Origin of the sequence: Plastoroseomonas hellenica, from assembly GCF_018129085.1 — a bacterium.
Classification (GTDB): Bacteria; Pseudomonadota; Alphaproteobacteria; order Acetobacterales; family Acetobacteraceae; genus Plastoroseomonas; species Plastoroseomonas hellenica.
Genome location: NZ_JAAGBB010000003.1, coordinates 1 through 111,173, shown reverse-complemented (window position 1 = coordinate 111,173; position 111,173 = coordinate 1). Strand labels below are relative to the sequence as shown.

At 70.3% G+C, this 111,173-nt stretch carries 111 protein-coding genes and 1 tRNA gene (1 of these 112 running past the window's edge); 58 read left to right on the top strand and 54 right to left on the bottom strand.

All coding sequences use genetic code 11. The features are described from left to right. The 6 genes from GXW71_RS03370 to GXW71_RS35115 all read right to left on the bottom strand — a co-directional run. Positions 1-142, bottom strand: partial view of a DUF882 domain-containing protein gene (locus GXW71_RS03370; RefSeq protein ID WP_211850979.1) — the 5' end (the start) only. 536 nt of this gene lie to the left of the window's left edge; the window shows 142 of its 678 coding nt (coding positions 1-142); the start codon lies at positions 140-142; the stop codon falls past the left edge of the window. 6 nt (positions 143-148) lie between these two features. Then, entirely contained in the window at positions 149-1,675 is a 1,527-nt protein-coding gene (locus GXW71_RS03365) for a L,D-transpeptidase family protein (protein WP_211850978.1), read from the bottom strand. Positions 1,676-1,843: 168 nt separating this feature from the next. Continuing rightward, positions 1,844-2,083, bottom strand: coding sequence for a hypothetical protein (locus GXW71_RS03360; RefSeq protein WP_211850977.1), 240 nt, complete (start codon positions 2,081-2,083; stop codon positions 1,844-1,846). Positions 2,084-2,242: 159 nt separating this feature from the next. Further along, positions 2,243-3,442 carry a zinc metallochaperone GTPase ZigA gene (zigA, locus tag GXW71_RS03355; RefSeq protein ID WP_211850976.1) on the bottom strand — a complete coding sequence of 400 codons (1,200 nt, stop codon included), beginning with the start codon at positions 3,440-3,442 and terminating at the stop codon, positions 2,243-2,245. Further along, positions 3,439-4,116 carry a DUF1826 domain-containing protein gene (locus tag GXW71_RS03350; protein WP_211850975.1) on the bottom strand — a complete coding sequence of 226 codons (678 nt, stop codon included), beginning with the start codon at positions 4,114-4,116 and terminating at the stop codon, positions 3,439-3,441. The genes zigA and GXW71_RS03350 overlap by 4 nt, the downstream gene beginning before the upstream one ends. A gap of 227 nt (positions 4,117-4,343) precedes the next feature. Next, the gene (locus tag GXW71_RS35115; RefSeq protein ID WP_211850974.1) at positions 4,344-5,273 is read right to left on the bottom strand and encodes a S1C family serine protease; all 930 of its coding nucleotides are present in this window, start codon (positions 5,271-5,273) and stop codon (positions 4,344-4,346) included. A gap of 241 nt (positions 5,274-5,514) precedes the next feature. On the opposite strand from GXW71_RS35115, the gene GXW71_RS03340 reads away from it, so the two are divergent. Next, positions 5,515-6,717, top strand: a complete 1,203-nt coding sequence (locus GXW71_RS03340) for an MFS transporter (RefSeq protein WP_246526237.1) — start codon at positions 5,515-5,517, stop codon at positions 6,715-6,717. Positions 6,718-6,720: 3 nt separating this feature from the next. Here GXW71_RS03340 and radC read toward each other — a convergent pair whose 3' ends face one another. The 4 genes from radC to GXW71_RS03320 form a co-directional block, all read right to left on the bottom strand. Continuing rightward, positions 6,721-7,482, bottom strand: coding sequence for a RadC family protein (gene radC / locus GXW71_RS03335; protein ID WP_211851105.1), 762 nt, complete (start codon positions 7,480-7,482; stop codon positions 6,721-6,723). Between the two features lie 69 nt (positions 7,483-7,551). Next, positions 7,552-8,358 (bottom strand): type I methionyl aminopeptidase, encoded by an 807-nt coding sequence (gene map, locus GXW71_RS03330; RefSeq protein ID WP_211850972.1) that lies wholly within the window; start codon positions 8,356-8,358, stop codon positions 7,552-7,554. Positions 8,359-8,439: 81 nt separating this feature from the next. Then, positions 8,440-8,832, bottom strand: a complete 393-nt coding sequence (locus GXW71_RS03325; protein WP_211850971.1) for a hypothetical protein — start codon at positions 8,830-8,832, stop codon at positions 8,440-8,442. Between the two features lie 60 nt (positions 8,833-8,892). Then, on the bottom strand, positions 8,893-9,768 hold the full coding sequence (locus GXW71_RS03320) for a class I SAM-dependent methyltransferase (RefSeq protein WP_211851104.1): 876 nt from the start codon (positions 9,766-9,768) through the stop codon (positions 8,893-8,895). A gap of 130 nt (positions 9,769-9,898) precedes the next feature. On the opposite strand from GXW71_RS03320, the gene GXW71_RS03315 reads away from it, so the two are divergent. From GXW71_RS03315 to GXW71_RS03295, 5 genes are all read left to right on the top strand, one after another. After that, on the top strand, positions 9,899-10,510 hold the full coding sequence (locus tag GXW71_RS03315; RefSeq protein WP_211850970.1) for a cysteine dioxygenase family protein: 612 nt from the start codon (positions 9,899-9,901) through the stop codon (positions 10,508-10,510). After that, positions 10,510-12,096, top strand: a complete 1,587-nt coding sequence (locus tag GXW71_RS03310) for a rhodanese-like domain-containing protein (RefSeq protein ID WP_211850969.1) — start codon at positions 10,510-10,512, stop codon at positions 12,094-12,096. The genes GXW71_RS03315 and GXW71_RS03310 overlap by 1 nt, the downstream gene beginning before the upstream one ends. Before the next feature lie 152 nt (positions 12,097-12,248). Next, positions 12,249-12,965, top strand: a complete 717-nt coding sequence (locus tag GXW71_RS03305) for a ComF family protein (protein WP_246526253.1) — start codon at positions 12,249-12,251, stop codon at positions 12,963-12,965. A gap of 31 nt (positions 12,966-12,996) precedes the next feature. Next, positions 12,997-13,254, top strand: a complete 258-nt coding sequence (grxC, locus tag GXW71_RS03300; protein WP_211850967.1) for a glutaredoxin 3 — start codon at positions 12,997-12,999, stop codon at positions 13,252-13,254. Continuing rightward, positions 13,251-13,742, top strand: a complete 492-nt coding sequence (locus GXW71_RS03295; RefSeq protein ID WP_211850966.1) for a DUF1178 family protein — start codon at positions 13,251-13,253, stop codon at positions 13,740-13,742. Before grxC ends, GXW71_RS03295 begins: the two co-directional genes overlap by 4 nt. Here the strand turns inward: GXW71_RS03295 and ubiG are convergent. Then, positions 13,731-14,453, bottom strand: coding sequence for a bifunctional 2-polyprenyl-6-hydroxyphenol methylase/3-demethylubiquinol 3-O-methyltransferase UbiG (gene ubiG, locus GXW71_RS03290; protein ID WP_211850965.1), 723 nt, complete (start codon positions 14,451-14,453; stop codon positions 13,731-13,733). The two genes, GXW71_RS03295 and ubiG, sit on opposite strands and share 12 nt — an antisense overlap. Positions 14,454-14,576: 123 nt before the next feature. On the opposite strand from ubiG, the gene GXW71_RS03285 reads away from it, so the two are divergent. The 8 genes from GXW71_RS03285 to GXW71_RS03250 all read left to right on the top strand — a co-directional run bounded on the left by GXW71_RS03285 (position 14,577) and on the right by GXW71_RS03250 (position 23,313). Beyond that, positions 14,577-15,800, top strand: a complete 1,224-nt coding sequence (locus GXW71_RS03285) for an aspartate kinase (protein ID WP_211850964.1) — start codon at positions 14,577-14,579, stop codon at positions 15,798-15,800. A gap of 6 nt (positions 15,801-15,806) precedes the next feature. Then, positions 15,807-16,841 carry an NAD(P)H-dependent flavin oxidoreductase gene (locus tag GXW71_RS03280; protein WP_246526235.1) on the top strand — a complete coding sequence of 345 codons (1,035 nt, stop codon included), beginning with the start codon at positions 15,807-15,809 and terminating at the stop codon, positions 16,839-16,841. 185 nt (positions 16,842-17,026) lie between these two features. Then, positions 17,027-18,052, top strand: coding sequence for a helix-turn-helix domain-containing protein (locus tag GXW71_RS03275; protein WP_211850962.1), 1,026 nt, complete (start codon positions 17,027-17,029; stop codon positions 18,050-18,052). 84 nt (positions 18,053-18,136) lie between these two features. After that, on the top strand, positions 18,137-19,261 hold the full coding sequence (gene ispG / locus GXW71_RS03270; RefSeq protein WP_211850961.1) for a flavodoxin-dependent (E)-4-hydroxy-3-methylbut-2-enyl-diphosphate synthase: 1,125 nt from the start codon (positions 18,137-18,139) through the stop codon (positions 19,259-19,261). Between the two features lie 64 nt (positions 19,262-19,325). Continuing rightward, positions 19,326-20,573: a histidine--tRNA ligase gene (hisS, locus tag GXW71_RS03265; RefSeq protein ID WP_211850960.1), complete on the top strand. Its 1,248-nt coding sequence runs from the start codon at positions 19,326-19,328 to the stop codon at positions 20,571-20,573. Then, a complete protein-coding gene (gene prfA, locus GXW71_RS03260; protein WP_211850959.1) occupies positions 20,570-21,625 on the top strand; it encodes a peptide chain release factor 1 in 1,056 nt (351 codons plus the stop codon). Before hisS ends, prfA begins: the two co-directional genes overlap by 4 nt. 122 nt (positions 21,626-21,747) lie before the next feature. Next, a complete protein-coding gene (gene prmC, locus GXW71_RS03255) occupies positions 21,748-22,557 on the top strand; it encodes a peptide chain release factor N(5)-glutamine methyltransferase (RefSeq protein ID WP_246526251.1) in 810 nt (269 codons plus the stop codon). Positions 22,558-22,809: 252 nt separating this feature from the next. Then, a complete protein-coding gene (locus tag GXW71_RS03250; protein WP_408901979.1) occupies positions 22,810-23,313 on the top strand; it encodes a DUF4167 domain-containing protein in 504 nt (167 codons plus the stop codon). Positions 23,314-23,471: 158 nt separating this feature from the next. Here GXW71_RS03250 and metC read toward each other — a convergent pair whose 3' ends face one another. The 4 genes from metC to GXW71_RS03230 are packed head-to-tail and all read right to left on the bottom strand — an operon-like array spanning position 23,472 to position 26,851. Next, a complete protein-coding gene (gene metC, locus GXW71_RS03245) occupies positions 23,472-24,662 on the bottom strand; it encodes a cystathionine beta-lyase (protein WP_211850958.1) in 1,191 nt (396 codons plus the stop codon). Next, positions 24,659-25,495 (bottom strand): sulfurtransferase, encoded by an 837-nt coding sequence (locus tag GXW71_RS03240; RefSeq protein ID WP_211850957.1) that lies wholly within the window; start codon positions 25,493-25,495, stop codon positions 24,659-24,661. Before GXW71_RS03240 ends, metC begins: the two co-directional genes overlap by 4 nt. A 2-nt stretch (positions 25,496-25,497) precedes the next feature. Then, a complete protein-coding gene (locus GXW71_RS03235; protein ID WP_211850956.1) occupies positions 25,498-26,217 on the bottom strand; it encodes an alanyl-tRNA editing protein in 720 nt (239 codons plus the stop codon). A gap of 1 nt (position 26,218) precedes the next feature. Further along, entirely contained in the window at positions 26,219-26,851 is a 633-nt protein-coding gene (locus GXW71_RS03230; RefSeq protein ID WP_211850955.1) for an NUDIX domain-containing protein, read from the bottom strand. A gap of 37 nt (positions 26,852-26,888) precedes the next feature. Here GXW71_RS03230 and GXW71_RS03225 point away from each other — a divergent pair, with 37 nt between their 5' ends. Then, complete coding sequence (locus tag GXW71_RS03225) at positions 26,889-27,785, top strand: DMT family transporter (protein WP_211850954.1); 897 nt, start codon at positions 26,889-26,891, stop codon at positions 27,783-27,785. Positions 27,786-27,931: 146 nt separating this feature from the next. Beyond that, entirely contained in the window at positions 27,932-28,720 is a 789-nt protein-coding gene (locus GXW71_RS03220) for a DUF2189 domain-containing protein (RefSeq protein WP_211850953.1), read from the top strand. 4 nt (positions 28,721-28,724) lie between these two features. On the opposite strand, the gene GXW71_RS03215 is transcribed toward GXW71_RS03220, so the two are convergent. The 5 genes from GXW71_RS03215 to parA form a co-directional block, all read right to left on the bottom strand. Then, positions 28,725-29,174 (bottom strand): nuclear transport factor 2 family protein, encoded by a 450-nt coding sequence (locus tag GXW71_RS03215; protein ID WP_211850952.1) that lies wholly within the window; start codon positions 29,172-29,174, stop codon positions 28,725-28,727. A 111-nt stretch (positions 29,175-29,285) separates the two neighbouring features. Beyond that, entirely contained in the window at positions 29,286-29,708 is a 423-nt protein-coding gene (locus GXW71_RS03210; protein ID WP_211850951.1) for a GNAT family N-acetyltransferase, read from the bottom strand. After that, positions 29,705-30,142, bottom strand: coding sequence for a GNAT family N-acetyltransferase (locus GXW71_RS03205; protein WP_211850950.1), 438 nt, complete (start codon positions 30,140-30,142; stop codon positions 29,705-29,707). The genes GXW71_RS03210 and GXW71_RS03205 overlap by 4 nt, the downstream gene beginning before the upstream one ends. After that, a complete protein-coding gene (locus GXW71_RS03200) occupies positions 30,139-30,600 on the bottom strand; it encodes a CopD family protein (protein ID WP_211850949.1) in 462 nt (153 codons plus the stop codon). Before GXW71_RS03200 ends, GXW71_RS03205 begins: the two co-directional genes overlap by 4 nt. Beyond that, positions 30,601-31,236, bottom strand: a complete 636-nt coding sequence (gene parA / locus GXW71_RS03195; protein WP_211850948.1) for a ParA family partition ATPase — start codon at positions 31,234-31,236, stop codon at positions 30,601-30,603. Between the two features lie 65 nt (positions 31,237-31,301). Between parA and GXW71_RS03190 the strand changes: the two genes are divergently transcribed. From GXW71_RS03190 to GXW71_RS03180, 3 genes are all read left to right on the top strand, one after another. After that, positions 31,302-32,738, top strand: coding sequence for an NAD(P)H-hydrate dehydratase (locus GXW71_RS03190; protein ID WP_246526234.1), 1,437 nt, complete (start codon positions 31,302-31,304; stop codon positions 32,736-32,738). Between the two features lie 107 nt (positions 32,739-32,845). Beyond that, a complete protein-coding gene (locus tag GXW71_RS34665) occupies positions 32,846-33,856 on the top strand; it encodes a GGDEF domain-containing protein (RefSeq protein WP_246526233.1) in 1,011 nt (336 codons plus the stop codon). A 60-nt stretch (positions 33,857-33,916) separates the two neighbouring features. Next, a complete protein-coding gene (locus GXW71_RS03180; protein ID WP_211850947.1) occupies positions 33,917-34,930 on the top strand; it encodes a D-cysteine desulfhydrase family protein in 1,014 nt (337 codons plus the stop codon). A 28-nt stretch (positions 34,931-34,958) separates the two neighbouring features. Here GXW71_RS03180 and GXW71_RS03175 read toward each other — a convergent pair whose 3' ends face one another. Beyond that, positions 34,959-35,279, bottom strand: coding sequence for a hypothetical protein (locus tag GXW71_RS03175; RefSeq protein ID WP_211850946.1), 321 nt, complete (start codon positions 35,277-35,279; stop codon positions 34,959-34,961). Between the two features lie 11 nt (positions 35,280-35,290). Then, complete coding sequence (locus GXW71_RS03170; RefSeq protein ID WP_211850945.1) at positions 35,291-36,592, bottom strand: sulfite oxidase; 1,302 nt, start codon at positions 36,590-36,592, stop codon at positions 35,291-35,293. A gap of 134 nt (positions 36,593-36,726) precedes the next feature. Here GXW71_RS03170 and GXW71_RS03165 point away from each other — a divergent pair, with 134 nt between their 5' ends. From GXW71_RS03165 to GXW71_RS03155, 3 genes are all read left to right on the top strand, one after another. Continuing rightward, positions 36,727-38,166 carry a malonyl-CoA decarboxylase gene (locus GXW71_RS03165; protein WP_211850944.1) on the top strand — a complete coding sequence of 480 codons (1,440 nt, stop codon included), beginning with the start codon at positions 36,727-36,729 and terminating at the stop codon, positions 38,164-38,166. Between the two features lie 147 nt (positions 38,167-38,313). After that, positions 38,314-39,336: an LLM class flavin-dependent oxidoreductase gene (locus GXW71_RS03160; RefSeq protein WP_211850943.1), complete on the top strand. Its 1,023-nt coding sequence runs from the start codon at positions 38,314-38,316 to the stop codon at positions 39,334-39,336. A gap of 79 nt (positions 39,337-39,415) precedes the next feature. Then, positions 39,416-39,709, top strand: a complete 294-nt coding sequence (locus GXW71_RS03155; RefSeq protein ID WP_211850942.1) for a hypothetical protein — start codon at positions 39,416-39,418, stop codon at positions 39,707-39,709. A 22-nt stretch (positions 39,710-39,731) separates the two neighbouring features. Here GXW71_RS03155 and GXW71_RS03150 read toward each other — a convergent pair whose 3' ends face one another. Together GXW71_RS03150 and GXW71_RS03145 are read right to left on the bottom strand one after the other, a co-directional pair. Next, the gene (locus GXW71_RS03150) at positions 39,732-41,324 is read right to left on the bottom strand and encodes an ABC transporter substrate-binding protein (RefSeq protein WP_211850941.1); all 1,593 of its coding nucleotides are present in this window, start codon (positions 41,322-41,324) and stop codon (positions 39,732-39,734) included. Between the two features lie 102 nt (positions 41,325-41,426). Then, positions 41,427-42,968 (bottom strand): Na+/H+ antiporter, encoded by a 1,542-nt coding sequence (locus tag GXW71_RS03145; protein ID WP_211850940.1) that lies wholly within the window; start codon positions 42,966-42,968, stop codon positions 41,427-41,429. Between the two features lie 166 nt (positions 42,969-43,134). Between GXW71_RS03145 and GXW71_RS03140 the strand changes: the two genes are divergently transcribed. Continuing rightward, the gene (locus tag GXW71_RS03140; RefSeq protein ID WP_211850939.1) at positions 43,135-44,382 is read left to right on the top strand and encodes a flavin monoamine oxidase family protein; all 1,248 of its coding nucleotides are present in this window, start codon (positions 43,135-43,137) and stop codon (positions 44,380-44,382) included. 6 nt (positions 44,383-44,388) lie between these two features. Here the strand turns inward: GXW71_RS03140 and paoC are convergent, their stop codons facing one another. The 5 genes from paoC to GXW71_RS03115 all read right to left on the bottom strand — a co-directional run bounded on the left by paoC (position 44,389) and on the right by GXW71_RS03115 (position 49,572). Continuing rightward, positions 44,389-46,593 carry an aldehyde oxidoreductase molybdenum-binding subunit PaoC gene (gene paoC / locus GXW71_RS03135; RefSeq protein WP_211850938.1) on the bottom strand — a complete coding sequence of 735 codons (2,205 nt, stop codon included), beginning with the start codon at positions 46,591-46,593 and terminating at the stop codon, positions 44,389-44,391. Positions 46,594-46,597: 4 nt separating this feature from the next. Next, positions 46,598-47,551: an FAD binding domain-containing protein gene (locus tag GXW71_RS03130; RefSeq protein ID WP_211850937.1), complete on the bottom strand. Its 954-nt coding sequence runs from the start codon at positions 47,549-47,551 to the stop codon at positions 46,598-46,600. Beyond that, positions 47,548-48,180 (bottom strand): aldehyde dehydrogenase iron-sulfur subunit PaoA, encoded by a 633-nt coding sequence (gene paoA / locus GXW71_RS03125; RefSeq protein WP_211850936.1) that lies wholly within the window; start codon positions 48,178-48,180, stop codon positions 47,548-47,550. Before paoA ends, GXW71_RS03130 begins: the two co-directional genes overlap by 4 nt. Positions 48,181-48,364: 184 nt before the next feature. Next, positions 48,365-48,760, bottom strand: a complete 396-nt coding sequence (locus GXW71_RS03120) for a (R)-mandelonitrile lyase (RefSeq protein WP_211850935.1) — start codon at positions 48,758-48,760, stop codon at positions 48,365-48,367. 41 nt (positions 48,761-48,801) lie between these two features. Then, complete coding sequence (locus GXW71_RS03115) at positions 48,802-49,572, bottom strand: carboxymuconolactone decarboxylase family protein (protein WP_246526232.1); 771 nt, start codon at positions 49,570-49,572, stop codon at positions 48,802-48,804. 181 nt (positions 49,573-49,753) lie between these two features. On the opposite strand from GXW71_RS03115, the gene GXW71_RS03110 reads away from it, so the two are divergent. Next, a complete protein-coding gene (locus GXW71_RS03110) occupies positions 49,754-50,647 on the top strand; it encodes a LysR family transcriptional regulator (RefSeq protein ID WP_211850934.1) in 894 nt (297 codons plus the stop codon). Positions 50,648-50,695: 48 nt separating this feature from the next. On the opposite strand, the gene GXW71_RS03105 is transcribed toward GXW71_RS03110, so the two are convergent. Both GXW71_RS03105 and GXW71_RS03100 read right to left on the bottom strand, forming a co-directional pair. Continuing rightward, on the bottom strand, positions 50,696-51,754 hold the full coding sequence (locus GXW71_RS03105; protein WP_211850933.1) for an extracellular solute-binding protein: 1,059 nt from the start codon (positions 51,752-51,754) through the stop codon (positions 50,696-50,698). Positions 51,755-51,882: 128 nt separating this feature from the next. Further along, positions 51,883-53,802: a PAS domain S-box protein gene (locus GXW71_RS03100; RefSeq protein WP_211850932.1), complete on the bottom strand. Its 1,920-nt coding sequence runs from the start codon at positions 53,800-53,802 to the stop codon at positions 51,883-51,885. Between the two features lie 328 nt (positions 53,803-54,130). Between GXW71_RS03100 and GXW71_RS03095 the strand changes: the two genes are divergently transcribed. Continuing rightward, positions 54,131-57,250 carry a UvrD-helicase domain-containing protein gene (locus tag GXW71_RS03095; protein ID WP_211850931.1) on the top strand — a complete coding sequence of 1,040 codons (3,120 nt, stop codon included), beginning with the start codon at positions 54,131-54,133 and terminating at the stop codon, positions 57,248-57,250. 46 nt (positions 57,251-57,296) lie between these two features. On the opposite strand, the gene GXW71_RS03090 is transcribed toward GXW71_RS03095, so the two are convergent. Next, entirely contained in the window at positions 57,297-57,902 is a 606-nt protein-coding gene (locus GXW71_RS03090; protein ID WP_211850930.1) for an EF-hand domain-containing protein, read from the bottom strand. Between the two features lie 423 nt (positions 57,903-58,325). Here GXW71_RS03090 and GXW71_RS03085 point away from each other — a divergent pair, with 423 nt between their 5' ends. The 7 genes from GXW71_RS03085 to GXW71_RS35110 all read left to right on the top strand — a co-directional run bounded on the left by GXW71_RS03085 (position 58,326) and on the right by GXW71_RS35110 (position 63,424). Then, positions 58,326-59,054, top strand: coding sequence for a glutathione S-transferase (locus tag GXW71_RS03085; RefSeq protein ID WP_211850929.1), 729 nt, complete (start codon positions 58,326-58,328; stop codon positions 59,052-59,054). A gap of 145 nt (positions 59,055-59,199) precedes the next feature. Continuing rightward, positions 59,200-60,042: a hypothetical protein gene (locus GXW71_RS03080; RefSeq protein WP_211850928.1), complete on the top strand. Its 843-nt coding sequence runs from the start codon at positions 59,200-59,202 to the stop codon at positions 60,040-60,042. 86 nt (positions 60,043-60,128) lie between these two features. Beyond that, complete coding sequence (locus GXW71_RS03075; RefSeq protein WP_211850927.1) at positions 60,129-60,935, top strand: hypothetical protein; 807 nt, start codon at positions 60,129-60,131, stop codon at positions 60,933-60,935. Between the two features lie 230 nt (positions 60,936-61,165). Further along, the gene (locus tag GXW71_RS03070) at positions 61,166-61,978 is read left to right on the top strand and encodes an MHYT domain-containing protein (RefSeq protein ID WP_211850926.1); all 813 of its coding nucleotides are present in this window, start codon (positions 61,166-61,168) and stop codon (positions 61,976-61,978) included. Between the two features lie 178 nt (positions 61,979-62,156). Then, positions 62,157-62,882, top strand: coding sequence for a Crp/Fnr family transcriptional regulator (locus GXW71_RS03065; protein WP_367617238.1), 726 nt, complete (start codon positions 62,157-62,159; stop codon positions 62,880-62,882). 78 nt (positions 62,883-62,960) lie between these two features. Next, on the top strand, positions 62,961-63,221 hold the full coding sequence (locus GXW71_RS03060; protein WP_211850925.1) for a hypothetical protein: 261 nt from the start codon (positions 62,961-62,963) through the stop codon (positions 63,219-63,221). A gap of 68 nt (positions 63,222-63,289) precedes the next feature. Continuing rightward, on the top strand, positions 63,290-63,424 hold the full coding sequence (locus tag GXW71_RS35110; RefSeq protein WP_281417263.1) for a hypothetical protein: 135 nt from the start codon (positions 63,290-63,292) through the stop codon (positions 63,422-63,424). 32 nt (positions 63,425-63,456) lie between these two features. Here the strand turns inward: GXW71_RS35110 and GXW71_RS03055 are convergent, their stop codons facing one another. Then, a complete protein-coding gene (locus GXW71_RS03055; protein WP_211850924.1) occupies positions 63,457-63,849 on the bottom strand; it encodes a VOC family protein in 393 nt (130 codons plus the stop codon). Here GXW71_RS03055 and GXW71_RS34660 point away from each other — a divergent pair. Further along, a complete protein-coding gene (locus GXW71_RS34660) occupies positions 63,817-64,893 on the top strand; it encodes a DUF1801 domain-containing protein (protein ID WP_367617237.1) in 1,077 nt (358 codons plus the stop codon). The two genes, GXW71_RS03055 and GXW71_RS34660, sit on opposite strands and share 33 nt — an antisense overlap. A 258-nt stretch (positions 64,894-65,151) precedes the next feature. Next, complete coding sequence (locus tag GXW71_RS03040; RefSeq protein WP_211850923.1) at positions 65,152-65,682, top strand: hypothetical protein; 531 nt, start codon at positions 65,152-65,154, stop codon at positions 65,680-65,682. A gap of 79 nt (positions 65,683-65,761) precedes the next feature. On the opposite strand, the gene GXW71_RS03035 is transcribed toward GXW71_RS03040, so the two are convergent. From GXW71_RS03035 to GXW71_RS03015, 5 genes are all read right to left on the bottom strand, one after another. Beyond that, positions 65,762-66,994 (bottom strand): response regulator, encoded by a 1,233-nt coding sequence (locus GXW71_RS03035; RefSeq protein WP_367617236.1) that lies wholly within the window; start codon positions 66,992-66,994, stop codon positions 65,762-65,764. A 14-nt stretch (positions 66,995-67,008) separates the two neighbouring features. Next, positions 67,009-67,407 (bottom strand): response regulator, encoded by a 399-nt coding sequence (locus GXW71_RS03030; RefSeq protein WP_211850921.1) that lies wholly within the window; start codon positions 67,405-67,407, stop codon positions 67,009-67,011. Continuing rightward, positions 67,404-69,455, bottom strand: coding sequence for a sensor histidine kinase (locus tag GXW71_RS03025; protein ID WP_211850920.1), 2,052 nt, complete (start codon positions 69,453-69,455; stop codon positions 67,404-67,406). Before GXW71_RS03025 ends, GXW71_RS03030 begins: the two co-directional genes overlap by 4 nt. Continuing rightward, positions 69,452-70,432, bottom strand: coding sequence for an ABC transporter substrate-binding protein (locus tag GXW71_RS03020; protein ID WP_211850919.1), 981 nt, complete (start codon positions 70,430-70,432; stop codon positions 69,452-69,454). The genes GXW71_RS03025 and GXW71_RS03020 overlap by 4 nt, the downstream gene beginning before the upstream one ends. Positions 70,433-70,590: 158 nt before the next feature. Beyond that, positions 70,591-71,634, bottom strand: coding sequence for an AraC family transcriptional regulator (locus tag GXW71_RS03015; protein WP_211850918.1), 1,044 nt, complete (start codon positions 71,632-71,634; stop codon positions 70,591-70,593). A gap of 32 nt (positions 71,635-71,666) precedes the next feature. On the opposite strand from GXW71_RS03015, the gene GXW71_RS03010 reads away from it, so the two are divergent. The 5 genes from GXW71_RS03010 (at position 71,667) to GXW71_RS02990 (ending at position 77,777) form a co-directional block, all read left to right on the top strand. Beyond that, on the top strand, positions 71,667-73,331 hold the full coding sequence (locus GXW71_RS03010; protein ID WP_211850917.1) for a winged helix-turn-helix domain-containing protein: 1,665 nt from the start codon (positions 71,667-71,669) through the stop codon (positions 73,329-73,331). A 388-nt stretch (positions 73,332-73,719) separates the two neighbouring features. Next, complete coding sequence (locus GXW71_RS03005; protein ID WP_211850916.1) at positions 73,720-74,034, top strand: hypothetical protein; 315 nt, start codon at positions 73,720-73,722, stop codon at positions 74,032-74,034. Between the two features lie 262 nt (positions 74,035-74,296). After that, entirely contained in the window at positions 74,297-75,154 is an 858-nt protein-coding gene (locus GXW71_RS03000; protein ID WP_211850915.1) for a dienelactone hydrolase family protein, read from the top strand. A 172-nt stretch (positions 75,155-75,326) separates the two neighbouring features. Further along, positions 75,327-76,499 carry a hypothetical protein gene (locus tag GXW71_RS02995; RefSeq protein ID WP_211850914.1) on the top strand — a complete coding sequence of 391 codons (1,173 nt, stop codon included), beginning with the start codon at positions 75,327-75,329 and terminating at the stop codon, positions 76,497-76,499. 516 nt (positions 76,500-77,015) lie between these two features. Further along, a complete protein-coding gene (locus GXW71_RS02990; RefSeq protein ID WP_211850913.1) occupies positions 77,016-77,777 on the top strand; it encodes a M91 family zinc metallopeptidase in 762 nt (253 codons plus the stop codon). 65 nt (positions 77,778-77,842) lie between these two features. On the opposite strand, the gene GXW71_RS02985 is transcribed toward GXW71_RS02990, so the two are convergent. Together GXW71_RS02985 and GXW71_RS02980 are read right to left on the bottom strand one after the other, a co-directional pair. Next, a tRNA-Ser gene (locus GXW71_RS02985) sits at positions 77,843-77,935 on the bottom strand. Between the two features lie 83 nt (positions 77,936-78,018). Then, positions 78,019-78,654, bottom strand: a complete 636-nt coding sequence (locus GXW71_RS02980) for a glutathione S-transferase family protein (protein ID WP_211850912.1) — start codon at positions 78,652-78,654, stop codon at positions 78,019-78,021. 96 nt (positions 78,655-78,750) lie between these two features. Here GXW71_RS02980 and GXW71_RS02975 point away from each other — a divergent pair, with 96 nt between their 5' ends. Continuing rightward, positions 78,751-79,110: a TM2 domain-containing protein gene (locus GXW71_RS02975; protein ID WP_211850911.1), complete on the top strand. Its 360-nt coding sequence runs from the start codon at positions 78,751-78,753 to the stop codon at positions 79,108-79,110. A 228-nt stretch (positions 79,111-79,338) separates the two neighbouring features. Here the strand turns inward: GXW71_RS02975 and GXW71_RS02970 are convergent, their stop codons facing one another. From GXW71_RS02970 to GXW71_RS02955, 4 genes are read right to left on the bottom strand one after another with little or no spacing between them, the layout of a single operon-like run. Then, complete coding sequence (locus tag GXW71_RS02970) at positions 79,339-80,514, bottom strand: M20 aminoacylase family protein (RefSeq protein WP_211850910.1); 1,176 nt, start codon at positions 80,512-80,514, stop codon at positions 79,339-79,341. Between the two features lie 16 nt (positions 80,515-80,530). Next, positions 80,531-81,364, bottom strand: a complete 834-nt coding sequence (locus GXW71_RS02965) for an SDR family oxidoreductase (RefSeq protein ID WP_211850909.1) — start codon at positions 81,362-81,364, stop codon at positions 80,531-80,533. Then, the gene (locus GXW71_RS02960; protein WP_408901976.1) at positions 81,361-83,073 is read right to left on the bottom strand and encodes a dihydroxy-acid dehydratase; all 1,713 of its coding nucleotides are present in this window, start codon (positions 83,071-83,073) and stop codon (positions 81,361-81,363) included. Before GXW71_RS02960 ends, GXW71_RS02965 begins: the two co-directional genes overlap by 4 nt. Further along, on the bottom strand, positions 83,070-84,053 hold the full coding sequence (locus tag GXW71_RS02955) for a Bug family tripartite tricarboxylate transporter substrate binding protein (RefSeq protein WP_211850907.1): 984 nt from the start codon (positions 84,051-84,053) through the stop codon (positions 83,070-83,072). Before GXW71_RS02955 ends, GXW71_RS02960 begins: the two co-directional genes overlap by 4 nt. 178 nt (positions 84,054-84,231) lie before the next feature. Between GXW71_RS02955 and rplM the strand changes: the two genes are divergently transcribed. The 6 genes from rplM (at position 84,232) to GXW71_RS02925 (ending at position 88,155) form a co-directional block, all read left to right on the top strand. After that, positions 84,232-84,702 (top strand): 50S ribosomal protein L13, encoded by a 471-nt coding sequence (rplM, locus tag GXW71_RS02950; RefSeq protein ID WP_211850906.1) that lies wholly within the window; start codon positions 84,232-84,234, stop codon positions 84,700-84,702. A 1-nt stretch (position 84,703) separates the two neighbouring features. Further along, entirely contained in the window at positions 84,704-85,198 is a 495-nt protein-coding gene (rpsI, locus tag GXW71_RS02945) for a 30S ribosomal protein S9 (RefSeq protein WP_211850905.1), read from the top strand. A 125-nt stretch (positions 85,199-85,323) separates the two neighbouring features. Beyond that, positions 85,324-86,274 carry an N-acetyl-gamma-glutamyl-phosphate reductase gene (gene argC / locus GXW71_RS02940; protein ID WP_211850904.1) on the top strand — a complete coding sequence of 317 codons (951 nt, stop codon included), beginning with the start codon at positions 85,324-85,326 and terminating at the stop codon, positions 86,272-86,274. 53 nt (positions 86,275-86,327) lie between these two features. Next, the gene (locus tag GXW71_RS02935) at positions 86,328-86,867 is read left to right on the top strand and encodes a gamma carbonic anhydrase family protein (RefSeq protein WP_408901984.1); all 540 of its coding nucleotides are present in this window, start codon (positions 86,328-86,330) and stop codon (positions 86,865-86,867) included. A gap of 77 nt (positions 86,868-86,944) precedes the next feature. Then, positions 86,945-87,520, top strand: a complete 576-nt coding sequence (locus tag GXW71_RS02930) for a hypothetical protein (RefSeq protein WP_211850903.1) — start codon at positions 86,945-86,947, stop codon at positions 87,518-87,520. Further along, positions 87,520-88,155: a hypothetical protein gene (locus tag GXW71_RS02925; RefSeq protein ID WP_211850902.1), complete on the top strand. Its 636-nt coding sequence runs from the start codon at positions 87,520-87,522 to the stop codon at positions 88,153-88,155. Before GXW71_RS02930 ends, GXW71_RS02925 begins: the two co-directional genes overlap by 1 nt. A 61-nt stretch (positions 88,156-88,216) precedes the next feature. Here the strand turns inward: GXW71_RS02925 and GXW71_RS02920 are convergent, their stop codons facing one another. Both GXW71_RS02920 and GXW71_RS02915 read right to left on the bottom strand, forming a co-directional pair. Continuing rightward, positions 88,217-88,537 (bottom strand): YnfA family protein, encoded by a 321-nt coding sequence (locus tag GXW71_RS02920; protein WP_211850901.1) that lies wholly within the window; start codon positions 88,535-88,537, stop codon positions 88,217-88,219. Further along, complete coding sequence (locus GXW71_RS02915; RefSeq protein ID WP_211850900.1) at positions 88,534-90,351, bottom strand: PHA/PHB synthase family protein; 1,818 nt, start codon at positions 90,349-90,351, stop codon at positions 88,534-88,536. The genes GXW71_RS02920 and GXW71_RS02915 overlap by 4 nt, the downstream gene beginning before the upstream one ends. A 118-nt stretch (positions 90,352-90,469) precedes the next feature. Between GXW71_RS02915 and GXW71_RS02910 the strand changes: the two genes are divergently transcribed. The 6 genes from GXW71_RS02910 (at position 90,470) to recJ (ending at position 97,116) form a co-directional block, all read left to right on the top strand. After that, complete coding sequence (locus GXW71_RS02910) at positions 90,470-91,105, top strand: hypothetical protein (RefSeq protein ID WP_211850899.1); 636 nt, start codon at positions 90,470-90,472, stop codon at positions 91,103-91,105. 125 nt (positions 91,106-91,230) lie between these two features. Further along, on the top strand, positions 91,231-92,451 hold the full coding sequence (locus GXW71_RS02905) for an LL-diaminopimelate aminotransferase (RefSeq protein WP_211850898.1): 1,221 nt from the start codon (positions 91,231-91,233) through the stop codon (positions 92,449-92,451). Beyond that, complete coding sequence (locus tag GXW71_RS02900) at positions 92,448-93,800, top strand: homoserine dehydrogenase (RefSeq protein ID WP_211850897.1); 1,353 nt, start codon at positions 92,448-92,450, stop codon at positions 93,798-93,800. The genes GXW71_RS02905 and GXW71_RS02900 overlap by 4 nt, the downstream gene beginning before the upstream one ends. Beyond that, positions 93,797-94,249, top strand: coding sequence for a hypothetical protein (locus GXW71_RS02895; protein WP_211850896.1), 453 nt, complete (start codon positions 93,797-93,799; stop codon positions 94,247-94,249). The genes GXW71_RS02900 and GXW71_RS02895 overlap by 4 nt, the downstream gene beginning before the upstream one ends. An 82-nt stretch (positions 94,250-94,331) precedes the next feature. After that, positions 94,332-95,342, top strand: coding sequence for a class II fructose-bisphosphatase (glpX, locus tag GXW71_RS02890; RefSeq protein ID WP_211850895.1), 1,011 nt, complete (start codon positions 94,332-94,334; stop codon positions 95,340-95,342). Then, entirely contained in the window at positions 95,332-97,116 is a 1,785-nt protein-coding gene (recJ, locus tag GXW71_RS02885) for a single-stranded-DNA-specific exonuclease RecJ (RefSeq protein WP_211850894.1), read from the top strand. Before glpX ends, recJ begins: the two co-directional genes overlap by 11 nt. Positions 97,117-97,333: 217 nt before the next feature. Here the strand turns inward: recJ and GXW71_RS02880 are convergent, their stop codons facing one another. The 4 genes from GXW71_RS02880 to GXW71_RS02865 all read right to left on the bottom strand — a co-directional run bounded on the left by GXW71_RS02880 (position 97,334) and on the right by GXW71_RS02865 (position 102,035). Further along, complete coding sequence (locus GXW71_RS02880; protein WP_211850893.1) at positions 97,334-97,966, bottom strand: class I SAM-dependent methyltransferase; 633 nt, start codon at positions 97,964-97,966, stop codon at positions 97,334-97,336. Positions 97,967-98,180: 214 nt separating this feature from the next. Continuing rightward, entirely contained in the window at positions 98,181-99,887 is a 1,707-nt protein-coding gene (locus tag GXW71_RS02875; RefSeq protein ID WP_211850892.1) for a putative 2-aminoethylphosphonate ABC transporter permease subunit, read from the bottom strand. Beyond that, entirely contained in the window at positions 99,880-101,004 is a 1,125-nt protein-coding gene (locus GXW71_RS02870; RefSeq protein ID WP_246526230.1) for a putative 2-aminoethylphosphonate ABC transporter ATP-binding protein, read from the bottom strand. Before GXW71_RS02870 ends, GXW71_RS02875 begins: the two co-directional genes overlap by 8 nt. Positions 101,005-101,009: 5 nt before the next feature. Beyond that, positions 101,010-102,035 carry a putative 2-aminoethylphosphonate ABC transporter substrate-binding protein gene (locus tag GXW71_RS02865; protein ID WP_211850890.1) on the bottom strand — a complete coding sequence of 342 codons (1,026 nt, stop codon included), beginning with the start codon at positions 102,033-102,035 and terminating at the stop codon, positions 101,010-101,012. A 344-nt stretch (positions 102,036-102,379) separates the two neighbouring features. On the opposite strand from GXW71_RS02865, the gene GXW71_RS02860 reads away from it, so the two are divergent. From GXW71_RS02860 to GXW71_RS02840, 5 genes are read left to right on the top strand one after another with little or no spacing between them, the layout of a single operon-like run. Continuing rightward, a complete protein-coding gene (locus GXW71_RS02860) occupies positions 102,380-104,527 on the top strand; it encodes a TonB-dependent siderophore receptor (RefSeq protein WP_211850889.1) in 2,148 nt (715 codons plus the stop codon). Between the two features lie 7 nt (positions 104,528-104,534). Further along, complete coding sequence (locus GXW71_RS02855; protein ID WP_211850888.1) at positions 104,535-104,843, top strand: DUF3649 domain-containing protein; 309 nt, start codon at positions 104,535-104,537, stop codon at positions 104,841-104,843. Further along, a complete protein-coding gene (locus GXW71_RS02850; RefSeq protein WP_211850887.1) occupies positions 104,840-106,399 on the top strand; it encodes a PepSY-associated TM helix domain-containing protein in 1,560 nt (519 codons plus the stop codon). Before GXW71_RS02855 ends, GXW71_RS02850 begins: the two co-directional genes overlap by 4 nt. Positions 106,400-106,401: 2 nt before the next feature. Continuing rightward, complete coding sequence (locus GXW71_RS02845; protein WP_211850886.1) at positions 106,402-106,734, top strand: DUF3325 domain-containing protein; 333 nt, start codon at positions 106,402-106,404, stop codon at positions 106,732-106,734. Between the two features lie 26 nt (positions 106,735-106,760). After that, positions 106,761-107,435, top strand: coding sequence for a DUF4198 domain-containing protein (locus GXW71_RS02840; RefSeq protein ID WP_211850885.1), 675 nt, complete (start codon positions 106,761-106,763; stop codon positions 107,433-107,435). A 13-nt stretch (positions 107,436-107,448) separates the two neighbouring features. Here the strand turns inward: GXW71_RS02840 and GXW71_RS02835 are convergent, their stop codons facing one another. The 4 genes from GXW71_RS02835 to GXW71_RS02820 form a co-directional block, all read right to left on the bottom strand. Continuing rightward, positions 107,449-107,730, bottom strand: coding sequence for a hypothetical protein (locus GXW71_RS02835; protein WP_211850884.1), 282 nt, complete (start codon positions 107,728-107,730; stop codon positions 107,449-107,451). A 67-nt stretch (positions 107,731-107,797) separates the two neighbouring features. Further along, complete coding sequence (locus tag GXW71_RS02830) at positions 107,798-109,345, bottom strand: UxaA family hydrolase (RefSeq protein WP_211850883.1); 1,548 nt, start codon at positions 109,343-109,345, stop codon at positions 107,798-107,800. A 69-nt stretch (positions 109,346-109,414) separates the two neighbouring features. After that, positions 109,415-109,789: a hypothetical protein gene (locus GXW71_RS02825; protein ID WP_211850882.1), complete on the bottom strand. Its 375-nt coding sequence runs from the start codon at positions 109,787-109,789 to the stop codon at positions 109,415-109,417. A 120-nt stretch (positions 109,790-109,909) separates the two neighbouring features. Further along, positions 109,910-110,233: an NIPSNAP family protein gene (locus GXW71_RS02820; RefSeq protein WP_211850881.1), complete on the bottom strand. Its 324-nt coding sequence runs from the start codon at positions 110,231-110,233 to the stop codon at positions 109,910-109,912. Between the two features lie 83 nt (positions 110,234-110,316). Between GXW71_RS02820 and GXW71_RS02815 the strand changes: the two genes are divergently transcribed. Continuing rightward, positions 110,317-111,173, top strand: an 857-nt coding sequence (locus tag GXW71_RS02815) for a BaiN/RdsA family NAD(P)/FAD-dependent oxidoreductase (RefSeq protein WP_211850880.1), incomplete at its 3' end; no start/stop codon positions are given.

Sequence of the window (111,173 nt, the reverse complement as noted above, 5' to 3'; positions counted from 1 at the left end):
CGACCGGTGCGCAGGCCATGGCGGAGAGGGTGAGAAGCCCGACGGCGCCGCGCAGCAGATTGCGCCGAAGGGGAGATGGCGCTGCATCCGGCTCGTCGGCGGCGCAGCAAGGGCAGTGATCCGTATGGAAGAGACGCGTCATTGTCACTCAGCGGCTGGCGTTGCGCGCGGCGACCCGCTGACGGGGATCGCCGGCTTCCATCGCGCGCATGTAGGACCGGTCAAGGCCGTAAATGTCCTGGCGCATGGAGACGCGGCCGTCCTGCACCACCGCGGTGGTGTAGAGAAGGGCCACCGGGATGGAACGCGCGATCGTGACCCCGGCGGTGGCGCGGCTGTCGAGTGCCCGTTGCACGCGGGCGCGATCCCAGCCCGCGGTGCCGGCGAGCGCGGCGTCGAGCATTTCCATGGGACGTTCGAGTCGGATGCAGCCGGAGGAGAAGGCGCGGTCCGGACGGCGGAACAGATGCCGGTCCGGCGTGTCATGCATGTAGATATCTTCGCCGTTCGGCATGATGAACTTGATGCGACCGAGCGCATTCGCATCGCCCGCGTCCTGACGAATGAAATAGGGGAAATTGGTCCGGGTGAAGCTGGACCAGTCGAGCGTCGTCGGATCGACTTCCGTGCGTTCGCCGCCCACGACCTGATAGAGGCGGAAGCCGCGCGCCTGCATGCCAGCGGGATCGCGGCGGAAGCGGGGAAGCAGGTCGTCGCGCGCGTTGCGCTCCGGCACGCCCCAGCTCGGGTTGAACTGGACCGCCGTCATGCGCACGCGCATCAACGGCGTGGCGCGGTCCGGCCGACCGACGACGACGTTCATCGCCAAGGTCTCGCGGTTGCCCTCCAGCAGCCGCAGGCGTTGATGCGGCAGATTGACCTCAATGCGGCGCTCGGTCTCCGAAGCGACGAGGCCGCGGCGCATGTCGAGATTGACGCGGAGCTGGTTGATCCGCGTCTCCGCCGGCTGGTTGAGCGCGGCGAGGGTGATGCGGCCGATGCGCCCATCCGCCTCGAAGCCTTCGCGCGCCTGCCAGCGCTTCACGGCGTCGACCAGGGGCTGGTCGTAGATCGCGCTGTCGGTGCTCGGCAGGTCGGCCAGCGCCGGATCCTCGAGTGCCAGGCGGCGCCGCAGGATCGGGATGCGGGCGGCATCGCTGCTGCCCGGCTCAATGGTGCCGGGACCATCCGTCGGGATGGCGGGGAAGGGGCCGCGGGCGGCGACGGCGCGCGCCTCGGCCAGCGCCGTGCGCAAGGCGGCGGCCTCCGGCGGCAGCAGGGCGACACGTTCCATGACGGCGGCGGGATCGGCGCCGGTGGCCAGCGCCTCCCGCCAGGGGGCGAGCGGATGGGCGGCAGCATCGCGGCGGATATCCGGGCGCCCGCCGACGAAGCGGCCGCGGCCCAGCAGCAGGTCGGTCAGCACCGCGTCCGTCGCGGCGGCCAGGGTGCTGCGCCAAGCGGCGTTGTCCGTGGCGGCCAGCGCGTCGTCCGGGATCGGGTACCAGGCAGGGTCGAAGCCATCGGTCCCAACGGCCCGCAGCCGAGCTGCGAGGGCCAGCAGCGCGGTATCGCGGGCGGCGAAGCCGCTCAGCGGCGGCGCCTGAGCCGGGGAAAGCGGCGCGGCCGCAGCAGAGCCGGGTGCTGCCAGGCTGGCAGGGACCGGGTTGGCCATGGCGGCGCCCAGAGGCACGGCCGCGGAAAGGGCGAGAATGAGAATAGGGCGCACGAGATCAGGTGATACCCGATCCATTTCGACAATGCCAAGTCTTGCAGTCGCAGCACGTCGGCACTGTCTTAACAGATAGTTAAGACAAGGTGCGACGAGCCAGCCCGGTCGGCCTCACTCCTCGTCGGAAGCACCGCGATTCTGCCTCTGCAGGGCAGCGAGCAGGCCGCGCGGCACGACCGTCGCGCCGGTGTTGCTGCCCGGCGTCACCGCAATTTCCGCGATCGCCGTCCGCAGCCGTTCTTCAAGCGCGATTTGGAAACCGAAATCCCGCGCGATCAGCGCGTCGGCCATCGCGCGCAAGGCAACGACAACCCCTGCCGCCACGGCGGCAAGGTCGGGTTCGGCCTCCATGACGCTCTCCGGGTAAGGGGTGTGTAGGTGATTGATGGAGAAGGAGCTGCTGATAGGCAATCGGAAAGCCGGACGCATTTGCGTTATTTCGTAGATTCGTCTTCAATTAAATCTCAATTGCTCGGCAGCCGGACGCTCCTCGCCCGGCCACATCAGACCCTAACCTTGCCGCCAGGCCGGAAAGGGATCGGCGAATTTCGTCCAGGCTTTCGGGCCGCCGCGCATCTCCGCATCGGTGAGCAGGCAGGCGTCGAGGTCGCGACGCAGCCCGGCCTCCTCCATGCCGACGCCGATCAGCACGATCTCCTGCCGACGGTCGCCATAGGGCTCGACCCAGTTCGCCTTCACGCCGGCGATCCAATCCGGGTCGTCCGGCCAGTGCGACGGGTCGGCGGCCGCCCACCAGAGCCCCGCCGCCTCATGGCGCCCGATGCTGCCGGCGAGTTGCCAGGATCCCGCCCAGGGCATGCGCGTCGCCAGCCAGAAGAAGCCCTTGGCGCGGATCACGCCGGGCAGGGAACCTTCGATGAAGCTCTTGAAACGTGCCGGATGCAGCGGCCGCCGCGCACGCCAGACGAAGCTCGTGATGCCGAACTCCTCGCTCTCCGGCAGGTGGCCGCCGGAAAGCGCCTGCGCCCAGCCTGCCGCCTGCTGGGCGCGCGCGAAGTCGAAGCGGCCGGTGCCCAGCACATGCGCGAGCGGCACCTGGCCATGCATGGTGGAGAGGATCTCGGCACCGGGGTTGAAGGTGGCGAGAATGCCGGCGAGGCGGCGCAGATCATCCTCGCCGACCAGGTCGGCCTTGTTCACCACGATGACATCGGCGAACTCGACCTGCTCGACGAGCAGGTCGACCAGCAGGCGATGATCGTCCTCGCCGAGGCTCTCACCGCGGGCGGCGATCGTCTCGGCGCTTTCGTAGTCGCGCAGGAAGGAAGCGGCGTCGACCACGGTGACCATGGTGTCCAGACGCGCGACATCGGCGAGCGAGAAGCCGTCCTCGGCGCGGAAATCGAAGGTGGCGGCGACCGGCATCGGCTCGCTGATGCCGGTGCTCTCGATCAGCAGCGCATCGAAGCGGCCTTCGCGCGCCAGCTTCGCGACTTCCTGCATCAGGTCCTCGCGCAGCGTGCAGCAGATGCAGCCGTTCGACATCTCGACCAGCTTCTCCTCGGTGCGGGAGAGGGTGCCGGTATTGCCGACCAGGGCGGCGTCGATGTTCACCTCGCTCATGTCGTTGACGATGACGGCGACGCGGCGGCCTTCGCGGTTGGCAAGGACGTGGTTCAGCAGTGTCGTCTTCCCGGCGCCGAGGAAGCCCGACAGCACGGTGACGGGCAGGCGGGTGGTCGCGCTCATTCCAGGGGGATCCTTCCGGGAGCATCGAGGCAGAGCAGCAGGCGAGGGCCAGCGCGGAAGCCGACCCGGGGCGAGCGATGGATGCAGCCGGCGCCCGCATTCCCCGGATGGCCCTCGCCCTTCAGGATGGCGACCGCGCCGCGCGGGATACGCATGACCGGGAGGGCAGGGTCATCGAGGCTGCGGGCGACCGGTGCGCCGCCGGCGAGCGGCAACCACTCGGTCCCGGCGCCGCGATAGGTGCAGAGCAGGCGCAGCCCGACGGCATCGGCGTGCCAGCGATGGCAGGCCCGGCCGGCGATGCCTTCGAGCCGGATGCGGACGTCGCCGCCGGTATCGGCGATGGCCGCGAAAGCGACAGCCAGCCGGCGGATGTCGAGCAGCAGGTCGAGCGGCGCCGGGCGCGGCAGGGCACCCGCCAGGGCATCGACGGCCTGGTCCGGCGCATCCTCGGCGGTGGCGGTGAAAGGGGCCTCCGCGGCCAAGGCCGCGAGCGCGCGGGAGAGCGCGTCCGGGATATCGCGATGCCAGATGGCAAGGTTGTTCTCCGGCCGCAGGATGCCGATCAACACATCCGGATCGGCCGAGGAGGCGGCGCCGCAGCGCCAGGTCGGGACCTCCGCGCCAGGCGAGACGGAAGCAGCGGGGAAGCTCTCGAGCAGCAGGCCGGACATCGGCAGGGGCCATAACGTTATAATATAACATATCCTGCGCAACATGACCCTGCAAGGGGCGGCAGTGCCGGCCCCCGCACCGCCCTCGGGCCCGGCGGCGCTGAAACATGGTCCGTTCGCCTGCGCTCACGAACCCATGCTTCAACCCATTGTTCGACCGCGTGATTCAGACTTTCCGGCTGGACTGGCCTCAAGCCATCACGCTCTCGTCGACGCGACGATGCCGGTCAGCGCAGGCAGCGCAGGAACAGCACCGAGCGGTCCGCGATCTCACCCACCTCGGCCGCGCTGCGCAGGGGATCGCGGCCTTCGCTGGGCGCGATCGTCACGTTCTGCTCGCGGAGAAAGGCAATTGCTTCAGCGCCTTTGACGGCAAAGTTCACGTTTTGCGGGATGTCCCCGGTGCGCTGCGCGATACGCTGGGCGTTGAGTTTCGATACCACGACGCCGACCACGAGGCCGGACATGTCGAGCAGCGGGCCGCCAGAATTGCCCGGTTGTACCGGTGCGCTGATCTGGATCTGGCGCGCGTCATCGCCGAGGCCGGCCAGCGCCGAGATATCGCCGGTGGTGAGGGTGGGGCCGGAGGATAGCAGGCCAGCCAGCGGGAAGCCGTAGGTCACCACCGTCTCGCCACGCCGCGGCGGCGGGCTGCCCCGGAAGGACAGCGCCGGGCCGACATCGCCATCCACCGCCAGGATCGCCAGGTCGCGGTTCCGGTCGCTGGCCAGGACCCGGGCAGTGATATCGCTGCCGTCCTGGCGGCGAGCCTGCATCTCCTGGCAGCGCTCGACGACATGGTGGTTGGTCATGATGCGGCCGGGCGCGACGACGAAGCCGGTCCCGGAGGAGACGGCACGGCGGCCCGGCGCCCCCGGGCCAGGACCGGGGCCGCTCCCCGGCGGCAGCGGCGGCGGCTTGGTCGTCGGCAGGCTGGCCTGGGCGCCCGGCCCCGGGGGGCGGCTGCCCTGCTGCTGCGGCGGGCGCGCGATCGAGGGCAGCGGCGGCGGCTTGGTCGTCGGCAGCGCCTGGACCTGAGGCTGGCCCTGCTGCGGCTTGACCTGCGCCTGGGCCGGGCTTTCGCCGAGCGTGACGGCGCAGGCGACAAGGGCCGCTAGGCCCTTGAGGAGCGGAGGCCGGGAGATTTCGATGCGCATGCACAAAGGCTGCCGCCGGGAAGGGGGTTCGGTCAACCGAGAAGACGGTTCCCAGGACGAAACGACACATCACGTCCATGCTGGCGCCGTCGCCGCCGCCTCGGGCACCCCCCTGGGTTGCAGCGGCGGGATTGCCATGCCAGGGGCAGGCGAATTTGTGCATTGCACCCCTGTGTAATGGCAGCGTCCCCGGCCCCGATCCGGTGTCTATAGCTGCACCGCATAATTCATGGGTATGCCTATGAGCAGCGCATCAGTGACTGCCGGCGCGGCCGGCGTCTCGCACGGACCGGCGCTGGACGGGTGGGTGGTCCTGGCCATGGCGGCCACCTGCGGGCTGGCCGTCGCCAATATCTACTACAACCAGCCGATGATGGCCGAGATGGCCGCGAGCTTCGGCCTGTCCTCCGGTGCGGCCGGCGCGGTGCCGACGGCCGCCCAGGCGGGCTATGCGATCGGCCTGCTGTTCCTCGCCCCACTCGGCGATCGGCTGGAGCGGCGCGGGCTCATGCTGCGCATGCTTGCAGCACTCGTCCTCGCCCTGGCCGCCGCCGCCGCTGCGCCGAGCTTTGCCGTGCTGATCGCCGCCTCCTTCCTCACCGGCGCGCTCGCCACCGTCGCCCAGCATGTGGTGCCGATGGCGGCGCATCTGGCGACGCCGGCGCGGCGGGGACGCGTGGTCGGCACCGTCATGGCCGGGCTGCTGATCGGCATCCTGGCGGCGCGCACCGTCTCCGGCGTCGTCGTGGAGCTGCTCGACTGGCGGGCCATGTTCTGGATCGCGGCCGGGCTGATGGCCGTGACCGCCGTCGTGGTCCGGTTGGTCTTCCCGAAGGCGGAAGCGACCTCGCGGCTGCCCTATCCGCAGCTCATGGCCTCGCTGCTGGACCTGTTCCGGCGCGAGCGGGTGCTGCGCGAGGCCGCCTTCGAACAGGCGATGCTGTTCGGCGCCTTCAGCATCTTCTGGTCGACGCTGACCCTGCACCTGGCGAGCCCCGCCTATCATCTGGGCCCGGCAGCGGCCGGGCTGTTCGGCCTGATCGGCATCGTCGGCGTGCTCGCGGCGCCCTTCTCGGGACGGCTCGCCGACCGCGGCGCCCCGCGGCGGATGGTCGGGCTTGGCATTCTGCTGGCGCTGGCATCGTTCGCCATCTTCGCGCTCTTCGGCGAATCCCTGGCCGGGCTGGTCGCGGGGGTCATCCTGCTCGACCTCGGCGTGCAGGGCGCCCAGATCTCCAACCAGACCCGCATCTTCGCGCTGCAGCCCGAGGCGCGGGCGCGGATCAACACGATCTACATGGTGACCGTCTTCGCCGGCGGCGCGCTCGGCTCGGCCGCCGGGACGGTGGCCTGGACGCTCGGCGGCTGGCCCGCGGTCACCGCCTGCGGGCTGATCTTCTGCGCGGTGTCATTGGCGATCTTCGGGCTGACCCGGCAGCGATAGGGCTCAGCCGCGCAGCAGCCCCTCCTGCCGGAAAGACAGGTGGCGCCCGCGGCCGATGATGATGTGGTCGTGCAGCACGATGCCGAGCGCCGTCGCCGCGTCCTGGATCCGCTTCGTCGTCTCGACATCCGCCCGCGATGGCGTCGGGTCGCCGGAGGGATGGTTGTGCACCAGGATGAGCGCGGTGGCGCCGAGTTCGAGCGCGCGCTTCACGATATCCCGCGGATAGGCCGGCGTGTGGTCGACGGTGCCGCGCGCCTGCGCCTCGTCGGCGATCAGGCGGTTGCGGATGTCGAGGAACAGCACGCGGAACTGCTCGACCGGCTCGCGTGCTAGGACGGCGGTGAGATAGGCGATCAGCCGTTCTCCGTTGTCGATCATCGGGCGGTCCAGCAGCTCGGCGCGGGCCAGCCGCAGCGCCGCGGCCTGCACGGTCTTGAGCGCCGCAGCGCCGGCGTCGCCGAGATCGGGCACCGTGCGCAACTCCGGCACCGACGCGCTGATCGCCGCGGCGAAACTGCCGAAGCGGGTCAGCAGCGCCCGCGCGATCGGCTTGGTGTCGCGGCGCGGCAGCGCGAGGAAGAGCAGCATCTCCAGCAATTCGTGGTCGAGCAGCGCCTCGGGCCCGGCATTGAGCAGCTTCGTGCGCATGCGGGCGCGATGGCCTTCCGGGCCGGGCGCCGGTTTGGCGTTCGGGCGCGCGCCGGGCGCGGGCTCGATCAGACCGGGAAGGGGCGCCTCTTCGAGGCCGGTCGGGCGGGGCATGGCATCCGGCAGGGGTGTGCGGACCATGGTCCCGTCATGCCCGGGGCGCCGTCAAGCACCCGGGGATGATCAGTTCCCGTAGGGCGGCTTGTGCAGGCCGGCGGGCGAGATGGTGAAAATCTCTACCCCGTCCTCGGTCACGCCCACCATGTGCTCGAACTGCGCCGAGAGGCTGCGGTCGCGGGTGACCGCGGTCCAGCCGTCGTCGAGGATCTTCACCTCGGGACGGCCGGCATTCACCATCGGCTCGACGGTGAAGAACATGCCAGGCTTCAGCACCGGGCCTTCGCCCGGGCGGCCGAAATGCAGCACGTTCGGCGGCGCATGGAACTCGCGCCCGATGCCGTGGCCGCAGAAATCGCGCACCACGGAGAAGCGGTGCTTCTCGACATAGGCCTGGATCGCGTGGCCGACATCGCCGAGCGTCGCACCCGGGCGGATGACCGCGATGCCGCGCATCATCGCGTCATAGGTCACGTCCATCAGCAGCCGCGCCTTGGTCGAGGCCTCGCCCGCCACATACATGCGGCTGGTATCGCCATGCCAGCCATCCAGGATGACGGTGACGTCGATGTTCACGATGTCACCCTCCACCAGCACCCGCTCGCCCGGGATGCCGTGGCAGACGACATGGTTGATCGAGGTGCAGGAGGATTTGGTGTAGCCGCGATAGCCGAGCGTCGCCGGCACCGCCCCATGGGCGAGCATGAAGTCGTGGCAGAGCCGGTCGATCGCCTCGGTGGTGATGCCGGGCCGGACATGGGGCGTGATCATGTCGAGCGTCTCGGCGGCCAGGCGGCCGGCGCGGCGCATGGCGGCGAAATCCTCGGGGCTGTGCAGCGGGATGCGGCGCGATTCGCGGCCCGACTGTTCCATGGCGCTAGTTTCCGGTCACAGGCATGTCGACGGAAAATGCGCGACGGGGGCGCCTGTTGCAAGCGCCGGCGCCCCGCGCCCTCAACGGAACAGCGCCGCGTAGCGGTCGCGGTAGGCATGGACCAGCACCACGCCACAGAGGACCATGACCGCGGCGATCGGGATGCCGCCGGGGTTCAGGACCAGGTGGAACAGCGCGATCACCGTCATGACAGGGGCGAGCAGCGCCAGCCCGAAGGCGGGCACGACGTTCAGCAGCAGGCTGAGCCCACCCAGCAGGTTCACGATTTTCAGCAGCGGCCAGAGGAAGCCCGAGGCTTGCAGCCCCTGCTCGAAGGCGAGGCCGGCCGGAGAAGTCGGCGGGTGGATCAGGTGCTCGCCGGTGGCGAAGAACCAGAAGCCGTCGGCCGCGCTGACCAGGAACAGCAGGCCGAGCAGGGTGCGCGGCAGGTGGACAAGGAGGACACGGGTCATAGGCAAGGCCTTCAGATTGAGATCGAAACAAGGCCCAGCATCCCTGCCGCTGCCTCGTCGTCAATGCCTAGGCCCGGCCTTCTCTCCCGTGCTGTGCTCTTCGGCACCCAGCGCATCGGCCAGGCGCGCCGTGGCGCTGCCTGGGCGCGCAGGCTGCGGCTGGTTCGCTGCCGGTGCCCAGCCGGTCATGACCAGCAGCCGCAGCGGGATCTCGGCCGGCAGCTTCGCCGCGGCCATCGGCAACAGGGCGCGGGGCGGGGTGCGCGGGTCGCGCGCCAGGACCGCATTCTGCTCCCCGGCGGCGCGCAGATCGGCGAAGAGCGCCAGGGGATTGCGGTAACGCAACGTGATCGTCTCGGCATCCGCGACCGGCAGCGCGAAGCCGGCCCGCTGCAACAGCCCCGCGCAGTCGCGAAGGTCGGGGAAGGGCGACACGCGGGGGGAGAGCCCGTCGCGCAGCGCCGTCTCCGCCTCCGCCAGCGCGTCGCGCAGCGGCTGCAGGGTGCCGAGGCCGGGCAGGGAGGCCAGGAAGAGGCCGTCCGGCGCCAGGGCCCGGCGGATCTGGATCAGCGCCCCTGGCAGGTCGTTCACCTGGTGCAGGGACAGCGATGCGACGACGAGGTCGAAGCTGGCCTCGGCGAAAGGCAGGAACTCCTCGTCGGCGGCAACCGGCAGGCCGCCGGCCCGCACTGCCATGGCGGGGGCGAGGTCGGCCGAGACCACGAAAGGCACGCCCCGCGCGGCCAGCAACGGCGCCACGACGCCCCGCCCGCCGATCTCCAGCGCCCGGGCGAAGCGCCGGGTGGTGTCGTCCAGCCGGTCCAGCAGGCGCTCGGCGCAATCGGCCAGGATCGGCGCGACCTCGCCCACCCGGCCGGCGGCACGGGCGCGGCGGCGTGCTATAAGGCGGCGGTCGAAGATCCGCATATTGTCCATGCCCGCGACATGCGCCCGCGGGTCGCGCCACGCAAGCCGCGGCACGCCAGGAAAGATCATGCTTCCGAGTGGTTTCGGAGGAGCAGGACCTCCTCTAGATTGCCACCTCGGGGAAACGAAGGAGCCTGCCATGAACGCATCCGATATCGCCGCCGCCCGCACGGCCGCCGTTGCCGCCACCATCGAGCGCATCCGCGCCATTGAGGCCGACCAGGGCGTCACCCGCGCCTCCCTCGATGCGATCAAGACCGAGATGCTGGCGCTGGCGGCCCAGGAACACCTGTTCCCGCTGGCCGAGTTCTCGCCGCCGCCGGCGGGTGAGAAGGGCTCCCGCCGCTATCTCCTGCAGGAGGACCCGAATAATCGTTTCGCGCTCTACATGAACGCGCTGAACCCGGGCAATTCGACCAAGCCGCACGACCACACCACCTGGGCGGTCGTCGTCGCGGTCGAAGGGCAGGAGCTGAACAAGGTCTACAAGCGCTTCGACGACGGCAGCGATCCGGATCGCTGCGACCTCCGTGTCGACCACGAGGTGATGGTGGAACAGGGCCGCGGCATCGCCCTGATGCCGGAGGACATCCACTCGATCCACACCACCGGCGATCGGCCGACGCGGCACCTGCACATGTACGGCCTGGCGCTGGAGAAGCTCGACAACCGTCGCGCCTTCGATGCCGAGACCGGCGAGGTGAAGCCCTACAACAAGAACTTCATGGCCCCGACCGCGGGCGGCCGCTGATGCGGAGGATCGCGCCCGCCGCCTTGAAGGCGGCGCTCAGGGACGGCGGGGAACTCGCGATCCTGGACGCGCGGGAGCCGGGCGAGTTCGGTGCCGCACATCTCTTCTGGGCGGTGCCGTGCCCGCTCTCGGTGAAGGAGGTCGCGGCGCGTGCGCTGCTGCCGCGCAAGGACACGCGCACCGTCTGCGTCGATGGCGGCGAAGGCCACGCGGACGCGCTGGCGGCCTATCTGACGGAGATCGGCTGCACCGATGTCGCGGTGCTGGATGGCGGCACGCCGGGCTGGAAGGCGGCAGGGTTCGAGGTGTTCTCGGGCGTCCACGTGCCTTCCAAGGCCTTCGGGGAATGGGTGGAGCACCACTACGCGACGCCCTCGATCGACCCGCCGGAGCTCGACGCCATGCTGCGCTCCGGCATTCCGATGGTGGTGCTCGACAGCCGGCCGATGGACGAGTTCCACAAGATGGCGATCCCGACCGGCATCAATGTGCCGGGGGCGGAACTCGCCTATCGCGTGCGCGACATCGCGCCCGATGCGGGCACCACGGTTGTGGTGAACTGCGCCGGCCGCACGCGTTCGATCCTCGGCGCCGAGAGCCTGCGGCAGGCCGGCATCCCGAACCGCGTCGTAGCACTCCGCAACGGCACCATGGGATGGGAGCTGGCGGGGTTCAAATCCGAGCACGGCCGCACTGAACGCTACGAGGACGTGATCCCGGAGAGCCTCGATGCCGCCCTCGCGGCCGCGAAGGCCTTCGCGGACCGGCATGGGGTGAAGGCCTGCACGCGGGCCGAGGCGATCGCCATGCAGGGCGATGCCGGACGCACGACCTACCTCCTCGATGTGCGCGATCCCTCGGAATACGCCTTCGGCCATCTGCTCGGCAGCCGCTCGGCGCCGGGCGGGCAACTCGTGCAGGCGACCGACCAGTGGGTCGCGGTGCGCGGCGCGCGGATCGTGCTGATCTGCGACACTGGCGTGCGCTCCCGCATGACCGGCGCTTGGCTGCGCCAGCTCGGCGGCTGGGAGGTCTTCGTCTGCGAGGACGCGCTGTCCGGCCGCGTCGAGGAAGGCTTCGGCCGACCGGAGGTGCCGGAGGCGGCAGCCCTGAAGCCCGCCTATGTCACGGCACCCGAACTGGCGGCGCAGCTTTCGGACGGGGCGGCGCAGGTGGTGCAGATCACCCGCTCCATCGCTTTCCGCGAAGCGCATCTGCCCGGCGCTGTCTGGGGTATCCGGGGGCGCCTGGCGGCGCTCGCATCGCAGCTTCCCGCCGACCGGCGGCTGATCGTGGCGGGCGATCAGGACTGGCAGGCGCGGCTGGCGGCGGAGGAGCTGCAGGCCGCCGCGAAGGCCCCGGTGCGGGTGCTGAAGGGCGGGCCCGCAGCCTGGAAGCAGGCGGGCTTTCCGCTTCGCGCCGATCGCCGGACGCCGCCCGACGAGGCCTGCGTGGACTGGTACCTGCGGCCCTATGACCGAAACTCCGGCCAGGAAGCGGCGATGCGCGAGTACCTGGCCTGGGAAATCGACCTGGTGCAGGCCGTCGAACGCGACGGCGACGCCCGCTTCGGGGCCTGGGGCTGAGCGAAGGTGGTCCTGTCCCGGAAGGGGCTTTGCCCCTCCCGGACCCATCCCACCAGGAGCCTGCAGGCCCAGGAGGCTCCGGCCTCCTTGCGGGTGAGGTCCGGAGAGGGCAACGCCCTCTCCGGGACAGTGCCCGCCTCGCCGGCCGCTGGCTGCTCGACGCCCTGCTGCCGCCGCGCTGCCTGACCTGCGAGGCGCCGGTGACCGCCCAGGGGACGTTCTGCGCCACCTGCTTCGGCGGGCTGAGCTTCATCACCGCCCCGCTTTGCCGTCGCTGCGGCGTGCCCTTCGCCCAGGCGACCGAAGCCGGGGCGGGCGGGCTCTGCCCGCGTTGCGTCGCGTCGCCGCCGGTCTTCGCCGTGGCGCGGGCGGCGCTCCGTTACGACGAAGGTGCCAAGCGGCTGATCCTGCCGCTGAAGCATGGCGGAAGGGTCGAGCTGGCCCTGCCGCTTGCCCGCCAGATGGCGCGCGCAGGAGCCGCGTTGCTGGCGCAGGCGGATGTGCTGGTGCCGGTGCCGCCGCACCGGCTGCGGCTGCTGGCCCGGCGCTACGACCAGGCGGCGCTGCTGGCGCGCCACCTCGCGCGGCTCTCGGGCCTGCCCTGGCTGCCGCGTGGCCTGCGCCGGGTGCGGCGCACCATGGCGCTCGCGGACCTGGGCGCCGCCGCACGGGCGCGGCTGGTGGAAGGGGCATTCGCCCTGACCCGGGGAGGGGCTGTCGCAGGCCGGCATGTGGTGCTGGTCGATGATGTCGTGACCTCCGGCGCCACCGCCGAGGCCTGCGCCCGGGTGCTGCTGGCGGGCGGCGCGGCTTCGGTCGCGGTGCTCGCCGCAGCACGCGTACCCGACCCGCGCGGGGCAGGGACTTGACCGGGCCTGCCGTTCATCCAGATTTCACGGTATGCCGACCATTGAAATCTACACTCAGGACTGGTGCCCCTACTGCGATCGCGCCAAGGCGTTGCTGGACCGCAAGGGTGTGCCCTACCGCGAGATCGCAGCGAATCCGGGTTCCGCCCTGCGCCAGGAGGCGCGGGAGCGGTCGGGGGGGCGCACCTCGGTGCCGCAGATCTTCATCGACGGTGCCCATATCGGGGGCAGCGACGACCTGGCGGCGCTCGATCGCGCCGGCAAGCTCGACCTGTTGCTGGCAGCATGATCCGTTACACCCTCCGCTGCACCGCCGCCGCCCATGGGACGGCGCCGCATGAATTCGACAGTTGGTTCAAGGACAGCGACGGCTTCGACAAGCTGACGGCGGCCGGAATGGTGCAATGCCCGGCCTGCGGCGGCAGCAAGATCGCGCGCGCCCTGATGGCGCCGGCGATCCCGAAGAAGGGCCGCCCGGCGCGCAACGCGAAGCCTGAGGCGCTGCCGCCCGCGCCGGTGCCGGAGGCGCCGCAGGCCGCGGCGGCCGGGCCGATGCCGCCCCAGGTGATGGCGCTGCTGCAGCGCATCCGCGCCGAGGTGGAGAAGTCCTGCGACTATGTCGGCCAGGACTTTGCCGAGGAGGCCCGCAAGATGAGCCGGGGCGAGAGCGAGCGCCGCGGCATCTACGGCGAGGCCAGCGAGAGCCAGGCCGAGGAGCTGCGCGAAGAGGGGATCGAGGTCGGCCGCATCCCCTGGGTGCCGCGTTCAGACGCCTGAGCCCCGCTCCGCCGCCAGGATGTAGTTCACCCCGAGGTCCCGGCTCTCGCGCCAGCGGCGGGTGAGGGGGTGCATGGTCATTCCGGCGATATCGGTCACCCGGAGCCCCTGGACGCGCAGCAGCGCACCGAGCTCGCCCGGGGAGATGAACATCCGCCAGTCATGGGTGCCGACCGGCAGCAGCCGCAGCAGGTATTCGGCGCCGAGCTTGGCCATGAGATAGGCGCGCGGGGTGCGGTTCAGGGTCGACAGGAACAGCATCCCGCCTGGCTTCAGCGCCCCGGCCAGCCCGGCCAGGAAAGCATCGCGGGCCTCCACATGCTCGATGACCTCGAGCGCCATGACGGCGTCGAAGCGGGCGTCCGGGGGCAGGTCCTCGGGACCGCCCTGGCGGTAGTCGATCGCGAGCCCCCCGGCCTCGGCATGGGCGCGGGCAATGGCGAGCGCCTCCGGGGCGGCATCCATGCCGGTCACCCCGGCGCCGCGCCGGGCCAGGGCTTCGGAGGCAAGGCCGGCACCGCATCCGATATCCAGCACGGAGACACCCTCCAGCGACCCACCGTGGCGGGCGGCCAGGCGCTCGGCGATCCAGCCGGTGCGCAACGGATTCATGGCATGCAAGGGTGCCATCGGGCCGTGCGGATCCCACCAGCGGGCCGCCAGGGCGTCGAATTTCGCCACCTCCTCCGCTCGCGCCGTCCCGCCTGCCACGCTCCAACCCTCCGAAACTCTGGTTGCGGGTTGCCCGCCCGCTGGGTATCTGTCCCGCCCCGCAGCGCCGCGCAACCGCCGGCGCTCCGTTTTCCTTGACCGACCGGGAAGCGCACCAGGCCCATGGCCCGCATCGTGATGAAGTTCGGCGGCACCTCCGTCGCCGATCTGGACCGTATCCGCAACGTCGCCGACCGCGTGAAGCGGGAGGTGGAGGCTGGGAACGAGGTCGCCGTCGTTGTCTCCGCCATGGCGGGGGTGACCAACCAGCTCGTCAAATGGTGCCAGGAGCTGTCGCCGCTGCATGACGCCCGGGAATACGACGCCGTGGTCGCGACGGGGGAGCAGGTGACGACCGGGCTGCTGGCGATCGCGCTGCAGACCATCGGCATCGATGCCCGGTCCTGGCAGGGCTGGCAGGTTCCGATCACCACCGACGGCGCGCATGGCAAGGCGCGGGTCGAGGCGATCGACGGCTCGCTTCTGATCGAGCGCATGGCCCAGGGCCAGGTGCCAGTGGTCGCCGGCTTCCAGGGGGTGGAACCCGCCCGCAACCGCATCACCACGCTCGGCCGCGGCGGCTCGGACCTCTCGGCGGTCGCGATCGCCGCCGCAGTGCAGGCCGATCGCTGCGACATCTATACGGACGTGGACGGGATCTACACGACCGATCCCCGGATCGTGCCGCGCGCCCGCAAGCTCGAGAAGATCTCCTACGAGGAGATGCTGGAACTGGCGTCGGTGGGTGCCAAGGTGTTGCAGACCCGCTCGGTCGAGCTCGCGATGAAGCAGCGGGTGCGCGTGCAGGTGCTGTCGAGCTTCGAGGACAAGCCAGGCTCCCTGGTGGTGGATGAGGACGAGATCGTGGAACAGCCAGTGGTCAGCGGCATCGCCTATTCCCGCGACGATGCGAAGGTGACGCTGCGGCGGGTGCCGGACCGGCCGGGGATCGCGGCCGCGGTGTTCGGCGCGCTGGCGGCGGCCAATGTCAATGTCGACATGATCGTGCAGAACATCGGCGCGGACGGCTCCACCGACATGACCTTCACGGTCGGCAAGGCGGATCTCGCCCGCGCCCGGGTCACCCTGGAGCGGGCCCAGGCCGATCTCGGGCATGAGGCGATCATCGCCGATCCGGACGTCGCCAAGATCAGCGTCGTCGGCATCGGCATGCGCAGCCATGCGGGCATCGCCAACACCATGTTCAAGGCGCTGGCCGAGAAGAACATCAATATCCAGGTCATCTCGACCAGCGAGATCAAGGTGAGCGTCCTGGTCGGCGTCGAATACACCGAGCTCGCGGTGCGGGCGCTGCACACCGCCTACGGCCTGGACGGGCCGGGCTGAATGGCCATGCACGGGCACGCCGCCATCACGCGGCTGATGGCGCGCGGCGCCGAGTTCCTCGGCGCCCGCTACGCGTTGCTGGGCGGCGCCATGAGCTGGGTGAGCGAGCGCCACCTGGTCGCGGCGCTATCCAATGCCGGCGCCTTCGGGGTGATCGCCTGCGGGGCGATGATGCCGCCGCGCCTCGCCGAGGAGATCACGGCGACCCAGGCGCTGACCGACCGGCCCTTCGGCGTGAACCTCATCACCATGCATCCGAACCTGATGGAGCTGGTGGAGGTCTGCCTCGAGGCCAAGGTCGGCCATATCGTCTTCGCCGGCGGCATCCCGCCCGGCCCCGCGATCCGGCGGGCGAAGGAGGGGGGCGCGAAGGTGATCTGCTTCGCGCCGGCGTTCGCGCTGGCCAAGAAGCTGGTGCGCTCCGGCGCCGATGCCCTGGTGATCGAGGGCAGCGAGGCCGGCGGGCATATCGGCCCGGTCAGCCTGAACGTGCTGGCGCAGGAGATTCTGCCGCATATCCGCGATGTCCCGGTCTTCGTCGCCGGCGGCATCGGGCGCGGCGAAGCCATCCTCTCCTACCTGGAGATGGGGGCGGCCGGCGCCCAGCTTGGCACCCGCTTCGTCTGCGCGACCGAAAGCATCGCGCACCCCAAGTTCAAGCAGGCCTTCATCCGGGCCGCCGCCCGTGACGCCCTGCCCACCGTCCAGATCGATGAGCGCTTTCCGGTCATACCGGTCCGCGCCCTGGTGAACCAGGGCACGCGGCGCTTCATGGAGCACCAGGCCAAGGTGCTGGCGCGCTTTACCTCCGGCGAGCTGGCGAAGGAGGAGGCGCAGCTCGACATCGAGCACTTCTGGGCTGGCGCGCTGCGGCGCGCGGTGATCGACGGCGACGTCGAGAACGGGTCCTTGATGGCCGGGCAGAGCGTCGGCATGGTGCTGCGCGAGGAACCCGTGGCGGCGATCATTGCCGAGCTGGTGGATCAGGCCGCGGCGGCCTACGAGAACCGGGGGCACCCAGCCGAAAGCGTGCCGGCCTGAAGCCCGATCGCCGAGAACGCCCGAATCCCGTGATCGGGCCAAGGCCGGCCATGATCGCTTCGACGTGGACCGGCCGTGGCCCAGGTGACCATATGATGAAGCCCTGTGGCGCGCCTTGCTCCGCTCGCGGCGCGGGTTTGATTCGCGCCTCGCGCCGGGCTAATTGAGGCCGGATGCCGAATGACATGAAGCGCATTGCCCGTCCGGACCTGACCGCGGCTGAAGCCTCCCGCCTCGGCGAGGAGTTGCGCGAGGCGCGGATGGCATTGGGCGTCTCGGTCGCCGACATGGCGCAGCAGATCCGCATCCGGCGCATCTACCTCCAGGCATTGGAGGAAGGCCGCCTGCAGGACCTCCCCGGGCAGGCCTATGTCGTGGGTTTCCTGCGCAACTACGCCAATGCCCTCGGGCTCGACACCGACGAGGTCCTGCGCCGCTTCCGCGAGGTCTCCGAACCCGGCGGTCCCAAGGCGAATCTGGTCTTCCCGGAGCCGGTGCCGAGCCGCGGCGTGCCCGCGGGCGCGGTGATGCTGGCGGGCGCCGTGCTGGCGGTCGGTGCCTATGTGTTCTGGTACAATTGGTCCGGCGGCGGCCCGCGCGTGGTCGACGGCGTTCCGCCCCTGCCGCCGCGGCTGGAGCAGGCAGCCGACGAGATCGCCCCACGCCCACCCGCCCAGGTTGCTGCGGTGGCCCCTCCCGCGGAAGCTCCGGCAGCACCTGCCACCCGCGGTCTGGCGCCCCCCGCCGCTCAGCCGGCAGCACCTTCGCCAACCCCGGGCGCGCCGCCGACGAGCGCTCCGCCCACGGCCGCAGCACCGCCAACCGCGCCCGCAGCCGGCCAGACGGCAGCCACGCCGCCGGCAGGCGATGGGTCCCGTATCACCCTGCGTGGCAGGAGCGAGGCCTGGATCCAGTTGCGCGACACCCGTGCCAACCGCGTCATCACCGACCGCGTGCTCCGCGCCGGCGAGACCATGGCGGTGCCGCTGCGGGAGGGGCTGATGCTGACCACCGGCCGCGCCGAGGGCATGGAGCTGCTGGTCGACGGCAACCCAGCGCCCGCGCTGCAGAACATCGTGGGGGTGCGCCGTGACATCCCGATGGATCCCGACCGTCTGATGGCCGGGCCGCTGCCGGCGCCCCCGCGTCCGGCGCAGCGTGAGCAGCGTGAACCCCAGGTCATTCGCGATCAGCCCTATCAGCCACAATAGCGCCAGGCGCCTTGGCGCCGGCGGCAACGCCGCCATATCCGGGGTGGCGTTCCACCACGCGTCCGAACGGCACGAGGCCAGCGTATGAGCTACCGTCCCTACCAGCAGATCATCCGCCGCAAGTCCCGCCAGATCATGGTGGGTCGGGTGCCGGTGGGCGGCGATGCGCCGATCACGGTGCAGACCATGACCAACACCCCGACCGAGGATGCGGCGGCCACCATCGCGCAGATCCGCCGCGCCGAGCTCGCCGGCGTCGACATCGTCCGCGTGAGCTGCCCGACCGAGGAGAGCACCGCCGCGCTGCACGAGATCGTGCGCGAGGTGAATGTGCCGATCGTGGCCGACATCCACTTCCACTACCGCCGCGCCATCGAGGCCGCCGAGGCGGGGGCTGCCTGCCTCCGCATCAACCCCGGCAACATCGGCTCCAAGGAGCGGGTGAAGGAGGTGGTGAAGGCGGCGCGCGACCATGGCTGCTCGATCCGCATCGGTGTCAATGCCGGCAGCCTGGAGAAGCACCTGCTGGAGAAGTACGGGGAGCCCAATCCGGAGGCGCTGGTGGAAAGCGCGCTCTGGCACGCCGACCACCTGCTGCAGAACGACTTCCACGAGTTCAAGATCAGCGTGAAGGCGAGCGATGTCTTCCTGGCGGTCGCCGCCTATCAGCAGCTCGCGGAGGCCTGCGACCATCCGCTGCACATCGGCATCACCGAAGCGGGCGGCAAGCGCACCGGTACGGTGAAGAGTGCGATCGGCCTCGGCAGCCTGCTCTGGGCGGGGGTCGGCGACACGCTGCGCGTCTCGCTCTCCGCCGAACCGGAGGAGGAGGTGCATGTCGGCTGGGAGATGCTGAAATCCCTCGGCATCCGGCATCGCGGCGTGAAGATCATCTCCTGCCCCTCCTGCGCTCGGCAGGGCTTCAACGTCATCGAGACGGTGGCGACCCTCGAGGATCGCCTGGCCCATATCGAGACACCGATCACGCTCTCCATCATCGGTTGCGTGGTGAACGGCCCGGGGGAGGCGCTGATGACCGACATCGGCCTGACCGGTGGCGGCGCCGGGCGGCACATGGTCTATGCGGCCGGCAAGACCGACCACACGGTCGATGGCGCCGCCATGGTCGAGCACATCGTGGGCCTGGTGGAGCGGAAGGCCCGGGAGATCGAAGCCGCCAAGGCCGCCGAGAAGATCGCGGCGGAGTAGGGGCGGGACGCCGTCCCAACCCGCCGCTTGCGTGCCGGCGCTCACGGGGATATCGCCCAGCGTCATGGCCATGTTCCAACCCGCCCGCGGCACCCACGACCTCATCGGCGAGGATTGCCGCCGACATCAGGCGGTGATCGATGCCGCGCGGCGGATCAGCGCCCTCTATGGCTTCGAGGAATGGGCGACGCCGATCTTCGAGGACACCAAGGTCTTCGCCCGCAGCCTCGGTGACACCTCCGACGTCGTCATGAAGGAGATGTATTCCTTCGAGGACCGGGGCGGGGAGAGCGTGACCCTGCGGCCGGAAGGCACGGCCGGCGTCTGCCGGGCCCTGGTCTCCAACGGACTCGTCCAGGGTGGGCTGCCGCGCAAGGTCTTCTACGCCGGGCCGATGTTCCGCTACGAGCGGCCGCAGAAGGGCCGCTACCGCCAGTTCCACCAGATCGGGCTGGAGATCCTGGGCGCCCCCGAGCCGCTGGCCGATGCCGAGGCGATCGCCTGCGGCTGGCACATCCAGAAGGAGCTCGGCATCGACGCCGGCACCACGCTCGAGGTGAACACGCTGGGGGATGCGCCATCCCGCGACGCCTACCGTGCCGCGCTGGTCGCGCATTTCTCGGCACACAAGACGGCGCTCTCCGAGGACAGCCAGCTCCGGCTGGAGAAGAACCCGCTCCGCATCCTCGATTCCAAGCATCTGCAAGACAAGCCACTGGTCGCCGCGGCGCCCACCATCTTCGATCATCTGACGGCCGAGGCGCGCGCCTTCTTCGAGGCGGTGCTGCGCCATCTCGATGCCTTCGGGGTGCCGCACACGGTGAACCCCGGGATTGTCCGCGGCCTCGACTACTATTCCCACACCGCCTTCGAGTTCGTGACCCAGCGGCTCGGCACTCAGGGCACGGTGATGGCCGGCGGGCGCTATAACGGGCTGGTCGAGGAGATGGGCGGGCCGCCGACCCCCTCGGTCGGCTGGGCCGCGGGCGTCGAGCGCCTGGGGCTGCTGCTGGAAGCGAATGGCCGCACGCCGGGGCCGCCGCGGCCGGTCGCGGTGATTCCGGTCGGCGACGCCGCGGAAGGCCCAGCACTCGACCTGCTGCAGGCGCTGCGGCGGGCCGGCATCGCGGCCGAGATCGCCTATCGGGGCAACCTCAAGCGCCGCATGGAGCGCGCCAACCGCATCGGCGCGCGCGCGGCGGTGATCCTTGGCGAGGAGGAGATGGCGGCGGGCCGCGCCCAGATCCGCGACCTCGACGCCGGCACCCAGGAGAGCGTCGCGATCGATGAGGTCGCGGCGCGGCTCGCATGAGCCTTTCGGACAAACTGGACCGCGTGCTGGTGCGGGCGGAGGAACTGCGGCACCTGCTGGCGACGGCGGATGGCGCGGGCTTCGGCGCGCTGTCGCGCGAGCTCTCCGAGATCGAGCCTCTGGTCGAGAAGGTGGGCGCGCTGCGCGAGGCCGAGCGCGCGCGCGCCGAGGCCGAGGCGATGTTGGCCGATCCGGAGATGCGGGGGCTCGCCGAGGATGAGTTGGCGCAGCTCAAGGAGAGCGTGCCGGCGCTGGAGCGCGAGATCCGCGTCGCCCTGCTGCCGAAGGACGAGGCGGACGAGCGCAGCGCCATCCTGGAGATCCGGCCGGCTGCCGGCGGCGACGAGGCGGCGCTCTTCGCGGCCGAGCTGTTCCGCGCCTATCAGCGCTATGCCGAAGGCCGCGGCTGGCGCTTCGAGGTGCTGGACTATGACGAGAGCGACCTCGGCGGCGTGAAGGGCGCGACCGCGGAGATCGTGGGCCGGGGTGTCTTCGCCAAGCTGAAGTTCGAGAGCGGCGTGCACCGCGTGCAGCGGGTGCCGGCGACGGAGACCCAGGGCCGCATCCACACCTCGACCGTCACCGTCGCCGTGCTGCCGGAGGCGGAGGAAGTAGATGTCCAGATCGACGACAAGGACCTCCGCATCGACACCTATCGCGCCAGCGGCGCCGGCGGGCAGCATGTGAATAAGACCGATTCCGCGGTGCGCATCACCCATCTGCCGAGCGGCACGGTGGTCGCGATGCAGGAAGAGAAGTCGCAGCACAAGAACCGCGCCAAGGCGATGAAGCTGCTGCGCGCGAAGCTCTATGAGGCGGAGCGGGCGCGGCTGCACGGCGTGCGCTCGGCGGACCGGAAATCGCAGGTCGGGACCGGCGATCGCTCCGAGCGCATCCGCACCTACAATTTTCCGCAGGGCCGGGTCACCGACCACCGCATCGGGCTGACCTTGCACAAGATCGACCGCGTGATGCTCGGCGAATTCGAAGACATCATCGATGCGCTGCTGGCGGAGGACGAGGCGGCGAGACTTGCTGCCGAAGGGCTGTGACCGCGTCCGATGACCGCAGGGCCGAAGGGCCCGAAGGTCTGAATCGGCCGCGCCTTGGGGATGCTCTCTGCGCCGACCCCGCGGGGACTGTCGGCTTCTTCCTCTGCCGCGCCGGCCAGCATCTGCGGGCCGCCGCCATCGAGGGGCCGCGCGCCGAGGCCCGGCTGCTGCTGGGGCAGGCCATGGGCGTGGCGCCCGATGCCTTGCTCCGGGACATCCGCGCCGCGGTGCCGCCGGAGGCCGCCGCCCGCTTCACCGACCTGCTGAAGCGCCGCCTGGACGGGGAGCCGATGGCGCATCTGCTGGGGCATCGGGGGTTCTGGACCCTCGACCTGGCGGTCTCGCCGGCGACCCTGATCCCGCGCCCCGACTCGGAGACGCTGATCGAGGCGGCCCTGGACGCCTTCCCGGACCGCCAAGCGTCGCTTCGGGTGCTGGATCTCGGCACCGGCACCGGGGCGCTGCTGCTTGCCGTGCTGGCCGAATACCCCCGCGGATTCGGGATTGGCGTGGATCTGGTGCCGGAAGCCGCGGCGCTGGCGCGGGCGAATGCGGCCCGGAACCGGCTGGCCGACCGGGCCGCCTTCCTCGCCGGCGACTGGGCGGCCGCGATTCGCGGCCGCTTCGACCTGGTGCTGTCCAACCCGCCTTACATCGAAAGCGGCGCCATTCCGGCGCTGATGCCCGAGGTCGCCCGGTTCGAGCCGGCTTCGGCGCTGGATGGCGGCCCGGACGGGCTCGATGCCTATCGGCGGCTGGCGGCGGTGCTGCCGGAATTGTTGATGCCCTCGGGCTGGGCGATCCTGGAGCTCGGGGCGGGGCAGGAGGATGCGGTCGCGGCCCTGGCCCACGCGGCAGGGCTTGAACCTGGGCCGGCGCGGGCCGATCTTGGTGGCATTGCACGGGCCCTTGCCCTGCAGGCACCCCCCTGAAAAAAGCATTTGGCCTGGCGCCGCCCTGCGGCTAGCTTCCGGGCACGGCCCCGGGGGGCGCGAGGCGCCCCCGTGGAGCATCCGGACATAGCGGCGGACCCGATGATCGGGATTGCCGGGGACGGATCGCCGGACGAAGCAACGGTGCAGGCAAGAGACCAGCAACCAACGGTGCCGGAAGACCGGCCCGTGTCCTTGTAACGGCTGCCTTCCTGACGCGTCCGGCATGCATGCCGGCGAGCAGGCGGCAGCATGAGCGAGACGGCGAACGCAACAGCAATGAACATGAAACGCATGCGTGGCCGCGGCGGGCAGCAGCACCGTCACGGAGGCGGTGGTGGCAATTTCCGGCATGCCGGCGGTGGTGGCGGGGGCGGCAACGGCAATCAGCCGATGAACCGCAACCACGTCTTCGACAGCAGCGGTCCGGATATGCGCCTGCGCGGCACCGCGCAGCAGTTGTTCGAGAAGTACCTCCAGCTCGGGCGCGATGCCACGGGCGGCGGCGACCGGGTGATGGCCGAAAGCTATTTCCAGCACGCCGAGCACTACTTCCGCATCCTGAACGCCATGAACCAGGCGCAACAGCAGCCGCCGCAGCAGCCCCAGGGGCGCCGCTATCAGAACCAGCCCGACGGCGGCGACCAGCCGGAAGGCGGCGAGCAGCCGGAGATGAACGGCCACGCCAACGGCCATGCCGCCGATGCTGAAGACGACGCCGAGACGGCCACGGGCGAGTCGCGCGAGCCGGTCTGAGTTAAATCTGCCCTCGGACGCGTCGTGCCGAAGGCACGCCTCCGGCGTGACGCCGGACTACCGGCGGCGCCCATTCGGGCGCTCGGCACGCGGGAAGTACGCGTGCCGTTTGTATCCCCGGCTTATGGGGGGGAGGGCTACGCCTCCCCCTCTGACGTTCAGCCGAGCCTCGAGAGCGCCGCCTCCAGATCCGCGATCAGGTCCCTGATGTCCTCGAGCCCGATATGGAAGCGGGCGGTCGGGCCGCCGAGATCCGGGCTGGTCGCGTTGCGGGTGATGAAGCCCGTGGTCGGCAGCGCCAGGCTCTCATAGCCGCCCCAGCTCGCACCGATCCCGAACAGCTTGAGGCTGTCGATCGCGGCGAAGAGCTGCTCGATCGTGTAGCGCGGCTGGAACACCACGCCGAAGAGCGAGCAGGCGCCGCTGAAGTCGCGCTTCCAGAGCGCGTGCTGCGGATGGCTCGGCAGCGCCGGGTGCAGGACCCGCAGCACCTCCGGCCGCCCCTCGAACCAGCGCGCGACCTCGAGCCCTGCCTGCTCCTGGTGCTTGAGGCGGACATTCATGGTGCGCAGCCCGCGCATCGCCAGCCAGACGTCATCCGGCGAGGCATACTGCCCGAGCTGGGAGGAAGCGCTGCGCAGCCGCTGCCAGTCGGCGTCGTTGTTGACCGTGGCGCTGCCGAGCAGCAGGTCGGAATGGCCGCCCACATACTTGGTCAACGCCTGGATCGAGACATCGACACCCTTGGTGAAGGGCTGGAAGTGATGGATGCCCCAGGTGTTGTCCATCAGCACCTTGGCGCCGCGCGCATGCGCAACCTCGGCCAGCGCCGGCACGTCCTGCACCTCGAAGGTGTGGCTGCCGGGGCTTTCCAGGTAGAGGACCTTGGTGTTCGGGCGCATCAGAGCCGCGAGGCTGGCCGCGCCGATCAGCGGGTCATAGAAGGTGGTCTCGATGCCGAAGCCGGTCATCAGCCCCTCGGCGACGGCGCGCGCCGGGCCATAGGCGCTGTCCGGCATCAGGCAATGCTCGCCCGCCTTCAGGAAGGCGAGCAGCGGCACCGCGACGGCGGCGAGGCCGGTGCCGTAGATCATGGCGCGCGTGCCGCCCTCGATTTCGGCGATCATGTCCTCGAAGGCGTAATGCGTCGGCCCGCCCTGGGTGCCATAGGTCATGAACTGCTCGAAGCGGCGGGCACCGGCGTCGCGCCGCGCCTCGCAGCTCGGGTAGAGGACCGTCGAGCCGCGATGGACCGGCGGATTCACGAAGCCATGGATGCGGGTACCGGCACGGCCGCCATGCGAGAGGCGGGTCGCGAAATGCTGGCCCTTGTGGTCGTCGTCGCTCATCGTCCGGTCACCTTCGGGGTTTCGGCGCGCAGCGCCCATTCAGTCCAACTGCCGTCATAGACGGCGGGCTCGGGCAGGCCCGCGACCACCGCGCCGAGCGCGAGGGCGGAGGCGGTGACGCCGCTGCCGCAGCTCATCACCAGCGGGCGGGCGCCATCGGCGCCGGCGGCCTGATAGAGGCCGCGCAGGGTCTCGGGCGGCAGCAGGCGGCCGTCGGGGCCCATGATCTCGGTGACCGGCAGGTTGCCGGCGCCCGGCATATGGCCGTTGGGCAGGCCGGCGCGCGGCTCCGGCGCGGTGCCTTCGAAGCGGCCGCGGGCGCGGGCATCGATGACCTGGGCGCTGCCATCGGCGACGATGCGCTTCATGTCGCCGATGCCCTTCAGGCGCTCGGCCCGGAAATCGGGGGTGAAGCTCGCGGGCGTCGCCGGCGCCGGCACGCCGGATTCGAGCGGCAGGCCGGCAGCCCGCCAAGCGGGCAGGCCGCCATCCAGCACCTGCACCTTCTCATGGCCGAAGAGGCGGAACATCCACCAGCCGCGCGGGGCGCGGGTGGTGCCGGTCTGGTCGTAGAAGACGACATGGCTGTCGTTGGCGACGCCCATGGCGCCCACCAGCTTCGCGAAGCGGAAGGCGGTCGGCACCATGTGCGGCAGGTCGGTATCCTGGTCCGCGACTTCGTTGATGTTGAAGTAGCGGGCGCCGGGGATATGGGCGCGGGCGAATTCCTCGGCGCCGTTCTTGTTCTCGTTCGGCAGGTAGTAGGTGGCGTCGAAGACCACGACGCGACCGAGCGCCGCCTGCAGTTCCGCGGCGGTGATCAGCGGGGACATGACTATTCCTCCAGGACGATATGGATGCGGCGGTTCTGCCGGCCCTTGCTTTCCAGCTTGGTGACCGCGACGCGGCCGATCTCGGCCGTGTTGCGCACATGGGTGCCGCCGCAGGGCTGCAGGTCGACCGGCGCATCTTCCGGTCCGATGCGCACCAGGCGGATGCGCCCGGCGCCGCGCGGCGGTTGCACCGAGAGGGTGCGCACCATCTGCGGATTGGCGTCGAGCTCGGCCTCGGTGATCCAGCGCTCGCCGGTCGGGTGCGCCGCCGCGACCAGGGCGTTCAGCTGCTCGGTGAACCACTCCTTCGGCGGCGGCTCGGGCAGGTCGAAATCGAGGCGTGACTTCTCCGCGCCGATCTGGTTCCCGGTCGCGTAGATGCCGGGCAGGATGCTGCAGAGCAGATGCAATGTCGTGTGCATGCGCATGTGCCTGTGGCGGCGCTCCCAGTCGAGCGCGATCGTGACCTCGGCGCCTTCCGGCGGCGGCGCGGCATCGGCTGGCAGGAGATGCAGCACGGTGTCCTCCGGCCCCTTCCGCGCATCGGCGATGGCGAGGCTGCCGCCTTCCCAGCTCAGGGTGCCGGCATCGCCCGGCTGGCCGCCGGAATTGGCATAGAAGACGGTACGATCGAGCAGGATGCCGGCTTCGGTGACGGCGACGACGCGGGCGGTGCAGTCCTTCGCATAGGCATCCTCGCGGAACAGCATCTCGGTCGGCATCTCATACCCATTCGCGCTTGAGCCGCGCGCGATGGCGCGCGAGCCAGTGGAGACAGAGCGCCGCGGTCGCGTTCTCGATGCGGTTGTCGTCCAGCATCGCGAGCGCTTCCTCGGCCGGCAGGATCAGCAGGCGGATATCCTCATGCTCGGTGGCGAGCCCGGCGAGGGTCGCGGCATCATCCGGCAACGCGCAGCGCGCGGCGAAGAGGGTGATCACCTCATCGCAGCCGCCCTGGGCCAGGATATAGCGCCCGATGCGCTCGAGGCCGGTCGCGACGAGCGCCGTCTCCTCGGTGAGTTCGCGATGCGCCGCGGCCTCCGGATCCTCGTCGGGCTCCAGCAGGCCGGCGGCGACCTCGGTGACGATCGGATGCAGCCCGGCCGCATGCGCGGGCAGCCGGAACTGCTCGATCAGCGCGACGCGGTCGCGCACGGCGTCATAGGGCAGCATGGCGACGGCGGAGCCGCGGCGCCACAGCTCCCAGGTCAGCTCGCCGCCCTTGCCGCCGTCGAAGCGGCGCTTGCGGAAGCGGATGCGCTGCAGCGGGAAGCGGCCGTTCCACACCGTCTCCTCGCTCAGGATGTCGAGGCCCGGAAAAGGCGGGATGGGAGGGGCTTTGTCTCTGGCGCTCATGAGCCGGCGACCCTAGCTTCGCCTCCCTGGAACGTCCATGTCCGACAACCCCACCGAGAATCGCAGCGCCCGACGGCGCGCCATCCTGATGATCCTCGGCGCCGCGGGCACCTTCGGGATGGCGGCGGCCATGGTGAAGGCGCTGCAGGGCGGGATCCCGCTCGCCGAGGTCGTGCTGTGCCGCAACCTCTTCGCGATTCCGGCGCTGCTGCCGCTGCTGTTGCGCAATGGCTGGCGCGCGCTGCGCACGCAATACCCCTGGGGGCATGTGTCCCGCATCGCCTTCGGGCTGGGGGGAATGTTCGGCTCCTTCTACGGCTATGTGCACCTGCCGCTGGCGACGGTGACCGCGCTCAACTTCACCATGCCGCTGTTCCTGACCCTGCTCTCCGTGCCGCTGCTGGGCGAGCGGGTCGGACCGCGGCGGCTGGCCGCGGTGACGGTTGGCTTCGGCGGCGTGCTGCTGATGGTCGAGCCCTGGGACGGTCGAGCAGGGGATGCGCTCCATGCAACCCTCGCCGTGCTGGGGGCGGCCCTGGCCTGGGCTCTGGCGATGATCTCGATCCGCAAGCTCGGCGAGAAGGGCGAGTCCGGGATCTCCATCGTGCTCTGGTTCGCGATCGGCAGCGCGCTGGTGTCGGGGGTGCTGGCGCTGCCGGTCTGGGTGTGGCCGACACCCTTCCAATGGACGATGCTGATCGGCACCGGCCTCGTCTCTGCGCTTGCCCAGGTGCTGATGACCGAAGCCTATCGGCGCGGCGAGCCGACCCTGATCGCGCCCTTCGAATATTCAGGCATCCTCTGGACCACCCTGCTCGGCGCCCTGGCCTGGGGCGAGTTGCCGGATGGCTGGGATTTCGCGGGCATGGCCGTGCTGGTGGCGGCGGGGCTCTATATCTGGCACCGGGAAGTGACGCTCGGCCTCAGGCGTTGAATCGCTTGGAACGCAGGCGGTTCCGTCCCATGTTCTTTGCTGGATCGCCCGGCCGCCACTCGTGCCTCTGGTCTGTTCCGCTGCCGCCGCGCATCCGCCCGGTTTCGGCAACGCACCCCGCGAAAAGGGGGCGAGGGAGAGGAACGATGGCTGAGATTTGGATGGAGCACCGGCATGCCTCGGCCGCGGAGCCCGCGATCCGGCGCATCGGCCCAAGCGATCTCGCGGGGGCTCTGGCGGATGGCTGGCGGGATTTCCTGGCGACGCCGACACAGCTCGTCTTCCTGGCGCTGATCTACCCGATCGTCGGCGTCCTCGCCGCGCGCGCCGCCTGGGGCGGGTCGCTGATGCCGCTATTCTTCCCGCTGGTCTCCGGCTTCGCACTGGTCGGCCCGGTCGCCGCCCTCGGCATCTACGAGCTGAGCCGGCGGCGGGAGCGGGGGATGCCGGTCTCGGCGCTGGATGCGCTGGACGTGCGGTATTCACCGGCCTTGCCCTCGATCCTGACCCTGGGCGTCGTGCTGCTGGTGATCTTCGTCGTCTGGATCGCGGCGGCGCGGGAGGTCCTGCTGGCGACGCTCGGCGCCGGCCCGCTCGGCTCACCACTGGAGTTCTGGCACCGTGTGACCGGCACCGAGGAGGGCTGGCGCCTGATCCTGCTCGGCAACGGCGTGGGCTTCCTCTTCGCGGCGCTGGTCCTCAGCATCACGGTGGTCAGCTTCCCGATGCTGCTCGACCGCCTGGTCGGGATCGATGTCGCGGTGCGCACCTCGCTGCGGGCGGTGGCGGCGAACCCGCTGCCGATGGCGCTTTGGGGGCTGATCGTGGCGGTGCTGCTCGCGGCGGGCTGCGCGCTGCTCTTCGCGGGCCTCGCCGTCGTGATCCCCGTGCTGGGACACGCCACCTGGCACCTCTATCGGCGGGTGGTGGTGTGAGGTCTTAGAGGGCGGCCTCACCCCGGGCCTGGCGTGCCAGCAGCCCGGTGCCGTGGCAGCCCCAGTAGATTCGGTGGCGCTGGATCAGCCCATGCTCCAGCTCCATGAATTCGGCGATGTCGAGCTGCTCGCCGTCCGGCGTCGCCCGTGGATATTCCCAGACCAGCAGGCGCTCGCCATCGGTCGTCCAGGTATCGGTCCGATACCAGTGCGTCAGGCCCCGCGTCAGGCGCCTGGCGGCTTCGGTCAGGAAGCGGTGGATCTCGCCTCGGCCACGCAGCACGCCGCCGGCCACGTCGTCCAGCACCACGGGCACCAGTGGGCTCTCCAGCACCGCATCCTCCGCATAGAGGGCGAGATAGCCCGCGGCATCGCCGGTTCGCGCACATTCATGCCATGCGCGATGGATGCGCCGGCAGTCGTCATGGAAGCTCGTCGCGCCTCGGTCCTGCATATCACCCTCTTCTCCGCAACGCAGGGCGCGACCGCCCTGCAGTGGGAGCCGTAGGAGGTTTTCTGCCGCCGATGCTTCGCCGAATCTCCAACTGTTCAGGCATGATCCGCGTCAGAAGCGCTTGGCGAACCAGAACCGCGTCGCACCGGGCGGCATGTCGGCCATGCGCGCGAATTCCGTGTAGCCATGCTTCACGTAGAAGCCCGGCGCCTGGAAGCTGTAGGTCCAGAGATGCACGCCAAGAAGGCCGCGCTCCCGCGCCAGGGCCTCGGCAGCATCGAGCAGCCGGCGGCCGAGCCCGGTGCCGCGCGCCGCCTCGGCCACCCAGAGCCAGTCGAGATAGAGCCAGCCGGCGCTGAGGTCACAGCGCGCACCGCCGGTCACGGCGCCCGCGGCGTCACGGGAGATGATCCAGCGGGCTTCTTTGCCAAGCGGTTGGCCGTAGGCCGCGTCGTTGTAGGCACCAAGCCCGTTCGAGACCGCCGCGCAATCGGCTTCCGCCGGGCTCTCGGTGATCTCCAGATCGGGCGTCACAGCGGCTTGCGGAACCAGATGCGCGCATGCCCGGCCGGCATGTCGTCGAGGCGGCCGAACTCCACATAGCCGTTCCGCTGCCAGAAGCCCGGCGCCTGGAAGCTGAAGGTGTCGGTGTAGACGTTCCTGCAGCCGCGGCCGCGGGCAATGGCCTCGGCCCGGTTCAGCAACGCCTCGCCCAGGCGCTTGCCGCGCTGCTCGGGGGCCAGCCAGAGCCAGTCGATGAACAGCCAGCCCCAGAAGGTGAGGCCGAGCAAGCCGCCGAGGGTGTGGCCCTCCTCGTCCTGCACCAGCAGCGTCACGGGTTCGCGGTCGTAGTCGCCGCCCATCTCCTGATTGTAGTTGTGCAGCCCGCGCTGGATGGCGCCGACCGCCTCGAATTCCGGCTGCGCGTCCTCGACGATGCGGATGCCGGGCAGGGCTTCCTCGCTCATCCCGGGAACCGCCCCCAGGCGGCGATGGCGATGGTCGCGAGGCCGAGCACCAGGTTGATCGCCACCAGCTTGCGGATCGCGTCCATCGCAGCAGCCGCCGCCGGACGGTCCCCGCCAGCGAGCGCCCGGCGCATGCGCTTCCAGGGGCCGAGGGTGATCGCCAGATAGATCGCCGCCATGACGATCCCGGTCAGGTTCATCAGGTGCACATGCCAGCCGGCGCCCGCGAAGCCGCCATACCAGCCGAACAGGATCGCCCAGCCGGAGAGCAGCACGATCGGCATGGCGTGCCAGACGATCAGGAAGAAGCGGCGGAACACCTGCTCCATCAGCGCCAGCCGCTGCGGGCCTTCGAGCACGGCATGCGCGGCCGGGCGCAGCGCCAGCAGGGCGAAGGCCATGCCGCCTACCCAGAGAACCGCGCCCAGCAGATGTGCGGCATAGATCAGCTTGCCCATTCAGGTCCTCGACAAAGCAGCCACGGCCTCGGCCAGCGCCCGGATCTCGGCGGCGGCGAGGCCCTTGGGCGCAGCCTCGGTCACCCCGAGGCCACGGCCGAGCGCATCGCCGAAGGCGCTGCGGTTGCCGAGGCTCTGTTCCATCACCGGCAGCTTCCGTGCCGTGAGCTCCGCCATCACCGCCTCGCGCAGCTTGCCCGAGGCGGGCAGGCGGTTGAGCACGAGGCGATAGGGCCGCCGCTCGGCGACCGCAAGCCCAAGCGTGCCATCCATCGCCCAGAGATCGGCGCGCGAGGGCTGCAGCGGCACCAGCACGAGATCGGCCGCGCGGATCGCGAGCTTGGCATCGGCCTCATTGTGCGGCGGCGTGTCCAGGATGACGAAGCCCGGCGTGCGGCGCAGCCGCTCAACGACGCCGGTGAGACGCCAGCCGGAGGGCGATTCGAAGGCCATCGGCGCGGCGCGGGCGCCCTGCTTCGCGCGTTCCCGGTGCCAATGGGTCAGGGTCTGCTGCGGGTCGGTGTCGATCAGCGCGACCTTGCCACCATCGCCGGCGAGCGCCGCGGCGAGGTTGGCGGCCAGCGTCGACTTCCCGGCGCCGCCCTTGCGCTGCGCCACCGCGAGGATGAAGGCCATGCGCCTCTCCGTCGATTCGACGAGAGGCTAGCAGCCATGGCGCGAAGCGGCGAAACTTCCCCGCGATGATGAGGCTCGCGCTCCTGACTCCCACCGAGATGGGCGCCGCCGATGCGGCCGCGATCGCGCGCGGTGTTGCCGGGATCACATTGATGGAAGCGGCGGGGCGCGCCGTGGCGCGCGCCGCGATGCGACGCTTCCGGCCGGCACCGACCCTGGTGCTGGCGGGACCGGGCAACAATGGTGGCGACGGTTATGTCGCGGCGCGGCTCCTGGAACAGGCGGGCTGGGATGTGGCGGTGGCGCCCCTCGGCGTGCCGCCTGCGGGCAGCGATGCGGCGGTGGCGGCGGCGCGCTGGCGCGGGCCGCGCGTGCCCTTCGACCCCGCGCGCGCCGCGCGGGCCGGGCTGGTGATCGACGCGGTCTTCGGCGCCGGCCTCGTGCGCGACGTCGATGGCGTGGCGGCCGCGGTGTTGCATGCCGTGCGGGCGCCGCTGCTGGCAGTCGACGTGCCCTCCGGCATCGACGGCGCGACCGGCCAGGTACGCGGCTTCGCGCCGCAGGCGGCGCTGACCGTGACCTTCTTCCGCCGCAAGCCCGGGCATTTGCTGCTGCCGGGGCGGAGCCTCTGCGGGGAGGTGATCTGCGCCGATATCGGCCTGCCGGCGGCGGTGCTGGACGCGATCGCACCGCGCTGCTTCGCCAATGCGCCGGGGCTCTGGCACCTGCCGGCGGCGCGGGTGGAGGACCACAAATACCGGCGCGGGCACGTGACGGTGGCGGCCGGTGCCACGATGACCGGGGCGGCCCGGCTCGCGGCGGGGGCGGCACGGCGGGCCGGGGCGGGGCTCGTCAGCCTGATGGCGCCCGATGCGGCGACGGCGGCGATCCTGCGCGGCGGCGAGCCGGGCGCGATGGTGACGGAGGAAGCGGCGGCCACGCTGCTGGCGGATGCGCGGCGCTCGGTCTGGGTGGTCGGGCCGGGCCTCGCCCCGGATGCCGCGACCCAGGCGCTGGGGCGCAGCGTGATCGCGGCCGGCCGGGTGTTGGTCGCGGATGCGGCGCTGCTCACCGCCTGTGTCGGCGCGCCGGAGGCGCTCGTGGGGGCCACGGTCCTCACGCCCCATGCCCGGGAATTCGCCTACATGTTCGGGGACCCCCTGGATCGATTGGCCGCGTGCCGCGCCGCGGCGGCGCGGATCGGGGGCGTGGTGCTGCTGAAAGGGGCCGATACCGTCATCGCCGCGCCGGATGGCCGCGCCGCGATCAACGAGAACGCACCACCGAGCCTCGCGACCGGCGGCAGCGGCGATGTGCTGGCCGGCACCATCGCGGCGCTGATCGCGCGCGGGATGGCGCCCTTCGAGGCCGCCTGCGCCGGCGCCTGGGCGCAGGGGGAGGCGGCACGGCGGATCGGGCCCGGCCTGATTCCGGAGGACGTCATCGCCGCACTTCCCGCCGCACTTCAGGCGGCAGGGATCGTTCAGCAAAAGGTTGATTGACGCGGCCCGGCTTCGCCTGGCCATAACGGCTCGCCCAAGCCGTTCATGGTTTGGACATCGACGCTGGGCCATGATGGCGGCAGCCGCAATCCAAGGGACGTATCGCGTTGCCCGCCGCCGTCATACCGATCTCCGAGGCCGAACGCCTGCGGGTGCTGCGCTCCTACGAGGTCCTGGACACCGCCAGCGAAGCCGCTTTCGACGAGCTGACCCGGCTGGCGGCCCAGATCACCGGCAGCCCGATCGCGCTGGTCTCCCTCCTCGACGCGGACCGCCAATGGTTCAAGGCGCAGGTCGGCATGGAGGTCGGGCAGACCGGCCGCGACCTCGCCTTCTGCGCGCACGCGATCCTGCGGCCCCAGGAGATGCTGGTGGTGCCGGATGCCCAGCTCGACCCGCGCTTCCTGGATAATCCGCTGGTCACGGGCGCGCCGCATATCCGCTTCTATGCCGGGGCGCCGCTGGTCAGCCCGGAAGGCCACGCGCTCGGCACCCTCTGCGTCATCGACCGGGCGCCGCGGGACATCACGCCCGCGCAGCGGGAGGCGCTCGGCACCCTGGCGCGCGCGGTGATGACGGCGCTGGAGCTGCGGCGCCGGATCCAGGCGATCCACGACCTGGCCATGACCGACGCCCTGACCGGGCTCGCCAGCCGCGCCGCCTTCCTCGACGCCCTCGACAAGGCGATCGCCCGTATGTGCCGCGACCGGCAGCCGCTGACGCTGCTCTACGCGGATCTCGACGGCTTCAAGGCGATCAATGACCGGCACGGCCATCAGGCCGGCGACGCGGTGCTGCGGGGCGTCGCCTCCATCCTGAACGAGGAGGTCCGCCGGGAGGATGTCGTCGGGCGGCTGGGCGGGGACGAATTCGCCGTGCTGCTCGCCGCGTCCGATGCCGAGGAGGCGCAGCGGATCGGCGAGCGCCTCTGCGCCGCGATCCGGGACGGGCTCGGGGCATGCGGCTGGCCGGTCACGGCTTCGATCGGCAGCACCGTCTTCCTCTCGCCTCCCGAGACTGTCTCCGATGCGATCCGGGTCGCCGACAACCGGATGTACGAGGCGAAGCGCGCGGGCAAGGACCGCGTGATCCTGGGCACCTACCTCTCGGGTCCCTGAACCGCCGCGGCTGACCGGTACGATGTTGTGCGCGGGCAGGGGGGCGTCCAACCTGCCGGCATGACCGATGCGCTCGCCGCCCTCCGGGATTTGCCGCGCCTGCTTCTGGCCCATCTCCCGACGCCGATGGAGGCGGCACCCAGGCTCGGCGCATTGCTGGGCCTGGCGTCCCTCCGGGTGAAGCGGGATGACTGCACCGGCCTCGGGCTCGGGGGCAATAAGATCCGCAAGCTGGAATTCGACCTGGCCGCGGCGCAGGCAGCGGGCGCCGATTGCGTGGTCTGCGGCGGCGTCGTGCAGTCGAACACCGCGCGCCAGGTGGCCGCCGCCTGCGCGAAGCTCGGCATTGCATGCCATCTCGGCATCATGCGCGGCCGCCTGAGCGCGACCGAGCCGGGCTATGAGGAAACCGGCAACATCCTGCTGGACCGCCTCTATGGCGCGGTCATCCACAACATCCCCTGGGACGAGGACCGGAACGCCCGGCTGCACGGCATCGCCGACGACCTGCGGGCCGAGGGCCGCCGCGTCTACCTGGTGCCCTATGGCGCCTCCGACGCGCTGGGCGCCATGGGCTACGTGGTGGCGGCCGAGGAAATCATCCGCGACTGCCCCGAGGTCGCCTGGATCGTCCATGGCAGCGGCAGCGCGGGCACGCAGGCGGGGTTGCTGGCCGGCCTGCTGGCGCTCGGCCATCCGGCACGGGTGATCGGCGTCGATGTGGACGCGCAGCCCGCGCGCGTCAGGGCCGATGTCTGCCGCGTCGGCCGGGAGGCGGCGGCGCTGCTCGGCGTCGCGGGGCGCTGGGAGGATGACCGGGTGGAGGTCGCCGCGGGCTGGAGTGGGCCGGCCTATGGCGTCGCGGATGCCACGACCGAGGAGGCGATCCGCCTCGCCGCGCGCTGCGAGGGCCTGGCCCTCGATCCGGTCTATGCCGGCAAGGGCATGGCCGGGCTGATCGGCCTGGCGCGGCAGGGCCGCTTCCGGGACGGCGGCACCGTCGTCTGGATCCACACCGGCGGCAGCCCGGGCATCTTCGCCTATCCGGAGACGATGGCGCGGCTGTCGCGGTGACGTTCAATGGCCGGGCTGTCTTTCGAAGCTAGTTCAGGAACGGATTGCGGGCGCGTGGGTTCGGGGCAGCGGGGCCGAAATGGCGGGTGAGGTAATCGACGATCACCCGCCGCGGCTCGCCGTCCAGCGGCGCCATGCCGTGCTTTTCGGTCATCCAGTCCATCAGCCCCTCCCATTGCGTCCGGGACAGTCGGGAGCGGCGGATGACTGCCGTGTTGTGACAGGCGGTGCAGCCGTAGAAGGTCTCTTCGCGGCCTTCGCCGGGCGGCAGGACATCCTCGGTTTCCGGCTCGCTGTCCTGGGCGCGGGCCAGGGGCGCGGCCCCGAGGATCGCCAGCGCGCCGAGCAATGGCAGCAACCTCATCCGACCAGGATCGCGGCGCGGCTGATCGCGTTGGCGCCATAGCCCTGCGGGTTCCAGTTCGCAGGCAGGTGCGGCTGCATGCGGCCCTTGTCGTCGGTGGCGCGGTACCAGACCTCGAAATAGCCATCCGAAGGCAGCGCCGCCTTGCCGGTCCAGCGCTGCCAGGCATGGCGATTGGCCGGTGCCGCGACCTGCATCGGCCGCCAGGTGGCGCCGAAATCGAGCGAGACATCCACTGCCCTGACCGTGTCGTCGCCGGCCCAGGCGGCGCCGCGCAGATCGATCTCCCGTGTCCCGGCCGGCAGCCGTGCGCCGTGGGCGAGGCTGGTCAGCACGGAGCGCACCGGCATCGACTGCATGTCGGCGAAGTCGCGCCCGTTGTTCTCGCTGCCCGGCACGATCGGGCGCACGGGCACGCGGTAGGAGGTGCCGCCCATCCCGGCGCCGTCATGCGGCGTCGACCGCACGAGGATGCGGGTCAGCCATTTCTGGCTGAGGCTGCCGGGCCAACCCGGCACCAGCAGCCGCGCCGGCGCGCCATGGATGTTCGGGATCGGCTGGCCGTTCAGGCGAAGGGCGATCAGCGTGTCCTCCTCCATCGCCTTCGCGATCGGCATGCCGCGGCTGATCGCGGCGCGGTTCGGATCGCCCGAGAGATGCGGGTCGGCACCGAAATGCCCGGTATGGCTGGCCCCGGGCTTCAGCCCGGCAGCCGTGAGCACGTCCCGCAGCCGGACGCCGGTCCAGGCAGCGTTGGAGATGGCGCCATTGCCCCATTGGTTGCCGCGGGTCTGCGGCTGGAACTGGCCCCGGCCATTGCCGCCGCATTCCATCTGCAACTGTAGTGTGACGGGTGGGAAGCGCTGCTCCAACTCGCCGAGCGTGATCTCGAGCGGCGTGTTCACCTCGCCATCGATCCGGATCTTCCAGCTTCGCGGATCACCCGCGAAGGCCTCCGGAACCTGGCCGTTGTTGCGGATGAACAGCTTGTCGACCGGGGTGACGGCGTCATCGAGCATGGTCTCCGGCGTTTCCGCGACCAGCGGCCGCTCACCGAGGATGACCAGCGCCGCCTTGCCGTCCATGCGCAGCGTCGCCGGCGCGCCCTGCGCCAGCGCGGCGGGCAGGTAGCCGACCGGCATGTGCCGCGAAAAGGGAATGCCGGCGCCGAGCGCCGCCCCGAGGGCGGCAAGGGAGGCACCCTTCAGCGCGCCCCGGCGGCCGAAGGCGAGGGCGTCGGCGCGCTCCGCATCCTCGGCATAAAGCTCCCTCAGGCTGCGTTCCTGTGGCACCGTCATTCCCTCCATGGCCTGTTTGGAGAAGATTTTAGCCTCCGCCAGCACCGCCCGTCACGCGGCAAGGTGACAGGCTTCAGGGATGCATCTCACGCAGGGTTACGCTAGATTTCACATCTGTCGTGTTGGAGCCGTCGATGTCTGATCTCGCTATCCAGCCTGGCCTTTTCGACCGGGCACTGCGTCGGGTGACCACCCTATGGCGCGACATGGCGGCAAGCGTATCGGGCGGCGCCGGGGAGGGCTTCGCCGAGCAGCTCCGCACCTGCCTCGAAGCCCGCGGCGGCGAGGTCTCGGCCCGCAACCGGGCGGCGAAGCTCGCGGAAGCCTATTTGGCGGCCGATCATTCCGGCCGGGACGAATTCCTGCGGGCGCTGGCCAACCTCGATTCCGATGCCGCGGCGGTGACCCGCGCCATGGCCCGCGTCACCGCCGCGACCAACACCGCCGAGCGTGCCGCCGCCAAGGCGAAGCTGCGCCGCGTGCTGGAGCCGCCGCGCCTCAAGCTGCTGACCCAGTTCACCACCATCCCCGACGGGATGAAGTTCCTGGTCGACCTGCGCGCCGAGCTGATGCGGCGCATGGATGGCGACGCGATGCTGACCGCGCTGGACGGCGACCTGCGCGGCCAGCTCGCCGCCTGGTTCGATGTCGGCTTCCTGGAGCTCCGGCGGATCGATTGGCACAGTCCGGCGGCGCTGCTCGAGAAACTGGTCGGCTATGAGGCGGTGCACCGCATCCGCACCTGGCGCGACCTGAAGAACCGGCTCGATTCCGACCGCCGATGCTATGCCTTCTTCCATCCGCGCATGCCGGAGGAGCCGCTGATCTTCGTCGAGGTCGCGCTGGTGAAGGGCATGGCGCAAAGCGTGCAGGCGCTGCTCGACGAGAAGGCGCCGGTGCTGAACCCGCGCGAAGCCGACACGGCGATCTTCTATTCGATCAACAACTGCCAGCGCGGCCTCGATGGAATCTCCTTCGGCAACTTCCTGATCAAGCGCGTGGTGTCGCTGCTGTCGGACGAGTTCCGCAACCTGAAGTGCTTCGCGACGCTCTCCCCGATCCCGGGTTTCCGCCGCTGGCTCGACCAGCAGATGGCCGCGGGCGAGATGGGGCTGGTGACCGAGGAGGAGGCGAAGCTGCTGGCCGCCGCCTGCCCGATGCCGGCGGCGATCGCTGCCCCGGACGCGGCACCGGCGGAGCTGCGCGCCGAGGCACCGCTGGAGGTGCTGCGCCGGGTGCTGGCGCGCCGCTTCTGGCTGCGCGACGAGGCGCTGGCCAAGGCTCTGGAGCCGATCCTGATCCGGCTGACCGCACGCTACCTGGCGTTCGAGGAAGCGAAGGGCCGGACCGGGCGGGCGCGCGATCCGGTGGCGCATTTCCACCTCTCGAACGGTGCCCGCATTGAGCGCATCAACTGGCGCGGCGACGTCAGCGAGAAGGGGCTGCAGGAGAGCTGCGGGCTGATGGTGAACTACCTTTACGACCCCGCCCGCATCGAGGAATACCACGAGGGCTACGTCGGCGAGGGCAAGCGCCCGGTAGCGAGCGCGGTCAGGAAGCTGGCCAAGGGCTGAGCGCCCGAACGGGTGTCGTGCGATAGCACGCCTCCGGCGTGACGCCCCGCGGCCGCAGGCCGCCGCCTGTCTCTGCGGGGCGAGCCGCGCCGGCGCTGAGGCCGCTGATACATTGCGCCCCTGGCCGACCTTCCGCATCCTGCGCGGATGCCGATCAGCCTCTCCATCCTCGACCAATCGACCATCGCCTCCGGCCGCGGGGCCGGCGACGCGGTTGCCGAAACCCTGGCACTCGCGCGCCGGGCGGATGACTGGGGCTATGCGCGGTACTGGCTGGCGGAGCACCATAACAGCCAGTCCCACGCCGGCAGCGCGCCGGAAATCCTGATCGCCGCCATCGCCGCGACGACGCGGCGCATCCGCGTCGGTTCCGCCGGGATCATGCTGCCGCATTATTCCGCGCTGAAGGTCGCCGAGCAGTTCCGCGCGCTGGAAGCGATCGCACCCGGCCGCATAGACCTCGGCGTCGGGCGGGCGCCGGGCTCGGACGGACGCACGGCCGTCGCACTCAACCCGCTGGCGGCGCGCCAGGTGGAGGACCGCTTCCCCGCCCAGGTCCAGGAGCTGCTGGGCTGGACCGGGGAGGGGCTGCCGGTCGACCATCCCTTCGCGATGATCCGGGCCAACCCGGAGGTGCCGACGCGCCCGGAGGTCTGGATCCTCGGCAGCAGCGACTACGGGGCGCAGCTCGCCGGCTATTTCGGCCTGCCCTATTGCTTCGCGCATTTCATCACCGACGGCGCCGGCTGCGCCGAGGCGATGGAGGCCTATCGCCGGAGCTTCAAAGCCGAGGCCGGGCGGCTGCCGGCACCGCAGGGCGCGATCGCGGTCTTCGCGCTGACGGCGCCGACCGAAACCGAGGCCTGGCGCCTCTATCGATCGCGCGAGATCTGGCGGCTGCATCGCGACCGTGGCCGCTACCCACCGCTGCCGAGCGTGGAGGAGGCGGAGGCCTATCCGTTGAGCGAGGCGGAGCGGGCGCATCTCGAGCGCGGCCGGGGCCGCGCCATCGTCGGCACGCCGGAGCAGGTGCTGGCGCGGCTCACGGCACTGGCGGCGGAAATGGGCGTGGGCGAGGTGGCGGTGCTCAGCCCTTGCCACGACCCGGAGGCGCGGGCGCGGAGCTATGCGCTGCTGGCGGAGGCCGCGGGGCTCGGGGCGGGAAGATGATGCCGCGGCGGCTGCGTCTCGCCCCCACGTCTGATAGGCTTTCCCTGCCGGCGACAGCGCCGGCGGGGAGAAGAGAAGAATGTTGGGCCAAGGGGTCTTCGTCAGCCGTGCGGAAGCGCTTCCAGTGGAGGTCGCCGTGCACATCACCGAGGACGATGCTGGCATTCTGGTCGGTGTCGTGGTGCCGCCGGACGGCCGTCGCGGCCTGCCGATCACCGGCGAGCTGCCGGCCGGCCCGGGCCTGACGTCCCGCCCGGCGGCGCTCGCGATCAATGACGGCATCCGGAAGGCGCAGGCGCTGCAGACGCCGCTCGTGATCATCGATCCCTACGGGGTCTGGGATCCGGCCTGGGGCGAGTTGCGGCCGCATTGAGCGGTATCCGCTCCGGGTTCCGCTATCCCTTGCGCAGGTTGGTCAGCACCGGCAGCCCGTCCATCATCCCGGTCAGGGTCTTCCGATAGGCGACCGGCTGGGTGAACTGCCCGAGCACGACGAAGGGCGCTTCCTCCCCGCAAAGGAGCTGGATGTCGCGGCAGATCGCCTGCTGCACCGTGAGCGTCGGCGCCTCGAGCCAGCGCGCCCGCAGGGCTTCCAGGGCCGGGATGTTCGGCCAGCCGGGGCCCGCGGAAGCGCCGCCGGCCCGCAGCGCGTTATAGGTCGCCGGCACCGCCAGGTCGGAGCCCGAGGTGTAGACGCAGTAGCAGCTCCAGCCGCCCTCATCGACCGAACGGCGATTGGTGATGCGGTTGTTGACCGTGCCCCAGTCGGTCGCGACGAAGTCGATGTTCATGCCCAATTGCCGCATGACCTGCGCCGTCACTTCGCAGACAGCGTTGATGCGCGGCACGTCGGCGCCGGCCAGCATGACGATGCGCTCCCCGCCATAGCCGGCGGCGTCCAGTTCGCGCCGGAGCGCAGCGAGGTCTGGCCGCGCGCCCGCCGGCGGCAACCCCGCATCGCTCGCCATCGGCGTGCCCGGCGCGAAGATCCCGACGCGCTCGCGCCAGAGCGAGGCATCGTTGCCGGCGACCGCCGTCATGCAATCGGCCTGGCTGACCGCGCGCATCACCACACGTCGCACCGCTGCCTTGTCGAAGGGCGGATGCAGGTGGTTGAAGCGCAGATTGCCGACCATGCCGGTGGTGTCCTTCACCTCGATCGCGATCTCGCGGGAACGGCGCAGCAGCGGCAGCAGGTCGATCAGCGGCTGCTCCACCCAGTCGACGGCGCCGGATTGCAGCGCGGCGACCGCGGTCGCGGGATCGGGGATGACGTTGAACTCGACGCGGTCGACATGCGCGATGCGCGGGCCGGCGGTCTGGCTGGAGACGCCGTCCGGCCGCGGCACATAGCCCTGATGCCGGGCATAGACCACGCGGGCGCCGGCGACGCGCTCCTCCGCCAGGAAACGGAAGGGGCCGCTGCCGATCACCTCCGGCACCTGGGTGAAGGGATCGGTCAGCGCCAGGCGCTCTGGCATGATCACAGGCACCAGGGAGCTCGGGCGGCCGAGCGCGTCGGGCAGCAGCGGGAAGGGGCGCTTCAGGCGGAAGGTGATGGTGCGGTCATCGGTCGCCGAGAGTTCGTCGGTCGCGGCAGCGAGCAATTGCCCGAAGGTATCGCGCCGTGCCCAGCGCCTGATCGAGGCGACGCAGTCGCGGGCGAGGACCGGCATGCCGTCATGGAAGCGCAGCCCCTCGCGGAGCGTCAGCCGCCAGAGCCTGCCGTCATCCTCCACGGCATGGCCGGCGACCATCTGCGGATGGACGGAGAAATCCGCGGCGGTGCCATAGAGCGTGTCGAAGACCGCGAGCGCATGGGTGCGCGTCGCATAGGCGGTGGTCCAGATCGGATCGACGACCGCGACATCGGCATAGGGCACGAAACGCAGCACGCGCTGGTCCTGGGCCCTGGCGATACGGGGCGCGGCGAATGGCGCGGCGGCCAGGCTGGCCGCGGCGGCGTGAAGGAATTGGCGGCGCTGCATGACGGTGCTCCCTGCTGGGCGGTGGCACCGTGCGGCTGGCTTCCCAGCCGCATGCCAAGCAAACGCCACGCCACGAGGCACCAAGACGCGGCGGTGGGAGCTTCAGCCGGGAACCTCCCGCGCGCGCGAGCTCAGATCCAGCCAATCGAGCTCTTCCTCGACCGCGCGGTAGGCGGCATCGCCAATCTTGCCGCTGCGCCGAAGATCGGCGATCGCATGGCGGGAGGCCGGCACGCTCTGCCGCCGCAGCTTGTTGTCCATCGAGTTGCGCGGGTCGTGTCCGCTCCTGGCCTTGCTCAAGGCCTCCTGATATTCCATCCGCAGGCGCTGCGCGGCGTCCGTGTCGTCGCCCTCCAACGCCGCCATGGCCGCCTTGAGCGCGACCCCGCGCGCCAGCCCGATTTCCGCTTCGACGGTGTCGTCCTTGGGCAATCGGAGGAGGGCGAGGAGCGGGCGCAGCGTCAACCCCTGCAACAGCAGGGTTCCCAGCACGACGACGAAGGCGGTGAGCTGGATGAAGTCGCGCTGGGGAAACTCCGCCGGCAGCGCCATCGCGGCGGCGAGGGAAACGATGCCACGCATCCCCGACCATCCCACGACAAGCCCGGTCTTCGCCGTCATCGCCGCGGTCGGTGCCGAATGATCGCCGCCCGGCACGCGGCGCCAGCGCCAAAAGCCATAGCTCATCACCCAGACGAGGCGGACGAGGATGACGACCGCGAGGATCACCAGCGCCGCCAGGCAGAATTCCAGCCGCTGCGCCCCCTCCAGCGTTTCGAGGATCGGTCCGATCTGAAGACCGATCAGGGTGAAGGCCAGGACGTTCAGCACAAAGGTCGCGGATTCCCAGATCGCGAAGGAAGGGATCCTGACCCGGGCCGGCACTGCCAAAGCCGGGCGCTGCGCCAATGTGAGACCGAAGACGACGATGGTGACCACGCCGGAGAGGCCGAGACGCTCCGCGAGGAGCCACACGCCAAATGTGCCCACGAACTGGAGAATGACCGCGCTGGGCACGTCGCTGATGCGCTCGTTCAGCCGTGCCACCGGCCAGGCCAGAGCCCATCCGGCCAGGATGCTGCCGAACACCACGACGACGAAGGTTGGCAGCGCGCTCGCCGCGCTGAAGCCACCCGCGACGACGGCGCCGACGGCGAGCTTGTAGATGAGCAGCGCAGAGGCATCGTTCAGCAGGCTTTCTCCCTCCAGCACCATGCGGATGCGGTGTGGCGGAGTGACGTGGCGCATGATCGCCAGCGCGGCGACCGCATCCGGCGGCGCCAGCAGCGCGCCGAGCGCGATCGCGGCGGCCCATGGCATGTCGGGAAGGAGCAGTCGGGCGGCGCAGGCGACGGCCACCGTCGTCAGCCCGACCGCGACCAGGACGAGCGACAGGATGGGGCGCCAGTTGCGCCGAAGGTCACGCAGGGAGGCATCATAGGCCGCATCCAGCAGCACCGGCGCCACGAAGAGGGCGAGGATGAGCTCTGGCGGCAGATCGAGCCGGGGCAGGCCAGGCAGGAACGCGATCAGGGCACCGCCCAGCGCCAGAAGCGTGGGGTAAGGGATGCGCAAGCGCCTGGCGAGCATCGACAGGACCGTCGCGCTCAGCAGCAATCCCAGGATCGTCTCGAACAGGAGCATGAGCGGACAAACCCTCACGGCGGGGCGGGGTCTCCGCCGGCCATTCGCATCGGCGCCGTTCCGATGACCTTATCGTTCCACCACGAAGTCGCCCAGCCTGGCGACGGGTCGCGGGCGACGACCTTTCAGGTCCGGCATACTGGGGCTGGGATCGAGGATGAGAAGCATGAGCGTGGATCCGGATGTGGTGATCGTCGGCGCCGGGGCGGCGGGCGTCGCCGCCGCGCGGCGCCTGGCGGAGAGCGGGCTGTCGGCCCTGCTGCTGGAAGCCGGGCAGCGGGTCGGTGGCCGCGCGTGGACCTGCGATGTGGCCGGGCTGCCGCTCGATCTCGGCTGCGGCTGGCTGCATTCCGCCGACCGCAATCCCTGGACGGGCATCGCCGAAGCCTCGGGCTTCGCGATTGATCGCCGGCCCCCGGCCTGGCGCCAGCAGTATCGCGATCTCGGCTTCTCGCGCGCGGAACAGGTTGCGGCCGCTGGCGCCTTCGCCGCATGGAGCGAGCGGCTGGCGATGGCACCGCCAGCCAGCGACGTCGCGGCCGACGCGCTGGAAGCAGGCGGCGAATGGAATGCCTATCTGCAGGCCATGAGCGGCTTCATCAGCGGCGCCGGGCTCGAACGCATCTCGGCCGCCGACTACCTCGCCTATGATGCCGCCTCGACCGAATGCAATTGGCGCGTCACGGCCGGGTATGGCCGGCTCATTGCCGCGAGCCTGCCACCGAAGGTACCGCTGCGGCTCGCCACGCCAGTCGAGGCCATCGCGCTCGATCGGGCCGGCGTCAGCATCGCGACGCCCGCCGGCACCATCGCCGCGCGCGGCGCGATCCTGACCGTCTCGACGGCCGTGCTCGCCGGCGGCGCCATCAGGCTGCCGGCCGCGCTCGATGCATGGCGCCACGCCGCTTCCTGCCTGCCGCTCGGGCACGACGAGAAGCTCTTCCTCGAGATCCTCGGCGACAGCCCCTTCGCGCCCGAGACACAGGTGCTCGGCGATCCCCGCGACGCCAGGACCGGCGCCCATTATATCCGCCCGCTCGGGCGCCCGGTCATCGAGTGCTTCATCGGCGGGGAGGGTGCCCGGATGCTGGAGGAAGAAGGCCCGGCCGCCGGCTTCGCCCGCGCGATCGATCAGCTCGCGGCGTTGTTCGGATCGGAGGTGCGGCGCTGCCTTCGCCCGCTGGTGGCCTCGCACTGGAGCAGGATGGACCATGTGGGCGGCGCCTACAGCCACGCGCTGCCGGGGCGCGCGGCGGCAAGGGGCGATCTCGCGCGCCCCTTCGAGGATCGGCTGTTCTTCGCCGGCGAAGCGACGCACCGCGACGACTTCTCCACCGCGCATGGCGCCTATCAGAGCGGCATCCGGGCCGCCGAGGAAGCGATCGCGGCGCTGGCGCCGCGCCGGGCGGAGTAGCCGCGATCACCCCACCGCCGGCAGTCGGTCCAGCAGCTTGTCGAGCGTGATCGGATAATCGCGCACGCGCAGGCCGGTGGCGTTGTGGATCGCATTGGCGACCGCCGCGCCGATGCCGCAGATGCCGAGCTCGGCGACGCCCTTGGCCTTCATCGGCGAAGTGGTCGGATCGGCCTCGTCGAGGAAGATCACCTCCTGGTGCGGGATATCGGCATGGACCGGCACCTCGTAGCCGGCGAGATCATGGTTGACGAAGAAGCCGAGGCGCTTGTCGACCACGAGCTCCTCCATTAGCGCCGCGCCGACGCCCATGGTCATCCCGCCGATCACCTGGCTGCGCGCCGTCTTGGGGTTCAGGATGCGTCCCGCGTCGCAGACCGAGAGCATGCGGCGCACGCGGATCTCGCCGGTCGCAGCATCGACGCCGGCTTCGATGAATTGCGCGGCGAAGGTCCCCTGCTGATACCGCTTGTCGAGATCGCCATATTCCATCCTGTCCTCGGCGAGGAGGCCGCTTTCGCCCGCGGCCTCGGCGAGCGGCACGCGGCGGTTGCCCGAGCGGACCTCGCCATCCGCGAACACCACCTCCGCGGCATTGAAGCCGAGCTTCTGCGCCACCGCCTCCCGCAGCTTGACGCAGGCGGCATAGACCCCGGCGGTCGCGCTGTTGGCGCCCCATTGCCCGCCGGAACCAGCCGAAACCGGAAAGCTCGAATCGCCCAGGCGCACCACCACCTTGTCGAGCGGCACGCCCATCATCTCGGCCGCCGTCTGGCCGATGATCGTGTAGCTGCCGGTGCCGATATCGGTCATGTCGGTCTCGACCGTCACCATGCCGCTGCCGTCGAGCCGGATGCGCGCGCCCGACGTCTCGACAGGGGCGCCGCGATAGGCGGCGGCGACGCCCATCCCCAACAGCCAGCGCCCCTCCCGGTGCTGGCCAGGCCGGGCGCTGCGTCGGCTCCAGCCGAAGCGCTCGGCGCCGAGACGCAAGCACTGGGTGAGGTTGCGTTGCGAGAAGGGGCGGTCCGGTTTCTCGGGATCGACCTTGGTGTCATTGAGGATGCGGAACTCGATCGGGTCGAGCCCGAGCTTCTCCGCCATTTCGTCGATCGCGATCTCCAGCGCCATCAGGCCCGGCGCCTCGCCCGGCGCGCGCATGGCATTGCCTTCGGCGAGATCGAGCTCCGCGAGCCGCGTCGTCGTCAGGCGGTTCGCACCGGCATAGAGCAGGCGCGTCTGCTGGACGGCGGCTTCGGGCTTGCCGCCGGGCAGGTCGCCGGACCAGCTCTCATGGCCGATAGCGGTGATCCTGCCCTCCCTGGTCGCACCGATGCGGAGGCGCTGGATGGTCGCGGGACGGTGCGTCGTGTTGTTGAACATCAGGGGCCGCGGCAGTGCCACCTTCACCGGCCGTCCGGCCGCGCGCGCGCCGAGTGCTGCGAGCAGCGCATCGGCGCGCAGAAACAGTTTGCCGCCGAAGCCACCGCCGATGAAGGGCGAAATCAGCCGGACCTTCTCCTTGGCGATGCCAAGGGTCTTCGCCAGCTCGCCCGTGGTCCAATCGATCATCTGGTTCGAGGTCCAGAGCGTGAGCCGGTCCCCGTCCCAGGCGGCGATCGAGGCATGCGGCTCCATCATCGCATGCGCCTGATCGGGCGTGGTGTAGGTGGCGTCCAACTGGACCGGTGCCGCGGCGAAGGCGTCGGCGAAGTCGCCAACGGCGGTGTCGGCGGGGCCGCTGAACAAAGGCGCGGGCCGGCCTGAATCCTTCACCGCCGCGAGATCGAAGCGCCCCGCGGCCCGGACATAGTCGACGCGGATCAGTTGCGCGGCGGCGCGCGCCTGCTCGAAGCTCTCCGCGACGACGACCGCGATCGCCTGGTGGTAATGCTCGATCTCCGGACCGCCGAGCAGCGTCGCGGTGTTGAGGTTGCCCTTCGCGAGCCTGCCGGCATTCTCCGCTGTGACGATGGCGAGCACGCCGGGCGCGCGTCGGGCAGCCGCCAGGTCCATAGACGTGATCCGGCCCTTGGCGATGGCCGCGCCGACCACATGGCCATAGGCCTGGTTCGGCACGACGTCATGCCGCTCATAAGCATAGGGCGCGGCGCCCGTGGTCTTGAGAGGACCGTCGATCCGGTCGGTGGGCTTGCCGATGATCTTGAGTTGGTCGATCGGGTTGGTGGTGGCGGGGGTGTCGAACCTCATGGCGTCAGCCTCCCCTCGCTTCGGCCAGCACCGCGCCGAGCGTGCGCTCGACCAGCGGCAGCTTGAAGGCGTTCTCCTGCGTCGGCCGGGCGCCGGCGAGCAGGCGGTCCGCGACGGCTTTCGCGCCGCGCGGCAGCTCGGCCTCGGCCGCCTCGACGCGCCACGGCTTGTGCGCGACACCGCCGAGTGCGACGCGGCCGCTGCCGTCGCGCTGGATGATGGCGCCGACCGAGACCAGTGCGAAGGCATAGGAGGCACGGTCGCGCACCTTGCGGTAGATCTGCCTGCCGCCGACCGGCCGCGGCAAGGTCACCGCGGTGATCAGCTCGCCGGGCGCCAGCACGGTCTCCATCTGCGGGCTGTCGCCGGGCAGCCGGTGGAATTCGGCGATCGGAATGCTCCGCGCTGCGCCATCCGCCCGCACCGTCTCGACCACGGCATCGAGCGCGCGCATCGCCACTGCCATGTCGCTCGGATGCGTCGCGATGCAGGCCTCGCTCGTGCCCAGCACCGCGTGCTGGCGGCTGAAGCCGCCGATCGCCGCGCAGCCGCTGCCGGGCTGACGTTTGTTGCAGGGCATGTTGGTGTCGTAGAAATAGGGGCAGCGGGTGCGCTGCAGCAGATTGCCCGCGGTCGTCGCCCGGTTGCGCAACTGCCCCGAGGCGCCGGCGAGCAATGCACGCGACAGCAAGACGTAATCGCGCCGCACGCGCGCATCGGCGGCGAGATCGGTGTTGCGCACCAGGGCGCCGATGCGCAGCCCGCCTTCCGGCGTCGTCTCGATGCTGTCGAGCGCGAGGCCGTTCACGTCGATCAGATGCGCCGGCGCCTCGATCTCGAGCTTCATCAGGTCGAGCAGGTTGGTGCCACCGGCGATGAACCTGGCGCCCGGGGTGCGCGTGGCCGCCGCCACGGCCTCGGCGGGGGAGCGGGCGCGCTCATAGGTGAAGGGCCTCATGCCTGCCTCCCGGCGACCTCGGTGATCGCATCGACGATGTTGGAATAGGCGCCGCAGCGGCAGATGTTGCCGCTCATCCGCTCGCGCAGCTCCGCCGCCGTTACCTGTGGCGATGCGGCAAGGTCGGCGCTCGCATGGCTCGGGATGCCGGCCTTGATCTCGTCGAGCACGGCCACGGCCGAGCAGACCTGCCCGGGCGTGCAGTAGCCGCACTGGTAGCCGTCATGCTTCACGAAGGCGGCCTGCATCGGATGTGGGGCCTCGGGCCTGCCGAGACCCTCGATCGTGGTGACGCTGGCGCCTTCATGCATGACCGCCAAGGTCAGGCAGGCATTGATCCGGCGCCCGTCGACGATCACCGTGCAGGCGCCGCACTGGCCGTGATCGCAGCCCTTCTTGGTGCCGGTGAGATGCAGGTGCTCGCGCAGCGCATCGAGCAAGGTGGTTCGCGTATCGAGCGCGAGTTCGTGGGACGCGCCGTTCACGGTGAGGGTCAGCTTCGGCATGGCGGGGGCTCCTGCAACGGCGGACTGGGCCTTGGCCGAGGGCGGCACCCCTGACGCCGTGGAGGCGGCGCCAGCGATCAACAGGCCACGCCGTGACATCTCGAGGTCGCCCGGATTTGGCATGTCTTTCCGATCCTTCTTGTCTGCCGACGCCGCGATTGGCGGATCCCTGGGCGCGCGTTGGCGCGCAACGGTCGCCTTCAGGAGGGAGTTGAGGTCGACCCGCCCAGCAATGAGACGCCGGGGACGGCATGCGGTTATGGCCGCCGCTCATCAATGCGGCGCGAGAGAACGCACGGATGGAAGATCAGCGTCCGTACTGCGCGTCGGACACCTGCTCCATCCAGTCGACACTCTTGCCGTCGAGGGCCTCCGCGATGGCGACATGGGTCATGGCGCTGGTCGCGGTTGCGCCATGCCAATGCTTCTCGCCAGGCGCGAACCAGACGATGTCGCCGGGGCGGATCTCCTGGACCTCGCTGCCCTCGCGCTGCGCCCAGCCGAAGCCGGCGGTGACGATCAGCGTCTGTCCCAGGGGATGCGTGTGCCACGCGGTGCGGGCGCCGGGCTCGAAGCTCACGATCGCGCCGCCGATGCGCGCGGGCGCGTCCCGCTGGAACCGGGAATCGATCCGCACGGTGCCGGTGAAATACGCGGCCGGCCCGGTACCGGAGGGCTGCGAGCCGGGATGCAGGATCTCCATCGTCGCTCTCCTTTGCGGGCTGGAACCACCGAGGCCCCACCTCAGTTGCGCGTTTCGAACACCGATCTGGCGACCGGCATGGCGGACATCGCCCTGGGCCAGCCGGCGTAGAACGCCAGATGCGTGATGACTTCGGTCAGCTCGACCTGGGCAAGCCCACTGTCCATCCCCCGGTTCATATGGAACGGCAGTTGCTCGACCTGGCCGCCGGCGATCAGCGCCGCGATCGTGACCAGGCTGCGGTCCCGCGGCGTGAGGTCCGTGCGCCGCCACAGGTCGCCGAACAGGACGCCGTTCGTGTACCGCGCGAGATCCGGCGCGACGGCGCCGAGTTGCGCTTCGACGGCGGCCGCGCGCCGCGCCTCGCCCGCCGCATCGAGCGGAAGCGGCTCGCCTGACGCAGGTGCGATCTGGTCCGGCCCGATCCCACGCTGCGTGAAGACCTCCTTCGCGACACCGACGGCCGACATGGCCCTCGGCCAGCCGGCATAGAACGCCAGATGGGTGATGATCCCGGCGATCTCGCCTGGCGTCACCCCATTGTCGAGCGCCCGGTTGAAGTGGGAGGGCATCTGGTGGGTGTGGCCACCGGCGACGAGCGCGGCCACGGTGACCATGCTGCGATCCCGGGGGGCGAGCTCGGTCCGCCGCCAGACATCCCCGAACAGGACATCGTCGGTATAGGCCGCGAGCGCCGGCGCGACGGCTTGGACCTCGGGCGATGTCACCCGGCGCGGCGTCGATCCCCGCTGCTCCGACTCAGCCGCGGCGGCCAGCGGAAATAGTGCGAGCATGGCGGTGAGTGCTTTCATAGGGCCGGGTCTCATCGATCAGCGTCCGGCCTGGAAGCTGGGCCTCGTATGTCCCGGCGATTAGAGGCGAAAACCCGCATGCCGTTATCGTGGGCGCTCATGAATGCGGCGCGAGCGGCTGCCTGATCGGGCCAGCCATCGCATGCTGGAATTCGCCCGAACTCATGATAATCATTCATGAATGGCGCGCGACAACATCAGCGACCTGCTCGCCTTCCTCGCCGTGGCACGGGAGCGCAGCTTCACGCGGGCCGCCGCCAAGCTCGGCGTCTCCCAATCGGCGCTGAGCCACACCATCCGCGGCCTTGAGACGCGGCTCGGGCTTCGGCTCCTGACCCGCACCACGCGCAGCGTCTCGCCGACCGTCGCGGGGGACCGGCTGTTCCTGGCCGCCGGCCCACGGCTCGCGGAGATCGAAGCCGAGCTGGCGGCGCTGAGCGAGCTGCGGGAGAAGCCCGCCGGCACCATCCGCATCACGGCGGGCGAGCATGCGGCCGGCGCGGTTCTCTGGCCCGCTCTGGCCAGGCTGTCGCCGGACTACCCGGACGTGAAGGTCGAGGTCATCGTCGATTACGGCCTGACCGACATCGTGGCGGAACGCTATGACGCCGGCGTCCGCCTCGGCGAGCAGGTTGCGAAGGACATGATCGCGGTGCGCATCGGCCCGGATATGTGCATGGCGGTGGTGGGCGCGCCATCCTACTTCGCGCGGCGGGAGCCGCCGGAGACGCCACACGACCTGACCGCGCATAGCTGCATCAATCTCCGCCTGCCGACCTATGGCGGGCTTTATGCCTGGGAGTTCGAGCGGGATGGGCGCGAGCTGAAGGTGCGGGTCGACGGCCAGTTCGTGTTCAACAATATCGCGCTGCGGCTGAACGCGGCGCTCGCCGGGCTCGGCCTCGCCTATCTGCCCGAGGATGCGGTGCAGCCGCTGATCACGGAGGGGCGGCTGATCCGCGTGCTCGCCGATTGGTGCCCGCCCTTTCCGGGCTACCACCTCTATTACCCGAGCAGCCGCCAATCCTCGCCGGCCTTCGCGCTGCTGGTCGATGCGCTGCGCTACCGGGGCTGAGAGGCCGTTTTCAAACGGTCCCTGAGATCGCCGCCCCGTCCTGCCGCGTCAGACGCGGAAGATGTCGCGCCACAGCTCCTTGATCTCGGGCAGGCGCTGCTCGAGTTCGGCGGCGCTCGGCGTGATCACCGTGATGCTGTCGAGCGGCCGCGATCCCTCCGGCGGCGGCACGCCCGGGCGCAGCGATTCCGCGAAGAAGGGGCGCAGCGCCTGCGAATAGCCGTCGCCGCACATGAACTCCATGAACAGCTTCGCGGCGTTCGGGTGCGGCGCCGCGCGGATCGCGCCGCTCGGCGCCGGCAGCATCACCGTGCCTTCCTCCGGATAGATCAGGGTCAGCGGATTGCCGCGGGATATGCTGAGCAGCGAAGTGGCCGAGGGGACGCCGATGCCCACCACCCGCTCCCCGGCATTGAGCGTCGTCACGGGGTCGCCGGCGGAGCGGCCGATCTGCGGGCGGTTGCGCTCCAACGCGCGGAAATAGGCCTCCCCGTACATCTTGTGCATCAGCAGCGCCCAGCCGCCGATCGCGCCGCTGTAGCCGGGATGCCCGACCGCCAGCTTGTCGCGCCAGCGCGGATCGACGAGGTCCTGCCAGCGCCGCGGCGCCTCCGCCTCCGTCACGCGGTCGCTGCGGCGGCCCATCATGTAGAGGGCGAGGTAGGTCACCTGGTAATGCCCATCGGCATCCGCCGCATCGCGTGCGGCGCGCACCATGCCAGCCGCGTTCTCCGGCCGATAGGGCATCAGCAGGCCCTCGCGCTTCAGATAGGTGAGGTGGCTGACATCGGTGGAGCTGAACACGTCGCATTGCGCCGCGCGCGCGCGCAAATCCTGCGACAGGCGCTGGAAGGCCACCTGGGAGGTGGTGCGCACCACATTCACGCGCACGCCGGGATAGCGTTCCGAGAAGGCGCGCCCGGCCGCCTCGGAGGGCTCCGCCTGGAGCTGGCCAGTGTACCAGGTGACCTCGCCCTCCCGCTTCGCCGCCTCGTAGAGCGGCTGCTCATGGGCGGGGAGATCCTGCGCCCACGGCGCCCGCACGACGCCGCCGATCGCGATGGCGCTGGCGGCGCCAAGCAAGCCGCGTCTGGTCCTGGGCATCATGGCCGTTCCTCCTGCTGCGCGCGCCTTGCCGGCGCGCTGCTGTTCGATGGGCAGGGTGGCACGCGCCGGCGGCCGCGTCATGCCGTCCGGCGACCGCACCCTGGCGGGCGCGCCGAGCCGGATCCCGATCAGGCCGCGAAGCGGTCAATCGATGCCGAGAGCCGGATGACCAGTCCGTCCGGTTCCCAATCGCGCACGAGTTCGCCCGCGAGCTGGCGCTCCACCGTCCCCGCTGCGAGCACGCTGCCGAAGCCTTCGGAGACGCCGGGTGCCAGGACCGGTGGGCCACCGCGCTCCGTCCAGACGATCTGCATCAGGTCGCCCTCCCGGGAGCAGGCCACGGTGACGATGCCGCCGGGCAGCGACAGGCTTCCGTATTTCGCGGCGTTGGTCGCGAATTCGTTGAAGAGCAGCGCCAAGGAGGTGATCGCATGGCCGCTGACGGGGCAATCGGCACCGCTGATCGTGATCCGCGCCTGCTGATCCTCATAGGGTGCCACGATCGTCGTGATCAGGGCGTGCAGGGTGGTCGCCTGGGCAGTGCCCACGGCATCGATGGATCGCCGCGGCAGGGTCAGCGTATGCGCGCGGGACAGCGCGGTCAGGCGGTCATGGACCGCCGCGGCCAGTGCCTCCGGCGAGGAGGCTGCCTGCGCACTCAGGCTGACCACGCCGGCCGCCAGCGTGAACAGGTTCTTGATGCGGTGATCCATCTCGCGGAGCAGCATCTGCTGTTGGTCGAGCGCCCGGCGCCGCTCGGTGATGTCGCGGGCGATCTTGGAGGCGCCGACGATGCGGCCATGGCCGTCCTTCACCGGCGAGACCGTCAGCGAGATGTCGATCAGGCTGCCGTCCTTGCGCTGGCGTACGGTCTCATAGTGCTGGATACGCGCGCCGCTGCGGATGCGCGCCAGGATGATCGGCTCCTCGTTCTGGCGATCCAGCGGCATCAGGATGGTGACCGGCTTCCCGACGACCTCCTCCGCCGTGTAGCCAAAGAGCCGTTCGGCGGCGCCGTTCCAGCTCGTGATCGTCCCTTGGAGGTCCTTGGTGAGGATCGCATCGTCCGAGGAATCGACCACGGCGGCCAGCAGGCGCCGCGCCTCCTCCGCCCGGTTCCGCTCCAGGAAGAAGCCGAGCTGGCGGGCGATGGTAAGGGCGATATCCAGGTCGCGCCCGTCGAAGCCTCGCGGCGCATCGGCGTAGATCATGAATTTTCCGACGACGCCGTCATCGATGGTCACCGGGATGAAGGCGAGTGCCTGGATCCCTTCCTCGCGCAGCACCGGCCGCAGGCCGGCCAGCGCATCGGCGGCTTCGGTATCGGCAATGCAGATGGGCTGCGCCTCCGGCTCGCCCGGGCGCCACGGGGAATGGCCTTCGACCGCCTGCCGGTAGCGCTCCGAAAGCTCGCGCCAGGCGACGAAGCGCATCACGCCGGCGCCGTCGAAGAGCAGGACCGCGGCGCGGGGGCAACCGAGCGCGGTGCCGATCGCCTCGATCGCTGCCTGGCAGGCTTCCTCGCGCGAAGGCGTCCGGTAGAGGCGGTCGGTGAAGCGATAGAGCGCCGATTGCTCCTCGGCCCGGCGCGCGCGTTCCTGTTCGGCGCGCTTGCGCTCGGTGATGTCGACGAGGACGTTGACCGCGCCGCTGAAGGTGCCGGTCCGATCGTAGAGCGGGGTGGGGAAAGGCATGAAGGGAACCCGGGTCCCGTCCGGCCGCTCCGCGATCGCCTCGGCGCCGCGGATCGCGCGGCGTTCCCGGAGCGCCACCGCCATCGGGCATTGATCGTGCCGCATCGGCACGCCGTCCGGCGTGTACAGCTTCCAGGAGCCGCAGAACTCGCTTTTGCCGAGTTCGGGATGCACGCCCCAGAGCTTGGCCGCGGCGTCGTTGTAGAAGGTGATCCGCCCTTCCGCATCCGTCGTGTAGACGGCAACCGCGAGGACATTGAGCAGATCAGGGGCGTGCTGCTCGCTTTGGAGGGCGAGAAGGCCGAGGCTTTGCAGCTCCGTCACGGCCGGGCGCGCACTGCGTCGCGTGCGCACGGGATGTCACCCGAAATCCTCATGAACCACCTTCAGCTCGGCCGGGCCTGCGAGGCTGCGGCCCGTTCAGCCCTCTCCATGAGCTTGCAAGACTAGGGCAGCACGGCCGTGCAGGCGATCACAAACCGGAAGCGGAAGATACCCCGCCGCCGGCCATTCCGGTGCTTCAACGGCTTTGCCGCGCGTGCGTCCCGGTCGGCGGGTCCAACTGCGGAGCCCGGGGCCAGCTTGGTCATACATCTATCAGGTGTGCGCCGCTTCCGGTACGACACGGTCATGCCACGCGCCGGAGTCCCGCGCCGGGCGCCATGCTCCGAGATTGCATGCCATGAGCTTCCACGCCGACCTGCACGTCCATTCGAAACATTCCCGTGCGACCAGCCGCGACCTCGACCTCGAGCACCTCGCCTGGTGGGCGGCACGCAAGGGCATCGCGGTGGTCGGCACCGGGGATTGCGTGCACCCGGCCTGGCTCGCCGAGCTCAAGGACAAGCTGGTTCCCGATGGCGGCGGGTTGTTCCGCCTGAAGCCGGAGATCGAGGCGGCGATCGCCGAGACCTTGCCGCCCGCCTGCCGCGCGCCGGTGCGCTTCATGCTCTCGACGGAGATCTCGACCATCTACAAGAAGGGCGAGAAGACGCGGAAGATCCACCACCTGATCTACGCGCCGGATTTCGACACCGTCGACCGGCTGGCGGCGAGCCTCGGGCGGATCGGCAACATCGCCTCCGACGGGCGCCCGATCCTCGGCCTCGATTCCCGCGACCTGCTGGAGGTCACGCTGCAATCGGGGCCGCAGGCCTATCTCGTGCCGGCCCATATCTGGACGCCGTGGTTCGCGGCCCTCGGCTCGCAATCCGGCTTCGATTCCATCGCCGAATGCTATGGCGACCTCGCGCCGCACATCTTCGCCGTCGAGACCGGATTATCCTCGGATCCGGCGATGAACTGGCGCGTCTCCTCGCTCGACCGCTACCGGTTGACCTCGAATTCCGATGCGCATTCGCCGGGCAAGCTCGGGCGGGAGGCGACGCGCTTCACCTGCGCGCCCGATTACTTCAGCGTCCGCCGCGCGCTCGAGACCGGCGAGGGCTATGGCGGCACCGTCGAGTTCTTCCCCGAGGAGGGGAAGTACCACATGGACGGGCACCGCGCCTGCGGCGTGCGGCTCGATCCCCGGGAGACGCTGGCGCTCGACGGCCGCTGCCCGGTCTGCGGCAGCCGCGTCACGGTCGGTGTCGCGCATCGCGTCGAGCTGCTCGCCGACCGCAGCGAGGCCGAAGCGCCGCCGCCGCCGACGGCGGGCCCGGTCGCGAGCCTGGTGCCGCTGCCGGAGATCCTTTCCGAGATCGCCGGCAGCGGCGTTGCCTCGAAAACCGTGGGCCAGGCCTATGACGGCGCCATCGCGGCCCTCGGGCCGGAGCTCGCGCTGCTCGGCGAGATGCCGGTCGAGGAGATCGCGCGGGCCAATGCCCTGCTCGGCGAGGCGGTCACCCGGCTGCGCGCCGGCAGCGTGATCCGCCAGGCGGGCTATGACGGCGAATACGGCGTGATCCGCCTCTTCGAGGAGGGCGAGCTCAGCCGCCTCACCAGCGGCGCGCTGCTGTTCGATGCGCCGCTGCATCGCCGCACGCGGGCGCCGAAGCCGCAGGCGGCCGCGCCCGTGCCGGCGGAGGCCGCGCCCCCCACGGCGCCCGCCGCGCCGGAGGCCAATGGGCGCATGGGCATTCTCGCGGCGCTCGATGCCGATCAGGCGCGGGCCGCGGCGATGATCGACGGTGCGCTCACCGTCATCGCCGGCCCCGGCTCCGGCAAGACCCGCATGCTGACCCACCGGATCGCACATCTGGTGCGGGAGCGCGGCGTGCCGGCCGCCGCCTGCCTCGCTGTCACCTTCACGCGCCGCGCGACCGAGGAGTTGCGCGCGCGGCTGGCGGTGCTGCTGGCCGAGCAGGCGCAGGACGTCGTGGTGCACAGCTTCCATTCGCTGGGGCTCGCGATCCTCCGCGCCGATGGCGCGGCGCTCGGCCTCGCGCCCGGCTTCCGCATCGCCGACGAAGCCGAGCGCCGGGCCGCGTTGGCGGCCGAGCTCGCGATCCCGGAGCGGGAGGCCACACGGCTCCTCCGCGCCGTCTCCGTGCTGAAGCGCACGGGTGCGGCGGGGGAGGGCGAGGCGCGGGCGGCGCGCGCCGCGCTCGATCGGCTGGGGCGAGCCGGGAACTGGGTCGATTTCGACGACCTTGTGGTGATGGCGGTGGCGCTGCTGGAGTGCAACGCGGCGATCACCGAGGCTTGGCGGTCGCGCTTCGCGCATGTCCTCGCCGACGAGTTCCAGGATGTCGACGAGCAGCAATACCGCCTGCTGCGGCTGATCACCGGCGCCGCCGGCAAGCTCTGCGTGATCGGCGATCCGAACCAGGCGATCTACGGCTTCCGCGGCGCGGATGCGACCTGCTTCGAGCGCTTCGCCCGCGACTACCCGGCGGCCCGGACGCTCCGGCTCGCGCGCAACTACCGTTCGAGCGGCGTCATCGTCACCGCCGCCGCGCAGCTCCTGGGCGAAGCGGCGGAGGGCATCACCCGGCCCATGCAGGAGAAGATCGTGCTGCATGAAGCCGCGGGCGAAGCGGCGGAAGCCGATTTCGTCGCGGCGATGATCGAGGAGCTGCTGGGCGGGCACGACCTGCTGTCGGCCAATCGGGACAGGCCCTGCGGAAGCGGTGCGGGCGCGGCACTCGGCTTCGCCGATTTCGCCGTCCTCTATCGCACCGACGCGCAGGCGGCGCCGTTCCGGGACGCCTTCGACCGGGCGGGCATTCCGTTCAGGAAGAGCTCGCCCGCGCGCCTCGCCCGACATGCGGGCGTCGACGCGCTGCTGCGGATGCTGGCGGAGCCGGACGAAGGCGAGGCGGCGCAGGACCTGCCCTCGCGCATCGCCGCCGCGGCCGCTGCCGCCCGGCGGCAGGAGGCGGGTGCGGATGCGGCGGCGCTGGCCGAGGCGCGGGGCTGGCTCGCCACGCTCGCCGCTTCCGACGCGGTCGCGGGCGATGCGGCGCGGCTGCGGGAGCAGGTGGTGCTCTCGACCGAGGCGGATTTCCGCGATGCCCGCGCCGACCGGGTTTCACTGATGACCATGCATGCCGCGAAAGGGCTGGAATTCGCGGTGGTCTTCGTCGTGGGGGTGGAGGACGGGCTGATGCCCTTCTCCTGGGACGCGGGCGCCGTGGAGGAGGGTGGGGCAGGGGCCGAGGAGCGGCGCCTGTTCTACGTCGCGATGACCCGCGCCAGGGATCGGCTGTACCTGACCCGCACGGCGGCGCGGTTCTGGCGTGGTGCGATGCGTCCATTGCCGCCATCGCCTTTCCTCGGCACCCTCGCGGACGACCTCGTGACGCGGCGCGCGGCGGCGTTCCGGAAGCGGCGGCCGCAGCAGTTCAGCCTGTTCTGACGCGCGGCACCGGGAGGTGGCGTTTTGCCGGCCTCCCCGGAGGTGCTCAGGCGCTGGTCAGCGTGCTCGTCGCCTGGGTCCGCGTGCCGGCGGCTTGCAGGTAGGTCTCCATCGCCCGCCTGACGAGTTCGGCCAGGGTATCGGGCTGGCTCGTCCCGCTCGCGTCGTCGGACGCAGAGGCGAGGGAGCTCCCGGTGTCGTCATCCACCTCGCCCGTGGCGCGCGGACGCCTGGCCGCGAATTCGACGGCGGTCAGGCTGCCGTCGTCGTCGCTGTCGAGCCGCGCGAAGACATCGTCCGCGCCGCCGGTGCCCGACGCCTCCTGCCCGGAGAGCAGGGCGGCCATGGAGCCGGCGGAGAAAGCCCCGCCCTGCGCAGACCGGGCCGCACGACCCGCCTCCAGCTCCGCCGCGCTGACGGTGCCGTCGCCGTCGGTGTCGAGCGCGTTGAAGACCTGCGCCGGCCGGCCGGTCGCCGCCGTGCCGCCGGCAGAACCTGCCGCTCCTGGGCGGGATTTGCCCGGCCCGCCCGCGCGGAACTCGTCGAGGCTGAGGCCGCCGCTGCCGTCCTGGTCGGCACGGGCGAACATGCGTTCCCGCATGCGATTGGCCATTTCCAGCGCTTGCGCGCTGTTGGCCGGTGAGACCTGCATGGTTGGCTCTCCTGTGGGGCGATGGCGCGCCCGGGTAGGCCGGGCGTGACCCCGCCCATGCGGGGCAGCCCGGCCACGCATCCGGCGTGCCACATGTCTGCAGCGTCACCTGCGGTTCCGGGAACCGGCAGTGCCATCTCTGCGCGCGCCACACCGGAGCCGTACGGAACCCTGGGGGCGGAAGGTCGTTGAGCGCAGACGGCCCCCGCGTCGCAGCGCGACCGTGGCATGGGCCGATGGATCACCATTGCCGCGAGATGCTTCCATGGCAGCCACAGGCCTCGACGTCTTCGACAAGACGCTACAGACGACCCACATGTCGACGCGCTGCCGGAGGAGGTGCGGGCGCTCTGGCGCCGCTCGGCGGCGGTCGGGGGTGCCACGGCCGGCGGCGATGCGCCGCAGGGTGAGATGAGGTGACCGATGGCTGCCTACGAGCTGCATTACTGGCCGGGCCTGCAGGGCCGCGGCGAATTCGTCCGCCTCGCCCTGGAAGAGGCGGGCGTCGCCTATCGCGACGTGGCGAAGGAGGGGTCGGAGGGCCAGGCCGCCGGCACCATCGCCGCCGGGCTGGGGGCCAAGGATATCGCGACGCCGCCCTACGCGCCGCCCTTCCTGAAGCACGGCAAGCGGATCATCGGGCAGACCGCCGCGATCCTGCTCTACCTCGGGGAGCGGCACGGCCTGGCGCCGAAGAGCGAGGCCGGCCGGCTCTGGACCCACCAGGTGCAGCTCACCATCGCCGATGTGGTGACCGAGGTGCATGACACGCACCATCCCGTCGCCTCGGCCCTCTATTACGAGGACCAGAAGGCCGAGGCCCGGCGACGCGCGGAGGATTTCCGCCAGAACCGCATGCGCGGCTTCCTGGCCTGGTTCGAGACGATCCTCGACCGGAACCCGAAGGGCAGGGGCCATCTGATCGGCGCCCGCGTGACCTATGCCGAGCTCTCCCTGTTCCAGCTCGTGGCGGGGCTGACTTATGCCTTCCCGAAGGCCACCCGCCGCGCCCTGAAGCGGACGCCGAAGGTGGCGGCCCTCGCCGAGGCCGTCGCCGCGCGCCCGCGCATCGCCGCCTACCTCGCGAGCGAGCGCCGCATCCCGTTCAACGAATACGGGATCTTCCGGCGCTACCCTGAGCTCGACCCGTGAGCCGGCGCCGCCGTCCCTGCACCGAGGCAACCATCGAGCGGATGTGATCAGCGCCGCCGCGCTTCCGTCTTACCGATGCTGCTCGCTGGAAGAAGCGGCAGGCGCCGCGTCCCGGCGAAGGCAGACGCCTCTGTCGAAGGCCCTGATGGAGATCCGACCCATGCGCAACCTGCTGCTGTCCTCCTGCCGCATGCTGCCGGCCATACTGCTGGGCGCCAGCCTCGCCGCAGCCCCCATAGCCCTTGACCACCTGATCGCCGGGAAATCGGCCCAAGCCGCCGGCGGTGGCGGTGGCGGTGGCGGTGGTGGAGGCGGTGGAGGTGGCGGCGGCGGTGGAGGCGGCGGCGGTGGAGGCGGAGGTGGCGGAGGTGGCGGAGGTGGCGGCGGAGGCGGTGCTGGTGGTGGCGCCGGCGGCGGCAATGGAGGCGGCAACGGTGGCGGCAATGGCGGTGGCGCCGGCGGCGGCAATGGAGGCGGCAACGGTGGCGGCAATGGCGGTGGCGCCAGCGCCGGCAATGGCGGCGGTGGCGGCCATGGTGGTGGCCACGGCGGCGGCCAGGGGCAAGGCGCCGGCTCCGGGCACGGTCAGGCGGGTGTCGGCGGCCGCGGCGGCGGCCAGGCGGGCGGGCGCTCGGGGAGCAATGCGGCGGCCGCGCAGGCGCATGCGACCAACCGCGGCTCACTCGCCAGTGCGCTCGGCGCGCTGAATGCCGCCCACGCCTCGCCGACCGCGCGCGCCCATGCGGCGCCGAATTCCCGCGTCGGCCAGATCGCCGCCTATGAGGAGGCGATGCGCACCGCACTCGCCATGCCGGCGGTGACCATGGAGGAGATCACCGCCCGGAACCGCGCGATCTCCGCGGCACGGCAGACGCAGCTCACGCGGGCGGCCAACCGGCCGCTCTCCGGCCCGGTGGTGGCCCGCGTCGACAGCCTGCTCGGCTTGCCGCCGAACGACCCGGCGGTCGGCATCAGCTACGGCTGGTGAGCCTGCGGTAGCCGGATGGCGGCACCGGCGGCCGCCATCACCCCGCTGGAAAACCGGCCCCCTGGAACCTCGACCAGGATGGAACGTTGCTCACCGGCCGATGTCGGAGGAGCACGCCAGTGTCGCTGCGCAGACCTGTCCACGGTGTCCTCCTCGTCGCATTCCTCGCCACGCCGCTGCCGGGGACCGCGGACGCAAGCGAAGTGGGCGACCTCGATGCCGAGATGCCGAACACGCTCGAGGACGCCTTCGTGGGCGAACGCGGCAGCCTCGATCTGTTCAGCGCCGCCCGCTACGAGAACCGCCGCGACGGCGACACGATCCGGCTCCTCCCGCAGCTACAATGGGTCCCGATCGAACGCTTGCAGTTCTCGCTCGGCCTTCCCTACACGGCGGGCTCGGGCTCCCGCGCCAATGAAGGCGATGTCAGCTTCGGCGTGCTCCACCAGTTCAACCGGGAGACAGGATGGCTTCCCGCCTTCGCTGTCTTCGCGGCAGCGAGTGCGCCCTTCGGCCCGGGCGATCGTGGCCCGGAGATCCAGCTCGCGGGCATCGCCAGCACGACCATCGACGCCGGGCCAGCCCAGAGGCGCCTCCACATCAATGGCTACTGGATCCATCGCCTCGACCCATCGGTGACGGAGCGGCGCGATCGCTATCGCTTCGCGATCGGCTACAGCCAGCTCCTGGCGGAACGCACGGCCTTGATCGCCAATATCCTGCGCGAGAGCCAGGAGCGAGGCGAGCGCGACGCAACGATCATCCAGGCCGGTCTGCGCCATCAGGTCGCGCAGGGCGTGATCCTCGGCGGCGCCCTTGGCGCCGGCATCGGCCGTGACTCACCGCGCTTCACAGCGACCATCAGCCTCCAGTTCAGCCTCAGCGGCGGATAGGGAAGGCCGCGGTACGCCCGGCGGCGAACTGACGCCCCGCTTCAGGATTTGGTAAATTCTGAGACGCAACAATGCACCGCGTCGCGCCGTGCCATGATGGCGAAGCGGGCGGCACCGCAAGGCGGACCTCACCTGTCCATGGGACGACATCGCGCACCCGATCCGGGGGACGGAGCGCGGACCCGGGCCGCCGGCAGCCACGCCGGCCCGCAGCCACGGAGCCGCCCATCATGATGACCGTCCTGAACTGCGTCGCGGTCGAACATGACATCCGGCTGGTGATCCTCGGCGTGATCATCTGCGTCATCGGATCCTGGGCCGTCCTCTGTCTCTTCCACCGCGGATCGAACGCGGCGCGGCTGCAGAAGACGGGCTGGCACCTCCTCGCCGCCGCCGTGTCCGGGGCGTCGATCTGGTGCACCCATTTCGTGTCGATGCTCTCCTACGACCCCGGCGTCCCCGTCAGCTTCGAGCCGGTCATGACCCTCGCATCCTTCCTCGCCGCGATGATCGGGACCGCCTTCGGCTTCACGGTCGCGCATGGCGGCTGGGGCCGCTACGCCGCGGCGGCCGGCGGCGGCATCGTCGGCCTGTCGATCGCGGCCATGCACTACATGGGCATGCAGGCGTACCGGGTGCAGGGGCTCGTCTCCTGGGACCTGTCCTACCTCGCGGCCTCGATCCTGATCGCCGTCACCCTCGCCGCCGTGGCGCTGCATGTCGCGACGCGGTCCGAGCGCTGGTCCGACCGGTATCGCGCGACCGGGGTGCTGGTGCTCGCGATCGTCGGGCTGCATTTCACCGGCATGGCGGCCTTCCGCGTGACGCCGCTGCTGATCGACGGCGCCTATTCCAACCCCGGGGCGCAGCAGGCGCTGATCCTCGCGGTCGCGATCGTCGCGCTGGTCATCCTCGGCGCCGGCCTAGCGATCTACCTGCTGGACGGCAACCTGCGGGCCCAATCGCTCGAACGCCTGTACCACCTGACCATGCAGGACTGTCTCGCCGGCCGCCGCGACGCGCCGGCCGCCGCGACCGACTAGGGGCCGGAGGCGCGCTGGCGCCAGCCACCGGGCACCAGGTCGCGCTGACGGCCGCAATCCGCGGCCCAGATTTCCCTTGCGCCGCCCGGCTGCCTGGGCGCAGTCCGGGGGATCGGCCGGCATCTCGGCATCGGTCGACTGAGAGCAGCGTGCGCTCCCGCCATGACGGGAGGCATAGGTGCCAGGGACCGATGACGGCGGCCGCAAGGCCGGTCCGCCCATTCACAACGCGCTGCTGCGGAAGTTGCCAGGTCCGGACCGCGACCGGCTGCTGCCGCTGATGCAGCATATCGAGCTGCCGCTGAAAGCCGTGTTGTTCGAACAGGACGGCCCTCTCCCGGCGGTCTACTTCATCGAGAGCGGCACGATTTCCATGATCGCGGGCCTCGCGGATGGTGCGGCGACGGAGGTCGGGCTCGTCGGCCCGGAAGGGCTGGCCGGCCTGCCGCTGCTGCTGAGCGCGCCGACATCGCCGTTCGAGGCGGTCGTGCAGCTCGCCGGCTCCGCCTGGCGGCTGCCGGCCAGCGAGTGCCAGCCGGCCCTTCTGGGCCACGCGGCGGTGGCGGCGATAATGCTGCGCTATGTCGACAGCTTCCATTTCCAGGTCGCACAGACGGCGGTCTGCAATGGCCGGCATCAGGTCGAGCAGCGGCTCGCGCGCTGGCTGCTCATGACCCATGACCGCAGCCCCGGCGATCGCTTCTCCATGACCCATGAGTTCCTGTCGAAGATGCTGGGCGTGCGCCGCCCCGGCGTGACATTGGCGCTCGGTGCGCTCACGCGCGCCGGGCTCGTGCAGCACGAAAGGGGCGCCGTTCACGTCATCGACCGCGGCGGATTGGAAGCGGCCGCCTGCGAGTGCTACGCCAATGTCCGGCGCCGGTACGAATGGCTGGCTTCGTAGTCGTCGAGTGTTCGGCACCGAACATTGCATTGCCGCCACCACTGCTAGCCTGCGTCCGGCAGCGGCGGAGGGCAGTCGATGTTCATCCATTCGCTTCAGCGCCGGGCTTTCGGCGTCGAGCTGTGGGCGGTGCTTCCGGCCCGCGGCCACGCCGATCGGACCTACTTCGTTCGCGTGCATGGACAGGGCCGGCCCGATCGCCACTTCGCCGACGCCACCGAGGCGCTCGACGAATTCCTGAGGAAGGTGCGCGAGGCGATCGGCGATGCCCAGGCGCCCGATGCCTATCAATTCGATGGATCAGGGGCGGCTTTCACGCCGCGTAACGATCGCATCTGAGCCAGCACAGTTTCGTGCACTGCCGGAAAACCGACGCCGCCCTCGCGCGTTCCACCAGCATGAGGAGCTTGCCGGATCTCGTCGCCAAGGGCCCTCGAACCCGTCGGGGGATCATTGCGCTCGGATGGCTGTTCTGCGTGGCCCTGGCCATCGCGGGCGCCTACCTGCTTGGCTTCCTGGACAAGCTCGGCGCCCTGCGCTGAGCCCCGGCGCATGCCGCGCCGCGGTCTCCGGTTCAGTATTCAGCATAGATTTCGATGATGTTGTCCTCGGGGTCGCGCAGGAACAGGGTGCGGTGGCGCCAGCCCGGCAGGTCGGTCGGTTCCCGCAGGATCGGCACACCCTTGGCGAGCAGCTCCGCATGGCAGGCATCGACCGCGGGCGGCGGGACCCGGAAGGCGAGCTGGACCGCCGCCGATCCCGGCAGCGACGCCCCGTCGTCGCAGACCGACCAGACGCCGCGGGGCCGCAGCGTCAGCAGCGCAGCACCGACGCGAAAGCTGACCCAGTTCTCCCGGTCGGTCTCGATCGGGAACCGCATGACGTCGCGGTAGAAGGCGCGGGTTTCCGCCATCCTGCGGCACAGCAGGATCGTGTGGTCGATGTTGTGGATTTCGCCCAGGCCCATCGCGATGCCCCACCCTGCCTTGCCGCCTTGTCACGATCCTGGGCGCCGTTCACAAACTTGCATAGCGTCGGCATCCGCGGGTTGCGGCAGCATGAGGCGCGTCAAGGGAAGGAGCGGGCGGGCGTGTCGCATCGGACGCCGACCACCAGGAGCAAGGGACCGGCGAAGGCGGGCGCGAATGCCGACCTCCCCGGCGGCGAGCCGCAGGCCGCGGCGGCGGAACCCGCGTCCCGGCTCATCGACCGGCGGATCCGGGATCTCGGGGGATGGCGCGGAGAGACGCTGGCCCGGATGCGGGCGCTGATCCTGGAAGCCGACCCCGGGATGATCGAGGAGTGGAAGTGGCGGGGCACGCCCGTCTGGTCCCACCACGGGATCGTCTGCACCGGGGAGACCTACGCGAAGGTCGTGAAGCTCACCTTCGCCCGGGGGGCCAGGACCCCGGACCCAGCGGGCCTCTTCAATGCCAGCCTCGAAGGCAACACGCGCAGGGCGATCGACATCCACGAAGGCGAGACGGTCGACGCCGGCGCGTTCAAGGCGCTGGTGCAGGCGGCGGTGGCGCAGAATGGCCTGGCGGCGAAGCAACCCAAGGCCAAGACCAGGCCGATCGCAGGGAAGAAAGGCGGGAAGGTCGTCCTGCTCTCCGGCGGCAACCCGCAGATCGCGAAGGCGGATGGCGACGCCCCGGTGCAGGCCTATATCGCGGCGATGCCGGGCTGGAAGCGCGCGTTCGGGGAGCGCCTCGACGCCTTCATCGTGCGGACCGTGCCCAACCTGCGCAAGGCCGTGAAATGGAACTCGCCCTTGTATGGCATCGAGGGCCAGGGCTGGTTCCTCGGGGTCCACGTCTTCACCCACTACGTCAAGCTGACCTTCTTCCGCGGCACATCGCTGCGGCCCGTTCCACCCGGAGGCACGGGCAAGGACGCGCGCTGGATCGACATCCGCGAAGGCGACCCGCTCGACGAGGCGCAGATGGCGGCCTGGCTGCGGCAGGCCGCCGCCTTGCCCGGCTGGCTTCCCGGCCGGGAGCAGGCATGACGCCGCCCTTCGATTGCCTGCAGTGATCGGGCCAAGCACGTCCACGACGTGTGCGATGGTGCCGAAGACGCTCACGCTCGGCGGCGGGACAGCCTGGGGCTGAACAACGGGGTTCCGGATCGGTCACGCAGTCGATCCGCGCCGCGCACGCTTCATGAAAGCCGGGTTGCATGGGGGGAGCGGGGCCGGTAAGCGCGGATCGTCCGGTCCTGCGGTGGGATGATGGCGCGGCCGCCTTCCGATGCGACCCCTGGTGCGGTGCCGCTCGTCTTCGGGACGGGGCGGATCGGTGGCGGCTGGATCGGGATCGGGATCGCCGGCGCGGCCTTCGTGGTGATCGGCGCCGCGATGCTCTCGGCGGGGGCGCCGGCAGTGATGCTCGCGATCGGGCCGCTGCTGGCGCTCTTCGCGGCGGCCTGCGCGACGACGCGGGTGGTGCGGATCGACCCCGCCGCGAGGGAGGTCGTGGTGACGCGGCGGCTCCTCGGCATCAGCGTTGCGCGGCGCCTGCGGCTCGACCGGTTCCGGGCGGTGGCGGTGACGATGCATATCCACCGTCCCAAGCACAGTGCGAGCGATGGGACGATCCTGGGGGATCAGATCCACACGCACTACACCGTGGCGCTGTGGGGGCGCGGCGCGGTGCGGCTTGAGCATGTCCACAGGCCGGCGGCGCCGGAAGAGGGCGGGAGGCGGCGGAAGAACTGGCGGAGGCGCTGGCTGCGCGGCTGGGCCTCACGGCGGAGCGGCACGGCTATGGGATCGAGGATGCGGGCCTGGCCGGGCTGATCGCGGTGCCGCACCGCAGGGCGGTGGAGCCGCTCGGGTGATCAAGTGGCGATGCGGTTCCCACCGGGATCGCACCACCTCAGGGCAGTTCCACCCTCGCGCCCGCTCCGCCATTGAGCAATCGCCGCAGATGGAAATTGGCCAGGGGATCTGCCGGATCCGCGCCGACCAGCGCCGCGAAGGCCGGCAGGGCATCGGGTTCACCTGCGGCGAGCTTCTCGAAGGCCACGGCGTAGGCCTTCGTCCGGGGCGTCTCCGATCGCTCGCTGGGCAGCAACTCGTAGGCGCGGAGCGGCTCGCTGCGGCCGCGCAGCAGCAGGTCGCCGACCGGTCGCCCCCCGAACCCGGCGACCCCAGCGGCGACGGCGGCACTTGCGCAGATGCGCGTGCCCAAGGTCTTGTTCGCCGCCTCGAGCCGCGCCGCCGTATTGATGGTGTCGCCATGCGCCGCGTAGTCGAAATAGCGGCCCCTGCCGAAATCACCCACCAGCGCAGGGCCCGAATGCAAGCCGATCCGGGTGACGCCCAGCGGGATGCCCTCGGCCTGTCGCTCGACGCGGAATGCCTCGCAGAAAACGTCGAGGGCGAGCGCGCAGGCGACAGCCCGCTCCGCGTGATCGGGTTGGTCGCCCGGGGCGCCAAACAGCACGTGCAGTCCGTCGCCCGTCCCTTTCATTACCGTTCCGTCGTGATCGAAGACGATTTCCGTCATGCCAGCGAAGTAGGCGTTCAGCAGCTCCAGCATCACAGCGGGATCCACGGTTTCGACCAAGCTGGTGAAGCCGGTGATATCGGTGAAAACCGCCGTCACGTCGCGTCGCTGCGCGGCCAGATCCCCCGCGCGCCCCTCGGCTGCCAGCTCTATCGCGAGGTTGGGCGAGAAATAGCGGGCGAGTGCCGCATGGGCACGCTCGGCCGCCGCGCGCCGGATCCGAGCCTCCTGGGCCGCCGCGACGTGGCGCAGCGTCTTCGCAACCGTCGCCTCGAGGTCCGCGAAGTCGATCGGCTTGGTCAGGAAATCGAACGCACCGCGATTCATGGCGGTACGGATATTCGCCATGTCGCCATAAGCGGACACGATCACCGTGGCGAGCGGGTTCTCGGCATCCTGCAGGCGTTGCAGCAGCGTCAGGCCGTCCATCCGCGGCATGTTGATGTCGGAGAGCACCACACCGATCTCGGGATGGCCGGCCACCGCCTCAAGCGCCTCGATGCCGTCATTGGCGAACCGAAAGGCGAGTGTGCCTTCGCTGACCTGGCGCCGAAACCTCTGCACGATGAGCGCCTCGAGGTCCGGTTCGTCGTCCACCACCAGGACCGTCCTCCTCATGGGCGGACCTCCCGGCGCTCCAGCCGCCGCTCCAGATCGGCGCGGAGCGCGGCAAAGTCGATCGGCTTGGGCAGCAGCTCCTCGGCACCGTTCGCCAGGGAGCGCCGCCGCGTCTCCGCGTCGCCATAGGCGCTGATGATGATCACCGGCAGCTCGGGCCGGGCGGCCTTGGTCTTCGACAGCAGCTCGAAGCCGTTCATGCCGGGCATGTTGACGTCGGAGAGCAGCAGGATGATGTCGTCACCGGCCGATGTCTCGATGAGCTGCAGCGCCTGCGAGCCGGAGCTGGCGAACTCCAGTCCGAAGCGGCCTGCGCTCAGGTCGCGGCGGAACTGCTGACGGAACAGCACCTCCATGTCGCTCTCATCATCCACGACGAGGATCTGTGCCTTCATGCGGCCCTCTCGGCCGGCTCGGCGGCTCTAGGCAGGGTGACGACCAGCTCCGTGAAGCAACCAGGCTCCGTCGCGACCTGAAGCGTTCCGCCGTGCTGCTTCACGATGATGTCGTGCGAGAGGGAAAGGCCCAGCCCCGTTCCTTCGCCGGCCGGCTTCGTCGTGAAGAACGGCTCGAAGATCCGCGCTCGCACGGCGTCGGGGATCCCCATCCCGTTGTCGCGCACGCGGATCTCCACCCGGCCGGGCAAGGCGCGGGTGACAATGCGAAGCGTCGGCTGGTAGTCCTCCGACCCAAGCTCGAGCTGCTTCTTGTGCACGGCGTAGAAGCCGTTCCCGATCAGGTTCAGCAGCACGCGGGTGAACTCCTGCGGGTAGAGCTCGAGGCGCCCGACCGCCGGGTCGAAGTCGCGCTCCAGGACGACGTTGAAACCGGGCGTCTCGGCGCGCGCACTGTGGTAGGCGAGGTTCAGCGCCTCGTCCGTGACGGCGTTGACATCCACGGCACGGAACTCGCCGCCGCCCTCACGCGAATGCGCCAGCATGTTTCTGACGATGCTGTCGGCCCGCCTGCCGTGCTGAATGATTCTGGACAGGTTGTCGCGCAGTACGGCGCTGAGCTCTGCCACCTCGCCCTGGATCCGAGGATCCAGGGCGGGGCCTGCCGCCTCCAGCGCCGCCGTCAGCTCCTGCACCAGGTCCCGCGAAAGATCGGCGAAGTTGTTGACGAAGTTCAGCGGGTTCTTGATTTCATGCGCGATGCCCGCGGTCAGCTGGCCAAGGGAGGCGAGCTTCTCGGCCTGGATCAGCCGATCCTGCGCGGCGCGCAGGTCATCCAGCGAGCGAGCGAGATCGAAGGTCCGATCCACGACCTTGGCTTCGAGCGTTTCCTGCGCCTCCTGGATGCGGGCTGCCATGACGTTGAACCGCTGCGCCAGGGCGCCGATCTCATCCATCGAGGTGACGGAGATGCGCTGCCCCAGATCGCCTTCGCCGAGCCGCTGGGCACCGGCCTGGAGTTGCCGGATGGGCACGACCATCCGCCGCGCAAGCCAGCCTCCGAGCAGCAGCGCGAGCAGGATGCTGAGCGCGAGCAGGATCAGCACCTGGTAGAGGGTGGCGAGCACCGAGGCGAGAACTTCGCGCCTGGGCAGGTCGACGAAGACGAACCAGTCGAGCTTCGGAATATGGGCGTAGGCGGAGAGCACGGTCCGGCCGTCCGGTCCGACGACGGCGTCCGGTGCATTGCCGACCGCACTTCCTCTCGCCCGCAGCGCCTGCGCCACCTGCGGCAGTTGGGACAGGTCCATGCCGCGCAGGACCAGGCTCATGTCCGGATGCGCGATCAGGTGGCCGGTGGAATCGGTCACGTAGGCATAGCCGTCCTGGCCGACCCGGATAGCGGCGATGACGTCCCAGATGAGCTTCAGGTTGACATTGGCCAAGGTCACGCCGGGGTTGCGGCCCGCATGCGCGACGGAGAGCGTCATGTAGGGCTCCGACCCCCGCCGGAGATAGATCGGGCCGTACCATACGCGGTCCGCGACTGCCTCGGCGAAGCCGGGCGCCGAGGACCTGTCGGCGCCGCTGCCGATCACATCGCGCTCCAGCCGGGACAGGCGGAGCTGTTCGCGCCCCGTCCCATCGATGAATTGGACGTCGGCGATCGCCGGTGCCTGTCGGAGAAGACGAATGAAATCATAGCGGCGCTCGTCAAGGTTGTTCCGCCCCCATTCAGCCCCCGAGGTCCAGCCCATCTGGCTTTCCAACTCGTCGATGAACTGCGCCACGCGTCCGGCCGCCACGAGCGCCTTGTCGCGCTGCACGCTGACGGCAGCCTCCGTCGCGCGCGTGTAGGACAGCCACATGTTCGCAGCGCCGATCGCGACCAGCGCGATGGTAACGAGGCCAACGAGAGCCTTGGCAAAACGTCTGGCAATGCCGCTCGGAATCAGCTCGGAAAGCGCCGCCCGCATCCGGCGGGCCAGCCGGGACAAGGCGTTCGGAGGTTCGAGCCAGGTGGTGACGCGGGCTTTCGTCGCTGTCATTCGATCACCTCGTCGGCGCGGCCGAGAAGTGAGCGTGGAAGGGAGATGCCGAATCGCCTGGCGGTCTGCAGGTTGATCAGCAGTTCCAGCCTCGTGATCTGCTGCACCGGGAGGTTGGAAGGCCGCTCGCCCCGGAGTATGCGCCCCGTATAGGCGCCCGCGTGACGGTGTGACTGCACGAAATCGCCGCCGTAGCTCATGAGGCCGCCGGCCGTGGCGAAGTCGCGGGTCTGCGTGATGGCGGGCACGCCGTGGCGGAGCGCGAGTGCCGCGAGCTGTTCGCTGCGGAATGCGAAGAACGGGTCGGACGTGAACACGAGCCCACCCGCACGAAGCTGAAGAAGGGCCGCGAAAATGGCCTCGAACTGATCTTCGGTGCTGGCCGGCAATACGTGAAGATCAAGGCCGAGAGCGGCCGCGGTGGCGCGCAGCTTCCCGAGCTGCGAATTGGCGGTGGGGCTCGTTGGGTTCACGGCGATGCCCATGCCGGTCGCCGCCGGAAGTGCCTCGTGGAGAATCTCCAGCCGCTTGGTGCTCGCTTCCACGCTCAGGCTCGATATGCCCGTGAGGTTGCCTTCCGGCCGGCTCAGGCTGCTGACGACCCCCAGGGCGACGGGATCGCCGCCCATCTCGAAGACGATCGGGATCGTCCTGGTCGCCGCCTTCGCGGCGAGTGCGACGGGCGCGCCGCCGGGCGCGACGATGACGTCCACCTCGCGACGCACCAGATCCGCCGCAAGCGCCGGCAGCCGATCGTACTGACCTTCTGCCCAACGAAACTCGATGGCGACATTCCTGCCCTCGACGAAGCCGGCCTCTGCCAGCCCCTCGCGGAAGGCGCGAAGGCGGGTCGAAATGGGCCTGGCCGACTCATTGCCGAGATACCCGATGACCGGCATCGCCGGCCCCTGAGCGCGACTGGCCAAAGGCCATGCAGCCGCCGAGCCCAGCAGGGCGATGTACTTCCGCCGCCTCATGGGACACTCCACTTGTGCCGTACCAGCCTGCCCCAGCGTAGCATTGCCGGGCCAGAATGGTACCGGGGCGTCTCCAGAGGCCGGCAGTGCTGGAAGAGGGGCGGGAAAGGGGCGGGAGAGCTGGCCAGGGCCGACGCCGCGCGGCTGGGCCGAGAACGTTACGTGCGCGAGGCGCGCCGCGCGACCTCCGACGGCGTCTCACCGAAGCGGCGCCGGAATGCGCTGCCGAACCGTGCCGCATTGGTGAAGCCGTGGCGGCGCGCGACGGTGGCAATCGAAGCGTCGCCCGCGCCTCGGCGCAGCTCGGCATGGACCTGCTCCAGCCGGATCGCGTGCAGCGCACGGAGCGGCGTCGTGCCACGGAAACGCCGGAACACGGCGTCCAGGGTCCGCGGGCTGCATCCGGCCGCAGCGGCAACCTGGGCGATGCGGATCGGCGCCGCGCAATTGGTGCGCATGAAATCCTCCGCGCGCCGGACATAGGCCGGCACCGCGCCGGCTGGCGACACCTCCAACTGGTCGGTGTGGTTATGCGGCGCGGCGCGCAGCAGCAGCGTGACCAGCAGGTCCGTCATCGAAGCGAGTGCGACGGCATTGTCGGCCAGGCCGTCCGGCCGCTGGAATTCCCGCATCATGAAATCGAGCTGCCATTTCAGGCTGGCCGCGAGCCCATGGCTCCAATCGACGAGGGGCTCGAATTCAAGCGGCCTGCGGAGACGCCTATCAAGCATGTGCTCCAGCGCATCCTCGACCTCCGCCACCTTGAAGAAGATGTTCGTGCGCGCGCTGCGGTCGCTGATCAGCAGCCGGCTGCGGGGGCCGGGCCGCCAGACGAGGCCCTGCGCGGCCGTCCCCGTCGCGGTGGTGCCATTTCGCGTCAGGGCCATGTCGCCGCGCAGCATCGTCGTCAGGCAGAAGAGATCGCCTTCATCGCCGTCGACGGAAACCTCGGTCGCGAATTGGCTGTCCGCATAGCTGGCGAGGAGCGACCCGGCATGCCGGGTCGCCAGCGTGAAGATCGGGTTCGCGAATCTCCTGCGCCACAAGGCGCTGTCCTGCAGCCGGTACCGGTAGACGCGGCTCGATTGCGCGACGCGTTCGCTGACGCGCGAGGTGCCGTCCAGCGCCTCCGCAGACCGCGTCTGGGAGACATCGAACATCGTCAACTGCGCGGGGTCGATCGAAGGCGCGTCGATGGGCATGGCGGCATGCTCCGTAAAGCCGTCGGAGCCCCGTGCTCGCCGCCGACCGGTCGTGGGGAATGGACAGTTTCCGCGATGCTCGGACAGATCCGGCAGAAAAGCCACGAAAACTCGCGGGATCGTCATTTCCCGACTTCCCACCGCAGGACACGGAGCGGATCAGTGCAGCCTGTCGCTCACGTCAGGAGCGCGCCGAGCGGCGGATCATTCTCCATCCCATGAGGGTCAGCATGGCCGGTACGGCCGTCCCCCGGCTTGCTCCACGACCAACCCGCCGCACCGCCTGGCCGATCGTCCGAGCGACCGGCATCGCGCAGCCATGGCCTGCTCTGCTACATGCGCCAGGATCCACCCCGGACCATCCGATGGAAGCGCCGCGCCCACTCCTCGCCTTCGATGGCTTCATCCTCGACCTCACGCGCGGGGTCCTGACTGCCGAGGCGCGGGAGGTGGTGCTGCGCCCCAAGACCTCGGCGGTGCTCGCGCATCTGCTGGCTCATGCCGGCCAGGTCGTGTCGCGTGACGCCCTGCTGACCGCCGTCTGGGGCGATGTCGCCGTCACGGATGACAGCCTGACGCAATGCGTTTCGGAAATCCGACGCGCGCTGGGGACTGGCAAGGCGGGCATGCTGCAGACCCACGCACGGCGGGGCTATGTCATGGCGACGCGGCCGCGCCCGGTTGCGCCAGCCGCCGATCCGGCAGCGCCACTCGCCCCCGATGCCGCAACGCGGCCCGGCGCGGAAGCACCGATGCCGGTCGGCAACCTGATACGCAGCCGCCTGGCCTGGGCCGGCCTTGTCGCCGGTGGCCTGGGTCTTGCACTGTTCGCCGGCGCCTGGATCGGCGCAGACGGCGTGCCGGGCCCCGCCGCGCCGGCCGCTGTGGCCTCTGCGGAGCCCTCCTCCTGGGTCCGGGCGCAGCGACTGCTGGAGGACGGGCGCATCGCCCAGCAGGGCGACGGGACTTGGGAGGAACGCCTGCGCGCGAGCTTGCCGCTGTTCCTCCGCGCCCTCGCGGTCGAGCCGCGCATGGCGGAAGCGGCGGCCGAGCTGGCCTTGATCCATGCGAATCTGCGTACCAACGGTACCAGCCGGGACCCGGAGCAGGACTTGCGTGAGGCCGAGCGCTTTGCCGCCCTGGCGATGGCGGCGAGGCCTGAGGCGCCCATGTCGCTGGCGGCCCAGGCGGCCGTCCTGCGGCAGCAGCGCCGCTTCGCCGAAGCGATCGTTTTCTACGAGCGCGCCGGCGCAAGCCCCCACCGGGTCGTGGACCGGGCCAATGTCGGTATCATGCATCTGATGCTGGGCGCCGCCGAAGCCGCCCAGCCGCCGCTGCGTACCGCATTGCAGGAAAACCCCCGACACCAGTTCGCAGCAGGCTGGCGGGTCCTTCTGGGCCTGGCAAAGCTGATGACGGGGCAGCCGGACCAGGCAGCCGATGATTTTCTGACGTCTGGCGGGCTCAATTTCCCGACCGAGGAACGGCTGTTGTATCGCCTGGTTGCGCTGCATGCCGCTGGTCGCCTGGCCGAGGCGGAGGCGCTTGATGCCAGTCTGCGGCAGCGGGATCCGGCGCTTTTGGCGCGGCCGCTGCGGGCGCTTGGCATGTCGGATGAGGCTGCCTATCGCGCCCGTTTCGAGACGGCGGTGCTGGCGCCGCTGCACCGGATGGGCTGGGCCGGGGTCGGCCGTTAGAGCGTGATGGCTTGAGGCGGAATCGCCGAAAAGGCTGAATCACGCGATCAAACAAAGTCCTGGAGCATGATGCGTGAGCGCAAGCGAACGCATCATGCTCCAGCCAGGGAGCGGCAAAAGCCGATCAGGCGGGGCGGGCGGCCAGTCACCACAGCGACCGCTGCGGCCAAGTTGAATTTGGCCCTTCTCAGCCGAAACATGTTTGCCGAGCTGCGAAAGGCGCCCTCGCGAAACATCGAGGACAAGCCTGATTCGGTTGAGTTTCGGGACAATTTCGGAATTTCGGGAGCCAGATTTCGTCCCGGCTTCAGGACGGATGCCGCCGCGTCGGGCCTTCTTCACGCATCGACCCACCGGACCTGCCCCGGCACATCAAGGAATGTTCGTCATGACCGATCCTCGTGGACTGGCGGCCAGCATACGCGTGAACACCGCGACCTGGCCGGATCAGCCGATCAGCGCCGCCGCCGCTCCGGCGCCCGGCGTCGGAACCCTCCTCGCCCGGTGTGGCGCCTGGCTGCGCCGCATGAACCATGCCGCGGCGCTGCGCGGGATGGAGCCGCGCATGGCGCGCGACATCGGCGTGAGCCTCCCTGCTGACCGCGGGCCGGAAGGCTTCGCCATCGACCCGAGGCCGTTGTGGGGCATCGGCCTCACGCCGCGGCCGATGGACACGCTGCCGCCCTGGAGCCGCAGGCGCTGAAGGGATCCGGCCCTGAGCGCCACCTCCCCGATGCCTCGTCATCACCCTGCATCCCGACGTGACAGGCTCAGCGGATCGGTCGTGGGGAATGGACAGTTCCCGCAATGGTCGGACAGATCCGGCAGAAAAGCCTCGAAAACTCGCGGGATCGTCATTTCGCGACTTCCCGCCGCAGGAAGCGGAGCGGATCAGTGCAGCCCGTCGCTCGCGTCTGAAACGCGCGCCGAGCGGCGGGATCATTCTCCATCCAACGAGGATCAGCATGCCCGGCACGCTCGTTCCCCGGCTCAGTCCGCGACCAATCCGACGCACCGCCTGGGCGATCGTCGGAGCGATGCTGGCGCTCGCGCTCCTTCTGCCGGAGCGCGGCCTGGCGGCCGGGTCCGATGGTCCCGATGCGGTGGGGCTGCTGTGGCTGCCCGATGGCGAAGCGCCGTCCGTGCCGCCGGCGGTGGTCATCGCGGTGCACGAGCTGACCGGGATCGATCCGCGCGGCTGGCGCTACGGCGAACAGATCACGGCCGCGGGCATCGCGGTGCTGCATGTGGAACTGCGGGACGTCTCGGCCGACAACGCCGGGTCGGCGGCGGTAGCTGACGACGCCGCGGCGGCGCTGGCCCGCCTGCTGCTGGTGATCGACATCCTGGCCGAGGATCCGCGCTTCGCGAATGCAGGGCTCGGCCTCCTCGCCTTCGGCACGGCGGGGGAGGCGGCGATGCTGGCCGCCGCGGATCCTGTTTATGGCGGCCGCATTGCCGCGCTGGTCCTGCTCTATCCCGGCTGCGCCGGCTTGGACGCCGCGGCAGCGACCGCAGGCGGCGGGCTGCGATCGCCGGTGTTGCTGCTGCACGGCGATGCGGATCCGGCCAACAGCCCTGCGGATTGCAGCGGCCTGGCGGCCCGGCTCGCCCATACGGCGCCGGTGCGTCGCGTGCAGTATGCCGGCGCCAGCTATGCCTGGGACTGGGCGCCCTCCGGGCTCCATGAGGTGCCAGAGCTGCCCTGGCCCGGCCAGCCCGGCCTGCGCGTCGCGGTGCGCCACTCTCCGGAGGGCGCGGCGCTTTCGGCGACCCGGGCTGCGAGCTTCTTCGCCGCCGCCTTCGCGGCGCGGCAGCGGTGACATCCGCAGCCTGGCATTCCATCAGCAATCAGAATGGGGAAAGAGAGACTATGGCGACGTGCTTTCTGGAAGGCGCCAATCAAGCTCCTAATGCTGTTCTGGAGAGATCGCGGGGCAAGGTTCCCAACCCCGACTATGGTGGAGCCAAAGCGCTCGACAGGGGGCGGCAGGCATGAGGATTTGGCGGGATATCCCCACGCAGGGTGAATTTCGAGACAGCCTCAGCCGCGCCGCCCAGAGAGATGCAGCGATCATCAAGATCCTCGCGATCATGGCGCGCTACCACGCGCTTCAGAAGGATCTCCACGACAACATACTCCCGCGCTGGTTCGTCCTGCAGGAAGTGGCCACGGCGATCGACAAGCGCCTCGGTGGCGGCACGAAGCTTGCCATCAAGACGGCGCTCCATGTCGCCGCCAAGCTCGATGAAAGTGACACCGTCCGCCTCGAGCGCCTGGCCAAGCGGGCACGCGCGAAGGCTGATTACTTGGAGATACTGAAACAGCACTATCGCGCCAATAAGGTTGAAATGGCGGACCCGGCTAAGTTCTGGGCGCTGGTCACACGCAAGCAGGACACCGACGGAAAGCTGGTCGGCCTTCGGCCAAGCGTCCGTTTGGAGCAGGCGGACCCGATGAACCGCAGCTTCGAAGGGACGAACCTGCTTGTCGAGGAATGGTGGAGCGCGATTTCCGACGGAAGGACAACAGCGCCGCTCTGGCTTCACCTGGAAACGACAGCGCACTGCCTGAATCCGGACACGGCGAAAACCATGGGCGTCGTTCCCTACATGGACGGCAAGGGCGACTCAACGAAGGCCACCATGTTTGCCATTCGACACGTTGGGGGGCTCGAACAGGCGGAGATGAAGGGGGAGTTTGGTGCCTGGGAATGGAAGCCCTTTGACACGAGCTGGATTTTAAGAGGCATGTCCGGCAAGGCCACGGCCTCGATGGGCAACCAGTCGAAAACCAACCCGCAAGGCTGGGTAGGCCCGGGCCGAAGCCTCGCCTATGTCTGGACGCCGAAAAAGGAACTCATGGCGGCCTTGCACAACCCCGAGGCAACCAAGACGCAAAAGGAAAAGCGTTTCCACCACTCATCCTTCCTCTCTGGGGAGATGGTTCTCTGTGCAGGGATGATGGCGGCCCAGCAGGGACGTGTGACCTTCATCAGCAACGACAGCGGACACTACCACCCCGATGCCGCGCACCTCGCGAAGCTCGTGCGCTTCCTGAACAAGCGAAACCTTTTTTCTCCAACGGCCATCGTCATCGAGACGGCCAGCGATCAGGACTACAATCGTCCCCTATCCGTGGAGCAGTTCCTCCGTACGCACGCCTGACCGGGGAAGCCTGCGAACGGTGCTTTCGATCGCTCCATCGAAGGGCGCCTGTTCCGCCGGATCGATGACGCGCTCCGCGTCGGGAGCGACGCGATCGTCGCCATAGACGGCGCTCGCGGCATCTGCGTTGCCTACTGCGAGTGCGCCGCGTGCGAATGGCCCCTGCGTTGGCTTCCGTACCAACAGGGCGCATTGATCTTGGCAGCGGCACCGACATTGGCGAGACGGGGCGGCTGCCAGGGCTCACGGGGCACGGTGCAGATTTCGGAATGGGAGAGCCATCGCCCGCGCCGCGGCGGCCGGCATCCAGGCCGCCAGTTGCGACGGCGGGATCACGCACATGCTCGGCGGCAGGCGCATGGCGAAGATGTCTATTCGGCTGCCATCGACCAAGAAAGCATCATTGGTCACTCCGCATCGCGCCCTCACCTCGGACTTGAGCGGGGGCCGCCCATCCTGCAATCCTGGCTTCCAAGGGACCGGGCCCTCCGGCTCCGGCCTTCAAGGAGCGCGCGGATGCCCGTCTTCAGGCCGACCGGGTTCCCCGGCATTCAGGTGCAGATCGAGCCAAACGAGACGCCCGCCCACTTCTTCTCCGCCGTCGAGAGCGACCTGGCGCGGATCGCGAGCGGGGATATCGGCGGCGACCTGCTCGACCTCATCGACAAGCGGTCGCGCGGCATCGGCATCGGCTACGCCGCGACTGACAAGTACCCGAACGTCACAGTCTGCTACGCCCCCGGCTTCACCGAAGCCGCGGCCAAGACCGAGGCGAGGTGGGACAACTACGTGCGGCGCAAGGGGCGGTTCGGCGCCATGGATCGCGCCGTCCGCGCCTCGGGCGGCGGCCACTTCATGTGGGTCTCCTACCATCCGAACCCGCCCGGCACGACGGAGGGGGAGATCGGCTACACCAGCGGCCAGGGCCTCCGCACGCCGCCCTTCATCGTGCTGGCGCATGAGTTGATCCACGCCTGGCACGGCATGAGCGGGATGATGGAGCTCAAGGACAAGCAGACTATCACCGCCCCCGACGGCCGCACCTATGAGCTGGCGCGGGAGGAGGCCTTCACCGTCGGGCTCGGCTCCTACGCCAATACGCGCATCTCGGAGAACGCGATCCGGGCCGAGCACAGGCTGCCGCGCCGGACCTATTACGCGACCCCGAACGACTTCACCGCCTTTGCGCCGCTGCCCTTCCGGCCTGGCCATGCCCCGACCGGCCGGGAACTCAGCCAGCGCTTCGAGGCGATGAAGCGGGAATGGAATGACTGGTGATGTCCGGCGGGGGCGGGGAATATCCCGCGTCGCAGGCACCAACCGCTTGAGAAGACAAGGGAAACTGGCGGAGGGGATGGGATTCGAACCCACGAAAGGGGTTATCCCCCTTTAACGGTTTAGCAAACCGCCGCCTTCGGCCACTCGGCCACCCCTCCGCAGGAGTGGAAAGTCACACGGCGTTGCAGGCGCCGCTTCTAGCCGCAGCGCCCGCCCCCGTCAAACCTCGATCGGCGGATTCTCAACCGCCGAGGTAAGCCTCGAAGCCGCGCTTCACGCCCGGGCGCGCCATCATGCGCTCGTACCAGGCCGTCACGTTCGGCAAGGCCTTGTCGAAGGGCACCAGGTGCCGCTCATGCCGCCAGGCCCAGCCCAGGATGGCGAAATCGGCGACGCTGGGCGCGCCCGCGGTCGCCACGAAATCGCGGCCCGCCAGGCGCCGGTCGAGCACGCCATAGAGGCGCTTCGTCTCGTCGCCATAGCGCTTCACGCCATAATCCCGCGCCGGCCCCTCCGGCTGCAGCAGGAAGTGGTGCACCTGGCCGGGCATCGGGCCGAAGCCGCCCATCTGCCACATCAGCCATTCCAGCACCGGCACCCGGTCCCGGAGATCCGCCGGCAGGAATTTGCCGGTCTTCTCGCCGAGATAGAGCAGGATCGCGCCCGATTCGAAGACCGTGATCGGCTGCCCGCCCGGACCCTCGGGATCGATGATCGCGGGGATGCGGTTGTTCGGGCTGAAGGCCAGGAAGGCCGGGTCGAACTGCTCGCCCTTGGAGATGTTCACCGTCTTCACCGTATAGGGCAGGCCCATCTCCTCCAGGGCCACGCTGATCTTGCGCCCATTGGGCGTGTTCCAGGTGTGGAGCTCGATCATCCCGTCGTTCCTTGCGGCTTCGCTGCGGGGGGAGGGTAGCGGCATCGCGCGCCGGGGCAACTCGGGCTAGGCTCTGCCCGCGACGAAAGGAGAACCATGTCGAGCGTTCCGAATATCCCGCGCCCAGGCCAGCCGCCGCCGCAAGGCTCAGGCGCCGCGCCGGGGCCGAGCAACGACGCACTGCTGATGATGCGCTACGACGCGAACAAGAAGAGCGCGCTGATCGCCTATCTCTTCTGGTTCTTCCTGGGCTACCTTGGCGCGCACCGCTTCTACCTGGGGCGCATCGGCACCGGGCTGATGATGCTGACGCTCTTCGCCGCCTCCGTGGTGTTCACGGTGATCCTGATCGGGCTGTTCGGCTTCGTGCTGCTCGGCTTCTGGTGGCTGGTCGACGCCTTCCTGATCCCGGGCCAGGTTCAGTCCGAGAACAACAAACTGATCGCGTCTTTGTAGGGGCCTCAGGCGCCAGCGCCGGCATCCGCCGGTTTGGCTTGCGCGCTGTCGGGTGCGCGCCCGGCGCGGCTGATGGTCGCGCGCGGGCCGCATTCGCGGCCTCGGTCTGCATCGGCTGGCGCCTCGCAGCCCGGCCTTTCTGATGGTGGCCTTCGGCCGCGGGGCACTCGCCCTCCGAAGCCTGGCGAAGGAGGGTGCGGCCGCGGGCACTGCGGGAGAGGGCGCCGCTTATCCCTTCTTCAGGAGCCGCTCGGCGAGCGTCGCCCACCAGCTCGCGCCGACCGGCAGGATGGCGTCGTTGAAATCGTAGCGCGGGTGATGGACCTGCGGGTCGTTGCCGCCGCGGCCGGCGCCGAGCATCAGATAGGCGCCATCCTTCGCGTTCAGCATGAAGGAGAAATCCTCGCCTCCCATGGTCGGCTTCGGCATCGGCACCACGCGGGCCGGGCCCTGCACCGCGCGCGCCGCATCGACCGCGAGGTCGGTGCTGACCGGCTCGTTCACCGTCGCCGGATAGGCGCGGCGGAATTCGGCACTCGCCTTGGCCCCCATAGCGGCGGCGATGCCGGTCACCGTCTCCTTGAAGCGGCGCTCCAGCAGATCGCCGACCTCGGGCGCGAACCAGCGCGCGGTGCCGAGCATCGTCACCGTCTCCGGGATCACGTTGAAGGTGTGCCCGCCCTTGATGTGGCCGATGGTGATGACGCCGGCATCCACCGGTTCGACATTCCGTGACACGATGCTCTGCAGCGCCTGCACGATGGCCGCCGCGATGACGATCGGGTCGACGCCGTTATGCGGCATGGCGCCATGCGCACCGCGGCCGGTGATCGTGACCTCCAGGTTGGCGACCGCAGCCATGACGGGGCCGTGGCGCCAGTAGAAGGTGCCCTCCGGCGCGCCCGGCCAGTTGTGCAGGCCGAAGACGCGCTCCATCGGGAAGCGGTCGAAGAGGCCTTCCTTCACCATCACGTCGCCGCCGCCGAAATTCTCCTCGGCCGGCTGGAAGATGACGTAGACGCTGCCATCGAAATTGCGCGTCTCCGCCAGGTACTTCGCGGCGCCGAGCAGCATGGTCGTATGCCCGTCATGGCCGCAGGCATGCATCGTCCCGGGCGTCTTGGAGGCATAGGGAAGCCCGGTCTCCTCCAGGATCGGCAGCGCGTCCATGTCGGCGCGCAGCCCGATGCCGCGGCCGCTGCGCGTGCTGCCATGGATGACGCCGACGACGCCGGTCTTGGCGATGCCGGTCACGACCTCGTCGCAGCCGAATTCCTTGAGCTTCTCCGCGACGATGCCGCTGGTGCGGTGCTCCTCGAAGGCGAGCTCGGGGTGTTCGTGCAGATCATGCCGCCAGGCGGTCATCTCCTGGTGGAACTCGGCGATACGGTTGATGACTGGCATGGGATGTTCTCCCCCTTCAGGCAGAAAATGTATACGAAAGCCCCTCGGCGAGCGAGATCGGCGTGATGCCGAGGGTTCGCCGCATCGGACCGATGTCGAAAGCCTTGTCCTCCAGCAGCCGCCGCACCTCGTCGGCGCCGATGCGGGGCAGGCCCGGCAGGATCCGGGTGAGGGGAGCCAGCGCGCGCAGCAGGGCGCCGGGCACCGGCAGGATGGGTGGCGCGCGCAGCCCTGCCGCAGCGGCGACCGCAAGCAGGAAGTCGCGATAGGGCAGCGCCTCCGGTCCCGCGATCACCAGGGTCTCGGCTCGCCGCCAGGGATGTCGGAGGGCCGCGACCAGGGCGCGGGTGACGTCGGACTGGTGGATCGGCTGCACCAGGGCGCGGCCGCCGCCGGGCAGCGGCGCCACCGGCAGGCGGCGGATCAGGGCGGCCAGGCGCTGGACGTTGTCCTCTCCCTCCGCGCCATAGATCATCGTCGGGTGCAGCATCACGCCCGGGCGATTGGCGGCGAGCAGGGCTGCTTCCCCGGCGCGGACGCCATTGCCGTGATCATCCGGCCAGCGCGAGAAGCGCCGGGTCGATCCCATCAGCACAAGTCGGGCCTCCGGCGGCGCCGCGGCGAGGATCGCCGGCGTCCAGCGCGCATGCGCGCCGGAGGCGATGCGCTCGGCACCCTGCAGCGCGCGCTTGAGGCCGATCGGGTCGCGCAGGTCGGCGACGCGCGGCGTGCCGGGCAAGGTCCAGCGCGCGGCATCGCGCACCACGGGGATGAAGGGCATGCCTTCGGCCGCGAGCGCCCGGCACAGCGCCGTGCCGGAGCGCCCGCTCGCCCCGATGACCGCGATCATTCCCCGGCGGCGGTCAGGAAGCGGAGGTCGGCGCCCGCGGGCGCCTGGGTCACCTGCTCATGCACCAGCCGGTCCCAGCCGCGCTTCGGCGCCGGCGCCGGGCTCCAGGCGGCGCGGCGCTTCGCGAGTGTCGCCTCATCGACCAGCAGGTCGAGCGTGCGGTTCTTCACCGAAAGCCGGATGCGGTCGCCAGTCTCGACCAGCGCCAGCGGCCCGCCGACCGCGGCCTCCGGCGCGATATGCAGCACGATGGTGCCGAAGGCGGTGCCGGACATGCGGCAATCGCTCATGCGCACCATGTCCTTCACACCCTGGCGCGCGAGCTTCTTCGGGATCGGCAGGTAGCCCGCCTCCGGCATGCCGGCGGGGCTGCGCGGCCCGGCGCCCTTCAGCACCAGGATGTCCTGTGGCGTCACATCGAGCGCCGGGTCGTCGATCCGGTTCGCGAGATCCTCCAGCCCATTGAAGACCATGCAGCGCGCCTCGGTCTCGAACAGGGCCGGGGTCGCGGCGCTCCGCTTCAGGATGGCGCCGTCAGGTGCCAGCGAGCCGAACAGCGCGACCAGCCCGCCGACCGGGGAGACCGGCTCCCCCCGCGCCCGGATGATCTTGCGGTTCACGTAGTGAGAGCCGTCGCCGATCCGCTCGGCGAGCGTCACCCCGTCGAGGTCCTTCGCCTCCAGGTCGAGCAGGTCGCGCAGCTCCCAGAGCAGGGCCTGCATGCCGCCGGCGCTGTGAAAATCCTCCATGTAGCCTTCGCCGGTCGGCTTCAGGTCGACCAGCACCGGCGTCGTCTCGGAGAGCGCGTCGAGCCGCTTCAGGTCGAGCGTCAGCCCCGATCGCCCGGCAATCGCGGCGAGGTGGACGATGGCGTTGGTGGAGCCGCCGAGCGAGAGCAGCACGCGCACCGCATTGTCGAAATTGCCCTGGGTCATGAGCGAGAGCGGTGCGACCGGGTTCCGGATCAGCCGGACCGCCTGGGCGCCTGCCTCCTCGGCGATGCGCAGCCGATCGGCATGCACCGCCGGCGCCGAGGCGGCGTCGAGCGGCATGAAGCCGAGCGTCGCGGCGAGGCAGGCCATGGTCGATGCCGTGCCCATCACGCCGCAGGTGCCGGCGGTGGTGGCAAGCTTGCCCTCCAGCGTGTTGATCTTCTCCTCGCTTACCTCGCCGGCGCGGTAGCGCGCCCAGTAGCGGCGGCAATCGGTGCAGGCGGAAAGCCGCTCGCCCTCGAAGGCCTGGGCCAGCATCGGGCCGACCACCAACATGACCGAGGGCGTGCCGGAGGAGATCGCGCCCATGAGCTGGGCGGGGACGGTCTTGTCGCAGCCGCCGACCAGCACCGCCGCATCCATCGGCTGGTTCGCCAGCATGGCCTCGGTGTCGAGCGCCATGAGGTTGCGGTAATGCATGGAGCAGGGGCTGAGCGAGGGCTCGCAGATGCTGATCGTGGGGAAGCTGAGCGGCAGGCCGCCGGCGGCCAGCACGCCACGCTTCACCGCCTCGATCAGCTCGGGCGCGGTGCGGTGGCAGTTGTTGTAGTCGCTGCCGGTATCGGCGATGCCAACCACCGGCTTGTCCAGCATGGCCTGGGAATAGCCCATCGACTTGGCGAAGGAGCGGCGGAGATAGAGCGCGAAGTCGCGGTCGCCGTAGTTGGATGTGTTGCGGGCCAGGCCGCGCTTGGGTGCGTCGCTCAATGCCGTCACTCCGGGTTGATACCAGCGCGTTGCATCAGGTCCCGGTGAAGATCAAGCTCGGACCGGATGCGGGCCTCCAGCGGCGCCCGCCCGTAGGGGGTCGGTGCGAAGCCGAGGCGTTCGAAGATCGCGGCCGTCGCCGGGGCGGAGAAGGCCGCCTCCGCCAGCACCGCCACGCGTTCGAGGATCGGCTGCGGCGTCCCGGCCGGCGCCTGCAGGCTGAACCAGCCGCCGACCACATACCCGTCCTGGCCGAGCTCGGTCATGGTGGGCAGGTCGGGGAGGGCGGGTGTGCGCGCCCTTGCCAGCAGGCCGAGCGCCCGCAGGCGGCCTGCCTCCACATGCGGCTTGGCCGGCGCGAAGGTCGAGATCATCACATCCGTCCGCCCTGCCAGCGTCTCGGTCAGCGCCGGCGGCGTGCCATTGAAGGGGACGTGCAGGAACTCGGTCCCGGTGCGCTTCATCAGGTCCAGCATGCCGAGATGGGAGGTGCTGCCGACGCCCCAGCTCGCATAGGTGAGCTGGCCGGGCCGGCGCCTGGCCTCGGCGATCACCTGGTCCAGGCTCTCCCAGCGGGGATGGGCGACCATGACGAACAGGGTCTCGGCGATCTGGGTGACATGGGCGAAGTCGCGCAGCGGGTCATAGCCGAGGTTGCGCAGCGCGAAGGGCGTCATGGTGAAGGTGACGATGGTGCCCATCAGCAGCGTGTGGCCATCCGGCCGCGCCCGCTGCACGGCGCGGGCGGCGAGGGTGGTGGAGGCGCCGGGCTTGTGGTCCAAGATGAAGGTGCCGCCGCTGCGCTCGGAGAAACCTTCGGTGATGATGCGGCCAAGCACGTCCGGCGCGCCGCCCGGGGCATAGGGCAGGACGATGCTGGTGGTCTGGCCGCGGGGCCAGCCGGCCTGGGCCCGGGCGAGGCGCGGCATGGCGAGGGCGGCCAAGCCGGCGGCGGCCAGCCCGCGGCGGCCGGGGGTGGATCGGGTCACGGCTTGGGCGTTTCCTGCTTATTGTTGCAGGCAGCCTCGCCCACCCGGCCACCGCCACGCAAGCACGGCGCCCGGGCATGCGGTAGCATGATACCGCATGCGGAAAACACCGGCAGCGCTTGACCTGGCGGCGCCTTCCCGTCATAAGCGCGCACTCTTTACAGCCATGCAGGCAGACATGCTCACCACACAGACCCGGTCGATCAAGCCGGCAGAGGTCCAGAAGGGTTGGGTGCTGATCGATGCGGAGGGCCTCGTGCTCGGCCGCCTCGCCACACTCATCGCCAACCGCCTCCGCGGCAAGCACAAGGCGACCTTCACGCCGCACGTCGATTGCGGCGACCACGTCGTCGTCGTCAACGCCGACAAGATCCGGGTCACCGGCAACAAGGCCGAGCAGTCGGTCTTCTACTGGCACACCGGCTATCCCGGCGGCATCAAGGGCCGTTCCGTGAAGGAGCGGCTCGAGGGCCGCTACCCGGAGCGGGTGCTGGAGAAGGCCGTGGAGCGCATGATCACGCGCGGCCCGCTCGGCCGCGAGCAGATGCGCAACCTGCACGTCTATGCCGGCGCCGAGCATCCGCATGCCGGCCAGCAGCCGTCCACGCTCGACGTCGGCGCGCTGAACCGCAAGAACAAGGTGATCTGAGATGAGCGAGCAGACCGCAACTTCTCTCGCCGATCTCAAGGACCTGGTCCAGGGGACGCCCGCCGCCGGCGAGGCCGCCGCCGCGCCGGTGCTGCCGAAGCGCGACGCTTTCGGCCGCAGCTACGCGACCGGCCGCCGCAAGGACGCTGTCGCCCGCGTCTGGGTGAAGCCGGGCAAGGGCCAGATCGAGATCAACGGCCGCCCGCAGGCGAAGTACTTCGCCCGTCCGGTGCTGCGCATGCTGATCACCCAGCCCTTCCTGGTGGCCGATCGCTACCAGCAGTTCGACGTGTTCTGCACCGTCGCCGGCGGCGGCCTCTCCGGCCAGGCCGGCGCGGTACGCCACGGCATCAGCCGCGCGCTCGTCAACTATGAGCCCGAGCTGCGCTCCATCCTGAAGAAGGCCGGCTTCCTGACCCGCGACCCGCGCGTGGTCGAGCGCAAGAAGTACGGCAAGGCGAAGGCGCGTCGCTCCTTCCAGTTCTCCAAGCGCTGAGCCGGGCGGGCCGGCTCCAGCGCCGGCCGCATGGCTGTCATCGAAGAAGGGTGGACCCGCGAGGGTCCGCCCTTCTTGCTTTTCGCGGCGCAATCTTGCGCCAATGGTCCCGCAAGGAGGGTTCCATGCTGAAGGGTCAGATTCCGAGCGTCTTCATTGATGGCGAAGCCGGCACCACCGGCCTCGAGATCCGCGAGCGTCTGGCGGTCAACCCCGCCTTGTCGCTGCGTTCCATCGATCCGGCGCGACGCAAGGACCCAGACGCACGGCGCGCGCTGATGGCCGAGGTCGATCTGGTGGTGCTCTGCCTGCCCGACGACGCGGCGAAGGAGAGCGCGGCGCTGGCCGCGTCCCTCGGCGACGCGGCGCCGAAGCTGATCGACGCCTCCACCGCGCATCGGGTGCATCCGGACTGGGCCTATGGCCTGCCGGAGTTGACGCCGGACCAGCCGGGCATCATCGCCGCGGCGAAGCGGGTCGCGAACCCGGGCTGCTACCCGACCGGCGCGATCCTGCTGCTGCGGCCGCTGATCGACGCCGGGCTGATGTCGCCGGACTTCCCGGTCACGGTGAATGCGATCTCCGGCTATTCCGGCGGCGGCAATGCGATGATCGCGACCTACGAGGCACGCACCGCGCCGAATTTCGAGCTCTACGGCCTGGCGCTCGAGCACAAGCATGTCGCGGAGCTGCAGCATTACAGCGGGCTGCAGCGCCGGCCGATCTTCGTCCCCTCGGTCGCCGATTTCCGCCAGGGCATGATCGACAGCATCCCGCTGCATCTCGACCTGCTGCGCGGCAGCCCGAAGCCGGCCGAGATCGAGGACCTGCTGCACACGCGCTACGCGGGCAGCGAATTCGTCTCGGTCGCCAGGTCGGACGCCAAGCTGGAGCCGGAGGCGCTGAACGGCAGCAACGCGATCGAGCTCCGCGTGCATGGCAATGACAGGCACGGGCAGGCGGTGCTGACCGCGCGCTACGACAACCTGGGCAAGGGTGCCTCCGGCGCCGCGGTGCAGAATATCGGGCTGATGCTCGGCATCGCGGTCACCGCCACGCTGCCGAAGGCGGCGTGAGCGTGTCCGATGATCGTCGGGGTCCGACGCATGCGTCGGACGGGCCCGAAGATCTGAATCGGCCACGACCGACGACGGTTCTGCCCTTCGAGGAGCATCGGCCGCAGATCGCGGCGGATGCCTTCATCGCGCCGACCGCGCTGGTCATGGGCCAGGTGACGATCGGGCCAGCGAGCAGCGTCTGGTATCACTGCGTGCTGCGCGGCGACACCAACTTCATCCGCATCGGCGCGCGGTCGAACATCCAGGACGGCACCATCGTCCACGTCAACCGCGCCGCCGAGGCGGCGATCATCGGCGACGACGTGACCGTAGGCCATGCCTGCATCATCCATGCCTGCACACTGGAGGACCGCGCCTTCGTCGGCATGGGCGCGACCGTGCTCGACGGCGCAGTGATCGAGGAGGGCGGCATGCTCGGCGCCGGCGCCCTGCTGACGCCGCGCAAGCGCATCGGCCGCAACGAGCTCTGGACCGGATCGCCGGCGCGGTTGGTCCGGGTGATGAGCGCGGAGGAGCGGGCGCGCTTCGATCGCACCGCGGCGCATTACGTGGAGCTGGGCCAGCGCCACCGCGCCAGCCTCGGCCTGTGAGAGGCCTCTGAGGCCAGTTGCTCAGCGACCTGCCATGCCCACATGCTAGGCCTTGGCCCGGACAGGAGGTCATCGCGATGAGAATCCACGGCATGGCGGCCCTGCTGGCATTCGCCCTCGGCGCCTGCGGCACGGTGCCGCCCCCGGCGGCGCTGCCGCCGGATGTAGGGCTCGGCCTCGCCGACCCGACACGCAATGCGATCTTCAACACCTCCTATGCCTTCGCGACCCCCGCCAACTTGGCGCAGCAGCCGGCGGACGCAGCGCTCGCCGTCGCACAGGCCGAGTATCTGGCGGTCGAGCTGCCCTATGGGCCGCGCTGGCGGGAGTTCTCCCCGGTGGTGCCGATGGCCTTCGAGCGGGCCCGGGCCGAGTGGCGCAGCGCCGTCGGCATCGCGCCGGACGCGCAGCCGCAACCGGTGATCAACGCGCTCTTTGCCGCGCGCTACGCGCTGCAGCAGGGCGATGCGGCGCGCGCGGCCGCCGCCCTGCCGGCGCCGCTCTTCCAGGGTGGCGGCGCGGCGACGCTGACGCGGCTTGCCGCCCTGCCGGCGCTGCCGCAGACCGCCAGCGCCGCGAGCGGCGCCGAGAGCGAGCTCATGCGTCAACAGCGGGGCGGCCGCGGCAACATCTTCAAGATGGGACACCACTGATGGCATTGCCGCGCGCGGGGAGTGCGATCCTCGCCATGCTGACCCTGGCCGCCTGCGATGAGATGCGGCGCCCGCAGGCCGGCGCCGCACCGCCGGCCGGCCTGGTGGCGCCGAGCGCCGATCCGGTGCGTGACGCGATGAACCTGGCTGTCGACGATTTCATCGACCAGGGCCGGAAGCTGCAGGGCAATCCGACCCGGGCCGCGCGCGCCGCGGCGCGGCTGGAATACGTGGCCGAGGCGGCGCCCGGCTGGGGCCCGATCTCACCGTCCATCGTGATTGCGCTGCGCGGCGCGCGTTCCGAGGTCCGCAGCGCGCTCGCCGCCGATCCGGATGCCTCGCCGCGCCTGGTCATGCAGGCCCTGGTGGCGGCGTCGAATGCCCTGGCGCGTGGCGACCGGGCCGCCGCCGCTTCCGCCCTCCCGGCGCCGCTGTTCCGTGGCGGCGGGGAGGCGGCGCTGCGGCTGCTCGAGCAACCCGGCCCCCTGCCGTATGCCGAGCAGGCGACGGCGCTGCTGGTCCAGGAGTCGGCGCGGATCGATGCCGAACAGCGCTGGTATGGGACGCAGGCGGCGCCGGATACCGGCGTAACCTCCGGCGGCACCCTGACCGAGGGGCTCGGGCGCGGGTATTAACCTGACCGCACGCCGTGGAACCTTAACATCACCGGATAACTCGCTGTCCCCACAGTATATCTCACCGAGGCGCCGCGATGATGACCGCCGCGCCGACCAAGCAGAGCGCCGCGCCGCCGAGATCCCACCGATCCGGCACCAGCCCTTCCACCGCCCAGGCCCAGGCGAGCGAGGCCGCGATGTAGACCCCGCCATAGGCGGCGAAGGCGCGACCGGCGGCGGCGGCATCGATCCGGGTCAGCAGCAGGGCGAAGAAGACCAGCAACAGCGTGCCCGGCAGCACCCAGAGCACGGAGCGCCCGAGCCTGAGCCACGCCCAGAAGGCGAAGCAGCCGGCGATCTCGGCCAGCGCCGCCGCACCATAGAAGCCGGCTGTCCTCAATCGCAGGCCGTCACCTTCACATAGGCCCCCGGCGCATCCTCGATCGGCACCAGGCCGCCATCGCCCGGCTGCCGCGCCGGCACTTCCGCCCGGTCCTGGGTCAGGATCCAGCGCTGCCAATCCGGCCACCAGGATCCCGCGAGCTCGGTCGCACCATGGAACCAGGCCTCGGCCTCCTGCGGCAGCTCAGCGCCGACCCAATGGCTGTACTTGCCCGATTCCGGCGGGTTGACCACGCCCGCAATGTGGCCGGAGGCCGCCAGCACGAAGCGCGTCGGTCCCTTGAAGAGCTGGGTCGCGCGGTAAGTCGACTTCCAGGGCGCGATATGGTCCTCCCGCGTCGAGAGGATATAGGCCGGCAGCTTGATCTTCCGGAGGTCGAGCTTCACCCCGTCGAGCTCGATCCCGCCCGGCTTCACCAGGTCGTTCTGCTGGTACATGCGGCGCAGATAGAAGCTGTGCATCTTCGCCGGCATGCGGGTGCTGTCGTCGTTCCAGTAGAGCAGGTCGAAGGGGAAGGGCTCCTGCCCGAGCAGGTAGTTGTTCACCACGAAGGACCAGATCAGGTCGTTGGCGCGGAGCATGTTGAAGGTGGTCGCCATGTCGCGGCCTTCGAGGTAGCCACGGCTCTCCATCTTCTCCTCGAGCGCCTGGAGCTGCTCCTCGTCGATGAAGACGCCGAGCTCACCGGATTCCTCGAAATCCAGCATGCTCGTGAAGAAGGTCGCGCTCTTGATCCTGGTGTCGCGCTTCGCCGCCATATGCGCGAGCGTCGCGGCGAGGAGCGTGCCGCCGAGGCAGTAGCCGATGGCGTTGACCGACTTCTCGCCGGTCGCGCGCTCGATCGCGGCGAGGGCGGCGTAGGGGCCCTCGCGCATGTAGTCGACGAATTCCTTCTCCGCGTGCCGCTCGTCGGGGTTCACCCAGGAACACACAAAGACCGTATGCCCTTGCTCCACCGCCCAGCGGATGAAGCTGTTCTTCGGGCGCAGGTCGAGGATGTAGTACTTGTTGATCCAGGGCGGCAGGATCAGTAGCGGCCGCTTCAGGACCTTGGCCGTAGTCGGCGCGTATTGCAGCAACTGCATCAGGTCGTTCTGGAACACGACCTTGCCCGGCGTGACCGCGATGTTCTCGCCGACCCGGAACTTGGTGTCGTCGGTCATGCGGATCCGCAGCTTGCCCTTGCCGCGCTCCAGATCCGCCAGCAGGTTCGACAGGCCCTTCAGCAGGTTCTCGCCGCCGGTCTCGGCGGTGCGGCGCAGCACCTCCGGGTTGGTCAGCAGGAAATTGGTCGGGCTCATCGCATCGACGAATTGCCGCGTGTAGAAGTCGATCTTCTGCGCCGTCTTGGTGTCCAGCCCCTCCTTGTCCTCGACCACCGTGCGGAAGAAGCGGGCGGACAGCAGGTAGGACTGGCGGATGAAGTCGAAGACCTCGTTCTCCTGCCAGGCGTCGTCCTTGAAGCGCTTGTCCTTGGGATCCTCGGCGATCACCGGGGCGGTGGCGTCGCCCATGATGCGCCGCGCGGTGTTCTGCCAGAGCGTCAGGTAGTCCTGCCAGAACCCGAGCTGGGCCTGCACCAGCCGCGCCGGGTTGGTCATCAGCCGCGCGGTCATCTCGAGGAAGGCGGAACCGATGTTGAAGGGGTCGGCCGGCTGCTCGGTCGCTGCCGTCGGCCCTTCGGCCTGGCGGCGCAGGAAATCGGTGACGATGCGCTGCCCGCGCTCCGCCACATCGGCCATGGTGCGGGAGACGATCGCCGGGTCCGCCAGGCGGAACGAAGGCGCGGCGTCGTCAGTGTCGTCGGCCATGCCGATGCTCCCTCCTTCCGCCCCTGGCCGGTTCGGGCTACCCGTGTCCTCCACAGCGGAAGCACGGGCAGGGCCACATATGGCGGGAGCCGATCGTTCAGCAAAGGGTAGGGGTCGCATGGCAGCCGATCAAGCGCGGGCGCTGGTGATCGCCATGCTCGCTGCCCTGCCGCTGGCGCTCACCGCCTGCGGGGGCACCGGGCCGGTCGCGACCCTCGGGCGCGTCTTCGGTCCCGCGACCGAGGGGCGGGAGCGCCCGCCCGGGCTGGATGGGGAAGGGGTCTATCCCGCGCTCGGCACGGTGCCGCCACGGCCGGACCGCCCCGACCCCGCGGTGCGCCACGCGCTGACCGACCGGCTGGCCCGCGAACGCGACGTGACGCGGGACCAATTGCCGGCGGGTGCGATGTCGCAGGGCCAGTTCGGCCGCCCCGCGCCGGGGCTTCCCGGCCCGCCGACGCCGGCCCTGGTCGGACCGATGGTCGCGGTGCCGCCGCCGCCCGTCATGACCCTCCCGCCCGCACCGACCGCCCCAGCGGCGCTGCCGACGCCGATGCCCGCCCAGCCCGTGCCCCAGGCACCGCCGCGGACCTCGGCACCGGGCGCGCCCCCGCCGGCCGCACAGCCGCCTCTGGGCCTCGGCGGGCCGCCACCCTTGCCGCCGCCCGATCTCCTGGCACCAGGCGGCGGGCCACCGCCACCGCCCTCCCAGGACCTGCTGGCGCCCGGCAGCGGATCGCCCAGCCGGCCCTAGCCGGCTGACTGGGGCGGCCGCCGCGCCAGCCCTTTGTTTTGGCGAGCATCTTCACCCGCTCCGGCGATTCCACCGGATCGGGATCTGCTCTATGGTCCGCGCCCTTCTTCCACTGGACCAAGCCAATGACCGAGGAATTCCACCGCATCCGCCGCCTGCCCCCCTATGTCTTCGCCGAGGTCAACGCGGCGAAGGCGAAGGCGCGAGCTATGGCCGAGGACATCGTGGACCTCGGGATGGGCAATCCGGACAGCCCGACGCCACCGCATATCGTCGCCAAGCTGATCGAGGCGGTGCAGGACCCGCGCACCCACCGCTACTCCATGTCGAAGGGCATCCCGGGCCTCCGCCGCGCCTGCGCCGGCTATTACGAGCGCCGCTTCGGCGTGAAGCTCGACCCGGAGACCGAGGTGGTCGCGACCCTCGGCTCCAAGGAAGGGCTCGCCAACCTCGCGCAGGCGATCAGCTCGCCCGGCGACACCATCCTGGTGCCGAACCCGTCCTACCCGATCCACCAGTTCGGCTTCATCATCGCCGGCGCCTCCGTGCGCTCCATCCCCTACACCCCGGATGACGAGATGCTGCGGGCGCTCGATCGCGCAGTGCGCCATTCGGTGCCGAAGCCGACCGCCGTCATCGTGAACTTCCCGTCCAACCCGACCGCCCTGGTCGCGAGCATCGACTTCTACCGGGAGCTGGTCGCCTTTTGCCGCCGGCACGAGCTCTTCATCCTCTCGGACCTCGCCTATGCCGAGCTCTATTTCGGCGCGACGCCGCCGCCTTCGGTGCTGGAGGTGCCGGGCGCGAAGGAGGTGACGGTCGAGTTCACCTCGATGTCCAAGACCTACAACATGCCAGGCTGGCGCATGGGCTTCGCGGTCGGCAACCCGAAGCTGGTCGCGGCCCTGGCGCGGGTGAAATCCTACCTCGACTACGGTGCCTTCACGCCGATCCAGGTCGCCGCGGCCGCCGCGCTGAACGGCCCGCAGGATTGCGTTGCCGAGATGCGCGCCCTCTACCGCGACCGCCGCGACGTGCTGGTGAAGGGCCTTCGCCAGGCGGGCTGGGAGGTGCCGAGCATCGAGGGCTCGATGTTCCTCTGGGCGCCGATCCCGGAGAAGTTCCGCCATCTCGGCTCGGTCGGCTTCTCCAAGCTGCTGCTGGAGAAATCGAAGGTCGCGGTCGCACCCGGCCTCGGCTTCGGCGAGCATGGCGACGGGCATGTCCGCATCGCGCTGGTCGAGAACAACCACCGTATCCGCCAGGCGCTGCGCGGTATCAGGAGCTTCCTCCAGGGCGACAATGCCGGCCCTGTCGAGGCCGAACCGGAGCTGGTGGCACAATGAGCGCGCCTGATGGTCGGAGCGGCGCGGGCCGCGGAGAGCTTACTCGGCCGCGCCCCGTTGCGCGTCCTCTTGCCGTTGCGATCGCCGGCCTCGGCACCGTCGGTGCCGGCGTGGCGAAACTGCTGCGCGACAATGCCGAGCTGATCGCGGCCCGCGCCGGCCGCCCGATCGCGGTCACCGCCGTCTCCTCGCGCGACCGCACGCGCGACCGCGGCGTGCCAGTCGCGGGGCTCCGCTGGTATGAGGACGCGGTCGCGATCGCCGCCGATCCCGCGATCGATGTCGTCGTCGAGACCATCGGCGGCAGCGAGGGCCCGGCCCGGGCGCTGGTCGAGGCCGCGATCGCCGCCGGCAAGCCGGTGGTGACCGCCAACAAGGCGCTGCTCGCGGTGCATGGCGCAGCGCTCGCGGAGCAGGCCGAGGCCCGCGGCGTGACGCTCGCCTTCGAAGCCGCGGTCGCCGGCGGCATCCCCGCCATCAAGGCGCTGCGCGAGGGGCTGGCGGCGAACCGGATCAGCCGCGTCGCCGGCATCCTGAACGGCACCTGCAACTACATCCTGACCACGATGCGCGAGCGCGGCCTGCAATTCGCCGAGGTCCTCGCCGATGCCCAGCGCCTGGGCTATGCCGAGGCCGACCCCGCCTTCGACATCGACGGCGTCGATGCCGCGCACAAGCTGGCGATCCTGGCCGCACTCGCCTTCGGCCGCCCGGTCGACCTCGGCGCCGTGCATATCGAAGGCATCCGCGAGGTCTCCGCCCTCGACATCGAGCTCGCGGAGGAGCTCGGCTACCGCATCAAGCTGCTCGGCATCGCCAAGCGCGAGGAAAGCGGCATCAGCACCCGGGTGCATCCCTGCATGGTGCCGAAGGCCGCCGCCATCGGCCGCGTCGAAGGCGTCTTCAACGCCGTGGTGGCGGAGGGCGACTTCGTCGGCCGCGTCATGCTGGAAGGGCGCGGCGCCGGCGCCGGGCCGACCGCGAGCGCAGTGGTCGCCGACCTGATCGACCTGGCGCGCGGCAGGCTCACCCCGGTCTGGGGCGCAGCCACCGATGCCCTGTCGCACGCGCCCTCGCTGCCGATGGAGAAGCATGTCGGCGCCTATTACCTGCGCCTGATGGTGCTCGACCGTCCCGGCGTCATCGCCGACGTCACCGGCGTGCTGCGCGACCACGCCATCAGCCTCGAATCCATGCTCCAGCGCGGCCGCGCGCCGGGGGAGGCGGTTCCCATCGTGCTCACCACCCATGATTGCGTCGAAGGCCGCATGCGGGAGGCGCTGGCCCGCATCGAGGCGCTGCCGACGGTGGTCGAGAAGCCGGCGCTGATCCGGATCGAGGGCTTGTGATCCGGTGGCTGGCCGCGCTTTTCCTCCTGCTGCTCGCAGCACCTGCGAGCGCTGAGGACGGTGTGGCCGGCACCTGGGCCGGCCACTACACCTGCGCCCAGGGCAATACCGCGATGGCGCTCACCATCACGCCGCAGGGCGGCTCGCGGGTCACCGCGTTGTTCCATTTCGAGGCCGCGGCCGACAACCCGGAAGTGCCGACCGGCTGCTACGAGATGGTAGGCGACTACGACGCGCTCCGCGCCCGGCTGCGCCTTTCGCCATGGCGCTGGCTGATGCGGCCGCCCTTTTATGTGATGGTGGCGCTCGACGGCCGCCTGGCGCCGGATGGGACCCTGGCGGGAGAGGTGCGGGGGCCGGGCTGCACCAGCTTCGCGGTCACGCGGGCGGCACGGCCGGCCGATCCGGAGGCATGCCGGCGTGGCGGGCCTCTGCTCTCGCTCCGCTGACGCGGGACGGATTTCCCGCTATTGAGCGGGCCCTAGGCGGCCCCGGCGCCGCAACCCGCTTCCAGAGTCGGAGAACAGAGCTATGGCCGCAGCAACGACCGAACCCGGCATGGTGGTGGACCGCAACCTCGCGCTTGAGCTGGTGCGGGTGACGGAGGCCGCGGCACTCGCCGCCTCCCGCTGGATGGGGCGGGGCGACAAGAACGCGGCCGACGGCGCCGCGGTCGACGCCATGCGCCGCGCCTTCGACACCGTCGCCATCACCGGCACCGTCGTGATCGGCGAGGGCGAGATGGACGAGGCGCCGATGCTCTATATCGGCGAACGCATCGGCCTCTACGCCAAGACCGGCGGCGGGCCCGAAGTCGATATCGCCGTCGACCCGCTGGAAGGCACCACCACCACCGCCAAGGGCGGCCCCAACGCCATGGCGGTGGTGGCGCTCGCCCAGAAGGGCGGCTTCCTGCACGCGCCCGACATCTACATGGACAAGATCGCGGTCGGCCCCGGCCTGCCGCCCGGCATCATCAGCATCGACGCCACGCCCGAGCAGAACCTGCGCGAGCTGGCGCGCGCCAAGAAGGTCGAGATCAGCGACCTCGTCGTCTGCATCCTCGACCGCGACCGGCACAAGGAGATCATCGGTGGCTGCCGCTCCGCCGGCGCCCGCATCATGCTGATCCCGGATGGCGACGTCGCCGGCCTCGTCGCCGTCTCCCAGCCGGAGACAGGCGTCGACATGTATCTCGGCTGGGGCGGCGCACCGGAAGGCGTGCTGGCCGCCGCCGCGCTCCGCTGCATCGGCGGCCAGATGCAGGGCCGGCTGATCTTCGAGGATGATGCCCAGATCGAGCGCGCCCGCAGCATGGGCATCACCGACCCGAAGCGCGTCTACGACCTGGAGGAGATGGCGAAGGGCGACGTGATGTTCGCCGCGACCGGCGTCACCACCGGCCCAATGCTGCGCGGCGTGCGGCGCCACGCCGCCGGCGCGGTCACGCATTCGATCGTCATGCGCTCCAAGTCCGGCACCGTCCGCTACATCGAAGGCCAGCACAATTTCGCGCTGAAGCCGACCGCCTTTGTCGCCTGAGCCGCCCGCGGCGCCCGTCCTCGGCGTCGAGCGCAGCGTCACCGGGCGGCGCTGGGCCTGGCGCGAAGGCGATGCGCGCATCGGCGCCGGGATCGCGCAGCGCCTGGCCCTGCCGGAGGTCGTGGGCCGCCTGATGGCGGCCCGCGGCATCGGCATCGACGACGCGGCCGACTTCCTCGACCCGACACTGCGCGCGCTGCTGCCCGATCCCGCCGTGCTGCGCGACATGGGCCCGGCCGCGGAGCGCCTCGCGCATGCCGCCCGTCATGGCGAGCATGTCGCGGTGTTCGGCGACTACGACGTGGACGGCGCCTGCGCCGCGGCGCTGATGACGCGCTTCCTGCGCGACCTCGGCTGCGCCGTGACCCCCTATGTCCCCGACCGCCTCAAGGAAGGCTACGGCCCCAACGCGCCGGCGATCACGGCGCTCTGCGACCAGGGCGCCACGCTGATCGTCTGCGTCGATTGCGGCATCGCCGCCGCGACCGCGCTCGCCGCCGCACTCGGCCGCGCCGACGTCGTGGTGCTCGACCATCACAAGGCCGAAGGCGCCCTGCCGCTGGTCGCCGCCGTGGTGAACCCCAACCGCCTCGATGACGAGAGCGGGCTGCGCCATGTCTGCGCCGCGACCGTCGCTTTCCTGACCGCGGTCGCGACACTCCGCACCCTCCGCCGCGCCGGGCATTTCGGGCGCGAGCCCGAACCCGACCTCCGGCGGCTGCTCGACCTCGTCGCACTCGCCACCGTCTGCGACGTGATGCCGCTGACCGGCATCAACCGCGCCCTGGTCACCCAGGGCCTGAAGGTGCTGGGACGCCGGGAACGACCCGGCCTCGCCGCACTGCTCGACGTGGCCGGCGCGCGGGACGTGCTCACCGCCCATACCCTCGGCTTCACCCTCGGTCCACGCATCAACGCCGGCGGCCGCATCGCCGCCCCCGATCTCGGCCTCCGCCTGCTGCTGGAGGAGGATCCGATCGAGGCCCGCGCGATGGCCGAGCAGCTCGACGCCGTGAACCGCCGCCGCCAGGAGGTCGAGAGCGAGGTCATCGCCGCCGCCTTCGCCGCCGCCGAGGCCCAGGCCAGCGCCGGCCGCGCCGTGCTGCTGGTCGCCGGCGACGGCTGGCACCCCGGTGTCGTCGGCATCGTCGCCGGCCGGGTGAAGGAGAAGTTCAACCGCCCCGCCTGCATCGCCGGCATCGCCCTCGGCCTCGCCAAGGGCTCCGGCCGCTCCGTCCCCGGCGTCGATCTCGGCGCCGCCGTCATCGCTGCGCGCCAAGCCGGCCTGCTGGAGACCGGCGGCGGCCACGCCATGGCCGCCGGCTTCTCCTTCCTGAGCGACCGGCTCGACGCCGTGCACGCCTTCCTGGAGGAGCGGCTCGCGGTCGCAAAATCCCTCCCGGCCTCGGCCGACCTCGGCATCGAAGGCACCCTGACCGTCCCAGGCGCCACCACCGATTTCGCCCAGGCCGTGGAGCGCCTGGCCCCCTTCGGTGCGGGCAACGAAGAACCGCTCTTCGCCATCGCCCGCGCCCGCGTGCTGCGCGCCGACCGCCTCGGCAAGGAAGGCGCGACCGTGCGCGCCATCATCGAAGGCGAAGGCGGCGGCCGCCTCAAAACCATCTGCTTCCGCGCCAAGGAAGGCCCGCTCGCTACCGCCCTGCTGGCCCAGGATCGCGTGCCGCTGCACCTCTGCGGCCACCTCCGCGCCGAACGCTGGAACGGCGACGTCACCGCCTGCCTGCAAGTGGTGGACGCGGCGGCGGTGGGGTAGGCGCATCCCGGAGAGGGCGCTGCCCTCTCCGGACCTCTCCCGCCAGGAGCCTACAGGCCCCTGGACCCCGTTTACTTTTGACGCCCTGATTGCGAAGGGGGCCGCCCGATTGGGCGGCCCCCTTCGCAATCAGGGCACCAAGTGAAGCAGGTCCAGGAGCATCTATGCTCCTGGCGGATGGGGTCTGGGGAAGGCAGAGCCTTCCCCAGGGCGCGCCCTACCCAACCCGCGGCGTGTACCGCCACACACTGGCGGGCGGGAAGTTGAGGGGCGTCCATTCCTCGCGCTTCGCGGCTAGGTCGTGCTTTTTCCAGGGCAGGGGCGAGGTGGCGCAGTAGGAGTAGTGGAGGAAGCCGCGGCCGGGGGCGACGGCTTGCATGGCGTCGATGAAGCGGCGCTGTTCGGTGACCGGCAGGAGCACCAGGGGGATGCCGCAGATCACGCTGCCGATCCGGTCCTGCAGGCGCTGGGGCAGCAGCCGCGGCAGCTCGCGGGCATCGCCTTCGATGACGGTGACGCCGGGCATGGTCTCGCGCAGCATCTCGGCCATGTCGGGCTCGATCTCGACCACCACGAGTCGCTCGGGGGCCAGGCCGGCGGCGAGGAGCGCGCGGGCGATGACGCCGGTGCCGGAGCCGAGTTCCAGCACCATCTCGCCGTCCTTCGGCCAGGCCTGGCGGACGAGGCGCCTGCAGAGCGCCGGGGAGGAGGGGATCACCGATCCCATGCGGAGCGGGTTGGCCATCCATCGCCGGAAGAACAGGGCCACGCCGCGGCCCTTTGGCCGGGCTTCGGCCTCCCTGCGCTTGTCGTCGAGGGCCAGGGAGGAGGAAGCGTTCGGTGGCGTCATGTTGCGCGGACCTGACCCTTGTATGGCGGTGGCGTGGAAAGGATGACGGTTCGGCAGAGCCCCGTGTCAGGGGCCGTTACAATTAGGTTGGACCAGAGGGCAGGGCGGCAAGGCAAAAAAACGCGCGCATCCTCGGCGGGTTCCGCGCTCTAGCGCCGGTTCCGGGGCATATGTGTGACGATGGTGCTAAGCTCCGTTGACAGCGGGCCGTCACTCAACGCTGTCGCCAGGCCTGGGTGGAGCGGTCGACGAGGCCCCCGGCCAGCACCTGGACGAGTTTCACCGCGGCGGTGATGGCGAGGATGGTGCAGGCCATGGCGGCCGCCGCGGAGACTTGCCCGGCCTCATCCATATGCACGACGGCGATCGATGCGAGCTTGGTGTCGGGGCCATAGAGGAAGATCACCGCGCTCACCGTCGTCATGGCGTTGACGAAGAGGTAGACGGCGATGTCGAGGATCGCCGGCAGGCAGATCGGCACCGTGACGCGCGCGAAGGTGACCAGGACCGGCACCCTGAGGCTGGCGCCGACTGCTTCGAATTCCGGATCGAGCTGACGGATTGCGGTGACGGCGGTCAGATGGCCGACTGTGTAGAAATGGGTCAGGCAGTTCACGACCAGGATCACCAGCCCGCCATAGAAGAAATTCAGCGGGTTAGCCGGGTGATTGAAGAAAAGGATGTAAGCAAGGCCGAGTACCAGGCCAGGGATCGCCAGCGGCACGGTCGCGGCCAGCCGCAGCAGCCCGGGCACCGGGCCGCCCTTGGGCCCGCGTTCCAGTAGCCAGGCGATCGTGAAGATCGCCGGCGCACCGATGACGGCGACCAGGGTCGCGAGCCTGACCGAGGTCCAGACCGCGCCCCAGCCGGCCGGGTCGAAATTGGCGAAGTCGTAGTTCGCCAAGGTCAGGGTCAGGTTGTAGGGCCAGAAGGTGATGAGCGAGCCCCAGGCGGCGACGCCGGTCAGCCCGAGCAGCACCCCGGCCACGGCCAGGCAATGCAGCAGGCAGAGCCAGTCGCGCACCAGGTTCGGCTTCGGCGCATAGACGACGGCGCGGCCCGACATCGTCGCTTCGCGCTGCCGCTGGGCCCAGCGGTCGATCAGGAAGGCGATGACCGCGGGCAGCAGCAGGACGATGCCGACCACCGCCCCCATGTTGAAGTCGAGCTGCCCGACCACCTGCTTGTAGACATCGGTCGCCAGCACCGGGAACTGGCCGCCAATGACCTTGGGCACGCCGAAATCGGTCATCACCAGGGTGAAGACGACGATCGCCGCCGAGATGAGCCCGTAGCGCGCCTGCGGCAAGGTCACCGTCAGGAAGGTGCGGAAGGCTGAGGCCTTGAGCGCCGCCGCCGCTTCGTAGAGCCGCCCGTCCGCGGTGCCGAGGGCGACCGCCAGGATGATCGCCGCATGCGGGAAGCAGGCGAAGACCTGCGCCATGATGATGCCGACCGGCCCGTAGAGCGGGTAGCCGAGCAGCGCGCCCTTCAGCAGTCCCTGGTTCCCGAACAGCGTGATCAGCGCCAGCGCCGGCAGCAGCGACGGCGCCAGGATCGGGATCAGCATGGCGGCGCGAAACGCGCCCTTGGCCGGGATCCGGCTGCGGGTCAGCGCATAGGCATAGAAGAAGGCGAGGGGGATCACGAGGGCCGTGGTCAGCGCCGCGGTCCAGACGCTGTTCCAGGCGGCGGCGAGCAGCGAGGGTGTCGTCACATAGGCGGCGAAATTCGCGAACCACACGAACTCGCCCGCGGCATTGCCGAAGGCACGGGACAGGAGCGTGCCCATCGGCAGCAGCAGGGCGAGGCCGAGCGCCAGCAGCGCCAGCCATTGCCCGCCGCGCATCACCCGCGTCGCCGTCGAGGCGCGCGGCCGCACCGCATCCGGCGCCGGCAGCAGGGCCGCCAAGTCAGACATCGGTTGGAAAGATCATCAGCGATTCCGGCGGCAGCGCCACCGGCAGCGCCGCGCCGACGAAGGCGCCGAGCGCGCCGAGCATCCCGGCCGGGACATCGGAATCGAGCCTGAGCCGTCCGACCTCGAGCGAGATGCGGGCCAGCGCGCCCATGAACTCGACATGCACCACCTGGCCTTCCAGGTGGCGGGGGGTCACGCTGGCCTCCGGCCCGATGCGCACATCCTCGGGGCGGACGAAGACCTCGACCGGCTGGCCGTAGAGCAGGCGCTCGATGCCCCGGGCCTCGATGCGGAGCCCGTCCCGCGTCACCAGCATGCCGGCCGGGGTGTCGACCTTGGCGTTGAAATGGGAGGAGCGGCCGACGAAGCCCGCGACGAAGGGGGAGGTGGGGCGGCGGTAGACCTCCTCCGGCGTGCCGATCTGCTCGATGCGTCCCTGGCTCATGACCACGATGCGGTCGGAGACGCTCATCGCCTCCTCCTGGTCATGGGTCACCATGATGGTGGTGACGCCGAGGCGGCGCTGCAGGCTGCGCAGCTCCTGCCGGAGATAGACGCGCACGATGGCATCGAGTGCCGAGAGCGGCTCGTCCAGCAGCAGCAGGCCGGGCTCGTTGGCGAGCGCGCGCGCCAGCGCCACGCGCTGCTGCTGCCCGCCGGAGAGCTGGGCCGGATACTTGTCGGCCTGCTCGGGCAGGCCGACGGTGACCAGCAGCTCCGCCACGCGCTCCTTCGCGCGGTCGCGCGGCCAGGCGCGGCCGCGCAGGCCATAGGCGATGTTCCGGGCGACCGTCAGGTTGGGGAACAGGGCGTAGGACTGGAAGACGATGCCGAAATCGCGCTGCTCCGGCGGCAGCGCGGTGATGTCGCGCCCGGCCTGGGTGATGGTGCCGGAGGAGGGCGGATCGAGCCCTGCGATCGCGCGCAGCAGCGTCGTCTTGCCGCAGCCGGAGGGGCCGAGAAAGGCGACGAATTCGCCGGGGTCGATCGCCAGGCTGACCCGGTGCAGGGCGGCGAAGGTGCCGAAGCTCTTCGCCACCTGCCGGACCACGAGATAGGGCGCCTCGGCCTGCCGCGCGGCCGCCCCGTCGGCCGCGACCACGGTGCCGCTGCGCATGGCCATCAGTTCCGCGGCGCCGACTTGCCGTCGAAGCGGCTGGCCCATTCGCGCAGGATGCGCTCGCGCTCATTGGCGACGGCGCGGATGTCCTGGCTCACCAGGCGCTGCTCGAACTCGGCCGGATAGCCGCGCACCGCCGGCTGCACACCGGGCAGCGCCAGCAGGGCGTACCAGCGGCCATAGAGCTCCGCCGCCTGGCGGGAGACGCTCCAGTCCACGAAGCGCCGCGCCGCATCGAGGTTGCGGGTGCCGCGCTGGATCGCGGTGCCTTCGATGTCGTAGCCGACGCCATCGGTCGGCACGATGATCTCGAGCGGAGCGCCTTGGTTGCGCAGCGTCACCGCGCGCATGTCGAGCGAGATGCCGACGCCGTATTCGCCGCGCGCCGCGTTGTTGCAGGGCGCGCTGCCGGAGTGGGTGTAGACTTGGATGTTGTCGTGCAGGCCGCGCATGTAGTCCCAGGCGCGGGCCTCGCCCTGAGCGCCGATCCAGCCGGCGACGGTCAGGAAGCCGGTGCCCGAGGAATTCGGGTTCGGCATCACCACCTGGCCGCGGAAGGCGGGGGCCAGCAGGTCGGCCCAGGTGGTCGGGCGCGGCAGGTTACGCTGCTGCGCGACGGCGGTGTTGAAGCAGATGGCGGCCACGAAGGCGTCCATCCCGGTCCAGGTCATCGGGCTGCGGTCGGAGCGCATGTTGGGCCGGAGCGCCTCCGCGCCTTGCGGCGTATAGGGCTCCAGCATCTCCAGCGCTTCCATCTGCAGCAACGAGAAGGCGGAGACCCCCCAGATGACGTCGGCGCGCGGGTTCTGGCGCTCGGCGATCAGGCGGGCGGTGATGACGCCGGTGGAATCGCGCACCCAGGCGACCTCGATTCCGGGCACCGCCGCCTCGGCCGCCGCCTTGAGGGGCGCGAGCTGCTCGGTCTCGAGCGCGGTGTAGACGGTCAGGCGGGTGCGGGTCTGCGCCTGGGCGACGCCGGCCAGGGCGACGAGGCCGAGGGCCAGCGGCAAGAGGGCACGGCGAAGCATGCGGGGGACCCTTTTTCGTTCGGTGCGCGGCGTGCTTCTGCCCCTAGACTGCCCGTCGCGACGACTTAGTGACAAGAGCATTGCAGTTCCGTTTCAGGCGCCGCCCCAGGCGCCGGGCGGGCCGCTCGTCCTCGGCTATCCGCCGACGGACGGCATCGACCGCGCAGGGCCGAGGCGTCGCGTTCTAGCAAGCGCGCCCGCGTGACGGTGAGGCCGGACGTTCCGGCAGGAAATCTCTCCGGCGCCGGCCGATCCTGACCAATTGATGTTGATAGTGATTCGCATTATCAGGGCGCGGGCATGCCGTCGAACGCGGCGTCAGCTTTGCCGGGGAATGAATGCGCGTGATCGGGACTCATCTGACAGTGCTGGGGCGTCTCTGCTGGGTGCCGGCCGCGGCGATGTCCCTGATCGCGGCCGATGCCGCCGCCCAGACCACCGGCGAGGCGTCCGCGACGACGCTGCCGGAACTCCGCGTCGAGGGCGAAAGCGCGCGCGGCCCGGTGCGGGGGCCGGTCGCGACGCGCAGCGCGACCGCGACCCGGACCGACACGCCGCTGAACGAGACGCCGCAATCGGTCACCGTCATCACGCGCGACCGCATGGACACCCTGAACGCGACCTCGCTCAGCCTCGCCACCCGCTACACCGCGGGCACCAATCTCGAGCAGTACGGTGAGGATGCCCGCGGCGAGTATTTCGCCATCCGCGGCTTCCCGGCCGACATCTTCCTCGACGGCATGCGCCTGCCGGCCTTCACCGGCTTTTCCAGCTTCCGCCTGGAGCCCTGGGGCATGGAGCGGATCGAGGTGCTGCGCGGATCGAGCTCGGCGCTCTACGGCTCCTCCAATCCGGGCGGCATCATCAATGCCATCAGCCGCATCCCGCAGCCCGACCTGCGGAACACCGTGGCGCTGCAGATCGGCAGCTTCGAGCGCCTGCAGACCCACTTCGATCTCGGCGGCGCGCTGACCGATGACGGCTCCGTGCTCTGGCGTTTCACGGGACTGGTGCGCGACGGCAATACCCAGATCGACGACGTGCTGAACAACCGGATCTACCTGGCGCCGTCGTTGCGATTCCGGTTGGGCGACCGCACCGACCTCACCCTGCTGGCCAGCTACATGCGCGACGATGCCGGCTCCAACGCCGCCTTCCTGCCGCTGGCGGGCACCATCAACCCCAGCCGTTTCGGCACCATCCCGCGGGAGCGCAACAGCGGCGAGCCCGGCTACGACCGCTTCCTGCGCAACCAGTACATGGCCGGCTATCAGCTCGAGCATCGGCCGTCCGATGATTGGACGCTGCGGCAGAGCCTCCGCTACATGCACATGAATATCGATTACCGCTCGATCTACCCGTCGGGCGCGGTGGGGGCCAACGGACAGTCGCCGCGCATCGCCTTCCGTGGGGAGCCGATCTTCAACGCCATCACCGTCGACAATTCGGCGGAGTACCGCTTCAGCACCGGCCCGGTCTCGCATACGGCGCTGTTCGGCCTGGATTACCGCTGGCAGCTTACCCAGAACCGCTCGGGAAGCCTGACGGGGCCGGCGCAAGGCGTGCCGTCGCTGAACCTCTTCAGCCCGGTCTACGGCGCCGCCGTCCCGCTGCCCGCCATCACCACCAGCAACAACCAGGCGCAAAGCCAGTTCGGCATCTATCTGCAGGACCAGATCCGCCTGGACCGCTGGGTCCTGACCCTGTCCGGGCGGCAGGACTGGGCCTGGGGCGACACGCGCAACAACATCACCGGCACGCATGCCACCATGAACGACAACGCCCTCACCGGCCGCGTCGGGCTGCTCTACGCCTCGGCGATCGGGCTTTCGCCCTATGTCAGCTACTCGACCTCCTTCCTGCCGACCGCCGGCACCGACTTCTTCGGCCGCAACTTCGAGCCGACGACGGGGCAGCAGTGGGAAGTCGGGCTGAAGTACCAGCCCGAGGGTCGCAGCAGCCTGTTCACCATGGCGCTCTATGACCTGACCCAGCAGAACGTCAGCACGGGCGATCCGAACCATATCGGCTTCAACATCCAGACCGGCGAGGCGCGCAGCCGCGGCATCGAGCTCGAGGCCAATATCGCGCTGACCGACGCCTGGCGCGTGATCGCGGCCTATACCTACCAGGAGCCGGAGATCACCCGCAGCACCACGGCGACGCTTGGCAATCGCCCGACCGCGACGCCCAACCATTCGGCCTCGCTCTGGACCGACTACACCTTCCGGATTGCCGATGGCGTGACGGCGACCCTCGGCGGCGGCGTGCGGTACCAGGGCAATACGCTCGGCAACAACCAGAGCGGCAGCATCTACCACGTGCCGAGCTACACGCTGTACGACGCCATGGCGCGCATCGACTGGCAGAACTGGCGGCTTGCCGTCAACGGCAGCAACCTGTCCGACAGGACCTACCTCGCGGCCTGCTCGACGACCTGCACCTATGGCACCGGGCGCACGGTCTTCGCGACCCTGGCCTATAGCTGGTAACCGGCCGATGGCGCGCAGCGCGGCACCGGCCAGCGAGCGGCTTCGCATCCTCGGCATCCTGTCGCGGACCGTCGCCGCCCTGTTCGGCGGCTATGCCGCCGCGGCGCTCGCTTCCGTCTGCCTGGCGGTGGGCCTGCCGACATCCCCTGCGGAAGCCGCGCTCACCGGCATGATGGCGAGCTTCGCGGTGATGACCGGCGCCGTCGTCTGGGTCTTCGCGGCCGCGACCGCGCTCCGTGCGTGGATCGGGATCGCCATTCCGATTGTCCTGCTCGGCGGCATCTTCCTTCTGCTGCGCATGGGGCACGGCGCATGAAACACGGCTTCCGCCAATCCATGGCCTGGCTGCACACCTGGAGCGGGCTCCTGGTCGGCTGGGTGCTCTTCGCCGTCTTCCTGACCGGCACCGTGAGCTATTTCCGCCCGGAGATCTCGCTCTGGATGCGCCCGGAACTGCATGGCGCGGCGCCAAACCCGCGGGCCGCCGAAGTGATCCTGGCGGAGCTCCAGCGCCGGGCGCCGGACGTGCCGAGCTGGAACATCCAGTTGCCGACCGCGCACAATCCGGTCGCGACTGCTTTCTGGCGCGACAGGACCGCCGAGCGCGGCTTCCGGCTGATCCAGATGGATCCGAGGACCGGAGGCGAGTTGTCGGCGCGGGGCACCGCCGGCGGCGACTTTTTCTACGCTTTCCATTTCCAGCTCTACAGCATGCCGCCGCTCTGGGGGCGCTGGATCATCTCCTTCTGCGCCATGTTCATGCTGGTCGCGATCGTCAGCGGCATCGTGACGCACCGGCGGATCTTCGCGGATTTCTTCACCTTCCGACCGCGCAAGGGGCAACGCTCCTGGCTCGACGGCCATGCCATCCTCGCCGTCCTCGCGCTGCCCTACCACCTGATGATCACCTACACGGGCCTGGTCACGCTCATGATCCTGACCATGCCCTGGGCGATCATGACGAATTTCGACGGCCAGCGTCAGGCCTTCAACGCCGCCGTCTTCGGCATCGAGCAGCCCGGGCCGCGTTCGGGTCAGGCGGCGCCGCTCACGCCCATCATGCCGCTGCTCGATGAGGCCTCGCGGCGCTGGCAGGGCGGGCAGGTCGGGCGCATCACCGTCAGCAACCCGGGCGATGCGAACGCCACGATCCTGCTTGCACAGCGCGACAGCGAGCGGCTTTCGGTGAGCCGCCGCACCGTGATCTTCGACGGCACGACGGGCGCCTTCCAATCGGCCCGGGAACCGGACGCCCCGGCGGATGAGACCCGCGGCGTGATGTACGGCCTCCACATCGGCCGCTTCGGCGACGGCGCGGTGCGCGCGCTGCTCTTTCTCTGCGGCCTCATGGGCACGGCGATGGTCGCGACCGGCACCATCCTCTGGGCGGTGAAGCAGCGCCAGAAGGCAGGGGCGCTTTCCAGACCGGGCGCGCGCCTCGTCGAGATCCTGAATGTCGGCACCATCGCCGGCCTGCCGATCGCGGTCGCGGTGTTCTTCCTGGCCAACCGGCTGCTGCCCGTGGACCTGCCGCAGCGCGCGGAATGGGAGGTGCGCTGCTTCTTCATCGCCTGGGGGATCGCCGCCCTGCACCCGCTGCTGCGCCGCCATCGCCGCGCCTGGCAGGAGCAGCTCTGGACCGGCGCCGTACTCTTCCTCGCGGTCCCGCTGGTGAATGCCGCGACCACGCACAGCCATCTCGGTGCGACGCTCCGCGCGGGGAACTGGGTACTGGCCGGCGTGGACCTGATGCTGCTGGTGTTCGGCGTGCTCCTGGGCGCGACCGCCCGGATCGTCGGCCGGTCCCGGCCTGCCGCCACGCCGAACCGCGCCGCGGAGGGCAGGCGCGCCATGCCGGCACTTGCGGAGTGACGATGCTGTTCGCCCTGGCGCTGGCCTATGCCGGCTTCGCGGCACTCTGCCTCGCGATGGAACGCCATCATGGCGAGGTGTTCGGCAGCCGCCGCATCCCCCCCAAGCGGCGCCTGGCGTTGCGCCTGATCGGCTGGACGCTGCTCGCCGCCTCCTTCCCGGCCTGCGTCGCGTCCTGGGGCTGGGTCATCGGCCCGGCCGCCTGGTGCGGCCTGCTGACCGCGGCCGCGCTGCCGCTGGTGTTGCTGCTGCCCTATGCGCCCCGCATCGCCGCCGGCTTTGCGCCCGTGGCGCCCATTCTCACCGGGCTCGCCGCTCTCGCCGCCCGGATCTGACGCGCGGACAACCAAGGAGAAGTCACATGACGCTGAAGCGCACGCTGCTGGCCGCCGCCGCCATCCTCTTCGCAGCCCAGGCCGGGGCCCACCAGGTCTGGCTGGAGCGGGATGGCCAGACCGTCCGCGCCTATTTCGGCGAGCCGGTCGAGAACCTGCGGGAGCGCACGGGGGGCCTGCTCGACCGCATCAGCGGCCCGCGCGCCTTCGCCGCCGATCCGCAGGCATCGCTGCCGATCGAGCGCCGGGCCGATCACCTGGAAATCGCGGCGCCGGCCGGCAGCGCCGATATCCGCCTCGTCGAGCAGAGCCTGGCGCCCTTCGGACGCCAGGGCAGCCCGGACCGCACCAAGGGCGTGCTGCTCGCCCGGGAAGGCCGCAGCGAAACCCGGGCCGCCATGGACCTTGAGCTTGTCCCCGTGGTTGCCGGCGGCAACGAGTTCATCCTTACCCTCCGCGGGCAGCCCCTGCCGCGCACCGAGGTGACGCTGGTCGCCCCGCCGCGCTGGCAGCGCAGCCTGCGCACCGACGCGAATGGCCGCGTGACCTTCGAGACCCCTTGGGCCGGCCGCTATGTGGCCGAGGCGATCCACACGGAGGAGCAGGCCGGCGGCAGCGGCGAGGGTGCCTATACGCGGCTGCGCCTGGTCAGCACGCTGTCCTTCACCGTGCAGGACGGCATCGCCTGGACCCAGCGGTAAGGCGCAACGCCCCCTAAATGAACTGCCCGCGCAGGAAACCCAGCGCGGGCAGGGGGGTCCATTTGCGCGGCAGGTCGGCGCGGCGGATCGGCGCCACCGAGTAATGCGGCACCGGCTGCCTGGCGCGCGCCAGGAAATCCGCATAGGCGGTCACCTGCTGCGCGCGCCATTCGCGATCCGCCAGGGCCGCGTTGCGGGACCGGAATACCTCGGCGACGCGGTTCTGACGCCCGGCCGTGGCGATCACGGCCCAGAGCGTATCGTCGTCGCCGCGCGGGACGGGAACGAGCTGCATCGGGCGCCATGGAGCCTCGACCGGGCCGGCTCGGTCAAGGCCCTTAAGGCGAGTCGGGCGGCCAGTCTCAGCCGGCAATCCCGATCTGCCAGGGGGCGAATTCATGCCGGCCGAGGCCGAGCTCCTCGCTCTTGGTCTTCTCGCCGGAGGCGACCCGCAGCAGCAGGTGCAGGATGCGCTCGCCCATCTGCTGCAGCGTGCAGGTGCCGTCCAGGACCTCCCCGCAATTGATGTCCATGTCCTCTTCCAGCCGGCGGAACATGGGCGTGTTGGTCGCGAGCTTGACCGAGGGGACGGGCTTGGCGCCGTACATGGAGCCGCGGCCGGTCGTGAAGGCGATCATGTTGGCGCCGCCGGCGATCTGGCCGGTCGCGGAGACCGGGTCGAAGCCCGGCGTGTCCATGAAGACGAAGCCGGGCTGCGTGACCTTCTCGGCATAGCGGTAGACCGCCATCAGCGGGCCGGTGCCGCCCTTCATCGAGGATCCCAGCGACTTCTCGAAGATGTTCGCGAGACCGCCATTCTGGTTGCCGGGGCTGACGGTGCCGTTGATCTGGGTGTCGCGGCCGGCGGCGTATTCGTCCTTCCACCAGCGGATGCGCTCGATCAGCTTCTCGCCGACCTCCCGGCTTGCGGCGCGGCGGGTCAGCGTGTGCTCGACGCCGTAGATCTCCGGCGTCTCGGAGAGGATGCCGGTGCCGCCGTGGCGGGCCAGCAGGTCCATCGCGGCACCGAGCGCCGGGTTGGCGGTGATCGAGGAGAAGCCGTCGGAGCCGCCGCATTGCAGCCCGACCACCAGGTGCCGCGCCGAGACCGTCTCGCGCCGCGCCTTGTCCACCTCCGGCAGCATCTCGCGCACCGCCCCGATGCCGGCCTCGATCGATTTCCTGGTGCCGCCGATCTCCTGCATGGTCAGCGTCTTCAGGAGCGGACCGGGCTCCATGCCCTGGTCGGCGAGCAGGGTCAGGATCTGGTTGCGCTCACAGCCGAGGCCGATCAGCACCACGCCGCCGACATTCGGATGCCGCATGTAGCCTGCGAGCGTCCGGCGCAGGAGCTGCATCGGCTCGCCCGAAAGCTCCATGCCGCAGCCGGTCGAATGGGTATAGGCGGCGACGCCGTCGACATTCGGGAATTCGGCCAGGCGCTCGGCGGTGAAATGCTCCGCGACCACCTGGCTGACCGTCGCGGAGCAGTTCACGGTGGAGACGATCGCGATGGTGTTGCGGGTGCCGACGCGGCCATCGGCGCGGCGATAGCCTTCGAAGGTCAGGCGCTCGGCGTCCGGGATCGGCTCGACCGGCACGTAGTCGCGGCCGATCGCGTAGTCGCGGTCGAATTCGCGGAACTCGATGTTGTGGTTGTGCAGCATGGTGCCGGCGGGCAGGTCCTCGGCGGCGAAGCCGATGGTGACCTGGTATTTCAGGATCGGGTCGCCCTTCTTCAGCGCCTCGGTCGCGATCTTGTAGCCGGCCTGCACGTCCTGCCGCGCCAGCAGGTTCTCGCCGGGGATCGAGGTGCCGGCGGCGACCGGCACCCGCGCCACCACCACATTGTCCTTGGGATGCAGGCGGATGACGGGCCCGTTCAGGCTCTTGGCGGCAAGGTCGATCATGGGCGTTTCCAGCGGCTGCGATGGAGGGGACCCGTGATCCTGCGCTGCCTGGGCGGCGCCGTCACCCCATCAGGCGCAACCCGTGCCACGGCGGGTGAAGCTCTCGACCCGGCCCTGGCGCAGCGCGAAGGTGACCCCGCAGGCGGGGGGCGGCGCGGCACCGCCGATCCCGAGCCCGACCCCGGTGCCCCAGACCGCACCGCCGCCGAAGCTGCCGAACCCGAAGCCGAAAGAAGGGGTGAGTGTCGGGCCGCCATAGCCGCCGCGCAGCTCGTAGTCGAGGAAGCGGCGCCCTTCCAGCTCCTGCACCCGGTCGGGAACGCCGAGGCCCATCACCAGCTCACTTTCGGGCCGGCCGATATAGCCGGCCATGCGGGCGTCGAACTCCGCGCCGCGATCGGCGCAGGCGGCGAGAAGGGGCAACAGGGCCAGCAGGCGTCGCATGGCGCGATCTTATCATGCGGCCGCGGTCACGGGCGGCAAACGCCCGTGACCGGAGGCATGTCTGGCGAACAGATTCACGCCTCCGGCCGCTGCGCGCCCTGCGGCGATCTGCTTCCCGGCTCAGTCCTGCCACTTCACCTCGAGGAAGGGCGCCGGGACCAGGATCTTGTTCTCCTGGGTGACGATCATGCCGCGCACCTTGGCGATATAGGCCTTCCAGGCCTCGCTGGCGCCGAGCTTCGCGCGCCGCTCCTCGCGTTCGGCGAGGCTGTCATAGGCCCACATGTGGATCACCTGGTTGAGGGGACCGAACTCGGTCATGTAGTAGCCGACGAGGCGGCCAAGGATCGGCTTCTGGATCGCCAGCCCTTCCTCCTGATAGGCCTTGACGTAGGCCGGCGCCTGGCCGGGGTGCAGCGTGTAGATGCGCTCTTCGACGATCATCGCGTTTCTCTCCGTGATGCGATCAGCACATCGATTTAGAGCCCAGCTTTGCGGGGCACGCCAGGGCGTGCCAGAAGGCGCCGGTGGAACGCTTCGATGCCATCGTGATCGGCGCCGGCGCCGCCGGGCTGATGGCCGCGATCACGGCGGGGCAGCGCGGCCGGCGCGTGCTGCTGCTCGACCATGCGGAGGAGGTGGGGAAGAAGATCCTGATCTCCGGCGGCGGGCGCTGCAACTTCACCAATCTCGGCGTCGAGCCCACCCGCTTCCTGTCGAGGAACCCGCATTTCTGCCGCGCGGCGCTGGCGCGCTACACCCAGCAGGACTTCATCGCGCTGGTCGCGAAGCATCGCATCCCCTTCCATGAGAAGACGCTCGGGCAGCTCTTCTGCGACGGCTCGGCGCGCGCGATCGTCGCGATGCTGCTGGCCGAGGCTTCGGCGGCCGGGGTCGACCTGCGCGTCGCGCATCGCGTCACCGAGGTGACCCGCGCCGAGGCCTTCCAGGTCGCAACCGATCGCGGCGATTTCGCCGCTCCCGCGCTGGTGCTGGCGACCGGTGGGCTCTCCATCCCGAAGATGGGCGCGACCGGCTTCGCGCACGACCTCGCCCGCCGCTTCGGGCTGCCGCTCGTCACCCCGGCGCCAGGGCTGGTGCCGCTCACCTTCGAAGGCGAGGACCTCGCACTGATGCGGCCGCTGGCCGGCGTCGCGCTGGATGTCGTCGCGGCAGCCGGGCGAAGCCGCTTCCGGGAAGCCATGCTCTTCACCCATCGCGGCCTCTCGGGCCCGGCGATCCTGCAGGCCTCCTCCTACTGGCGACCCGAGGAGGCGATCACGCTCGACCTGCTGCCCGGGCGGGACGCGGCGGCGCTGCTGCTCGGCGCCAAGCAGGCGCGGCCGCGCGCCGAGCCGCGCACGGCGCTGGCGGAGCTGCTGCC

Excerpts from the sequence above, each read along its gene's own strand:
- GXW71_RS03365 (WP_211850978.1), bottom strand. The coding sequence starts at position 1,675 with ATGGCCAACCCGGTCCCTGCCAGCCTGGCAGCACCCGGCTCTGCTGCG.
- GXW71_RS03360 (WP_211850977.1), bottom strand. The coding sequence starts at position 2,083 with ATGGAGGCCGAACCCGACCTTGCCGCCGTGGCGGCAGGGGTTGTCGTT.
- zigA (WP_211850976.1), bottom strand. The coding sequence starts at position 3,442 with ATGAGCGCGACCACCCGCCTGCCCGTCACCGTGCTGTCGGGCTTCCTC.
- GXW71_RS03350 (WP_211850975.1), bottom strand. The coding sequence starts at position 4,116 with ATGTCCGGCCTGCTGCTCGAGAGCTTCCCCGCTGCTTCCGTCTCGCCT.
- GXW71_RS35115 (WP_211850974.1), bottom strand. The coding sequence starts at position 5,273 with ATGCGCATCGAAATCTCCCGGCCTCCGCTCCTCAAGGGCCTAGCGGCC.
- GXW71_RS03340 (WP_246526237.1), top strand. The coding sequence starts at position 5,515 with ATGAGCAGCGCATCAGTGACTGCCGGCGCGGCCGGCGTCTCGCACGGA.
- radC (WP_211851105.1), bottom strand. The coding sequence starts at position 7,482 with ATGCCCCGCCCGACCGGCCTCGAAGAGGCGCCCCTTCCCGGTCTGATC.
- map (WP_211850972.1), bottom strand. The coding sequence starts at position 8,358 with ATGGAACAGTCGGGCCGCGAATCGCGCCGCATCCCGCTGCACAGCCCC.
- GXW71_RS03325 (WP_211850971.1), bottom strand. The coding sequence starts at position 8,832 with ATGACCCGTGTCCTCCTTGTCCACCTGCCGCGCACCCTGCTCGGCCTG.
- GXW71_RS03320 (WP_211851104.1), bottom strand. The coding sequence starts at position 9,768 with ATGGACAATATGCGGATCTTCGACCGCCGCCTTATAGCACGCCGCCGC.
- GXW71_RS03315 (WP_211850970.1), top strand. The coding sequence starts at position 9,899 with ATGAACGCATCCGATATCGCCGCCGCCCGCACGGCCGCCGTTGCCGCC.
- GXW71_RS03310 (WP_211850969.1), top strand. The coding sequence starts at position 10,510 with ATGCGGAGGATCGCGCCCGCCGCCTTGAAGGCGGCGCTCAGGGACGGC.
- grxC (WP_211850967.1), top strand. The coding sequence starts at position 12,997 with ATGCCGACCATTGAAATCTACACTCAGGACTGGTGCCCCTACTGCGAT.
- GXW71_RS03295 (WP_211850966.1), top strand. The coding sequence starts at position 13,251 with ATGATCCGTTACACCCTCCGCTGCACCGCCGCCGCCCATGGGACGGCG.
- GXW71_RS03285 (WP_211850964.1), top strand. The coding sequence starts at position 14,577 with ATGGCCCGCATCGTGATGAAGTTCGGCGGCACCTCCGTCGCCGATCTG.
- GXW71_RS03280 (WP_246526235.1), top strand. The coding sequence starts at position 15,807 with ATGCACGGGCACGCCGCCATCACGCGGCTGATGGCGCGCGGCGCCGAG.
- GXW71_RS03275 (WP_211850962.1), top strand. The coding sequence starts at position 17,027 with ATGAAGCGCATTGCCCGTCCGGACCTGACCGCGGCTGAAGCCTCCCGC.
- ispG (WP_211850961.1), top strand. The coding sequence starts at position 18,137 with ATGAGCTACCGTCCCTACCAGCAGATCATCCGCCGCAAGTCCCGCCAG.
- hisS (WP_211850960.1), top strand. The coding sequence starts at position 19,326 with ATGGCCATGTTCCAACCCGCCCGCGGCACCCACGACCTCATCGGCGAG.
- prfA (WP_211850959.1), top strand. The coding sequence starts at position 20,570 with ATGAGCCTTTCGGACAAACTGGACCGCGTGCTGGTGCGGGCGGAGGAA.
- GXW71_RS03250 (WP_408901979.1), top strand. The coding sequence starts at position 22,810 with ATGAGCGAGACGGCGAACGCAACAGCAATGAACATGAAACGCATGCGT.
- metC (WP_211850958.1), bottom strand. The coding sequence starts at position 24,662 with ATGAGCGACGACGACCACAAGGGCCAGCATTTCGCGACCCGCCTCTCG.
- GXW71_RS03240 (WP_211850957.1), bottom strand. The coding sequence starts at position 25,495 with ATGTCCCCGCTGATCACCGCCGCGGAACTGCAGGCGGCGCTCGGTCGC.
- GXW71_RS03235 (WP_211850956.1), bottom strand. The coding sequence starts at position 26,217 with ATGCCGACCGAGATGCTGTTCCGCGAGGATGCCTATGCGAAGGACTGC.
- GXW71_RS03230 (WP_211850955.1), bottom strand. The coding sequence starts at position 26,851 with ATGAGCGCCAGAGACAAAGCCCCTCCCATCCCGCCTTTTCCGGGCCTC.
- GXW71_RS03225 (WP_211850954.1), top strand. The coding sequence starts at position 26,889 with ATGTCCGACAACCCCACCGAGAATCGCAGCGCCCGACGGCGCGCCATC.
- GXW71_RS03220 (WP_211850953.1), top strand. The coding sequence starts at position 27,932 with ATGGCTGAGATTTGGATGGAGCACCGGCATGCCTCGGCCGCGGAGCCC.
- GXW71_RS03215 (WP_211850952.1), bottom strand. The coding sequence starts at position 29,174 with ATGCAGGACCGAGGCGCGACGAGCTTCCATGACGACTGCCGGCGCATC.
- GXW71_RS03205 (WP_211850950.1), bottom strand. The coding sequence starts at position 30,142 with ATGAGCGAGGAAGCCCTGCCCGGCATCCGCATCGTCGAGGACGCGCAG.
- GXW71_RS03200 (WP_211850949.1), bottom strand. The coding sequence starts at position 30,600 with ATGGGCAAGCTGATCTATGCCGCACATCTGCTGGGCGCGGTTCTCTGG.
- parA (WP_211850948.1), bottom strand. The coding sequence starts at position 31,236 with ATGGCCTTCATCCTCGCGGTGGCGCAGCGCAAGGGCGGCGCCGGGAAG.
- GXW71_RS03190 (WP_246526234.1), top strand. The coding sequence starts at position 31,302 with ATGATGAGGCTCGCGCTCCTGACTCCCACCGAGATGGGCGCCGCCGAT.
- GXW71_RS03180 (WP_211850947.1), top strand. The coding sequence starts at position 33,917 with ATGACCGATGCGCTCGCCGCCCTCCGGGATTTGCCGCGCCTGCTTCTG.
- GXW71_RS03170 (WP_211850945.1), bottom strand. The coding sequence starts at position 36,592 with ATGACGGTGCCACAGGAACGCAGCCTGAGGGAGCTTTATGCCGAGGAT.
- GXW71_RS03165 (WP_211850944.1), top strand. The coding sequence starts at position 36,727 with ATGTCTGATCTCGCTATCCAGCCTGGCCTTTTCGACCGGGCACTGCGT.
- GXW71_RS03160 (WP_211850943.1), top strand. The coding sequence starts at position 38,314 with ATGCCGATCAGCCTCTCCATCCTCGACCAATCGACCATCGCCTCCGGC.
- GXW71_RS03155 (WP_211850942.1), top strand. The coding sequence starts at position 39,416 with ATGTTGGGCCAAGGGGTCTTCGTCAGCCGTGCGGAAGCGCTTCCAGTG.
- GXW71_RS03150 (WP_211850941.1), bottom strand. The coding sequence starts at position 41,324 with ATGCAGCGCCGCCAATTCCTTCACGCCGCCGCGGCCAGCCTGGCCGCC.
- GXW71_RS03145 (WP_211850940.1), bottom strand. The coding sequence starts at position 42,968 with ATGCTCCTGTTCGAGACGATCCTGGGATTGCTGCTGAGCGCGACGGTC.
- GXW71_RS03140 (WP_211850939.1), top strand. The coding sequence starts at position 43,135 with ATGAGCGTGGATCCGGATGTGGTGATCGTCGGCGCCGGGGCGGCGGGC.
- paoC (WP_211850938.1), bottom strand. The coding sequence starts at position 46,593 with ATGAGGTTCGACACCCCCGCCACCACCAACCCGATCGACCAACTCAAG.
- GXW71_RS03130 (WP_211850937.1), bottom strand. The coding sequence starts at position 47,551 with ATGAGGCCCTTCACCTATGAGCGCGCCCGCTCCCCCGCCGAGGCCGTG.
- paoA (WP_211850936.1), bottom strand. The coding sequence starts at position 48,180 with ATGCCAAATCCGGGCGACCTCGAGATGTCACGGCGTGGCCTGTTGATC.
- GXW71_RS03120 (WP_211850935.1), bottom strand. The coding sequence starts at position 48,760 with ATGGAGATCCTGCATCCCGGCTCGCAGCCCTCCGGTACCGGGCCGGCC.
- GXW71_RS03115 (WP_246526232.1), bottom strand. The coding sequence starts at position 49,572 with ATGAAAGCACTCACCGCCATGCTCGCACTATTTCCGCTGGCCGCCGCG.
- GXW71_RS03110 (WP_211850934.1), top strand. The coding sequence starts at position 49,754 with ATGGCGCGCGACAACATCAGCGACCTGCTCGCCTTCCTCGCCGTGGCA.
- GXW71_RS03105 (WP_211850933.1), bottom strand. The coding sequence starts at position 51,754 with ATGATGCCCAGGACCAGACGCGGCTTGCTTGGCGCCGCCAGCGCCATC.
- GXW71_RS03095 (WP_211850931.1), top strand. The coding sequence starts at position 54,131 with ATGAGCTTCCACGCCGACCTGCACGTCCATTCGAAACATTCCCGTGCG.
- GXW71_RS03090 (WP_211850930.1), bottom strand. The coding sequence starts at position 57,902 with ATGCAGGTCTCACCGGCCAACAGCGCGCAAGCGCTGGAAATGGCCAAT.
- GXW71_RS03085 (WP_211850929.1), top strand. The coding sequence starts at position 58,326 with ATGGCTGCCTACGAGCTGCATTACTGGCCGGGCCTGCAGGGCCGCGGC.
- GXW71_RS03080 (WP_211850928.1), top strand. The coding sequence starts at position 59,200 with ATGGAGATCCGACCCATGCGCAACCTGCTGCTGTCCTCCTGCCGCATG.
- GXW71_RS03070 (WP_211850926.1), top strand. The coding sequence starts at position 61,166 with ATGATGACCGTCCTGAACTGCGTCGCGGTCGAACATGACATCCGGCTG.
- GXW71_RS03060 (WP_211850925.1), top strand. The coding sequence starts at position 62,961 with ATGTTCATCCATTCGCTTCAGCGCCGGGCTTTCGGCGTCGAGCTGTGG.
- GXW71_RS03055 (WP_211850924.1), bottom strand. The coding sequence starts at position 63,849 with ATGGGCCTGGGCGAAATCCACAACATCGACCACACGATCCTGCTGTGC.
- GXW71_RS03030 (WP_211850921.1), bottom strand. The coding sequence starts at position 67,407 with ATGAAGGCACAGATCCTCGTCGTGGATGATGAGAGCGACATGGAGGTG.
- GXW71_RS03025 (WP_211850920.1), bottom strand. The coding sequence starts at position 69,455 with ATGACAGCGACGAAAGCCCGCGTCACCACCTGGCTCGAACCTCCGAAC.
- GXW71_RS03020 (WP_211850919.1), bottom strand. The coding sequence starts at position 70,432 with ATGAGGCGGCGGAAGTACATCGCCCTGCTGGGCTCGGCGGCTGCATGG.
- GXW71_RS03015 (WP_211850918.1), bottom strand. The coding sequence starts at position 71,634 with ATGCCCATCGACGCGCCTTCGATCGACCCCGCGCAGTTGACGATGTTC.
- GXW71_RS03005 (WP_211850916.1), top strand. The coding sequence starts at position 73,720 with ATGACCGATCCTCGTGGACTGGCGGCCAGCATACGCGTGAACACCGCG.
- GXW71_RS03000 (WP_211850915.1), top strand. The coding sequence starts at position 74,297 with ATGCCCGGCACGCTCGTTCCCCGGCTCAGTCCGCGACCAATCCGACGC.
- GXW71_RS02995 (WP_211850914.1), top strand. The coding sequence starts at position 75,327 with ATGAGGATTTGGCGGGATATCCCCACGCAGGGTGAATTTCGAGACAGC.
- GXW71_RS02990 (WP_211850913.1), top strand. The coding sequence starts at position 77,016 with ATGCCCGTCTTCAGGCCGACCGGGTTCCCCGGCATTCAGGTGCAGATC.
- GXW71_RS02980 (WP_211850912.1), bottom strand. The coding sequence starts at position 78,654 with ATGATCGAGCTCCACACCTGGAACACGCCCAATGGGCGCAAGATCAGC.
- GXW71_RS02975 (WP_211850911.1), top strand. The coding sequence starts at position 78,751 with ATGTCGAGCGTTCCGAATATCCCGCGCCCAGGCCAGCCGCCGCCGCAA.
- GXW71_RS02970 (WP_211850910.1), bottom strand. The coding sequence starts at position 80,514 with ATGCCAGTCATCAACCGTATCGCCGAGTTCCACCAGGAGATGACCGCC.
- GXW71_RS02965 (WP_211850909.1), bottom strand. The coding sequence starts at position 81,364 with ATGATCGCGGTCATCGGGGCGAGCGGGCGCTCCGGCACGGCGCTGTGC.
- rplM (WP_211850906.1), top strand. The coding sequence starts at position 84,232 with ATGCTCACCACACAGACCCGGTCGATCAAGCCGGCAGAGGTCCAGAAG.
- rpsI (WP_211850905.1), top strand. The coding sequence starts at position 84,704 with ATGAGCGAGCAGACCGCAACTTCTCTCGCCGATCTCAAGGACCTGGTC.
- argC (WP_211850904.1), top strand. The coding sequence starts at position 85,324 with ATGCTGAAGGGTCAGATTCCGAGCGTCTTCATTGATGGCGAAGCCGGC.
- GXW71_RS02930 (WP_211850903.1), top strand. The coding sequence starts at position 86,945 with ATGAGAATCCACGGCATGGCGGCCCTGCTGGCATTCGCCCTCGGCGCC.
- GXW71_RS02925 (WP_211850902.1), top strand. The coding sequence starts at position 87,520 with ATGGCATTGCCGCGCGCGGGGAGTGCGATCCTCGCCATGCTGACCCTG.
- GXW71_RS02915 (WP_211850900.1), bottom strand. The coding sequence starts at position 90,351 with ATGGCCGACGACACTGACGACGCCGCGCCTTCGTTCCGCCTGGCGGAC.
- GXW71_RS02910 (WP_211850899.1), top strand. The coding sequence starts at position 90,470 with ATGGCAGCCGATCAAGCGCGGGCGCTGGTGATCGCCATGCTCGCTGCC.
- GXW71_RS02905 (WP_211850898.1), top strand. The coding sequence starts at position 91,231 with ATGACCGAGGAATTCCACCGCATCCGCCGCCTGCCCCCCTATGTCTTC.
- GXW71_RS02900 (WP_211850897.1), top strand. The coding sequence starts at position 92,448 with ATGAGCGCGCCTGATGGTCGGAGCGGCGCGGGCCGCGGAGAGCTTACT.
- glpX (WP_211850895.1), top strand. The coding sequence starts at position 94,332 with ATGGCCGCAGCAACGACCGAACCCGGCATGGTGGTGGACCGCAACCTC.
- GXW71_RS02880 (WP_211850893.1), bottom strand. The coding sequence starts at position 97,966 with ATGACGCCACCGAACGCTTCCTCCTCCCTGGCCCTCGACGACAAGCGC.
- GXW71_RS02875 (WP_211850892.1), bottom strand. The coding sequence starts at position 99,887 with ATGTCTGACTTGGCGGCCCTGCTGCCGGCGCCGGATGCGGTGCGGCCG.
- GXW71_RS02870 (WP_246526230.1), bottom strand. The coding sequence starts at position 101,004 with ATGCGCAGCGGCACCGTGGTCGCGGCCGACGGGGCGGCCGCGCGGCAG.
- GXW71_RS02865 (WP_211850890.1), bottom strand. The coding sequence starts at position 102,035 with ATGCTTCGCCGTGCCCTCTTGCCGCTGGCCCTCGGCCTCGTCGCCCTG.
- GXW71_RS02855 (WP_211850888.1), top strand. The coding sequence starts at position 104,535 with ATGGCGCGCAGCGCGGCACCGGCCAGCGAGCGGCTTCGCATCCTCGGC.
- GXW71_RS02850 (WP_211850887.1), top strand. The coding sequence starts at position 104,840 with ATGAAACACGGCTTCCGCCAATCCATGGCCTGGCTGCACACCTGGAGC.
- GXW71_RS02845 (WP_211850886.1), top strand. The coding sequence starts at position 106,402 with ATGCTGTTCGCCCTGGCGCTGGCCTATGCCGGCTTCGCGGCACTCTGC.
- GXW71_RS02840 (WP_211850885.1), top strand. The coding sequence starts at position 106,761 with ATGACGCTGAAGCGCACGCTGCTGGCCGCCGCCGCCATCCTCTTCGCA.
- GXW71_RS02835 (WP_211850884.1), bottom strand. The coding sequence starts at position 107,730 with ATGCAGCTCGTTCCCGTCCCGCGCGGCGACGACGATACGCTCTGGGCC.
- GXW71_RS02830 (WP_211850883.1), bottom strand. The coding sequence starts at position 109,345 with ATGATCGACCTTGCCGCCAAGAGCCTGAACGGGCCCGTCATCCGCCTG.
- GXW71_RS02825 (WP_211850882.1), bottom strand. The coding sequence starts at position 109,789 with ATGCGACGCCTGCTGGCCCTGTTGCCCCTTCTCGCCGCCTGCGCCGAT.
- GXW71_RS02820 (WP_211850881.1), bottom strand. The coding sequence starts at position 110,233 with ATGATCGTCGAAGAGCGCATCTACACGCTGCACCCCGGCCAGGCGCCG.